This is a genomic window from Marinobacterium sp. MBR-111 (assembly GCF_040547585.1).
Lineage (GTDB): Bacteria > Pseudomonadota > Gammaproteobacteria > Pseudomonadales > Balneatricaceae > Marinobacterium > Marinobacterium iners.
The window spans coordinates 1-94,827 of sequence record NZ_JBEPQA010000014.1; the positions used below are offsets into that span (position 1 = coordinate 1).

Genomic DNA, 94,827 nt, shown 5'->3' on the forward strand with positions numbered 1-94,827 from the left:
CACTTAATACCAAAAACCCCGGTCTCGTTGAGGCCGGGGTTTTTGCATTGGGGCGAAGCACAGGCAGACGGCAGGCAAAAGAAAGGGCCCGGCGCATTCCCTGCGGCGGGCTCTGTCACTGACTTCCCTGTCACTGAGCTTGCGAGAGCTCAGTTGTACTCAGTCTTTGATACCATATTCGGCACGATAGGCTTCAATAGCCGACAACTCCTGTTGCATGTTGCCTTGTTCATGCAGGTACTGCACCAGATCATCAAGACTGATGATACTGATGACCGGCACGGCATAGTCACGTTCCACTTCCTGAATGGCAGATAAATCGCCTGTACCTCGCTCCTGTCGGTCCAGAGCAATCAGTGTTGCGGCAGGTGCTGCACCGGCCTGTTCAATGATTGCCATTACCTCGCGAATGGCTGTGCCAGCCGTTATTACATCGTCGATGATTAAAACACGGCCTGTAAGCGGCGCACCTACCAGGTTACCACCTTCACCATGATCCTTGGCCTCCTTGCGGTTGAATACGTAAGGGATATCGAGATCATATTCATTGGCCAGGGCCACGCAAGTGGCGGCTGCCAGAGGAATACCTTTGTAGGCAGGGCCAAGCATCACGTCGTATTCAATGCCGGCATTCTGCAGTGCTGCAGCATAGAAGCGGCCAAGCTGAGCCAAGGCAGATCCTGTATTGAACAAGCCTGCATTGAAGAAATAGGGGCTCTTACGACCTGACTTCAAGGTAAACTCGCCAAAGCGAAGAACCTCTTTTTTCAAGGCAAAGTCGATAAAATCACGTTTGTAGTCGAGCATCTTTTTCTCCGCATGCAGGTGAGTGTGGCGCTAATAATACCTGCTGGGGCTGTTCCCATCCACGAGAAGGCCTGTAGAAAAATTTCAATTTCCGGTGCGCAGCCGGTACAATTCCGCTTTGACCTTCCATCCCAGATTCGTTCGAATACGCTCACGGGGCAAAGACAGTATGCGTGTTATTACCTTCAATACTCAGGGTATTGAACAGGCAGCAGATAATGGCTTTTTTGACTGGATGGCCCAGCAGGATGCTGATGTGGTGTGTCTGCAGAATCTCAAGGCAAAAGAGTACCAGCTTGATGGTGATCGCTACCATCCGGATGGATATCATGCGTATTTTTTTGACGCTTTCGAAGATGGCTTCAGTGGTGTAGCCATCTATACACGGCATCTGCCGAAGGCGATCATGACTGGTCTTGGCTTTGAGCAGTGCGATTTCAACGGTCGCTTTATTCAGGCAGACTTTGATAAGGTCAGCGTCAGCTCGATGACCATCCCTTCCGGTCTGCGCAGTGAAGAAGCTCAGGCAGGAAAAATGGAGTATTTGGAGCTGCTCATGGGGCACCTGAAGAAAACGCTGCGAAAACGCAGAGAGTTTATCTTCGCTGGAACCTTCAATATTGCCCACAGACCAGTCGACCTGAGCAATTGGTATGTTAATCAGCGAGTATCGGGCTTTCTCGCAGAAGAGCGGACCTGGATTGAAGAGGTCCTGGATGAGATGGGCTATGTCGATGCTTTCAGGGAGGTTAATAAAGCTGAGCGACAGTTTACATGGTGGCCCGACTATAACCGTGCCTGGTCGCTGAACGAAGGTGCGCGTTTGGATTATCAGATTACAACGGCAAACCTGCGCAAGGTTGTAAAAAATGCGCGGATTTACCGTGACCAACGGTTCTCGGAGCACGCGCCCCTGACAATCGATTACGACATCGATATCTGACAGCAAGCCGCCGGCAGTAAAACCGGCGGCTTGCTGTTCAGCCTGCCAGTGCCTGCTTTTGCAGTTCAACCAGCTCGGAAATGCCCTTGCGAGCCAGATCCAGCATTGCGTTCAGCTCCTCCTGAGAGTAGGGGGCACCCTCTGCAGTTCCCTGCACTTCAATGAAACCGCCCGCTTCAGTCATGATGACGTTCATGTCCGTTTCCGCTGCTGAGTCTTCGGCATAGTCCAGATCCAGCACTGCTTCACCTCTGTAAATACCCACGGATACGGCAGCGATCATCTGCTTGACGGGGTTACCCTTCATGGCGCCGTTTTTGTCCTTCTTCAGTACGTTAATGGCATCCATCAGGGCCACGCAGGCTCCGGTAATTGAAGCCGTGCGCGTGCCGCCATCCGCCTGAATGACATCACAGTCTATAGTGATAGTGTTCTCGCCTAGCTTTTTAAGATCAAGCGCTGCCCTGAGGGAACGACCGATTAGGCGCTGAATTTCAATGGTACGACCTGTCTGCTTGCCGCGGGCGGCTTCGCGGTCGGAGCGAGTGTTGGTTGAGCGGGGTAGCATGCCATATTCGGCGGTAACCCAACCTGAACCACTGCCGCGAAGGAAACGTGGAACACCGCGGTCCACAGTAGCGGTACAGATCACCTTGGTATCACCAAACTCCACCAGAACAGAACCTTCTGCGTGGCGAGTGAAATTGCGGGTGATGCGTATATCACGCATCTGGTCCGCTTGTCGGCCGCTTGGACGCATTTTGTTCAGCCCGAGGTTCTGTATCTGTTCGGAGAAGCTGGAACTCATGTTACCTACCCTTGGTCGCTGTCATGGCCCGCGCAGGACTGGCCGATGACTGTTAAAATGGATCAGGTAGCAATTCTAATAGAGATCGCCTGATTATGACACGAAGCATGACCGCCTTTACCCGCCAAGAGCAGCAACAATCTTGGGGGACCCTCATTTGGGAACTGCGATCGGTGAATCATCGCTATCTGGAGCCGCATTTCCGTTTACCGGAATCCTTGCGCGATATTGAGGGCAAACTTCGTGAACAGCTGCGTCAGCTGTTGAGTAGAGGCAAGGTAGAGTGCACGTTGCGCTTTATTCCGGAGCGTAGTACTGAGTCGATGCACATTGATCAGGTGCGTGCTCAAGAGGTCATATCAGCGTTAACCCAAGTCAGCGAATTGATCCCAGAGTCGCAGCCGATCAACCCCATGGAGGTAATGGCTTGGCCTGGTGTGCTGCAGGAATCAACGATCGATATGTCAGAGGTCAGGGCCCAGGCAGTGCTCTTGTTTTCACAGGCGTTGAAGGATCTGGTTGCCGGACGTGAGCGTGAAGGCACTGAACTGGCCGAGCTGATTCAGCAGCGGCTTACTGCCATTGAGCAGATTACGTCGGACGTACGTACCCTGATGCCGAAGATCCTGCAGGGACAGCGTGACAATTTGCGTTCCCGGCTAACGGAGCTTAGTGCAGAGTTGGATGCCGCGCGCCTTGAGCAAGAAATTGTATTAATTGCGCAGAAGGCGGATGTGGATGAAGAGACTGACCGCTTGCAGACACATGTGCAGGAGGTCCGCCGTGTGCTAAAACAAAAAGGTCCAGTTGGACGGCGGCTGGATTTCCTGATGCAGGAGCTGAATCGGGAGGCAAATACACTGTCTTCCAAGTCGATAGTCGCGGCCACTACGCGCAGTGCGGTAGAGCTGAAGGTTATGATCGAGCAGATGCGAGAACAGATCCAGAATATCGAATAAGCCTCAGCTGCTTTTGTCGACAGGGTGTTTGCGGTTGCGTCTGCAGCGTTCGGAGCAGTAGACCACTTCATCCCAGCAGCGCGCCCACTTGCGTCTCCAACTGAACGGGCGGTTGCAGCCACGGCAGATTTTCTCAGGCAGATGCCTTTTGTGCATGTTTGCGTCCTGTCGGTTTGCCGGGGTTGCGAACATGCCGACGCAGCAGGCGGCGGGCTTCGGTCTGTACTTCGGGCCGGTTACGCCACTGCCACAAGCGCTCACGGGCAGCGGCTGCCGTGGTCTTCAGTTCAACCAGCGGGGCAGGATAATCAGTACCGATGTGTAACTGAAACATCTGCTCCTCCATCGGTGTCATTTCCCAGGGAGTGTGCAGTAGATCGTCAGGTAGTCCATTCAGTTCGGGAACCCATTGACGGATGAACACGCCGTTCGGGTCTTGCTCTTGCGACTGCAGAACCGGGTTATAGATGCGAATGGTATTGATCCCGGTAACGCCCGCCTGCATCTGGAACTGGGGGTAATGAATGCCGGGTTCGTAATCGAGAAACAGTCTGGCCAGTGGCTTCACGCCCCGTTTCCAGTCAATGTTGAGCTGGTGGCAGAGAAAGCTCACCAGCATGGCACGCATGCGGAAGTTGATGTAACCGGTTGCATGCAGACAACGCATGCACGCATCAACCAGGGGGTAGCCAGTCTGCCCATTGAACCAGGCGTTGAAATCAGCCTCGACCTGCTCATCATGTCGATAGGGAAAATCCAGATAGGCCTTGTTGACCGGACGAAACTCCATGGCGCATTCGGTTTCGAATTTCTGAATGAAATGGCAATGCCAGTGCAGACGGGAAGCCAGTGCACTCAGGCTGCGACGCCACCCGGGCGTGTGCCAGTGTGCCAGCAGCCTCTGATAGACCTGACGCAGACTCAGGTTACCGAAGGCAAGATAGGGTGAAAGGCGGGAGCACCCTGTGCGGCTGAGTGAAGGGCTTGAAATGGCTGCGACATACTCCTTGCCACGAAACTCGAAGAACTCGTTCAACCAAGCCTGTGCTGCGGACTCTCCACCGCATTGAAAAGCGGGGTCAGCCAGTAACCAGCTGTCGGGTGGCTGCCAGTGCCAGGAGGGCGGTAAAGACACTGTCTGCAGCCGAGCCAGGGTCGGATCAAGCACGGGGGCACGCATCACAGCTTTCCAGTGTGTGTCCCAGTTGCCGCGATTGAAACAGCCGCGCATGACTGCGTTGCTGGGAAACTCCCGCCAGTGAATGCCCTGCTCAGTGCACCAGTGCTTAAGGGTTCTGTCGCGGGAAAAGGTACTGGCATCCCCGCTTTCCTCGTGACTGAACACGTTTTGGATAGCATACCGTTGCTGCAGGCGCGCCATCACCTCGATGCACTCCCCATGCATCAGCGTGACTTCGGCCTTGCTGCAGGCGGCTGCCAGCTGTCGATTCATGTCCCGGATTGATTCGTGCATGAAGCGCCAGTGACGCAGGCTCAGATGAGGGTTCTGCAGTTGAGATGGCTCAACCATAAACATCAGCAGGGTTGGCAGACCGGTCTCAATGGCACTGAGCAGCGGAGCGTGGTCCTGCAGGCGCAGATCGCGCTTGAACCATACTACATTGATGGCCCTGCGCTCAGTCATGACGAACCCAAACAGGCCAGTCGGCGGCGTCGCGGCTGTCGAGAGCACTGCTGGCGGTTTCCGGCGCCCAGCGGCTGACATACTCCCCATCGGGGTCGAACTGTTCAGCCTGACGCGCAAGGTTGAAGTGGCGTCCGCCGCGGGGATCGGCGCCAACACCGGCAATATACTGCCAGTTGCCCCAGTTGCTGGCTACATCGTGGTCAATCAGTTGCTGCTGGAACCAGGCCGCACCGTAGCGCCAGTCGATGTTGAGCTCGTTTACCAGACAACTGGCGGCAATCTGACGCCCACGGTTGGAGATAAAGCCGGTGACGTTGAGCTCACGCATACAGGCATTGACCAGTGGCCAGGGGGTCGTGCCCTGGCACCACCGCCTGAAACGTTCGGGATAAAAGCTGGTCAGGGGTGTCCGTGTGGCTATGCCACTGCGTGCGAACAGGCGCGCCCGGTGCTTGAGTGCATACCACTGGAAATACTCGCGCCAAAGCAGTTCAAAGCCGATCCAGTAGGTTGACTCGTTGCTGCCTTGTGCCTGCTCGTAGGCTTTCAGTCGACTCAGAATGCGACGTGGCGACAGGCAGCCATTGGCTAGCCAGGGACTGAAACGGGTGCTGTTGCTCCAGCCCTGAAGCGCATTACGGGTCTGTTTGTAAATCGAGGCATGAGACTGGCTGAAATAGTGCTCCAAGTGTGCCATGGCCTCGGTACATCCGCCACGAAAGGCAGTGTCCCGCAGCTCCATAGATGGCATCAGAAGCATACCCCCGGGCAATCCATGCGGAGGGGGTGGCAATGCTGCAGGGGCGGAAACCGCGCTGGTGGGATCGGGTCCGGCTTCAAGTTGATGGCGAAAGGGTGTGAACTGGTCTGGCAGCTGTGTCAGTGTAAAGGGCAGCTGCTCCGGGCTGAACAGGGTATGACAGCAAACTAACAGAATCTCAATCTCGGTCAGGGCGGCCCGGACGCGGTTGATCTGTCGCTGTTCGTACAGGCCAACCTGTTCGCTCACCACCAGTCGTTCGGGCTTCAGTTCGCGCACCAGCCAAAGCAGTTTTTCAACCGGGTCACCCTCCAACAACAGCAGTCGCTGACCCTTGAGTGCCAATGCATGATCCAGCTGCAGCAGGCTTTGCTGGAGAAACGCTCTGCGATGCCTGCCCATGGGCAGGCTCTGATAGCGATCAGGTTGCCGCCATTGGTTGTCCAGACAATAAACACATACAAGCTCCGTACTGTCCTCAACGGCCTTGAGCAATGCCGGGTTGTCGTCCAGTCGCAGATCCTGGGTTATCCAGTAAAGTGTAAGGCTCACTGTATGTTCTCCATCCAAAGCCTTGTTCTGTACGAAATGGCACCCAAGTCAGATCCGATACAATGAGGAACGAAACGAAAATTGTGAAAATTACGCCATTGTTCGATGGAATTTCATTTCTTTAAAAAGAACGCAATTAGGTTTTTTGTTGTTTTTTAGTTAAGTTTTTGCCGATTTTTCGCGGTTTTTTGGGTGGGGGTATGGGCCTCTCAACAGAGGGGGCCTGTTTTTGCGTTAAGATGCTTAGATGTGCTAAGTATTTAAAAAGGAACTATTCTGTAACGGGAGCGGCGGTGCCTCGGACCCATAATCTGGCCGAGCACTCGTTTTGCGAACCCTGGATTGGAGACCAAAATCATGCACAAGCTCAAGACACTGGTAGGCGCCTGTACGGTGGCTCTGGCAACACTCGGAACGGCCGCTACAGCTCAGGCGGCAACTTGGCGATACGCTTTCGAGGAGGCCATTACCGATGTACAGGGTGTCTATGCCACCAAGTTCAAGGAGCATATCGAAGCCAACTCCGACCACAATATCCAGCTGTTTCCCTACGGTACGTTGGGGGAGTCTGCCGATACCATGGAACAGGCCCAGGCAGGACTGCTGCAGTTTGTTGATCAGTCTCCGGGTTTTACCGGCTCTCTGATTCCCGAAGCTCAAGTGTTCTTCATTCCCTATCTGTTGCCGGAAACTCATGAAGCACTGGACAGTTTTTTCCGCAACAGCAAGGCGATCAATGAAGACTTCAAGGAAATCTATGCACAGCATGGCCTTGAATTGCTGAAAATGTTTCCCGAAGGTGAAGTGGTCATTACCACTCAGGAACCGTTTGAAAAGCCAGCTGACCTTAACGGCGTCAAAATCCGTGTCATGACCAACCCGCTGTTGGTGGAGTCCTACAAGGCATTCGGTGCAACGCCCACTCCACTGGCCTGGGGTGAGGTGTATGGCGGATTGCAGACCAACATCATCCAGGGACAGGAAAACCCCTTGTTCTGGGTTGAGTCAGCCAAGATGTATGAAGTCAGTGACGTGATTACCTTTACAGGCCATAACAACTTCACCACTGCCGTGATGGCCAACAAGCGCTTCTTTGATGGACTGCCAGAGGCTGATCAAGCCCTGATACATGAAGCGATGGACGTGGCGTTCGACCATATCATGGAGTACCAGAAGGGGCTCAGTGAGCGGTCACTGGAGAAAATTCTTGAGCAGAAGCCCGAGATTGAGGTCGTGCGCCTGACAGAGGAGCAGCGCGCGCCTTTCCGTGCCGCAGCCAAAGAGGTTGAAGCCAAATACATCGAAATGACAGGCGACAGCGGCAAGGCCTTGCTGGAGCAGTTCAAGCAGGATCTGGAAGCGGCAACCGCTGAATAACCGTGATGAACAAGGGAGGGCTTTGGCTCTCCCTTGGCTGATCGCTGAGTGGAGGGCTGGATGTCCGCTGACACTGATATATCGAGTAAGCCTGTTTCAGCTCTGCCCGGACCTCTCGGGTATCTGGATCGCTGGCTTGGGCGTGCCGAGGCATTCATTCTGGGTGCCGGAGTGTTGCTGATGGCACTGAATACCGTCGCGAATGTGGTTGGACGGTTTGTATTTCAGCACAGCTTCTTCTTTACCGAAGAAGTGAACCGCATTCTGATCGTCATGATCACCTTTGCGGGGATTGGCTATGCCGCACGCCATGGGCGTCACATTCGCATGTCGGCCCTGTTTGATGTGCTGCCGGCGGGCGGCAGACGTTGGCTGATGATGCTGATTGCGCTGGTGACGTCGCTGGTGATGTTTGCACTGGCTTTCTTTTCCATTCGTTACATCGGTTCGGTAGCCAGTTCCGGACGGGTACTTTCATCTTTGCAGGTACCGGTATGGTGGATTTTTCTGTGGGTGCCAGTCGGACTGAGCGTGACTGGGGTTCAGTATCTGCTGACGGCACTTAAAAATTTGGTTTCCTCTGATGCGGTGTATCTATCGACAGAAGTGAGAGATGGGTATGACCGCAACTGATGCTGTATATGGTTCCACTACGGAAGGGAGTCGATAGATGACCGCCATTATGGTCAGTACCATGATCGTGCTGTTGCTGCTTGGATTTCCGATGATGATTCCGCTGATAGTTGCGGCTTTCATCGGTTTTTACAGCATGTTTGGCGGCTTTGATCAGATGGATTTCATGATCCAGCAGTTTATGGCCGGCATTCGTCCTACCTCCCTGATCGCAGTTCCCATGTTTATTCTGGCTGCGGACATCATGACCCGAGGGCACTCGGCTGATCGTTTGATCGATATGGTGATGAAGTTCATTGGCCACGTACGGGGCGGGCTGGCGATCAGCACAGCGACCGCCTGCACCCTGTTCGGAGCTGTTTCCGGCTCAACACAGGCAACCGTAGTCGCCGTCGGCTCCCCTCTGCGCCCTAAAATGCTCAAGGCAGGCTACAAAGACAGCTTCGTGCTGGCGCTGATCATCAACGCCAGCGATATCGCTTTCCTTATCCCCCCCAGCATCGGCATGATCATCTATGGTGTGGTATCCAACACCTCAATTTCTGAACTGTTTATCGCAGGTGTCGGGCCGGGTTTGCTGATTCTTGGCATGTTTGCACTTTACAGTTATATCTATGCCTGCATTAACCGAGTGCCCACAGAGGAAAAGGCCAGCTGGCCCGAGCGCTGGCAGGCCGTGCGCAAAGCGATTTGGCCCTTGGGCTTTCCGGTCATCATTGTGGGCGGTATCTATGGCGGTATATTCAGCCCGACCGAAGCGGCAGCTGTGTGTGTCCTCTATGCCGTACTCCTCGAATTCATCGTGTTCAGGGCTCTCAAACCCGCTGAGCTGTACAAGATTGCCAAGTCGACCGGTCTTATCACGGCGGTTGTGTTCATTCTGGTGGCGGCCGGAGCGGCCTTTTCCTGGATCATCTCCTTCGCGCAGATACCCCAAACCATTATCGCCTCACTGGGGCTGGCCGATGCCAGCCCTTCAGGGGTGCTGATCGCGATCTGTATAGCGTTTTTTATCGGCTGCATGTTTGTCGATCCGATCGTGGTGATTCTGGTACTGGTGCCGATCTTTGCCCCGCTGGTCGCTTCGGCAGGGCTTGATCCTGTGCTGGTTGGGGTGTTGATTACGCTGCAGGTGGCCATTGGTTCCGCTACCCCGCCGTTTGGCTGCGATATATTCACCGCGATCGCCATATTCCGGCGTCCCTATATTGAAGTGATCAAAGGCACTCCTCCTTTTGTCTTCATGCTGATACTGGCTGCGGCCTTGCTGATCATCTTCCCGCAGATCTCTCTGTTCCTGCGTGACCTGGCGTTTGGCTGAGGGTATTGGAAGCAGGGTGCTGGGTCAGTCTGGAGCTGCGTGCTATAGTTTCGGTTCGCAATCAGGATGACATCGGGACAACAGGCAATGACTCAGCTCGCAGGCACACTGTACATTCTTTCGGCTCCCTCTGGCGCTGGCAAGACCAGCCTGGTCAAGGCTCTGCTGGAGCAGGACCCCCAACTGGTGGTATCGGTATCCCATACCACCCGGGCAAGGCGTCCTGGTGAAGTGGGTGGCCAGGATTACAATTTTGTCAGCATGGATGCATTCAACGAGCTGATCGAGCAGGGCCAGTTTCTTGAGTATGCCGAAGTGTTCGGCAACAAATACGGCACCTCCCAGCAGTGGGTGCGTGAGCAGCTGGCTGCAGGGCAGGATGTAATCCTTGAAATTGACTGGCAGGGTGCCGAGCAGGTCAGACGTTTGATGCCCGAAGCGGTAACGGTTTTCATTCTGCCTCCCAGCCGAGCCGCTCTGCGTGAGCGACTGACCAACCGGGGTCAGGACAGTGATGCCATCATCGCCGGACGGATGTCTGCTGCAGTAAGCGAAATGAGCCACTACCCGGAGTATGACTATCTGGTGATTAACGACCGGTTCGAAGTTGCACTCGATCAGCTTGCCAGTCTTTTCAAGGCACGGCGGTTGCGGCAGGAGGTGCAGCAGCAGTTGCAGGCTGAACTGCTGAGTGAGCTCTTGTCTGAACGCTGAAACCCCCGTAGACTTATCGGTCTTTTCTCTGGCTCCAACCCTGTCTGAGGTCCGCAATGGCACGAGTAACCGTTGAAGATTGTCTGGAAAATGTCGAAAACCGTTTTGAATTGGTGATGATCGCATCTAAGCGTGCACGCCAGATCGCAGTTGGCGGCAAGGACCCCAAGGTCGATTGGGAAAACGACAAGCCCACCGTTGTTGCCCTGCGTGAAATCGCTGAAAAACTGGTCGATCGCAGCGTGCTGGATGAGCAGGTACAGCGCTGATCTTTCCCCCGCACGCGTAATACGGCATCATCAGGGTATATGGCTGGCCCAAGTGCCAGCCTTGGCCTGACGGAGTGATAGATGCCGACCATTGATGCCCTTTCACATCGCCTCGAAGAGTATCTGACACAGGAACAGATTGCTCGGGTGCGTCGCGCCTATTTCTATGCCGAGCAGGCCCACGATGGTCAGCGCCGTAAAAGCGGCGAACCCTATGTGACTCATCCACTGGCCGTAGCCAATGTACTGGCCGGGATGCACATGGACCATCAAAGCTTGATGGCGGCTATGTTGCACGATGTAATCGAAGACACCGAGATCGAATATGCGGGCATTGAGGGGCAGTTCGGCTCCTCTGTAGCGGATATTGTCGATGGCGTCTCCAAGCTGACCCATCTGGAGTTCGAGACCAAGGCGGAAGCCCAGGCCGAGAATTTCCAGAAAATGGTGTTGGCGATGGCGGAAGATATCCGCGTCATTCTGGTCAAGTTGGCAGATCGGCTGCACAACATGCGTACCCTCGGTGCCATGCGGCCTGACAAACAGCGTCGTATTGCCCGCGAAACCCTCGATATTTATGCACCCATTGCCGCGCGTCTGGGTATGCGAGACCTGCAGGTTGAACTGGAGGATCTGGCATTCCAGTCCTATTACCCGATGCGAGCCAAGCGCATTCGGCGCGCAGTTGTTCATGCGCGCGGACAGCGCAAGGATATCATTGAACAGGTGCGAGAATCGATCCAGGCCCGGCTGGATCAGGAAGGGCTCAGCGGAAGTGTATCCGGTCGCGAGAAACACCTCTACAGCATCTATCGCAAAATGAAGGTACAGCGTAAGGCGTTCGCCGACATTATGGATGTGTTTGCCTTTCGGATTGTGACCGGCAGCGTTGATGACTGTTACCGTATTCTGGGGGCCGTGCACAACCTGTACAAGCCGGTACCTGGTTGCTTCAAGGATTATATTGCCATTCCCAAGGCCAATGGTTACCAGTCGTTGCACACGGTGCTGTTTGGCGCCCGGGGCATGACCATCGAGGTACAGATCCGTACCCGTGACATGGATGCGGTCGCCAGCCAGGGGATTGCCGAACACAGTCATTACAAGGTCAAGGGTAGTACTGAAAGCGCACTGGGTTCTTACAACCGTGCTCGTAAATGGGTACAGGGGCTGCTGGAGATGCAGCAAAGTGCCGGTGACTCGATGGAATTTATCGAGAGCGTGAAAAAAGACCTGTTCCCGGACGAGGTCTACATCTTCACCCCCAAAGGGCGGATTTTGGAGTTGCCGCGTGGCGCAACACCGGTCGACTTTGCCTACGCCGTGCATACGGACGTGGGTAACTCCTGTGTTTCCTGCCGTATCAACCGTCGCCTGGCGCCACTGTCGGAACCTCTGGAAAGCGGTCAAACGGTCGAAATCATCACTACGCCGCGGGCCCAACCGAACATGGCATGGCTCAATTTTGTGGTGACCGGCAAGGCACGCACCAGCATCCGACACTTTCTGAAGAATCAACAACGCAATGAATCGATCGAATTGGGGCGTCGATTGTTGAGCCAGTTTTTGGGCAACTACGGTGCAAGCCTTGATGACATTGACCCTGATCAGTTGGCGCAGCTGCTGGACGAGGCTGAGTTCAAGCAGCTGGATGACCTGCTGGAAGATATCGGCATGGGCAACCGCATGGCGTATGTGGTAGCGCGCCGTCTGCGCCCTGCCGAGCATGTTGAGCAGGACCCTGGGTTGACTGAACAGGGCCGGCCTCTGGCTATTCGGGGTGCTGAGGGGATGGTCATGCAGTATGCCCGCTGCTGCCACCCCATTCCCGGAGACAGCATCATCGGGCATATCAGCAGTGGTCGTGGGCTTGTGGTACATCGTACCGACTGTCGCAACATAGGTTACCTGCGTGATAACCCCGAAAAAACCATCTATCTGGAGTGGTCAGCACCACAAAGCAACGAAGAAGAATTTGTGGTCGGGCTTTTCCTTGAGGTTGAATCCCAGCGCGGCATCATTGCCAACCTGGCGACGGCCGCTGCCAGTATGGGTGCCAACCTGCTTAAAATCGACAGTGGCGAGCGTGATGGTCAGCTGTTCAGCGTGAACATGGAGCTGACGGTTTACAACCGTGTGCATCTGGCACGGGTGATTCGCAAGCTGCGCAGCCTGCGTTCAGTCAATCACATTAACCGCCAGTAACATATGGCTGGCTGATAGTTCAGCGTCCCAGTGCCTTTCCCTCGCGGCGCGGATCGACCCCCGACTCCCAGCGACCATCGGACCGTTGACGAATGGCGTGTACTCCGCTGTTGAGTTCCCGAATGCTTACGCGATGCCCCATATCCCTGAGCTCGAACAGCAGTTGCTCGGCGGAGGTGGCTTCCTCCAGTTCGGTATCGCCGTTACGGTTACTTATATTGGGCTGGTAGAGGATATCCTGCAGTGACATATTGGTATGCAGCATCAGCAGGAGAGTTTGTGCCACATAGTTGATGATACGACTGCCACCAGGAGAGCCGAGCGCAGCGATCGGGCGATTATCGGCGTTGAATACCATCACCGGTGCCATTGAGCTGCGTGGGCGCTTGCCTGGTTCAACCCGGTTAGCCACTGGCACGCCGTTGATCTCGGGGATAAAGGAAAAGTCAGTGAGCTGATTGTTGAGCAGAAAGCCCCCTGCCATCAGGGTCGAGCCGAATGCCATCTCAATACTGCTGGTCATCGACAGCAGGTTGCCATATCTGTCTCGAATGACGAAGTGGCTGGTTGACGGCAACTCGGGCGAGCGGTCATCGGCACGGGTCAGTTCCACTGGCTGGCCTGGCTGGGCCTGCCCCATGTCGTGCTCAGAGCTGATCAGGCTGGCGCGCTGGCGCAAGTATGTGGAATCGAGGAGCGCCGCTGTTGGGACCTCCACAAAGTCCGGGTCAGCCAGGTAGCGACCCCGGTCGGCATAGGCCAGGCGGCTGGCCTGGGTAAACAGATGAGCAAAGCCACTACTGTCGTGAGGCAGTGCAGCCAACGGAGTGTGCTGCAGCAGGCCCAGTATTTGCAGCAGCGTCACACCACCCGAAGTCGGTGGTGGAAAGCCACAGACACGGTATTCGCGATAGGGCAAACATATCGGCTTGCGTTCCCGTGCAACATAGCTCGCCAGATCCGTTCGGCTGATCATGCCCGGGTTGTCTTTAGCCTCGGATATGCTGGTTAGAATCTGGTCTGCAATCGGACCGTGATACAGGGCGTCCGCCCCTTGGGCGGCGATCAGTCGCAACGATTCGGCCAGTTCAGGGTTACGCAGCAGAGCTCCGGCAGGCAGCGGCGCACCGGAGTGGTCAAAAAAGTACTGGCGACTGGCCGCATAGCGATCCAGCCCGGGATTGACTCTGTCTGAGATCAGTTTGTGTAACCGGTTACCGATATGGAACCCCTGCTCGGCACGGGCAATGCTGGCGTCAAACAGCATCGACCAGTCCAGTCTGCCATGGCGCTGATGGGCCAGTTCAAGCATCCGCAATACTCCCGGAACCCCAACTGAGCGCCCGCCAACAAGCGCTTCATGCCATGGCATAGTGCTACCGTCAGATTGCAGGAAGAGATTTTCAGTGACGTCAGCCGGGGCGGTTTCACGGCCATCATAGGCGTGCAGTGTTTGGCTGGACTGGTCCCAGTAGAGCAGAAAGGCACCGCCACCAAGGCCAGAAGACTGGGGCTCGACCAGGGTCAGCATTGCCTGAACAGCGATGGCTGCATCCACAGCGGTGCCGCCCTGGCGGAGCATATCAAAGCCCGCTTCAGTCGCCAGTGGGTGAGCCGTGACCACCAGCGAATCCTCAGCGATGACGCGCTGGGGGTGTTGCCAGCCGGTAGCGCTTTCCGGTGCGATTGACTCATCAGCAGCCCAGAGGAAAGGGATCTGCAAAGCCAGCAGGGCGATAATTGCTTGGCGAAAAATGCTCATGTAGACACCTGAAATTGTCCGGCTGCACGATTCTTGATGGTGTGCTCAGGGTTGAAAACACGTCCGTTCATAAAGATGTAGACCCCCGCAGGCAGCGTCTGGGCCAAGGCCACGGCTCCTCCCAGATTGAAGGCCGCATCACTGTCGCGAAATCGGGCCGGTTGCATGGCGCCGGTGAGGACGATGGTGCGGTCATTCAGCGCCTGCAGGGCACGGGCTGTATCAACCATGGTGTCGGTACCGTGTGTAATGACGATATGTCGGCAGGTATCGGCTTCAATATGGTCACGAATCAGCGCCCGGTCATGTGCATCCATTTCAAGGCTGTCCTTGCGCAGCAGGCTTTCGATGCTGTATTGGCAACTCACACCGGCCTGTGCCAGCAGTTCTGTCGCCGCCGGCTCACCGATACGATAGTCACTCAGTGCATCGTAGTAGACCTTGTCGATTGTGCCCCCGATTGTCAGAATCTTGATCTGCATTGGATGCCTGTAGCCTCTATTTCCGTTATTCTTAATGCAAGCTTAAAGCATCGAATAGTGTCACAAAAGCGCCAACTAATCCGCCAGCGGAGAAAAGTCTTGTCTGTAGATATCGGCACACTCTCAGAGATGAGCACCCCGGCACAGCAGGCTCGGCTGGTGCTGCTGCATGATCGTCAGGGTAAGGTATTGGCGCTGCTGCCTCCGTCACGGATGCTGGACCTGACCTCGGTAGCGAAACTGTATGGGCGCGAGCTTCAGGCTGCACGAGTGGATGATGCGCAACGCTTTTTTACTCAGCCGGGTCTGCAGACAGAGGCCGGTCAGGCAAAGCTGCTGTCGTTGCCGTTGCTGCTCGACAGCAGCCTTGGCGAAATGCCACTGCGTTGCAACGAGCTTCATTCCGGTCTCTGTTTTACGCTCAGCAGCGTGCCCACGCACGACCAGGTCAGTCGCGGTCAGGTCAGTTGTGATCCGGCAACCAGCGGTGTGGGTAGCGCTGGGCTGGATGATGCGACCGTGATCACCCGGGCCGTTGAGCGATTCACCAGTTTGCGGGTTCAGCAACGACTGGAAGATACGCTGGGTCTGCCGGGTCTGTCTCAGACCATGCGCAAGATTGTAATGCTGCGCTCCGACCCGGAAGCCGGCGTGGATGAGCTGGTGCCGGTCGTGAAGCTGGACCCGAGTCTGTCTGCACAGGTGATGGGCTGGGCGTCTTCACCCTATTATGCTGCCCCCGGACGCGTACGCTCAATCGAGGACGCGATCATTCGGGTATTGGGGTTCGACCTGGTAATCAACCTGGCGCTGGGGGTTGCCATGGGGCAGGTACTGCGGCTGCCCGAAGATACTCCACGGGGTACAGTGCCCTACTGGGAGCAGGCTGTTTATACGGCTACGCTGAGCGAAAAGCTGGCGCGATCCATTCCGCTGGAGCGACGGCCCCGTCCAGGGCTGGCCTATCTGGCTGGCTTGTTGCACAACTTTGGTTATCTGGTGTTGGGGCATCTGTTCCCGCCCCACTTTTCGCGCCTGTCACGTCATATCGAGGCCAACCCCCAGCTGGAGCAAAGCCTGATTGAGCAGGAAGTGTTACATGTGACCCGTGAGCAGGTGGGTGGGTGGTTGTTGGAAAGCTGGAAGCTGCCGGCAGAAGTGTCGGTAGCGGTACGCTATCAGCATGAACCCGGCTTTGAAGGTGAACATACGGAGTATGCGCGCCTGCTGTATCTGGCCAGCCGGCTGCTGCGTCAGCATGGCATGAGTGCAGGTCCGGCAGGGCCGCTGCCGGATGAGGTGATGCAAGAGCTGGGCCTGCAGCAGGCGGATCTGGAACAGGCCATGTTGGTGCTGAAAGCCGATGCGGAAGGGCTGTCGCAGCTGTCTGATCTATTCAGCGGTTCAGTGAGCTGATCAATCCTCAAGTGACTGTTCCAGTTGCTCCAGTGCCTCCAGCTGGTCCAGCCAGTCGGTTTCAATCTGTACCTGCCGCTGCTTCAGATCGGCTTGTTGCTGCAGCAGTGTTTTCAGCTCTGTCTTGCGGTTCTCACTGTACAGGTCGGCATCCCCCAGCTGTGTTTCGAGATCGCCGATCTGGGTGGTGACCTGCTCAAGTTGTTGCTCCAGGCGAGCGACCTGCTGTTTCAACGGCCGCAAGCGAGCACGCTGCTCAGCCTGGACTCGCTTGAGTTCCTTGCGCTCGGTGGCACTGAGTGAACGCTCGGCGACACTGTCGTTGGTGGTCTCGGGCTCGCTGCGTTTCTGCTCTTCTCGGCGCTGTTGGGCCAGCCATTGGTGGTAGTCCTCCAAATCACCATCGAACTCGCTGATCTGGCCATCGGCGACCAGCAGGAACTGATCGACTGTGTTGCGCAGCAGATGGCGATCATGTGACACCAGTATCAGCGCACCCTCGAACGCCTGCAGTGCCAGGCTCAGTGCGAGTCGAACCTCCAGATCCAGATGGTTGGTCGGTTCGTCAAGCAACAGCAGGTTGGGTTGCTGCCAGGCGATCAGGGCCAGCGCCACGCGCGCCTTTTCTCCACCGGAAAAGCGACCAACCGGGTCCAGCGCATCGTCACCGAGAAAACCGAAACTGCCGAGGAAATTGCGCAGCTCCTGATCGGTGGCTTCAGGGCTGATCCGCTGCAGATGTAGCAGGGGCGAAGCGTCCATGTCCAGCGCCTCGAGCTGGTGCTGGGCGAAGTAGCCGATGCGCAGGTGTTCACCTTCATGGCGCTCGCCGGTCAGCAACTCCAGATCGCCCACCAGGGTCTTAATCAGGGTGGATTTGCCAGCACCATTGGCACCGAGCAGACCAATGCGGGCTCCGGGGATCAGACTCAGAGACTGACCCTTGAGAATAGTACGATCCGGATAGCCCAGATCTGCTTCCGCCAACGTAAGCAGGGGAGAGGAGATCTTGTCGCTGGTATCGAAGCGGAAGGAAAAAGGAGAGTCTACATGAGCCGGCGCAATCTGCTCCATGCGTTCCAGCTCTTTGAGCCGACTCTGAGCCTGTTTGGCCTTGGTGGCCTTGGCCCGGAAACGGCGTACAAACTGTTCGATCTGTTCGACGCGGGCCTGCTGTTTTTCGAACGCAGCCTGCTGCTGTGACAGTTTTTCGGCACGGAGGCCTTCGAACGCGGTGTAGTTGCCTTTATAGAGTGTCAGGGTCTGCTGGGCCTGATGCACGATATGGCTCACCACGTTGTCGAGGAAGTCTCGGTCATGGGAGATCAGCAGCAGGGTGCCGGGATACTGGCGCAGCCACTGCTCCAGCCAGATGGTGGCATCCAGATCCAGATGGTTGGTGGGTTCGTCCAGTAGCAACAGATCGGACGGGCACATCAGGGCCTGGGCCAGATTCAACCGGATGCGCCAGCCGCCGGAAAAGCTGTTGACCGGCCTTCCTGCGTCATCCGGGGCAAACCCGAGCCCGGCCAATAGCTGATGCGCGCGTGCTTCGGCGCGATAGCCATCCATCGCATCCAGCTCGGCATGCAGCTCGCCGATCCGGTTAGCCTGATGCTCCGCTTCTGCGACTGCCAGTGCGGCCTCAACGGCACGCAGACGGTGGTCTCCATCCACTACATAGTCCAGTGCACTGCGCTCGGACGTATCCACTTCCTGTGCCATATGGGCAATACGAAGCCGTGAGGGCAGTTGCAGCTCACCGCCGTCGGGTTGCAGCTGGCCCAGCAGCAGCTTGAACAGGGATGACTTGCCCACGCCGTTGGCGCCGACAATACCCACCTTCCAGCCGGCATGAAACGTCAGGCTGGTCTGTGCTAGCAACTGTTGGGTACCGCGATGTAAGCTTAGGTTCTGTATCTGAATCATGGCGCGAGATTTTAGCACAGCATGAGTCTGGAAAATCCTCTCTGGCAGTACGCATTGACACTTTATTCTCGGTCGGGGGTTGAACAATGCTGCCTGCAGTTGCAGGATCAGGGAGCCGTAGTCAATCGCCTCCTGTTTGCCTGCTGGCTTGCCAGTCAGGGCATCAAGCTTGATCATGATCGGTTACACCAATCAGGCAACCGTTGGCAGCCTGAGGTTACCCGGCCATTGCGGGCAGTGCGCTTCAGGGTGCGTGAGCAGTTGGCCGCGCTGCCCGAGGCTGAAGCCTGTTATCGAACTTTACGTCAGGCGGAGCTGGCGGCAGAGCAGCTGGAGCTCATGCTGCTGTGGCAAGATGGCCAGAGCTGGTTACCTGACAGTGAGGTGGGCGCGGCGCTGTTCCGGCACAACCTGCAGCAGGCGCTCGGCGAACACTACAACCGGGTCTCTGGTGTGCTTCTGCTGCAACTGCAGTCGGCTGCGATTGCACTGCTTGATGATGACTGAACTTTCCTCCGGGCAAGATGTACTAACAAGAACATGTCCGAACAACACTAAGGATTCACATGATGAAAAAAAGCATGCTGGCACTGGCTCTCAGTGGAGCACTGGCCACAACGGCAACAGTGCAGGCACAGGCACTGGAAACTGAACAGCAGAAACTGAGCTACAGCCTGGGGCTGATTTTGGGCGAGCGTATCCAGGCGGATGTTGAAGAGCTGGATATCACTGCATTCAGCCAGGGTGTCGAAGCTGTGTTTTCCGGCGAGGAGCCGGCACTTGATCAGCAGCAGGTTGCCGAGGTGATGCAGGCGTTCCAGAGTCGCAAGATGGAAGAGCAGCGTCAGGCGATGGCAAAGCTGGCCGATGAAAACAGCGCCAAGGGCGCCGCCTACATGGCTGAAAATGGCGCGAAGGAAGGTGTTAAAACCACTGATTCAGGGCTGCAGTATGAAGTTCTGACAGCTGGCGAGGGCAAGAGCCCCAAAACCACGGATACCGTCAAGGTCCACTACCGTGGCCACCTGATTGATGGTACTGAGTTTGACAGTTCCTACGCCCGCAATGAGCCGGTTTCTTTCCCGCTCGATGGTGTGATTCCGGGCTGGACCGAAGGCTTGCAGCTGATGAAAGAAGGTGGCAAAAGCCGCCTGGTGATTCCGGCAGACCTGGCTTATGGCCCGGGTGGTATGGGTAATGCGATCGGCCCGAACGAGACACTGGTGTTCGAAGTGGAGCTGCTGGAAGTGAATCCTTCAGAGTAAGGCTGTTCCGGTCAGGGTGAGCCCGCTGCCTTCAGACAGAGGCAGCGGGGTCGCCGGCCACTGCTGCTCCTGTCACCAGCTGTACCGTCCTACCTGAGCCAGTTCATGACCCCGTTGGACCCTGCAGCCAGCCAGCTGTTTCCGTCCGCACCAAACGCCAGTGCAATGATACCGGTACTGGTAGGTCCGTAGGCTGCTCGCTTGTGTCCCTTCCAGCGTTTGATCAGCTCGCCCCGGTTTACATCCCAGAGCTCTACCGTACCATCTGCACGTCCGGCCAGAAGGCGATCACTGTTGTCTGAAAAACGGGCGCTGAGATAGCTGAGCTTGCGTGGAAACAGGGTCTCGCCCCCACTGAGGTGAAACAACGTCTCGCCGCTGGATGTATCCCAGACCAGTGCCTGATCCAAACTGCCGGAACTGAACGCAAAGCGGCCATTGGGTGAAAGTGCAACAGTGTCGACCGTATTGCCAAGTTTCACCTGTTGCAGAATCTGGCCGCTGTCGAGATCCCACAGGCGGGCGCTGTAGTCATCAGCCCCGGTCAGGGCCGTGCGCTCGTCGCCACTGAGGGCGACGCTGCGTACCCGCGCCTGGTGGCGGAGGCTGGTGCGGATACCGCCGTTGCGAATATCGAAGTAGACCGCCTCATGGTTGGCCAGCCCAAGCAGTGCATAGGCACCGCCGCTGGAAAGATCGGCCGCCAGAATTTCGCCGGGTGAGCTCCAGAAGCCTTCTGCCATGCCGGTATCGACGCTCCACAGCACAAGATCCTGTGGGTTTGCAGTCAGGGCGTAGCGGCCATCGGGGGAAAAGTCTACCGCCGGTAACACCGAGAATACGCCAGGCTGGTGGTTCCAGTCATACAGGCGCGCTTCATTATTCAGATCCCAGAGACTGCCACCATGGGTCACGGCACCGACCAGTGCATGCCCTCCGTCGGGGGCAATGGCCGTGCTGTAGGCACCGCTTTGCTCGGTTAGCTCAAGCCAGCGGCTTGGCGAGTGAGCGCTGCCGTCACAGCCGGCAAGAGCGAATGCAGACAACAGCAGGCAGACGGATCGTTGCACGGCTACACCATGTCCTTGTGGGCGTTGTGCAGCGTTTCGATGAGTTGATCTTCCAGCTCAAAACGCTCTTCCAGGGCCTCGCCAAGTGCCGACAGATCTTTCGAAAGTTGGCACAATTGACGCAAGGTGGGGCGTTCCAGCTTGCCATAATGATCGTTGAAATCCAGCGATGCATCAGTGGAAGGCTGAATTTTCGGAAAGATTGCCTGAGAGCGCTCGAGACTGCCGTCAGCGAATTCACTGCCTTCTCGCAGCAGCTGCTCGTAGACCTCGAAGTGGCCTGAAGACAGGTAGTCCATCAGCAGTACACAAAACTCTGACAGGGAACTGTTGAGTGGGGCACCGGCCTCCTGACCCTGCAGGGAAACGAACACCGAAATCAGCTGCTGTCGCTCCTCCAGCCAGTGATCAATGATTGTGCTGACACCACCCCAGCGTTCTTTGGCGTCGCGGCATTTTTCCAGCATGTTCGATCCCTCCCGATTGACTGCCTCAATACTACTGCCAGGCAGCCAGCGGGTGCAACAAGCATCCGAAGGCATGGAGATTGCGCACCGTGCAGCGGTATACTGAGTTTTTGCACACACGATGCGGAGAGTTTTGGGATGTGGAAAAGCAAAATGCTGGCATTACTGCTGCTGGCAGCCAGTGTCAGCCTGCCTGCGCAGGCGGAAAAAACAGCTGAAGACTACATCAACTACATTGAGCTCAAGCCTTTTGTGACCAACTACGGTGGCCCGGGACCGGTTCGTTTCCTGAAGGCTGAAGTGACGATCCAGGTGGATGACCCGTCAGCGCATCATGCCGTCAATGCTCACGTTGCGCACATCCGCAATGATTTGGTGTTTCTGTTTTCGGGTGTTACGGAAGAAGATCTAGGCAGCATCGCCGCCCAGCAGGTACTGGCAGAACGGGCCCTGCAGACGGTACAGCAGCTGTTGAAGGAAGAGACCGGCAACACACATGTGGCCGACCTCTTTTTTACCAGCTTTGTAACCCAGTAGTTTTCAGCGTGCCACGTAGTCGGCCAGAAACTGATCAAACGGCGGTTGTTCGGCCTGCTCCAGTTCAGCCTGCTCCGTCAGCGAGCGAGCGGCTTCGTCCAGCAGGGATTGCTTCACGGCGGGGTCGATAAGGGGCTCAATATTGGCTCGATGCTCTGAGCTGATTGCCAGTACCCATTCACTGTAGCCCATGCCGCTTTCACGCAGGGCTTTAAGCACTTGGGCCGATGGCGTCAACGCGGAGTCTTCCAGCTTGGCGCGCTGCAGCGAGACAGATCGACGGTAGTGGTCGGTGCCCTGTGCATCGTCCAGCAGCGCAGCGGTTTTGGCCACTTTTTCCAGCACTTGGTAGCCCAGCGCCTCACGGCTGACTTCACCGGCGGGCGTCAGCAGCTTGAGACCCGGCTCGCGACCGCGGTTGACGACACGGCTGTGGTTTTCAGCCACCATCCGGCACTCGGCTTCGTCCAGGTCATCGGCCTGTCCCAGCAAACAGCTGATCAGGAAGACATTGAGGAAGCGGGCCTGATCCAGATCCATGCCCAGGGGCAGCAGTGGGTTGATATCGGTGTTACGTACCTCGATATACTCAACCCCGCGCTTGATCAGGGCGTGCACGGGCTTTTCCCCGGACTGTGTCACCCGTTTTGGACGGATGTCACTGTAGTATTCGTTTTCGATCTGCAGCACGTTGGTGTTCAGCTGACGGTATTCGCCATCGACTTTGACACCAATGTCTTCATAGGCCGCGTGCGAAGTGTGAATCGCCTGCTGCAGCGAGTCGGCGTAACTGTCCAGATGGTTGAAACAGATCTGCAGTGATGCCTGAGCCTTGTTTGAATAGCCCAGATCGCTCATACGCAGGGAGGTGGCCCATGGCAGATAGAGCGTGTTCGCATTCAGTGTTTCCAGCTGGTGAGACCGTCCAGCCATGAAAGAGGCGGACAGTGCCGGAGAGGCTCCGAACAGATACAGCAGCAGCCAGCCGTAGCGACGGAAATTGCGGATCAAACGGAAGTAGCTGGCAGAGCGAAACTCCTGCAGGCTGTCACTGTTTTCACATATCGCCTGCCACTGTGGCCAGAAGGCTTCCGGCAGGGAAAAGTTGTAGTGGATGCCTGCAATGGTCTGCATCATCTTGCCGTAACGGTATTTCAGCCCCTGACGGTACACGTGCTTGAGCCTGCCCACGTTTGAGCTGCCATAGTCGGCGATGGGGATCGCATCCTCTCCAGCAATTTCACACGGCATGCTGGCACACCATAGCTGCTCATCACCGAGCTGCTGCCAGCTGAAGGCGTGCAGATCGGAAAGAAACGCCAGTGCAGACTCCGGGCTTTCGTGTACCGGGGTGATGAACTCCAGCAGCGCTTCAGAGTAGTCGGTCGTGATGTACTTGTGAGTCAGTGCCGACCCCAATCCTTGAGGGTGGGGTGTCTGTGCGATCTGCCCGTCAGGACGCACTCTCAGGCCCTCCTTCTCGATGCCCTGCAGGGTCCGGGTAAGGAGGTTGGCACAGCCCTGGCGGGCCAGAAGTTCAAGTTGGTGTTCCAGAGTTGCCAGCACCGTCATCATTCCTGTCACTTGCGTTGAAGGGGCGCATTATACGCCCTGCCCCGGTTTAAATGCATCCGCTTGCTGTCAACGGCCTTGTTTGAGGCCGGCCGCGCGCAGTTTGTCCGCCAGAGTTCCACCTGCAGCAGCTGGTGCCGGACGAGGCGGCGGGGCGGCGGACTGTCCCGTCGCGCCGGTTGGCTGCTTGCTGGAGCCTGACTTCATGCTCAACGCAATCCGCTTGCGTTTTTCGTCTACCTCCAGCACTCGGACCTGTACGATCTGGCCGCTGCTGACCACTGTATGTGGATCGCTGATGAAGCGGTCGGACAGCTGAGATATGTGCACCAGCCCGTCCTGATGCACTCCGATATCGACGAAGGCGCCGAAGTGGGTCACGTTGGTAACGACACCTTCCAGCTCCATGTCAGGCTGTAGGTCCTTCAGGGTTTCGACGCCGGCGGCATACTGTACCGATCGAAACTCCGGACGTGGGTCACGGCCGGGCTTTTCCAGCTCGGCGATCACATCACGAAGGGTATAGGTGCCATAACCCTGTGCTTCCAGCCGGGCTCTGTCGACCTGCTGCAGTTTCTCCGGCTGTTGCAGCAGGGCTTTGAGTGACAGCTTGCAGCTGTCGGCAATCGCTTCGGCAAGAGGATAGCTCTCCGGGTGTACCGCCGAGTTATCCAGTGGCTCTTCACCTTCACGAATGCGTAGGAAGCCGGCGCACTGCTCAAACGCTTTTGGTCCAAGACGCGGAATCTTCAGCAGCTGGCGTCGGTTGCGTAGAGCGCCATTGGCATCGCGCCAGGCGACAATGTTCTCGGCCGTGGTGCGGTTAAGGCCTGCCACGTGGCTTAACAGGGCTGCCGAGGCGGTATTCACGTCCACACCGACATGGTTGACGCAATGTTCAATCACGCCGGTTAACGCATCACCTAGGCGGCTCTGATCGACATCGTGCTGATACTGGCCGACGCCGATCGACTTGGGATCGATCTTGACCAGCTCTGCCAGAGGGTCCTGCAGCCGGCGCGCGATGGATACAGCACCACGGATGGTGACATCCAGATCGGGGAATTCAGCCGCCCCCTGTTCGGATGCCGAGTAGATGGAGGCTCCCGCCTCGTTGACCAGTACGGCCTGAATGTTCTGCTGTGGCAATGCCTTGCACACTGCCTGTGCCAGCTGCTCGGTCTCGCGCGAGGCGGTGCCGTTACCCACAGCGATCAGCTCGATCTGGTGCCTTTTTGCCAGTGTGGTCAGTGTGTGGAGGGACTTGTCCCATTGCTGTTGTGGTACATGTGGATAGATGGTTGTGTAGTCGACCAGCTTGCCGGTAGCGTCGATAACCGCCACCTTGACACCGGTACGCAGGCCCGGGTCCAGCCCAAGGGTGGCGCGGGCCCCGGCCGGAGCAGCCAGCAACAGATCCTGCAGGTTGCGGGCAAAGACCTCAATGGCGGCCAGGTCAGCCTGTTCACGCAGACGTTTGATCAGCTCGGTCTCCAGCGAGGGGCGCATTTTTTTCTGCCATGTCTGCTGCAGTGTTTGCAGCATCCAGCTGTCGAGCTGGGCCGGACGTAGATGGTGGCGTTTGGCCATCTGCTCTTCCGGCCAGCCGGCAAGATTTTCCGGCAGCTGCAGGCTGGCCTTAAGTACGCCTTCGGCTACCCCGCGCAACGCAGCCAGTGCCCTGTGCGAAGGTACGCGCGCGATCGGCTCGGCGTAGTCGAAGTAGTCACGGAATTTGCTGTCCGGATCCGCCTTGCCACGGGCTGCACGAACCTGCAACTCGCCCTGCTGCCACAGTCGTTGGCGCAGGACGCCGATCAGCTCGGCATCCTCGCTCAGGGTCTCCAGCAAGATCTGGCGCACGCCCTCGGCCACTGTGTCAGCATCAATAAAACCGGCTTCAGAGTTGAGAAACTGCTCCAGCTTGCCTACGGGCAATTGCCCTTGCTGCAGGGCTTCCAGCGCCAGCGGCTCCAGTCCTGCCTCACGTGCTTCCTGTGCCTTGTTGCGCCGTTTGGGGCGGTAGGGCAAGTAGAGATCTTCAAGGCGGGCGCGACTGTCGGCCGTCAGCAGGGCCTGCTCCAGTTCCGGTGTCAGCTGCTGCTGTTCACGCAGACGACCAAGAATCGCTTCGCGCCGGCTTTCCAGCTCTCGCAGCTGCCCCAGCCGCTCATGCAGTTGGCGCAGCTGGGTATCATCCAGGGCGCCGGTCTGCTCCTTTCGGTAACGGGCGATGAAGGGAATAGTGGCGCCTTCGTTCAGCAGGGCCAGCGTAGCTGCTACCTGAGCCGGGCGGATGCTCAGCTCGGTAGCCAGTTGTTGTTCGATTGTCATGGGCGCTCGTGTTCAGACTCAGGGGAGCTGCAGAATCTGCAGCGAGTTGGTGCCGCCATGCTCGCCGAGACGGGCGCCGCGGGTCAAGATGATGCGGTCGCCGCTGCCGAGCAGTTCTCGAGCCTGAAGGCCGGCCAGAATTTCGTCATTCAGGCGCTCTTCACTGACGGCGGTGGCATCGAAAAACATCGGCATTACGCCACGGTAAAGTGCCATGCGACGCAGGGTACGGTCATTGCGGGTGAGGGCAAAAATTGGGATGCCGGAGCGAATGCGCGACATCCACAATGGGGTCGAACCGGATTCGGTCAGACAGATGATTGCCTTGATGTTCTCCACGCCGTTGGCGGTGTACATGGCAGCACGGGCAATCGCCTCGTCGGTGCGGGTACACAGGTGATCAGGTGCTACAGGGGCCGGGCGCGACAGCTGATGCTTTTCGGCACCCTGGCAGATACGGGTCATCGCCTGCACCACTTCTACCGGGTAGTTGCCGGCGGCGGTTTCCGCCGAGAGCATCACCGCATCGGTACCGTCGAGAATGGCGTTGGCCACATCGAACACCTCGGCACGGGTCGGCATCGGGTTGAGAATCATGGTCTCCATCATCTGGGTGGCGGTGATCACCACGCGGTTGAGCTGGCGTGCACGCTTGATGATATGTTTCTGCACACCGATCAGTTCTGCATCACCGATCTCTACACCCAGATCGCCCCGCGCCACCATGACACCGTCGCAGGCGTTGATGATCTCATCCAGCGCTTCGGGTGTGGCTACGGTTTCGGCGCGCTCCACCTTGGCGATAATTTCGGCGCGGCTGCCGGCGGCTTCCAGCAGTTCACGCGCGACGTTAAGATCCTCGGCGGTACGCGGGAAGGAAACGGCGACATAATCCATTTCCAGCTCGGCGGCCACCTTGATGTCGTGCCGGTCCTTGTCGGTCAGTGCAGCGGCACTCAGGCCGCCGCCCTGACGGTTGATCCCCTTGTTGTTGGACAGAGGGCCGCCGACCGTTACTTCGGTTTCAATGCGACTGCCATTGATCTCCAATACCTTTAACTGTACGCGACCATCGTCCAGCAACAGAATGTCACCTGCGCTGCAATCCTGCGGCAGTGCCTTGTAGTCCACGCTGACAGCGTTTTGGTCGCCAGCGGTTCCATCCATGGCGGCATCCAGTGTAAAGCGATCACCGATCGCCAGCTGGATAGGCCCTTCCTTGAAGCGGGAAATGCGAATCTTTGGGCCCTGCAGGTCACCCAGCAGGGCCACGGACTCACCGGTGCGGCGGCTGGCCGCACGCACGGCATCCACCCGGCGGCGGTGATCGGCTGCGCTGCCGTGTGAGAAGTTAAGACGTACCGTGTTTACGCCGGCACGGATCAAGTCATCAATTACGCCGGCTTTGTCAGTAGCAGGGCCCAGAGTGGCAACAATTTTGGTACGCTTAAGCATCTGTTTGGGTCTCATGGTCGAGGATGGGACGGGAGCTGCGACTAAAGTATGATTCTGCATCTGTTTTTTCAAGCACTGCCGGGTAATCAACCGGTGGCTGACTGCCCTTATGGGGGCGGCAGGTGAATTCCGCCGTGCGCAGCAGCCACCGGCCCCTGTCGTTGTTGCTGGGGTTATTGGTGCTGGTACTGGTGTTGCTGCAAACGGCCCAGCTGAGTCAGCGACAAGCACTGGAAGCACTGCAAAGTCGGGCCGAATCGGATCTGAACCGCTATGCCCTGAGTGTGCAGCAGAAGCTGGATCGGTACAAGGATCTGCCACGGCTGCTGGCAACCCACTCCAATTTCATGGAAGCACTAGCCCAACCGGAAAATCCCGATGTTATTCAGCATACGAACCTCTATCTGGAACAGGTAACGCGTATCCTGGGTGCATCAGACAGCTACCTGATGGATGCGCAGGGCGTCACCCAGGCCGCGAGCAACTGGAACCGGGAGAACAGCTTTGTCGGGCTGAATTTCGGCTTCCGGCCCTATTTTCGTGATGCCATGGCAGGCAAGGCCGGACACTATTTCGCGCTGGGAACGACCTCTCGCCAGCGTGGCTATTATTTTTCCTGGCCGGTCAGGATCGGTGAGCGGATTGCGGGTGCGATCGTGGTCAAGATCGACCTGAATGAGGTGGAACAGGACTGGAGCGATCCGATCATCGATATTGCCGTGACCGATGAAGATGGCGTTATTGTCATCACGACTCGGCCGGAGTGGAAGTTCCATGCACTGGGCGGTTTGTCTTCACAGGATCTGCAGCGCATTCAACAGAGCCAGCGCTATCTGGGACAGCCACTGGAGCCGCTGGAGCTGGTTCGCCACCAGACGCTGGAGGGAGGGCGGGCTGAGCGGGTGACCCTGCGAAGGACAGGTGATCAGGCATCCCATCCGGTTGCCCAGCGCAGTGAGGATTTCCTGCTGCTGACCAAGCCGGTGCCTGATACTGGCCTGAACGTGGCGGTCTTTGCGCGCACCACTCCCGTGGATCGGGCCGTGCTGCAGGCCGTTGTGTTGGCGGGTTTTGTCTGTATAGCGTTGTTATTGCTGGTGCTGTTTATTCAGGCTCGCTGGCGTATTGTGCGGCAGCGACGTGAATTTGAAGTTCGTGAACTGCAGGCCCTGCAGGCGGCACGGGATGTACTGGAAACTCGTGTTGAAGAGCGAACGGCCGATTTGACACGGACCAACGCCCGCTTGCTGGAAGAGATGGAACAGCACCAGAGTACCCAGAACGAACTGGTACAGACCGCCAAGCTGGCAGTGTTGGGCCAACTGGCGGCCGGGATTAATCATGAGCTGAACCAGCCACTGACGGCGATCCGCAATTATGCCGATAATGCTCAGGCCTTCCTGCGCCTGGAACGGTTTGATCGGGTTGGGGATAACCTGAAAGAGATAGCCGGGCTGACCGACCGAATGGCGAGGATCATCCACCCGTTGAAAGAGTTCGCTCGCAAAAGCAGTGGCCGTCCGATGCCGGTGTCATTGCAGGCCGTTAAGGATGGAGCCATGTCGATCATGTATGGGCGCCTGGGCCAGCAGGGTGTTGAAATCGTTTGGCCGGCAGGGCTGTCTCGGATCCATGTGCTGGGCGATACGCTCAGACTGGAGCAGGTGCTGGTTAACCTGTTGGCCAACGCCATGCAGGCAATGGAGTCGTGTGTGCACAAACGAATCGAGGTTGGTCTGGAACAGCAGAGTGAGCGGATAAGGCTTTCGCTGCACGATACCGGTCCTGGCATTGAGGCGGAAGATCCACAGCAGGTATTTGAGCCTTTCTACACCACCAAACAAAGTGGTCAGGGCCTGGGTCTGGGGCTATCGATCTCCCACAGGATTATTGAAAACCTGGGTGGGCACCTGACTGCGGCCAATCATCCCGAAGGTGGTGCCGTGTTCACCCTTGAACTGCTGCTGGCCCAGCCCGCCGAGGCTGGCATAGATGGAGATTCACAATGAACAAGCCTGATCTTCTGCCGGTTATTTTGATCGATGATGAACACCATATCCGTGTGGCGGCTGGACAGACGCTGGAGCTGGCCGGATATGAAGTGACGACGCTGGAACGCGCTGAGCCAGCACTCGAGCGCGTCAGCGAGGACTGGCCAGGGGTGGTTATCACGGATATCAACCTGCCGGGAATCGATGGACTGGAGCTGATGCGCCGCATCCATCAGGTTGACGCAGACCTGCCGGTCATTTTGATTACAGGGCATGGTGATATCTCCATGGCCGTCAGCGCGATTCGCGAAGGGGCCTACGATTTTATTGAAAAACCCTTTGCAGCTGAGCTATTGCTGGATGTTGTGCGCCGTGCACTGGACAAGCGCAATCTGACACTGGAGATCCGCCAGTTGCGGGATGAACTTGAAGCGCAGAACGTGCCGGGCCCGCGTATCATTGGCAATACCCCCATCCTGCGCGCCTTGCGTCGTACCAGCCGCTCTGTTGCCGGGATGCCGGCAGACATCCTTATTCATGCCGAAACCGGCTGTGGCAAGGATCTGCTGGCGCGCTATCTGCATGAACACGGACCGCGGCGTGAACACAACTTCGTTGCCATCAACTGTGGTGCCGTGCCGGAAAACCTGATTGAAAGTGAGTTGTTCGGCCACGAGGCCGGGGCGTTTACCGATGCCAAAACGCGTCGCATCGGCAAGTTTGAGCACGCCAGCGGCGGCACGCTGTTTCTGGATGAGATTGAAAGCATGCCGATGGCGCTGCAGATCAAGCTGCTGCGTGTGCTGGAAGAGCGTGCCATCGAGCGACTGGGTTCGAATACGCTGATTCCGCTGGACTTGCGTGTCATCGCTGCCACCAAGGTGGACCTCAGGCAGGAGGTGGCGGCAGGCCGCTTCCGTGAGGATCTGTACTACCGTCTTAACGTGGTCAAACTGGATATTCCGCCCTTGCGGGAGCGGCGAGAGGATATTCCGCTGCTGTTCCAGCACTTCGCTCTGGTGGCATCTTCCCAGTACGGGCGTGAAATGCCATCGTTGTCAGCCGAGCGCATGCATAGCCTGATGCTGCATGACTGGCCCGGTAACGTCAGGGAGCTGCGTAATCTGGCCGAACGCTATGTTCTGCTGGGGGAGGGCTGTACTTTCGATTTCGATAATCGTCCGATCAGCGACCCTGACTCGGTCGGGGAGATGAGCCTGCCGCAGCAGGTGGAGCGGTTTGAGAAAATGTTGATCCATACCGAACTTGGGCGACACGGAGGATCGATCAAGGACACCCAGGAAAGCCTGGGGCTGCCACGCAAGACACTGTACGACAAGATGAAAAAGTACGGCCTCGACAAGCGTGATTACAAGCAGTAATCGATCGACATCAGAGTCGGTTGCCAGCCAAACCTGATGGATTTGGCTGGCAACCAGCGGGGTTTAGAGCTTGAAGCGGCTGAGCATTTGCTCCAGCTCTTTTGACAGCTGTTCCAGCTCATCTGAAACACGGTTCAGATGCTCGGAACGCTCGGCGGTGTCTTCTGCACTGTTGCTGATCTCGCTGATGCTGCGTTCCACACTGCTGGCCATTTCACTCTGCTCGCGGACGGCACTGGCGACCTGATGGTTAAGGTCGTTGATCACGCGGACTTCTTCCGTGATGTTGGTCAGCGCTGAGTTGGTCTTCTGTACCTGCTCGACTCCGTCGCCTGCCGCTGCCAGTGCCTGTTGCATCACGGTTACGGCCTCTTGGGCATCATTTTGCAGTTCGGCAATGATGTGATTGATCTCTTCGGTAGAGTTATGAGTCCGGCTGGCCAGTGTCCGTACCTCGTCCGCGACCACGGCAAAGCCACGACCCTGCTCACCGGCTCGAGCCGCTTCGATCGCCGCATTCAGAGCCAGCAGGTTGGTTTGCTCGGCAATTTTCTGAATTACCTCCAACACCGTCCCCACATTCTGACTTTGACTGTCCAATTTCTGGATCACTTGGGTGGCGCGGTCTATATCCTGCTGCAAACGAGTAATGGCGGTAATGGCCTGCTGAGTAACGCGCGCGCCGTTACTGCTTTCCTGCAGCGCCATATTGGATGCGGACACCGTGTTTTCAGCACTGGCCGCAACACTGCGTGTGGCGGCTTCCATCTGCTCCATGGCCGAAGCGACGGAGCTGGTTTGCATTTGCTGATGATGTACAGCCGACGCCGATGCGGTAGCGACTTTGCTGATACGGCTGCCTGAGTCGGCCAGTTGTGCCACGGTTTGACGAACATGCTGCATGCTGTCGTGGATGTTTTCCAGCATCGAGTTGAAAGCAGCCGACATCTCGCCAATTTCGTCGCTGGAGCTGACCGGAGTGCGCTGGTTCAGGTCGTTGTCGCGCTCAATAGCATGAATAGTCTCGGCCAGGCGGTTCACTGGCGTGACCACGATACGACGCAGCAGCAGGCTGATCAGGATGATGCCGGCAACGAACAGTGCCAGCTCGATCAGGGCAACACTGATCAGATTGCTGTTGATCTGCTTGTCCAGCGCTTCATAGGAGTAGGTCACACGAACGGCTCCGACCACTTCACCTTCTTCCACCTGATGGCACAGCAGGCAGTTGGTGCCCTTGTAATCAGACAGGGCGCGCATTGGCGTGACGACGGTAAGGCGGTGCCCCTGCTCATCGTTCAGTTCTTCAATCACCTGCTCGCCGAGCATGGCTCGTTGATCATATTCATCAACCGGCATCGAATCTGGAGTACCGGGGCCGTACACGTCTGTGATCTGCTGACCACGAATAATGCGGGCTTCAGTGATGGCTGGGTTGGACAGAATTTTTTGCTGTAGCGTGCCACGGTTGGCCATGGCGCCACTGAGCATCAGCATGTTGATGCTGTCGAAGTAGGAATCAGCCGAGTCAAGAGTCGAACGGGTAACAACGTTGTCAACCAGTGAGGTTTCGCTGCGATATATGGTGGTCAGAGAGCTGATGAGAATAATCAGAAATACAGCAATCAGCGAGAGGTTAACCTTGTTTTGTATCGACAGACCTTTTTTCACTGTATCCCGTTCCGATCTTAGGTTGGAGGTTGTTATGTGACAGGGGGCAGACACTAATTGTGTATTCACATTACCAGATCCTAAGCGAAAAAACGCTGAACCGCTACAGACCCGGATCAACTTCAGGCCCGTTAACACAGCTACTTGTGAGCCCTGTGCCCTGAAATGAAAAAGGGCGCCCCGGCAGGGGGCGCCCTTGACTATTACCACGGATCCAGGGGCTAGCTGGCCAGAGCAGTGCGACGTGTTGCCAGCTGCCAGAACAGTACCAGTGCACTCAGGCCGATACCGATAGCATCGGTGAGCAGGCCACCGGCAATCATCGCCAGAGCGGCCACCAGCAGCATGCATCGCTGGACACGGTTGACACTGCCGTTCAGGAACCAACCCTGAATCGAGGCGGCCAGCAGATAGATGCCGGCCGAAGCGGTAATGAACACGCGCAGGACCTCACCCCAGCCGCCCTGCATCAGCAATGCGGGGCTGTAGAAGAACATGAATGGCACGATAAACGCAGCCAGACCGAACTTGAACGAGGTCACGGCGGTCTTCAGCGGGTCTGTTCCGGAAATCGCGGCAGCCGCGTATCCGGCCAGTGCAACAGGCGGTGTGATGGCTGACAGTACCGCGTAGTAGAACACGAAGAAGTGTGCAACCAGCGGCGGAATGCCGATCTGCTGCAGACCCGGAGCCACCACGGATGCCGCGACGGCGTAGGCGGCCGTGGTTGGCATGCCCATGCCCAGCAGGATGCTGATGCACATGGCGAAGAACAGTGCCAGCATATGGCTTGCATCTGCAATCCCCAAAAGCATGGAGGCGAAGCGAGCGCCCACTCCGGTCAGGCTGATGACCCCGACAATGATACCGGCACAGGCACAAACAGCGATCAGCGGAATCGCCATGCGCGCACCCAGCGACAGGGCTTCAAGCAGCGCGCGGATGCCCATGCGGTAGGGGGTCAGCCAGGAGACAACGGCGGCACTCACCATAGCCAGTGTACCGGCCCGAATAACCGAGTAGCCCATGAACAGCGTGGAGACCAGAATGATGATCGGCAGGAACAGGTAGACCTGCTTGATCATCTGGCTGAACACTGGCAGCTGGTCTTTCGACAGGCCTGACATCCCTTCGCGACGTGCTTCCAGGTCAACCATGAAATAGATCGACAGGAAATACAGTGCAGCCGGGATCAAAGCGGCAATGGCGATATCGGTGTAGGGAATGCCGGTCACTTCCGCCATGATAAAGGCGCCTGCTCCCATGATGGGGGGGACGATCTGGCCACCGGTGGAGGCGGCGGCTTCGATACCACCGGCACTGCGTGGGTGGTAACCGACCTTTTTCATCAGCGGGATGGTAAGACTGCCGGTGGCCACCACGTTGCCTGCCGAGGTACCGTTAATCATGCCCATCAAGCCGGATGCGAATACTGCCACCTTGGCCGGGCCGCCACGGGCGCGACCGGCCGCGGCAAAGGCAAAGTTGACGAAGTAATCACCTACACGCGATGCCTGCAAAAAGGCGGCGAAGGTGATGAACAGAATGATGTAGGTGGATGATACCGCGGTGGTTGGGCCGAGAATGCCGTTATCGGTGTAGATGTAGGTGAAGAAACGCTGCATGGAGTAGCCACGGTGCTCCAGAATACCCGGCAGCCAGGGGCCGGCAAAGGCGTACGCCAGAAATACCGCCGTGATGATAATCAGGGCCAGACCGGCGACACGTCGTGTCAGTTCCATGATCAGAACGACACCGGCCAGTGCTACCAGAAACTCGGTTTGGCCCGCCATCGGTGTGCCTGCAGCCATGCGCCAGCGACCCAGAACAAACAACAGGTAGGCTGCAACAACAATGGCCGACAGCATCAAAACCCGGTCAGCCCAGAAAATATGCCGGTTATGGCCGGTACGCCAGATCCAGCTGCTGATGACAGCGGCCCCGGTTCCGAGTGCCAGTGCCCAGGCAACCTGAGGCAACAGCCAGTTGGGCGGCAGTTCACCCAGCACCATACGACTGAACCACGCATAGGCGATGCCTGCGGCGGCCAAAACGATAGCCAGACTGGTTGGCACGCGGGCGGCCCACTGCAGTGGCGACAGCGGCGCTGGTTGTGTCTGTCGGTCGAGGGTAAAAGCTGCGATCAGTGCAAACCCCACCACCAGGCCGCCTGCGACATGGATGATGCGGAATGCCCAGGTTTCGATGGGGGATACGTTCAATGCGTAGAGGTGCAGCAGTGTGTAGCACACACAGGTGAAGAAAATGATCTTGCCAACTGCGCCACTCAGATCCCGCTCGTTATGACCAAGCGGAACATCGGCTACGCCTTCTGCGCCGATTTTGTCTGCTGCGGCATCGGCGGATGCCGGAGTTTTGTCTGTCATGTTATATGGACCTGCATTAAGCCATGTTGAGCGCTGCCGGTCAGTGGTCCGGCAGCGCGGGCAAACGTCCCTATTGAGCGAATCAATCCTTCATGTTTGCCGGGATTTCATAGCCGTTCTCTTCGAACCAGCGGACTGCACCGGCGTGCCAGGGCACGATGGTGTTGTACTTGTAGTTCTCCGGCAGGGTTTCCTTGGCCGCACCATGGATCTGCAGCATGCGGTCGTTGTTTTCCATCACGGTCTTGGTTACGCCGTATACCAGCGATTCCGGCATGTCCTTATGGGTGATGGCAAAGTTCCACAGTGACAGCGCAGATACATCTTCATCCAGTGAAGAGTAAACAGAAGCAGGGATGGTACCGGCACTCAGCTCAGGGTAATCAGCTGCGATCTTTTCAATGTTCTTCGGCGAGTAAGAGAAGATGTTCACATCAGCTTGGGCTTCCAGCTGGTTGAAGGCTGAGATCGGCACGCCGGCTGCAAAGGCAAAGGCGTCAATCAGGCCATCCTGCAGCTGACCGGCCTGATCGGCCGCACCACCATTACGGGTGCTGACGTTCAGCCCCAGTTTCTTGAACAGCTGCGGATGGTACATGTCAGCGGTACCGCCGGCAGGGCCAACACCCACGGTCTTGCCATCCAGGTCATCCACGAAGTCGATGCCTGAGCTCTTGAGGGCAATGATCTGCAGAGTGGTCTGATACATCGGGAATACAGCGCGGACATCTTCATGGGACATGCCCGGTGCCAGAGCGCTCTTGCCCTGCAGTGCTGCTACCAGCGGCCCGGTGGTGACCATGCCAAAGGCATGCTCGCCCATCTGTACCAGAGTGGCGTTCTGAACCGGACCACCGGTCACTTCTGCACCGGCCGAGATACCCAGGGCTTCACCGACCATATTGGCCCAGCCGGCGCCATAGATGTAGTAAGTGCCACCCTGGCTTGCGGTACCCACCGTAATGCTGCTGGGCCAATCGCTGCGATCTTCGGCGAATGCTGCGGTGGTCGCCATGACAGCGCCGATACAGCCGGCAACCAGTGATTTCTTGGACAGAATATTCATTATTGTATTTCTCCTGTTGTGTTGCTTGTTGTCTTGCGGTTGTGCTCCAGTGACCTGATAAGGCTCAGGACCTGACGGTCAAAACGGGAATGGGGGAGTGGCGTACCACACGCTCGGCTGTAGAGCCGACCAGTATTTTTTCGATACCGGTCTTGCCGTGGGTACCCAGAATGATCATGTCGGCACCCAGCTGTTTGGAGGCCTCGATGATGTCGGTGTAGCCACTGCCGAACATCACCTCATGGGTCAGCTGAATGCCCTGAGATTCGGCATCGGCAAAATGCCGCTGGCAGAAGGCTTCCATATCCGTGTTGGCCACCTCTGTGACCTCATGAATAAACGTATCGATCACGTCAGCGGGAATGCGCTTGCGGCGCTGGTCGGACAGCTCCGTGATCACATGCAGCAGATGGAGTCGTGCACCGGTCAGTGTGGCGAGGGTGCGGGCATGTTCTACGGCCTTTTCTGCGCCTTCCGAAAAGTCGGTCGCGAACAGCAATGTGTTGTAGGTCGCCATGGATGTACCTTTACTTGTTGTTGTATCCGGCAGTGGCTGATGCAAGCCCGGGCGCCGTGTAACAGCTGTAAAGCAGGCTCCGTGCCAATCTGTGGCAAACAGCCTTTTTCGGGGGGTGGGATATGAGCAGGCGATCCGGTAAACCGCAAGATGGGCGGAGAATCACCCGTAGTCATGGATGAAATGGGTGGAAAGCCGCCCGTTTGTTGCTGTTTTCTGCCACCGGGTGGTTCAGGCTATAATGCCCCTCCTTTTGAATCCGACAGAGAGACAAGATGCTCGGAGTAATCGCAGCATTCTGGGGCTTTACCGGTATCTGCCTGCTGCTGGGCAGTGCCGTCTGGCGCCTTGGCAGCATGGCGCTGGATATGCCGCTGGACAGTTTTGACTGGTATCACTGGGTGGCGCTGGTACTGTGCTTGGGCTTCATGGGATTTGCAGAGGGCTACCGTGGCTTTCAGCAGAACTTTTCACCCCGCACGGCCGCGCGAATCCGCTACCTGAAAGGTCATGTCACGCCGCTGCGACTGCTGTTGGCACCTTTGTTCTGCATGGGATTCTTTCATGCCCAGCGGCGTCGGCAGATCATCACCATCTGTCTCAGCAGCGGCATTGTGTTGTTGATACTGCTGGTGCGACTGCTGGAGCAGCCCTGGCGCGGAATTGTGGATGCGGGTGTGGTGCTGGGTCTGAGCTGGGGGCTGGCGTCGCTGGCGCTGTTCACCCTGCAGGCGCTGACACGTGATGTCTATGATGTCTCGCCGGAGACACCGGATCGGCCGGTGGGGCCGAGTCCGGTGGTGCGAGCGGGCTCAGCCCAGAAATAGCTGATAGGCAGGGTTGTCGGTCTCGTCGTACCAGGTGTAGCCGATCTCTTCGAGGAAACGGGTCACTTGGCTGCGCTCGGTCTGCGGGACCTGCATGCCAACCAGTACGCGTCCATAGGCGGCACCGTGGTTGCGATAATGGAACATGGATATGTTCCAGCGTCCGCCCAGCTTGCTTAGGAATTTCATCAAGGCGCCGGGGCGTTCCGGGAATTCGAAGCGGAACACCGCTTCATTGTCCACGCTTTGCGGGGCGTGACCGCCGACCATGTAACGTACATGCAGCTTGGCGGTCTCGTCGTCGGTGAGATCGACCACCTCATCCAGATGTTCGCGCAGTTCTGTCAGCAGCTCTTCACGCCCGTCATTGTTCGGCCGTACCTGAACACCGGCAAAGACGATCGCCTGATCATCATCGCTGTAGCGGTAGTTGAATTCAGTGATGTTACGCTTGCCCAGTACGGTGCAGAACTTCTTGAAGCTGCCGGGGCGTTCCGGGATTTTGGCGGCGATGATCACCTCACGCTTTTCGCCCAGCTCCGAGCGTTCGGCGATATGCCGCAGCCGGTCAAAGTTAACATTGGCACCTGAGTCGATGGCGATAAGTGTCTGGCCGCTGATGCCTTCACGGGCAACGTACTTCTTCAACCCGGCCACGCCCAGAGCCCCGGCCGGCTCGCACACCGAACGGGTGTCATCGAAAATATCCTTGATGGCGGCACAGATCTCATCGATCGAGACGGTGATCACTTCGTCCACGTGGTCCTTACAGATCTCCCAGGTGTGCTCGCCTATCTGGGCAACGGCCACGCCATCGGCAAAAATGCCAACCTGGTCCAGAATTGCACGTTCGCCCTTCTCCTTCGCCAGTGCAAGGCAGGCGGATTCGACCGACTCAACGCCGATGACCCGAGTTTCCGGACGCAGATACTTGACGTAGGCGGCAACGCCGGCGATCAATCCACCACCACCTACCGGTACGAAGATCGCATCAATATGACCACTTTCCTGACGCAGGATTTCCATGGCAATGGTGCCCTGGCCCGCAATCACCTCAGGATCGTCATAGGGGTGGACATACACCAGCCCCTTTTCAGCCATCAGCTTTTCCGAGTGGCGGCGAGCATCGTCAAAGGCGTCCCCGATCAGTACCGCTTTGCCACCAAGGCGGCGCACGTTGTTCACCTTTACATCCGGTGTGGTGCGCGGCATCACGATGGTGGCCTTAACACCGAGCAGTCGGGCTGCCATGGCAACGCCTTGTGCATGGTTGCCGGCAGATGCGGTAATCACGCCGCGCGCCTTCTCATCGTCGGTGAGCTGCACCATCTTGTTATAGGCGCCGCGCAGTTTGAAGGAGTAGACTGGCTGTTCGTCTTCACGCTTGAGCAGCACTCGGTTGCCAAGGCGTTCAGACAGGCCGCGCGCTTCGTCCAGCGGTGTTTCGATGGCGGCATCATAGACACGCGCTTCGAGAATTTTCTTGATATATCGGTGTGGCATAGGGACAGGTATCAGCATCGGTTCAGGTGGCCCGAAAGGGCACAGGATCAGAGAATGGTATCGGCTTGACTGCCCAGCGTCTACAAGGGCAACCCAGGGTTGCTATAATCCGAACTCAGTTTGAATCAGCGACGGGCACAAAGATGACACAGGAAAAGATGAAACTGGCGGTAGCGCAGGCAGCCGTTGACTACATTAAACCCCGACTACGTGATGACAGCATAGTTGGAGTCGGTACTGGTTCTACAGCCAACTGTTTCATCGACGCACTGGCGCAGGTGAAAGACCGCTTTGCGGCGGCTGTTGCCAGTTCTGAAGCTACAGCAGAGCGCCTACGCGGGCACGGTATTGACGTGCTGGATCTTAATTCAGTCAGCCAGATGGAGTTCTACATTGATGGGGCTGATGAGTTTGACCCCTACATGAACTTGATCAAGGGCGGTGGCGGTGCGCTGACGCGAGAAAAGATAGTTGCAGCCGTGGCAAAGGAGTTTGTTTGTATAGTGGACCAGTCCAAGCAGGTGGACTTGCTCGGAGCATTCCCGCTGCCGGTGGAAGTGATCCCCATGGCGCGCTCGTATGTGGGCCGTCAGTTGGCGGCGCTGGGTGGACAGCCCGTGTACCGCGAAGGCTGTGTGACTGACAACGGAAATGTGATTCTGGATCTGCACGATCTGGAAATTCTGGATCCAAAAGCGCTGGAGGTGCAGCTGAATAATATTGTTGGCGTGGTGACCAACGGTCTGTTTGCGCAACGTGGAGCGGATCTGATTCTGATGGGGACGCCCGAAGGGGTCCAAACCCTCAAGCGCTGATATCAGCGTCTGGTCTTGTCTGCATCATGCGGGCAAGGCCGGGGCGGGTCACTATCCTGCTCCAGAAAGGCCAGTATCGGGCAGTCTGCCGCTGAGCCTTCACCGTCACACAGGGCGGACAGTCCTTCCAGCGCTGCCAGTATCTGCTGCAAGTCACGTACCTTGCTGCGAATATCAACAATGCGTTGTTCGACCCGCTGTTTGACGGCAGCCGATTCCAGTTCGGGGTGCTGTTGCAGTTGCAACAGGTCCAGCGTTTCTTCGAGTGTAAAGCCCAGCCCCTTGCAGCGGCGGATAAAGGCCAGCCGTTGCAGGATTGCAGGCGGGTAAACGCGATAGCCCGAAGGCAGGCGTTCAGGGGGCGGGATCAGGCCTCGGCGCTCGTAATACCTGAGGGTTTCGACGCTGAGGCCTGAACGGCGCGCCAGCTCACCAATCTTGAGTGAGCTCATGCGGCCAGTCCGGTGTTTACCACTGAACCACCTTGGTCAACACGATGCTCACCGGCATGGTTACCCAGGCCAGTGCGACCAGGTTGATCAGAATCCAGCCGTAGCCGGAGCTGTCACGAAAGTTTTCATCATGATGAGCCATGTTTCACCCTTATCCAATAGAACTGTTTAATTAATGATCAGCATAGGGCCGCCGATTATAGCTCAAGGGTTAGGGTTTTTATAGCCAAAGGTAATAAGCGCTCTTTTTGTAAGGTTATTGCTGCACCCGGCTAACCTGAGCGCAGCAATCGGTAGCATTGGTCCAGCCGCAGTGGTCGTCGAATCAACAGTCCAATCAGCACGAATAACAGGGCAGCGAATGGTGGCAAACTGAGCCAGAGCAGGGGGTGCAGGCGCGGGTCGATCTGCAGAAGATACAGGTGCAGGCTGGCCAGCACGGCTTCGGCACTGATACTGGCCAATACGCCACACACCAGTCCAATCAACAGAAACTCCAGCAGATCAAGGCGGCGTGCCTGCTCTGCGGTCACTCCCAGTGTCTGTAACAGGGCTGACTCAAACCGGCGTTGCTCCAGTGCTTGCAGCAGGGTAACGCCGAGCAGCATCAGGCCGCAGCCGAGGCTCAACGACAGTATGAGAGCCGAGCTGTCGGCCAGCCGCTTCAACCATTGCGATAGTTGAGACAGCAGCTGATCAATGTCGATCAGTGTCAGCGAGGGGAACTGCTGCAGCAACTGCCGCGACACCTGTTGTCGCTCTGGCGGCAGGTGGAAGCTGGTGATCCAGGTTGAGGGCGCTCCCTCAAGCGCACCCGGACTGAAAATGATGTAGAAGTTGGGGCGGAAGGAGGTCCAGACTACCTCGCGAATATTACTGATGCGCCCCTCAATCTGCACTCCGCCAACGTCGAAGCCGAGTCGGTCACCGATCTTGAGTCCCAGCTCCTGTGCCATCTCCCCTTCGATGGAGATCAACGGCTCGGTGCTGTCAGCCGACCACCACTCACCCGCTTGCAGCGGATTGTGTTCAGGGCGTTCAGTGCTCCAGCTCAGATTCAGCTCGCGACGCAGGGTGTTGTGTGATTGTTGCTTCTCGTTGAGCTGGGGTTGAACAGGTGCGCCGTTCAACTCAGTGAAGCGGCCGCGAATCATCGGGTAAAGCTCGGTTTCAAGCGACTGCTCATCCAGAAATTGGTCCAGCGCTTCCTTTTCCCAGGGCTGAATGTTGATCACAAAATAGTTGGGCGTGTCGCTGGGGAACTGCGCCTGCCACTGCTGCAGCAGGTCGGAGCGGCTGATCCAGATGACGCTGAGCAGAGTGAGCAACATAACGACCACGGCGGCCTGCAGCCGGTGCCACTGACGCTGCTGGCGCAGACGCATCAACAACAGACGTCCCAACAGCAGGCGTCGAGCGAGCGGTTTGGCGCTGGCGATCAGCGCCCATTGAGCCAGCCAGCCGAACAGTACACCGCCAATCATCAGAAACAGCAGCAGGCTGATGGCCGCTGCCGGTGCCTGCAGGAATGCCAGCAGGGTGATGATCAGCAACAGGGCAGAACTCCCCTGCAGCAGCATGGCGATGCGATCCCGTGGAGGCGGATCGCCGCGCAAGAGGTGGGCGACCGGAATGCGAGCCAGTTGCAGAATGGGAGGCAGGCCGAGCAGTACCAGCAGTGCCAACCCCAACGCCGGGCCAGTCAGCCAGCGCAGCCAGCCGGCAGCGGGCAGCGATTGTGGCAGAAGGTCGGCCAGCCACTGATAGACAGCGGCCTGTAACAGGTAGCCGGTAATAAAGCCGAGAATGGAGGTTATGGCCCAGGCCATTAGCAGCTGGTAGAGGTAGAGTTGAACCAGCTGGCCCGGCTTGAGGCCCAAGTTCAGCAGCAGGGCGCTGCGGGTGTGCTGGCCGAGTGCGAACCGGCGCAGGGCCAGCACAATGGTCATGGCAGAGAGCAGCAGAGCGATCAGTGCCGTGAGCTTGAGGTAACGCAGTGCATTGCCCAGCGCGTTGCCGGTCATGGGCTGGTCAGCCTGCAGTGCATGCAGGCGTTCATGGTCGGCGAGGGTGGGCCGCAGCTTTTGATCAAGCTGACGTATCCGCTCGCTGCTGCCGGCGATCAGCAGGCGATAGTCGGCACGGCTGCCCTCGGCCAGTACGCCGCTGGCTTCAAGGTCGGCGTGATTGACCAGGATATGTGGACTGAAGCTGCGAAAGCCCGAGCCCCGATCCGGTGAGGCCAACAACCGGTGTGTGAGCGTCAGTTTTGCGTAGCCAAACTCTAGCTGGTCGCCCAGTTCAAGCCCCAGCTGAGTCATCACGCGGGGTTCGGCCCAGACCTCGCCGGGGCCCGGAATCTCGCCCTGTTGCACAGGTTCAGTGACCAGCTCACCCCGCAGGGGATAGGGTGACTTCAGTACACGTACTGAAACCAGCATCAGCTCGTCACCCTGTCCCACCATGCTGGGAAACTGGATAACCTGAGTGTGGTGTGTATCAGACAAGTCTATCTGATCCAGCCGCTTGGACGTAATCGGACGGCTGCTGCTCAGCACCAGATCAGCTCCCAGCAGGCTGGCACTCTCACGCAGCAGGCCTCGCTCCAGTCGGTCGCCGAGGACCGCCAGCAGAGTCGTCAGGGCGATGGCAACCCAGGTTGCCAGCAACAAAGCACGCCATTCAGTGGTGCGCAGCTGGGTATGCAGCTGACGCCGGGCCAGTCGGGGCAACAGGCTCATTCTACCACCTCTTCCAGACGGCCGGCATGAAGGTGCAGGCGTCGACGGCAGCGCCGCGCCAGCTCCAGATCATGCGTGATCAGGATCAGAGTTGTACCCTGGCTGGCATTTAGACTGAACAGCTGTTCAATAATCTGGTGTCCGGTCTCGTCATCCAGGTTACCGGTTGGCTCATCCGCAAACAGTACACTGGGGCGGGTCGCAAATGCGCGAGCGATCGCCACGCGCTGTTGTTCGCCACCTGACAGTTGCGAGGGGTAATGATCCATGCGGGCGCCCAGTCCAACCTCCTGAAGCCAGTGGCGAGCCTGTAGTTCAGCATCTGCAGCACCCTGAATCTCCAACGGCAAGCGAACATTGTCGAGAGCGTCCAGCTCCGGCAGCAGATGAAAGGACTGAAAAATGAAACTCAAATGGCGCAGCCTGATATCGGCACGAGCCGGGTCGTCCAACTCGTCAAGCGGTTGACCGGCAAACATGACATGGCCTGAAGTCGGGGTATCGAGACCGGCCAACAGGCTGAGCAAAGTGGACTTGCCTGCTCCGGAACGGCCGATAATGGCCAGACTTTCACCGGGTGCAACACTCAGACTGAGTCCGGTGAAAAGCTCTACCTTTCCCGCTTGTGTATTGAAACTTTTTGCGACATCGTGAGCCTCAATAATCGGTTTACCACTGTCGAGGTGCTGCATGCGTTATCTGGTCTCTTGTCTGCTGTTGCTGTTTGTTTGCGTCACTCCACTGCAGGCGAAAACCCTGCTGGTGGTCGGGGATAGCCTGTCGGCCGCCTATGGCATGCCTCAAAGCGATGGCTGGGTCAGCCTGCTGGAGCAGGAGCTGAAACAGCGTGATAGCCACCGGCGGGTGATCAATGCCAGTATAAGTGGAGAAACCAGCAGCGGCGGGCTGAGTCGACTGCCTCGGCTGCTGCAGGACTATCGCCCGGATCTGGTACTGCTGGAATTGGGCGCCAATGACGGCCTTCGCGGTACCCCCCTGAACATACTGGAACAGAATCTGCGCCAGATGATCGAGCTAAGCCAAGCGGCGGATGCGCGGGTGCTGCTCATCGGCATACGCCTGCCCCCTAACTATGGACCTCAATATACAGAAAGGTTCTATCAAATCTATCCACAGCTGGCTGAAGAGTTTGGGCTGCCACTGGTACCCTTCCTGCTTGAAAGCGTGGCAACTGACCTGCGACTTATGCAGCGTGATGGCTTGCATCCCAATCGTGATGCTCAGCCTATCCTGCTGCAGACGGTGTGGAAGCAGCTCGGACCTCTGCTTGAGAAAGAGGGATTCTAAGTCGCAGCAGGGTGCCGTCACCCGGTTGACTGTTGATGGTCAGATCTCCTCCCAGAGCCTTGGCCCGAGCCTGCATGCCGAGCATACCGAAACGCCCCTTGCGGCTAATGATGGATGGGTCAAATCCGCAGCCGTTGTCACGGACTTCCAGCTCCAGTCGGTCGGACGGTTCGTCGGCATCAGAGCGTTGTAGCCGGATTTGGACTTCGGTACAGCTGGCATGCCGCTGGATGTTGGTCAGCGCCTCCTGAATCATGCGGTAGAGATTGATATTGAGCCGTTCCTCCATATCGTTCAGGGCGCCCTTGAGGGTCAACTCCAGCTGAACCCCCTGTCGTTCAAGGTGCTGGCTGCGAATTAACTCGCGTACTGCGTCCACCAGTCCCAGGTCATCCAGCAGGGTTGGGCGGAGTGCGCGCATCAGATCATAGGTGACATCGTAAATATGTCGTGCGATAGCATCGATGCTTTCGGCATGATGGTTAACGCTGTCACTGCTGTCAGGATGATCCTGCAGCAGCATGCGTGCATCGGTACGTATTGCAGTGAGGCATTGGCCCAGCTCATCGTGCAGCTCTTGGGCAAGGTGGCGCCGTTCCCTTTCCTGAATATCCAGAATGCGATGGGTGAGCTGTTGGTTTTCTTGCAATTGCTGCTGCAGTTCTTCCGAATGGGCCTGAAGGTGTTGCTTGAGACGCTGGATCTCAAGTGTTTCAAGGTAACTGATGGTGGCAGCCTGCCGTTGACGCAACCAGGCGTAAAACAGCAGGCTGCCGCTGGTATTGAGGACGAGCGTGATCAGTACCAGCCCCCAGCTGAAGTCGGCCAGTCGTACCGGGTATTCCAGTAGCAGGCTTAGCTGCAGGTGTTTATTGCCTACAGTCTGCTGGCGCGGCAGATAAAACAGCACCGCTTCAGGCGTGGTACTTTGCCACAAAGTCTGGGGGCCGTTCTGTGGCAAGGTCAGGCTGACACGACTGCCCGGTGGCAGCATTTCTGTGTCGAGCAGGTCACGGCCGCGCAGGGCGACTGACAGCAGCAGGGTTGGATCCTGTGGTACAGCCAGAAAGGCAGCGATCAGTGGCTCTCCTCGCGCCTGGTTGAATACATCCGAATAGGCTATCAGTGACTGATTGCGAGCGGTGGCGATGGCGGTCTTGAGGGCGGGAATCAGGCTCAGGTCGGTGCCCAGCGGTGGCAGGTCGCTCTGCCCGGCCGGCAACGCAAGGATAACAGGCTGATAGATGACCGCTCCTGATGTTTCAGTGTTGGCGGGTGTAATGGCGCTGAGACCGTGCAGAAGAAAGTCGGGGTACTTCAGTCGCATTTGCCGCTCGAATGCGTAAATCTCGTCTTCCGTGACCAGCTGCTGCAGGTGGAGGCGGTGGATGACGGGTGAGAGCGGCAGAAGCTCTTCCAGCGTCTGCGACAGACCGCTCAGGTCGTGACTGCTGCGAGCGGTCAGGATAGCCATGTAGTGCAACAGCTGCTCGGTTTTGTTCAGTCGCTGATTCAATCGCTGCTCAAGGTTGACAAGCAGTGCACTCTGGTGACGGCTCAGGCCGCTCAGATCCAGCTGAACCAGCAAGCCGAGCAACATCACTGTCAGCAGTATCCAGAGCAGCAGGGCCGTGAGCTTGTGAGATCCGAGCATCAGTCAGGTGTCCTTTCCCGAGCGAGAAACGCAGACAGTATAAACAGAAAAGGCGCCCGCAGGCGCCTTTTCAAAACGACGAGGATGATCAGCCGTTGTAGTTTTCGTTAACGAAGTCCCAGTTAACCAGTGCCCAGAAGTTCTTGAGGTATTCAGGGCGCAGGTTGCGGTAATCGATGTAGTAGGCGTGCTCCCACAGGTCAACCGTTAGCAGAGCGGTCTGTCCATCGGTCATCGGTGTACCGGCGTTGCTGGTGTTAACGATATCCAGAGTGCCGTCTGCGTTCTTCACCAGCCAGGTCCAGCTGGAACCGAAGTTGTTCACGGCCTTGTCGTTGAACGCTTCCTGGAACTTCTCGAAAGTGCCCCATTTTACGGCGATGGCATCGGCGATATCACCGGTCGGTGCGCCGCCACCATTCGGAGACAGGCAGTGCCAGTAGAAGGTGTGGTTCCACACCTGAGCCGCGTTGTTGAAGATGCCGCCAGCCGGAGCAGTCTTGATGATCTCTTCCAGAGACTTGCCTTCAAACTCGGTTCCCGGTACCAGACCGTTCAGCTTCACAACGTAGGTGTTGTGGTGCTTGCCGTGGTGGTATTCCAGAGTCTCGGCAGAGATGTGCGGTTCCAGTGCATCTTTCGCATACGGCAGTGCAGGCAGTTCGAAGCTCATAGTAATCACCTTGTTTATTGAGACAGGTTCAGCATAAAACCGATTGTTGTTGGTGAGGTTGGACCAGACAGGGGCCAAACCTCTTGGGTGCCCTGATGATAGCACCGAAAAGGCGTCTTATCATGGCACAGTTTGTAGCAGTATTATGAAGTGCAGACGGGCTGTACCAATTGCACCTCAATGGGTATGTTGAGGCGCAAGGGAAAAAAACAAGGCCTATCCCGCGCGAGACAGGCGCTGCTGTACCAGGCAGAGGGCGGCGATCGCACGGCCTTCGGAAAACTCTGCCTGGTCGAACAGCTCCGGCAGCTGTGACATGGGCCAGGGCACCAGTTCCAGTGGCTCGGGCTCATCACCTTCCAGTTTGTTGGAGTACAGATCGCGTGCCAGAATCACCTCAAGCCGGTGCCCCATATAGTTGGGTGCCGCCGTGAGCTGGCGTATATGGCTCAGCTCGCGTGCGCCGAAGCCGGCTTCTTCCTGCAGCTCACGATTGGCGGCTGTCAGTGCATCCTCACCGGGGTCGATCAATCCCTTGGGTAGTGTCAGGACATACTCCTCCAACCCTGCGGCATATTCACGAATCAGCAGCACCTCGTCGCGCTCGTTGATGGCGACGATCATCACCGCCCCGTGACCACCGGTTCTGAGCCGCTCATAGTGCCTCTCAACACCGTTGCTGAAACGAAGCTGCATGCTTTCAATATGAAACAGCCGGCTGCTGGCCACTTTGGTTAACTTCAAAATCTCGGGCTTGGCGGTCATACTGATATCCGAAAACTGTTATTACCTGTCAGAGTGTTCCCTGATTATGCTTGATTGGCAAGCCATAGATACTGTGCTGTTGGATATGGACGGCACCCTGCTCGACCTGCACTTCGATTCCCACTTCTGGCTTGATCTGGTGCCTCAACGCTATGCGCAAAAGCGAGGACTGGAGCTTGAGAATGCCCGCCAGTGGCTGCACGAGCGGATTCGGCAGGAGCAGGGCTCACTCAGCTGGTACTGCCTGGACTACTGGACCGAGCAGCTTGATCTGCCGATTGCCCAGCTGAAACGGGAGATCATGGATCGAATCGGCTTCCGCCCCGGCGCCGAAGCCTTTCTGCAGGCGCTGCGCCGCAGTGGACGGCGTACCGTGATCGCTACCAATGCCCACCGGGACAGTCTGGCCCTCAAGATCGAAGTGACCGGTATCGATCAGCAGGTGGACCTGGTGATCTGCTCGCACGATTTCGGCTATCCCAAGGAAGAGCAGGCGTTCTGGCAGACACTGCAGGAGGTGGAGCCTTTCAACCCGGCGCGCACACTATTGGTCGATGACAGTCTGGCGGTGCTGGCATCCGCACGGAGGTACGGTATCGCTCACCTGCTGTCGATCACCCAACCGGACATGCAGCAGCCGGCGCGGCAGGTGACTGAATTCGATGCAACCAATGATTTCAGCGAGGCGATAGCAGCCCTATGAGTCATCACTATAAGGAAGAACTGGAGCGCGAAAAGTCTCAACAGGCGCACCAGGGCGTGCGGCTGGACAAGTGGCTTTGGGCCGCCCGCTTTTACAAGACTCGGGCCCTGGCCAAGGAAATGATCGAGGGTGGCAAAGTGCATTACGATGGCCAGCGCAGCAAGTGCAGTAAACATGTGGAAATCGGTGCGCTGATCCGCCTGCGGCAGGGGAATGACGAAAAAACAGTCGAAGTGCTGGCGCTGTCGGATCAGCGTCGCGGTGCTTCGGAAGCACAAAAGCTGTATCGAGAAACCGAAGACAGCATCCGTGCCCGCGAACAACGGGCACTGGAACGCAAGACCCAGGGCAGCGCGCCGGAGCAGCGGCCGAACAAGAAAAGTCGGCGTGAGCTGCTGCGGATCAAGGGCAGTTGGGACTGATCAGCGGCCCGGGTTGAAAAACGGCAGCCTTCCCAGCAGCGGAATGCGGCCGGCCAGTCGATACAAGGGCGTCAGCCCCATTAGCAGCCATCGGTTGAGCCAGCCGGCAACCGGTGTGGCCCAGGCCCATGCCAGTGTGGTGAGCGCCAGACACATGCCACCAACGGCAGCATCGGTGAACCAGTGGGCGCCGCCAAACAGGCGTGGCAACATCAGAAAAATACCTAGCCCCGCCGCGCAGAAAGTTGCCGGGCTCCGCCGAATGAACAGCAAAAAACCGACCCAGACCAGTAGCACACTGGCATGGTCACCGGGAAAACTGGTAGACGCACTGTCCTTGGCCGGGATCTCTGGCAGATGTTCACCGAACAGATAGGCTGGCTGTAACTGCAGGGACGGGCTTGGACCACTGAGGCCGGCGCTGTGTGCGTACTCAGACAATAACTCCCGCATCGGCAACATCAACAGCATCAACAGTAGAAAACCGGTAAATGCGGCCTGAAGCTGATGACGTCTGAGCCCCCCCAGTCCGGGGAAGATCAAAAACAGCAGCATCACAACCGCTGAAAGGGCGTCAACCTCGCGGGTGTTCATCCATGCCCAGAAGTGAGCCCAAGGCTCGTTGTGGAACAGTGAGCCGTTGAGTGTGAAAAATACCGATCGGTCGATGCTGCGCCATATTTCACGACCAGCATCGCTGGCAAAGCTGAGCAGCAGCAGAGCCGCCACCAGCTGAGTCGAAATGAATGCCAGCGGTCGCCAACGAGTGGAAAAGACAGGTTCCGGGGTGATCATCAGCGGTCCATTCAGCTAGAATTACGAAACCACTATTCTAGCAACACCGCTCGGCCGACTCACGCGGTACGAGCAGAAATCTCCGGGAATCCTGCATGAGCAACCCAGATCAGATCCAGCGCATTCTGTTCGAACAGATTGATGTCCGCGGCGTGGTCGTCGGACTTGAAACCAGTTACCAGGAAGTGCTGGCGCGGCACGACTATCCGCCGGTACTGCAGCGGGTACTGGGAGAAATGCTGGCGGCCGTCGGCATGCTCAGCGCGACACTGAAGTTTGAAGGCCGCCTGCTGTTGCAGGCTGAAGGGGAAGGGCAGGTTAAGATGCTGATGGCTGAGTGCAACCGGCATCAGGATCTGCGCGCCATCGCCCGCTATGATGGAGAACTGGGCGAGGATCTGAGTTTTGATCAACTGCTGCAGAACGGTCGTATAGCCTTAACTATCGAACCGGAAAAGGGTCAGCGCTATCAAGGGGTTGTCCCGCTTGAAAACGAGACGTTGGCGCAGTGCCTGCAGGCATATTTCGAACAATCTGAGCAGCTGGGTACCTCAATTCAGTTGGCCGCTGATGGGCAGCGAGCCGCCGGCCTGATGTTGCAGGTTATGCCGGCCGAGGGGCGGGGAGATGAGGACTGGAATCGGGTCAGCATGTTGGCCTCTACGCTCAAGGATGAAGAACTGCTTCAGCTGGACAACGAAGCGCTGCTGTTCCGTCTGTTCCACGAAGAGGTGTGTCGGCTGTATGAGCCTCAGCCGCTTCGATTCCGCTGTGACTGCTCACGCGAGCGTAGCGCCGAGGCACTGAAATTTATGACCGAAGAGGAATTGCTGGAGATTCTCAAGGAGCAGAACGGCATCATTGATGTGGGCTGTCAGTTCTGCAATCAGACCTATAATTTCGATGAAACCGACATCCGTGCATTGTTCAGCGAACCGGGCTATCTCGACGAAGATGGTAGAATGCACTGAATAATCAGTGAGTTGGAAAGGTGGCCGTAGGATCAGGGAAGATTTTAAATGAGAATGATTCCGGCAGTCCCATCCCGGCGGATTTTGTGCAATAATACGGCCCCAAAAATAACAACCCGAGCTGCGTTAACCGGAACGCAGTGGCCCTTTTTTGCTTTCAGGTAATTGTTTGGCGAACAGCCAAGGGAATCCAGTAATGACCAAAGAAACCGTCACTAGCGTACACGTGAATCTGACCCCGGCTGAGCTGGTCGAGCGTGCGATTCAGCGTAACGAAGGCGTCCTCGCGGACACCGGCGCACTGGTTGTCACCACCGGTCAGCGTACAGGTCGCTCACCGATGGATCGCTTCATCGTCGAAGAGCCGAGCACGTCTGACGTGATCGAGTGGGGCAATATCAACCGTCCTTTCAACGCCGACAAGTTCGACGCACTCTGGACCCGGGTTGAAGAATATCTGACTGACAAGGAACACTTTGTCTCTCATGTGCACGTAGGGGCTGATCACAGTCATTACCTGCCGGTCAAAATGACCACTGAAACCGCGTGGCAGAATCTTTTTGGTCTCAACCTGTTCATCCGTCCGCACGAATACAATCCGAAGAGCAAAGAAGAGTGGCAGATCCTGAACGTGGCTGGCTTCCAGTGTGAGCCTGAACGTGATGGTACCAACTCCGATGGCTGCGTCATCCTGAACTTCGCCAAGCGCAAGGTGCTGATTGCGGGCATGCGATACGCCGGTGAAATGAAGAAAGCGATGTTCTCGGTGCAGAACTTCCTGCTGCCGGAAAAAGACGTACTGCCGATGCACTGCTCTGCCAACATTGGCGAAGATGGTTCCACTACCCTTTTCTTTGGCCTGTCCGGCACCGGCAAGACCACTCTGTCTGCTGACCCCGAACGCTACCTGATCGGTGATGACGAGCACGGCTGGGGCAAGGGCGTTGTCTTCAATCTGGAAGGTGGCTGCTATGCCAAGACCATCAACCTGAGCAAAAAGAACGAGCCGATCATCTGGGATGCCATTCGCTTCGGTGCCATCGTTGAAAACGTGGTACTGGATGGCAGTCGCAAGGCGGACTACAACGATGTCTCCCTGACCGAAAACGGTCGCTGTGCCTACCCGCTCGATCACGTTGACAAACGTTCTGCCACCAATATGGGTGACGAACCTGACTCAATCGTGTTCCTGACCTGTGACCTGACCGGTGTACTGCCGCCGGTATCTGTATTGAGCAAGGAAGCGGCCGCATACCACTTCCTGTCCGGTTACACCGCATTGGTCGGCTCTACCGAAATGGGGTCAGGTGGTGGTATCAAGTCCACCTTTTCCACCTGCTTCGGCGCGCCGTTCTTCCCGCGTGCTGCGCATGTGTACGCCGAACTGCTGATGAAACGTATTGAAGAGTACGGCTCACGTGTTTACCTCGTGAACACTGGCTGGACCGGTGGCTCCTTCGGTACCGGTGAGCGCTTCAGCATTCCGACTACGCGGGCCATCATCAGTGCCATCCAGAGCGGTTCATTGAAGGATTGCGAAACCGTGCAGTTGGACGGCATCAACCTGGCGGTACCGACAGCGGTGCCGGGCGTTGACACCAAGTTGCTTAACCCGCGTGATACCTGGGCTGATCCGGCCGCCTATGACGCAGCGGCAGCCGATCTGGCCAAGCAGTTCGTCAACAACTTCACCAAGTTTGATGGTGTATCCGCCGAGATTCTGGCGGCAGGTCCCAAAGCCTGAAACTGGACTTGATCCAAACGCAACGCCCCGCATGTCGGGGCGTTCTTGTATCCGGGACTAGCGTTCAGTGGTCGGCACGACAGACCGTACCAACAGTTTCTGCCAATACGGGTGTTTCAGGGTGCGGCTCAGCAGAGCTATGACCAGCAGGGCGAATCCCAGCCGTGCCCAGAAAATACCGGACAGATCTGCCCCGATCAGCATGACCAGCAGGGTGTCTTCGATCAGGCTGTGACACAGGCCGAGCAGGCTGATGGCGGCAAAGATATCAGCCGGTGCGATGTCGCCTCGCTCGGCTTCACGAATCAGCAGTCCTCCGCCGTAGGCCAGACCCAGAGTCATGCCAATCAGAGTGATTGACAGAGCGCCGGGCGCGATGCCGATCAGTTTGAGTAACGGCCGCAGCAACCATTCCAGCAGACGCTCGATGCCGAGCAGACGCAACAGGCGCAGTGCGGTCAGCAGCAGAACGATTACTCCCGCAGTCCATGCCAGTGTTTTCAACTGGCCTAGTGTCCACCCGAGCAGGCTTGGGTCTTCCGGTTGAGGTACCCAAGGGACGCGATTGACGGCCTGCAGGGTTTCACTGTGCTGATAGAACTGGTGCAGCAGCACAGACAGAACAATGCCGCCACCGATACGCAGCAGCAGTTGTGGAATGACACGACAGCCCGCTTTCTGTGCCACGCGAATCTCAACCGGAAGGTTGTGAGCGCTGAGCAGCAGGGTACCAAGAATGGTGGCCTGGGCGATGCTCCAGTGCTCAGTGCCGGTGGTGGAAAAGAAGATGATAATGCCGGTGTAGATATTGGTCAGCATGGCACTGGCCCAGATCAACCCCGCCTCGGGCGGCAGCCCCATCCAGCCCATCAAGGGCGCAAACAGATGACCCAGCAGTTCAGCAGCTCCCAGTTCAGTCAGCAGCTTGACGATGAGAATGGCCGGAACCATCACTTTGAACAGGGTCAGAATCACCCTGTAACTGTCAGTCAGAATCTCTCTGATCGAATGCAGCAGGGCTCGATACATCAGCTGATCTTGAGCTTGAAATCAATATTGCGCAGGTAGCCGGCTTCCTGCTCCAGGTCAGCCCGGGTCAAGGGATGTTGATCCAACCAGCCCGGAGGGAGTGCCAGCTCGATTCGATGTCCGTCCACATTAAGCCTGAAAGCAGGCAGGCGTGCCTTGCTGCGGCTGCGGTGCAGCAATACCGCCAGCCGTAACAGCAGACAGAGGTAGCGGCAGGATGCTTTCAGAGCAGGCGGCAGGTTGCGAAACTCATCCTTGGGAAACTTGCGTCGGTGGCCCCGCACCAGAAATGCCAGCTGCTGCTGTTCGGGGCGGGTGAAGCCGGGCAAGTCTGAGTGCTGCAGCAGGTAGGCACTGTGTTTGTGAAACTGGCTGTGGGCTACAGCGAGTCCGATCTCGTGGGTCCTGGCCGCCCAACTCAGCAATTCTTGGTACTCGATATCCTGCAGCTTCCAGGCCTCTGCTGTCTGTTCCAGAGCGGCCAGTGCTGTCGCCTCTACCCGAGCGGCCTGACGCCTATCCACGTGGTAACGCCGGGCCAGTGCGGTGATGGTGCGCTCGCGTACATCCTCATGGCGCAGTCTGCCCGCCATGTCATATAACAGGCCTTCACGCAGGGCACCCTCTGAAAAACTCATGCTTTCGACGCCCAGAGATTCGAAAATGGCGCCGAGAATGGCGATGCCGGCGGGCAGTACGGCACAGCGCTCAGGCTTGATGCCATCAATCTGAATGCGATCAATATGCCCCACACTGACCAGATACTCGCTGAGCTGTTTCAGCCCACTGGCACTGATCTGGTCATTGCTCAGGCCGAGAGAGATACAGGCCTGACGGGCAGCCTTGATGGTGCCTGATGCTCCTACACTGCTGCTCCAGCCGAGGCGGCGATAGTCACGCCGGATTGACAGCAGCTCCTGCAGGGCTGCTGTGCGTGCCTCTCGCATGGCGGCAGCCGAGATTTCGCCGCCGGAAAAGAACAGGTCGGTATAGCTCACACATCCCATCTGCAGACTTTCACACAGGCGTGGTTCAAACCGGGAGCCGATAATGAACTCAGTGCTGCCACCGCCAATATCCACCACCAGGCGTCGACCGGTATCATCGGCCAGAGTATGCGAGACACCAAGATAGATCAGGCGGGCCTCCTCTCGACCGGCGATGACTTCAACCGGTGTGCCCAGCAGGGCCTCGGCCCGGGCAATGAAGTCATCACTGTTGCGAGCTTCGCGCAATGCGTTGGTGCCGACTACCCGAATCGATTGGCGGGGAAGGTCCGCAACCCGCTGGGCGAAGCGGCCCAGACACTCAAGCCCACGTGCCATTGCGTTTTCTGTCAGGCAGCCTTCGGCGTCGAGCCCGGCAGCCAGTTGTACTTTCTCTGACAGTACGTCCAGTGTGCTCAGTTCGCCGGCAAAAACGCGGGCAACGATGATGTGAAAACTGTTGGAGCCGAGATCGATGGCAGCCAGCAGAGAGGTGTCGGCGGTCGTCACGGCAGCCGTGTCCTGTGCGTACATCAGCGATTTTCCCCAATTTACAGCGGTCAAGAATGCAAAAATACCGGTTAACGGGGGCCGGATGCTACCCTTTTATGATGACAGTCGTACTGCAGAGTACGACGGACAGGATGTGGCAGGCGTGGGTAGCAGGTGTTATCATCCTGCCAATGTCTTAAACGCACCTCGTGCACTGGAGAATCGATCCATGAGTGAAAATATCGTCAATGTGACTGACGCCTCCTTCGAAGAAGATGTTCTCAAGGCTGAGGGCGCTGTGCTGGTAGATTACTGGGCCGAGTGGTGTGGACCCTGCAAGATGATCGCCCCGGTGCTGGAAGAGATCGCCAAGGAATATGCGGGCAAACTGAAGGTTTGCAAATTGAACATCGACGAAAACAATGAAACGCCGCCCAAGTTTGGCATTCGTGGCATCCCGACTCTGATGCTGTTCAAGGGCGGTAATGTGGAAGCGACAAAGGTAGGCGCGCTGTCCAAGTCTCAGCTGGCGGCTTTCATCGACGCCAATCTGTGAGCCTGGCCAGGTGGAAACACGCAGGCTGCGCAACGGTCGCGTTTTTCCACCAGCTTCTGCTGGACAGGTCCCGTTTTACCTTTTATAGTGGTCCCACATACCGGCCCGGCGATCCATTGTCTGGGTGTCACAAGTAAGACCTTAACCTTATTTCTTCCGACTAACCATCCGGTTTCCATCCGTAACCAGCCGACTCTGGGCTGCTTCTCTGAATACTATGAATCTTACCGAACTCAAACTAAAAAGCGTTCCGGAACTTCTGGATATCGCCATCGAAATGGGCCTCGACAACATGGCCCGCTCCCGCAAACAGGACGTGATCTTCGCTATTCTGAAGAAACATGCCAAAAGCGGAGAGGACATCTACGGTGACGGTGTGCTGGAGATCCTGCAGGACGGCTTCGGCTTCCTGCGCTCAGCCGATTCTTCCTACCTCGCTGGCCCTGACGATATCTATGTATCTCCCAGTCAGATCCGTCGTTTCAATCTGCGCACCGGTGACACCATCTCGGGCAAGATTCGCCCGCCGAAAGATGGGGAGCGCTACTTCGCGCTGCTGAAGGTCAACGAGATCAACTATGATCGCCCGGAAAACGCGAAAAACAAGATCCTGTTCGAAAACCTGACGCCTCTGTTTGCACAACAGCGCATGCGGATGGAAATCGGCAATGGCAGTACCGAGGATCTGACGGCGCGTGTCATCGATCTGGTGTGCCCCATGGGCAAGGGCCAGCGCGCCCTGATCGTATCACCGCCCAAGGCCGGTAAGACGCTGATGCTGCAGAACATTGCCAACAGCATCACCCGTAACAATCCTGAATGCTACATGATCGTGTTGCTGATCGACGAGCGCCCCGAGGAAGTGACCGACATGCAGCGCACCGTTCGTGGTGAAGTAGTTGCATCCACCTTCGACGAACCGCCGTCACGTCACGTACAGGTTGCTGAAATGGTGCTGGAAAAGGCCAAACGCCTGACCGAGCACAAGAAAGATGTGGTGATCCTGCTCGACTCCATCACACGTCTGGCGCGTGCCTACAACACCGTTATCCCATCTTCGGGCAAGGTACTGACCGGTGGTGTTGATGCACACGCACTGGAGCGCCCCAAGCGCTTCTTTGGTGCAGCCCGTAATATCGAAGAAGGCGGCAGTCTGACGATCATCGCCACCGCACTGGTTGATACCGGCTCGAAAATGGACGAGGTTATCTTCGAGGAGTTCAAGGGTACCGGTAACTCCGAAGTCCACCTGGACCGCAAGATTGCTGAAAAGCGTGTATTCCCGGCGATCAATATCCGCCGTTCAGGTACCCGCCGTGAAGATCTGCTGACCAGCGAAGAAGAGCTGCAGCGGATGTGGATTCTGCGCAAGCTGCTGGATCCGATGGACGACTCCGCAGCTACCGAGTTTGTGATCGACAAACTGAAGGACTTCAAGACCAATGATGAGTTCTTCCTGTCGATGAAGCGCAAGTAAGCCGAATTCACCTGCTGTAGTGAACCAAGGCGACGAAAGCGGGGTAAGCTAATCACTTACCCCTTTTTTATGTACAGGATGTACCCAGTCGTATTCTTTGGACAGGCGATCCCATGTCGACACCCAAATACAAGGACCTGCGCGACTTCATCAAGATGCTGGAAGCGCGTGGCGAACTCAAGCGTATCCGGATGCCGGTTGACCCGGTACTGGAAATGACCGAAATCTGCGACCGTACCCTCAAGGCCGGTGGCCCCGCGCTGCTGTTCGAGAACCCCAAGGGCTATGACATGCCGGTGCTGGGCAACCTGTTCGGTACTCCTGAACGTGTGGCGCTGGGCATGGGTGAGACGTCGGTAGCGGCCCTGCGAGAGGTCGGCAAGACGCTGGCCCAGCTTAAGGAGCCTGAACCGCCCCGCGGCATGAAGGATGCCTGGGACAAGCTGCCGTTGTATCGTCAGGTGCTGCACATGGGGCCGAAACAGGTGCGTAAGGCGCCCTGTCAGGAGATGGTCATCGAGGGCGATGATGTCGACCTTTACCGTATTCCGATCCAGACCTGCTGGCCCGGTGATGCCGGTCCGCTGGTGACCTGGCCACTGGTGATCACCCGCGGACCGGACAAGCCGCGACAAAACCTGGGCATCTACCGTCAGCAGTTGATCGGTCGCAACAAACTGATCATGCGTTGGCTGGCCCACCGTGGCGGCGCCCTGGATTTCCGTGAATGGAAGCTGGCTCATCCCGGTGAGCGCTTTCCGGTTGCAGTGGCGCTGGGCGCCGATCCGGCGACCATTCTGGGTGCTGTGACGCCGGTGCCGGATACCCTGTCCGAGTATGCCTTTGCTGGCCTGTTGCGCGGTGGCAAAACCGAAGTGGTTAAGTGCATCGGCAGTGATCTACAGGTGCCGGCCAGCGCGGAAATTATTCTTGAGGGGTACATTGATCCCGAGGAGATGGCGGACGAAGGTCCGTTCGGCGATCATACCGGCTACTACAACGAGGTGGATCGTTTCCCGGTGTTTACCGTAGAGCGGATCTCACGGCGCAAGGATGCCATCTATCACAGCACCTACACCGGACGGCCACCAGATGAGCCGGCTATTCTTGGCGTCGCGCTGAATGAAGTATTTGTGCCGATCCTGCAGAAACAGTTTCCCGAAATTGTGGACTTCTATCTGCCGCCGGAAGGCTGCTCCTATCGCATGGCGGTGGTCACGATCAAGAAGCAGTATCCGGGGCATGCCAAGCGGATCATGTTGGGTGTCTGGTCGTTTTTGCGTCAGTTCATGTACACCAAATTTGTCATCGTCTGCGATGACGACGTCAATGCTCGCGACTGGAATGACGTGATCTGGGCGATCACCACTCGTATGGACCCGCAGCGGGATACGGTGATGATCGACAATACGCCGATCGACTATCTCGATTTTGCCTCACCGGTCTCGGGTCTGGGTTCGAAAATGGGGCTGGATGCCACCAACAAGTGGGAAGGCGAAACCACTCGCGAGTGGGGTGAACCGATCAAGATGGACCCAGCCGTGAAGCAACGGGTGGACGAGATCTGGGATCAGCTGGGTATTCTAGACAACTGATACCGGCAGGCGGCTACGGTTGCCTGCAGCAAGGAGTGATGTTTTGGAAACAAGAGTATGTGATGTGACAGGGTTCGAAGCCCTGAATCAGGATGTGTTTCGGGTTCGGCTGCGTCTGACAGCGGTGGACCCGGAGTCGATGCATTATCGAGCCGGCCAGTATTTGGATATTCTGTTGCCGGAGGGGAAAAAGGCATCCTTTTCCATTGCGTCGGCACCGGATCAAGGACGAGACCTGGAACTGCATATACGCCAGGTACCGGGCAGTGAGTTCAATGCCATGATCCTCAGTTATCTGCAAACCAGTCCATCCGTCCAGATCGAGCTGCCCAAGGGTGCTGTAAGCCTGACTATGGCTGACGTAACGCCTGAAACCCGATTTGTATTTGCGGCTGCCAGCACTGGCTTTGCTCAGATCAAGAGCATGGTCGAACACCTGCTGGCCAATCAGGCCCGCAACCGGATTGATATTTACTGGGGCGCGCGCATGGAGGCAGACCTTTATCTGGAGAAGCTTCCACAGCAATGGGCGCATGAACATGCCAATGTGCATTTTGTGCCGGTGGTGAGCGAACCCGAAACCAGTCCGGGCTGGACCGGGCGTACCGGGCTTATGCCGGATGCCATTGCCGAAGACCTGGACAGTATCGAGGATCTGGCGGTATATGCCTGTGGCTCACCTGGGATGGTGTATGCCTTGCTGGATCGACTGATGGAAAAAGGGGTGGCAGAGAATCAGGTTCATTCTGACGTGTTTGCCTGGGCGCCGCGACCGGCCTAGTTCATTTTGCTGCCAGTGATATGAAAACGCCCGGCTTTGCCGGGCGTTTTCGTTTGGGGCAGGCTCAATGGCTCTCGCTGTTCGGTGCAGGCAGAGGCAGCGCCGGCAGTGAGTTGTCGAGCTGTTGCAACTCGCGTGTCATCATATCGAGCGCACGCTTGTCTTCGCCCAAGTGATGCAACAGGCGGTACAACTCCTTGAAGGTCTCTGCGTCGGGCTGCAGCTCAAGGCTGCGCTCAAAGTGATTGATCGCCTTGCCCCAGTGTGCGTTACGCATACTCAGGCGCCCCAGTGTCAGCTCCAGACCAGGGCTGTCGGCGTGCTGCTTGAGCCAGCCGCGGGCTATATTCAGTTGCTTCTCGGCATTTTCACCCTGAATGCGGCCATACAACCTGACCAAGTGCTCGTCCCACTGGCGTTTGATCAGGTCACGCAGCATTTTCTCGACTTCCACTTCGGCGCCGATCTCGATCATCAGATCAGTATAGCGGCTGACCAGTACCGGGTTGCGCAGCAGTGGCTGTGGAATGGACTGCCAGCTGCGGCTGAGGCTGCGCAGGCGTTCCTGTGCATCGGCTCCGTCCGGCAGGCTGGAGATGCTGTATTCGAGTTGATGCAGGTGACATTGCAGCTCAAGTTGTTCCAGCTCGTCATCTTTCATCGCCTGCAGTCGCTTTAGCTCCGGTAGAAGCTCGGTAAGGCCTTTCCAGTCCTCCAGCTTCAGATAGGCTTCCTTGAGCAGGCGGATGACATGGGTATGTTTGGGTGCCTGGCGTCGCAGATGGAGCAGTGTGGCCAGGCAGGGTTCCAGTTGACCACGCTCCAGCTGCATTTCTGCCTGAGTGATGCCGATCGCGACCTCGGCCTCGGGGGTTGACTGGCGGGCGCGATTGAGCAGGTCATCGGATGATTTGCTGTCGCCCTGCTCGTGGGCTGCACGGGCCGCCGCAAGATAATTGATGACCGGCAGGTCGGAGCGCTGTGCCGCCTGTGTCAGGTAGCGCTGTGCCTTCCACCAGCTGCCCTCGGACAGCGCCACAAGCCCTTTCAGGGTTTTGCTGCGCGCCAGGCGGTGGTTGCGGTCACTGCGCCAGCTGCGCAGACGATCACCCGGCAAACGGATGTTATGGACCAGGTTGAACAGCCAGTGCAACAGTGCAAAACCGAGTACCAGGATCAGCAACAGCACCCAGAGGCTGGTTTCAACCGAGGTCTGCTGGTATGACAGCAGTACATAGCCTGGATCCTGCACCATCAGCTGGCCAACCCAGGCGCCGGCTACCAGCAGTATTAAAAGGATGATAAACAGTTTTTTCATCTGTTCTGCCCTCCCTCACGCAACTGCTGCATGCGACCGAGATAATCCTTGAGGCTGCTCAGGGAGCCGGAAATGTCCGGCAGCTCTGGCGCCACGTTTACCTCGGAGAGTTCAGCCAGTCCTGTGAGCAGGGCAATAGTGGTGGCATCTTTTGGGTCGAAGTGGGTGGCAATCCACTCCTGCGCCTTGCTCAGGCTGCTATCGAAAGCCTGTTGCTTGCGCTGCAGTAAGGCCATCTGAGCCTGTTCCAGCATCAGATGCAGGTTTTGCTGCAGGAAGAAGGTTTGCTCAGGTGACATCAGCGGCTTGATGGGCTCGTCATGGTGTTGAATCACGATCAGCTGCTCAAACTTGTTTACTGCCTTGTTCCAGCTGGTCTTGAAACCGTCGCCCCAGGACTGCTTGACACTTTCGGGTGTGATCTCTTCCAGCATCTGCGGCAGCTCACGTCGTTCGCTGACGGGTACCACACGCAGGTTGTCCACCTGACGGTTGAGCGCACCCAGTCGCAGGAATACCCCCTCGCTATCCAGTCTGGGCACTGCTTCCAGCGCTGCGATGTCAGCGGCCAACGCCTTGCGTACATCGTAGATGGTAACGTCATCAGTTTCACTGAGAATGGTGTCGGCCGATTTCAGGAGAGTCAGTGCGCCATTCGGAGTCTGTTCCATTAATACGCGCTGATTGGCCAGTCGCAACAGATATTCCACCTCGGCCAGCAACCAGTCTTTGCGGCTGAGCTCACGGCTCGCTGTGACCTGCTGGATACTCCGGGTCAGTCGATCCTGCAGCTCGGCGATATTCTGCGCTTCGGCTTCCGAGCGGGCCTGCAGCTGTCCCAGTTGCTGGTTTACACTGCTGACTGTCTGGGCCACTTCGGCTCGACCATTGGCCAGGGCGGTTTCGACCTGTTGGCTGAGGCGTTCCTGCATCTGGCTGTTCTGTTGTTTCAGTTGCCAGCCTTCCCAGGCCAGATAGCCTCCGCCGCCAAGGGTTATAAGCGACAGAACCAGTGCCAGCTTGCCGGGCCAGGTTGCGCCACAGCGTTTTTCACTTTCAGCCTTCGGCTTGCGGTGGGGCTGTTTGGCAGGTTTGTCGGCAGCTGCGCTGGAGGCCGCATTAGCGTCCTGGTTTACTTCCGGTTTTTCTTTGGTGGTTTCAGCGGCTGATTTGCTGGTATCCGTAGCAGGGGAGTCCTTTGTCTTGCTGCTGGACTCATCGTGTGCGTCAGCGGGCTTATTGGTTGGTTCAGATGAATTGTCGCGGGTTTCTTTCATGCCGGTGGTTCCGATTGTCAGGCGGGTAGCAGTGCTTCGACCATACTGCGGTCGTCCGGTCCCTGTGCTACCCGGATTCGGGTGAATCCCAGCGAACGGGCCAGCTCGGCAAGGCGGGCACTGGGAACGATGATCCGGATTTCAGCCAGGCCTGCATCGGTGCTTCCGCTCAGCGTGAGCAGGTTCTGCAAGGCTTGACCACTGGTAATGAGGATAGCCGATAACGGCTGTGCATAAATAGTACTTTGGATAATGTCGGTCGAATGGGCTGGACAGACGCGCCGATAGATATGGGCATAGTCGACTCGAGCGCCCCGCTGGCTCAGCGTATCGGCCAGCATGTCTCGTCCTCCATCGGCGCGCACAATCAGGAAGCGTTGCGTGGCCACGGACTGCATGGACGGGTCCGCCAGCAGTGTCTCGGAGTCGAAGCCACCCTCGGCATGCCAGGCATGGATGCCGAACTGTTCCAGGGCGTCACAGGTTTGCTGGCCTATACCGATCCAGCGCACGCCAACCGGCAACTGCGGCCAATACTGATCGATCCAGTCGGCCCCGATGCGTGCTGCATTGGGGCTGACAAAAATGACGCCGTCATAGAGATCCAAGTCCAGCATACAGCGTTTGCATTGCTGGTAGTCGGCACCGTCTTCTTCTCCGGTGGGCATGATCTCCAGCAGGGGCAGGCAGACGGGCTCAGCCCCCAGTCCGCGCAAATACGCCACCTGGCCTTCGGCCTGATGTGCAGGGCGGGTCACCAGTATCCGCTGTCCGCACAGGGGTTGTATCGGTTCAGCCACGTTCCTTGTACACCTCGGCCAAAATCTTGTCAGCACCGGCGGCCAGCAAACGATCGGCCAGAGTAATACCCATTGCCTCGGCCTGTTCGCGAGGGCCGCGGATTTCATCGCGCAGTACCTTGCTGCCATCCGGGCGACCCACCAGTCCGCGCAGGAATATCTCATCCCCGTCTTCACTCAGGGTGGCGTAGCAGCCGATCGGCACCTGGCAGCCACCTTCGAGCCGGCGGTTCATGGCACGTTCGGCCAGTACGCGATCAGCGGTGTCGGTGTGATGCAGCGGTTGCAGCAGTTTGATCAGTTCGGCGTCATCGTTGCGGCATTCGATACCCACGGCACCCTGGCCACCAGCAGGCAGGCTCTCTTCTGGTGACATTTCATGGCGGATGCGATCCTGTAACTTGAGTCGCAACAGGCCTGCGGTGGCGAGAATAATGGCGTCGTACTCGCCTGCGTCCAGCTTGGCCAGTCGGGTCTGGACGTTGCCGCGCAGAAAACGCACTTCCAGGTCCGGGCGGCGCTCACGTATCTGTACTTCGCGGCGCAGGGAAGAGGTACCGACGATGGCGCCTTCCGGCAAAGCATCCAGGTTATCGTACTGGTTGCTGACAAAGGCATCGGTAGGCTGTTCACGTACACAGATGACCGGTAGCCCCAGTCCCGGCGGGAACTCCATCGGCACGTCCTTCATGGAGTGTACGGCGATGTCGGCGCGGCCTTCCAGCAAGGCGTTTTCCAGCTCCTTGACGAACAGACCCTTGCCGCCGATCTTGGCCAGAGGCGTATCAAGAATCTTGTCACCGCGGGATTCGATTTTCAGCAACTCGATATGAATACCGGGGTGGTGGAGCCCCAGTTCTGCCTTGACGTATTCGGCCTGCCAGAGTGCCAACAGGCTGCGGCGGGTGGCGATGCGAATGGTTCTGCTCATGATTGAATCCTTGTCAGCAGGCGGAGCCGAGCCGGAGCGGGCTCCACCGGATCGAGTTGAATGATCGGCAGTGTAACAGAAAGTGGCACAGCGGTTGACTGATGCCTCAGCTCTGCTCTGGTACGCTGATTACCTGCTCTAGTTCATGTGCTGCCTGACGCAGCAGCGGCTCGAATTGCAGCAGGTCATCGAGTGAGCTGCGAATCACGGGGGCGTGGGTGAACAGGCAGGCAACCAGGCGACCTTGTGTATCCTTGACTGGAACGGCCACCGCTACCATGCCGTCGATGAACTCTTCATTGTCGACGGCCAATTGCTGTTCGGCGACATGCTTCAGTTCGTCGAGCAGTTCTGCGGGATCGGTCAGGGTGTTGCGCGCAAACTGTTGCATGGGCAGCTTTTCAAGCATCAACTTGCGTTGATTGGCAGGCAGGTTGGATAGGTAAAGCTTGCCACTGGCCGTGCACCAAGTAGGCGTGTGGCTGCCCACCGGCAGATTGATCTGCAGGGGCCAGTTGGTCTGCACGCGGTCAAAATAGAGCATCTCCGTGCCATCGGGAATCGCCAAGCCGATGGTTTCTCGAATCTGGCCGGAGAGCCCTTCCAGAATGGCGCGGCGCTGGGCCTTGTGGCGGCTGGCGTAGATGATACCAAGCGCAACCTGGTGCAAACGTGCGCCGGGGACGACGAAACCGCGCATGTTGGTCTGCAGAAAACCTTCTTTTTCCAGCGTTTGAATCAGACGATGGCCGGTGGCTTTGGGAATATCCAGTTGTTTCGACAGTTCTGCGGCGGTCATCGGATGGCCGGAGCTGGCTACTGTTTCGATGATTTCCAGAACCCGGAGAATCGAGGAGCCTTTTTCCCTGCGTGTGGTGCTCATAGTGTTAGTCAGGTCCAAGGTTGCAATAGGCATTCAGTATATCGTGTTAACGGGTGGGCATAAAAAAAGCCGCCTCATGGGCGGCAAGAGCAGTACCTTGTTGGGACAGGGCAATCCACTTTATGTGTCGTCATGGCAGGCATATCAGGTTGCATGCCTCTGCGGCGACCAGCCAGCCACAGTCTCCCGTCAGAGGCGGTGTGGCTGGCTGCAAACGGTTACTTCATTGTCGGCATTGAGAACTCGGCGCCGGCGCGAATGCCGGTAGGCCAGCGGCGGGTCACGGTCTTCATGCGGGTGAAGAAACGTACACCGTCGGAGCCGTGCATGTTCAGCGGGCCGAATACGGAGCGCTTCCAGCCGCCGAAACAATGGAACGCCATCGGCACCGGAATCGGCACATTGATGCCGACCATGCCGACCTTGACGTTCTCCTCGAACTGGCGGGCGGTGTCGCCGTCGCGGGTAAACAGGGCCGTACCGTTGCCGTATTCGTGATCGTTGATCAGCTGCAGGGCTTCATCGAAACTGTTGACGCGCACGACCACCAGCACCGGGCCGAAGATCTCTTCCTGGTAAATGCGCATCTCGGTGGTGACGTTGTCGAACAGGGTTGGGCCGACAAAGAAGCCGTTCTCGTGGCCGTTTACTGTGAAGTTGCGACCGTCGGCAACCAGGGTGGCGCCTTCCTCTACGCCGCTATCGATGTAGGCCAGGATTTTCTGCTGATGTTCGCGGCTGACCACCGGGCCCATGTGCGGCTCCTGCTCCTGACCCAGTCCGGGACCGACACGCATCTGGCCAATCTCGGTTTTCATCATCTCGACCAGGTTATCGGCTACTTCGTTACCGACACAGACCGCTACCGAGATCGCCATGCAGCGTTCACCGGCGGAGCCGTAGGCGGCACCCATCAGTGAGTTGACCACCTGTTCGGGATCGGCGTCCGGCATGACTACCATGTGGTTCTTGGCGCCGCCCAGTGCCTGACAGCGCTTGCCGTGGGCCGATGCGGTGGCATATATGTATTCGGCGATGGGAGTGGAGCCGACGAAGCTGACTGCCTGCACGCGCTCATCGGTGAGTAGCACGTCGACTGCTTCCTTGTCGCCGTTGACCAGGTTGAATACGCCCGCCGGCAGGCCGGCTTCGGCCAGCAGTTCGGCGATGAACAGGGTGGCGCTCGGGTCTTTCTCGGACGGCTTCATAACGAAAGTGTTACCGCAGGCGATTGCCACTGGGAACATCCACATGGGCACCATGGCCGGGAAGTTGAACGGTGATATGCCGGCGCAGACGCCCAGTGGCTGCATCAGCGAGTCGGAGTCGATGTCACGCCCTACGTTGAGCGAGTGTTCACCCTTCTGCAGGTGGGGAATGCCACAGGCGAATTCGACCACTTCCATGCCGCGGGTGATTTCGCCCTGGGCGTCTGAGAACACCTTGCCGTGTTCCAGGGTGATCAGCTCGGCCAGCCTGTCCCGGTTTTCGTCCAGCAGCTGCTTGAACTTGAACATGACGCGGGCACGGACCACGGATGGGGTCTTGGACCACGCGGGAAACGCTGCCTCGGCGGCAGCAATGGCGCTGCGCGTCTCGTCGGCGGTGGAAAGGGTAACAGTACCGCTCTGTTCGCCAGTGGCCGGGTTGAAGACAGGGGCGGTGCGGCTGGACTCGCTCGGAGTGCGGGTGTTGTTGATAAAGTTGGTCACGTTGGTCATCTGAGTATATTCCTGAGTCTTGTTATAAAAATTATTGTTACTGCTGATTCCAGACAGCGGCATAGAGGTCGATCAATTCATCCACGCTGGGCACGCGGGGATTGTTGCCGGGAGAACCGGACGCCAGTGCCTGCTCGGCCATGGTGGCGCGCAGTTCAAAGTAGCGCGTTTCATCGATGCCATAGGCGGCGGGGCTTGGCACTTCAAGCTCCTCGTTGAGGGCGCGCAGTTCGGCGATCAGTTTGGCGTTGGCGGTGTCGGTATCGTCACTCTGAAGGGCGGCACCGATGGCGCGGGCACAGTCGGCGTAGCGTTCCGGCGCGCTGTCCAGCGAGAAAGCAGTGACGGTTGGCAGCAGCATGGCGTTGGACAGGCCGTGAGGCACATGGAAGAAGGCGCCTATAGGTCGGCTCATGCCGTGTACCAGCGCCACTGAAGCGGCCGAGAAGGCAATGCCGGCCAGGGTTGAACCGAGCATCATCGCCTCGCGTGCTTCCCGGTTATCCGGTTGGTGATAGGCAGTACGCAGGTTCGGGCCGAGCAGCTTCATCGCCGCCAGTGCCTGGCTGTCGCTGTACGGGTTGGCCTTGGCGCTGACATAGGCTTCGATGGCGTGGGTCAGGGCATCGATGCCGGTGTCAGCGGTGACGCGAGCCGGTACCGACAGGGTCAGTTCATAGTCGATCAGCGCGGCAGCCGGCATGAAGCCGAGACCAACGCAGAGCATCTTCTCGTCCTTGTCGGCATCGGTAATGATGGTGAAACGGGTCGCTTCGGAACCGGTGCCGGCGGTGGTCGGGATGGCGATGATCGGCAGGCCCTGCTCGCTGACATCGCGCGGGAACTTGTAGTCGCGCATCTGGCCGCCGAACTTGCCCAGGATCGAGATCGCCTTGGCCGAATCGATCGGGCTGCCGCCACCGAGGGCGATGATCGCGTCGTAATTGCCCGCTTTGACTTTATCCACACCAGCCAGAATCGAGGCTTCAGTGGGTTCGGGCAGGGTGTCGGCAAAAAGGTCGCTGGCAACGCCGGCTTCGCTCAATGCTGCCTGCAGGTTATCCACATAACCCAGCTTGACCATCATCGGATCGGAAATGATCAGTGGGTTGCTGCAGCCCAAGGCCGCCAGTACTTCAGGAGCCTTGCGACTGGCGCCGGCACCTACTTCCATCAGGCGGGGCAGAATGATTCGGTTGCTCATTGTTATTCTCCGAAAGGGTCAGTTTGAATAGGCCATGGAAGGCAGCCAGGTCACGATCTGCTGCCAGTAGAAAACGATCGACAGTCCTACCAATTGCAGTGCGATAAAGGGTAGTACGCCACGGTAGATGGTGCCGACGGTGATTCCCTCGGGGGCCACGCCTTTCATGTAAAACAGGGCGAAACCCACTGGCGGGGTCAGGAACGACGTCTGCAGGCAGACAGCGAACAGGATGGTGAACCAGACCAGATCGAAACCGAGGCCGGACACCACCGGGGCCACCAGCGGCAGGATGATCAGGGTCAGCTCGATCCAGTCGAGGAAGAAGCCGAGTACGAAGGTCACCAGCAGAATGCAGATCACGATGCCGGTGGGGCTGAACGGCAGACCGGTCAGCGCCGATTCGATCAGTTCGTCACCACCCAGGCCGCGAAGTACCAGCGAGAATGCCGTCGCACCGAGCAATAGAGCGAAGATGAACGCTGTGGTCTTGGTGGTCTCGCGGCAGACTTCATAGAGCACCTGCAGGTTGACGCGCTTCTTGATTACTGCCAGCAGGGTTGCACCGGCGGCACCGACGCCGGACGCCTCGGTGGGGGTGGCGATACCGGCGAAGATGGAACCCAGCACCGCCAGGATCAGGCCGGCAGCAGGCAATACGGTGACAAACACCTTTGCAACCAGCAGCGGCGTCACCGGTTCGGCGTCGTCCGGGGCTGGCGCGGCCTGGGGACGCAGCAGTCCCACGGCAAAGATGTAACCGATATAGAGCGCGGCCAGCAGCAGACCCGGAAAGAGTGCGCCGAGGAAAAGGTCGCCCACCGGCACGCCCAGCCGGTCGCCCATCATCACCAGCATGATACTGGGCGGAATCAGGATGCCCAGGGTACCGGTGGAGCAGACAGTGCCGCAGGCCAGTTCGTGGCTGTAGCCCTGACGCATCATCATCGGGATGCCGAGCAGCGCCAGCAACACCACGGACGCACCGATAATGCCGGTAGAGGCCGCCAATAACAGCCCGACGAAGGTGACAGTGATCGCCAGCCCGCCGCGGACGCGACCGAACAGGCGCACCAGATTGGTCATCAGGTCCTCGGCGATACCGGAGCGGTCCAGCATCAGGCCCATGAAGACAAACATCGGCAGGGCGACCAGCACCCAGTTGGTCATTACGTTCCAGATGCGGGGTACGGTGATTGAAACGTATTCCCAGTCGATGCCGATCCAAGCGTCCCACATCTGGTCGGCCATCATGGAGATAGCGGCAAAGATCAGTGCCACGCCGCCCAGTACCCAGGCAACCGGAAAACCGGTGAACAGCAGCACAATAAAGCTGGCGAACATGGTGATGGCGAGAATTTCATTAATTTCCACGGGCTTTCTCCTCGCTGATTCGCATTGTCCGGGGGAAACCGAACAGCAGCGCGCAGACACGGCTCAGGCGTGACAGCATGGCAAGCAGCAGCAGCGCAAAGCCGAGAACCAGTACCGCCTTGATCGCCCAGCGGTAGGGCAGTCCGCCCGGTGCCATGGAAATTTCGCTCATCGCGAAGGAGTACTGCACAAAGGGGATGGCGTACCAGAGTACGACCAGGGCAAAGGGCAGCAACAGGAACAGGATGCCGAGCAGCTCTATAACGGCCTGGGTCTTCAGACCAAGGCGTTCATGCAACAGGTCCACCCTGACGTGGTCATCGAGCACATAGCAGAAGGAGAGGCCGACCAGCCAGCCGATGGAGTAAAGGTGCCACTGCAGTTCCTCCAGCTCAATGTGGCCCTCGCCAAAGGCATAGCGCAGCACCACGTTGACCAGAATGACCAGCATCAGGACCAGCCAGCTCCAGTGAGCAATGGCCGCGACGGCATTGATCACTCTGTCGAAGCTGCGCGAAAGGCGTGTATGGGGCAGCTCGGTGTGATGGACCAGCTGTTCCAGATCGAAACGGCCGGGGGACTGCACGTCGGCAGTCAGGGCCGGTGCGGGTGTTGTCAGTTGATTCATATTCGGACTCCGGGGGTACCTGAACGCAAGGAAGGGGTTGGACGTATCCCGCCCCTTCGCCGGAAAGTCAGGAGCGCCTTACAGCGATCCCAGCTCTTTCCACTGGTCATATCCCTGACGGAAATTCTGAATTGAGGTGAATACCTCCTTGAACATGGGGTCGCTGGCCGAGGTTTCCTGCATCACTTCGGTAGTGGCGTTTTCCAGCGCTTCCATCAAGGCGGGGCTCAGACGGTGTGGTGTCACGCCCTTGGCGTCGAAACCGGCCAGTTTGTCGCCCTGCAAGGATTCACTGTAGGCCAGGCCGCGGAAAGTGGCGGCGGTACAGGCGGTTTCGATCAGGGTTTGCTTCTGCTTGCTCAGGCCGTTCCAGATATCGGTATTGACCACCAGGTGGGAGGCGGTGAAGGGCTGATGCCAACCAGGGAAGTAGTTGTGCTTGGCAACCTTGTCGAAACCGAGCATCTCGTCGATGGCCGGAGTCGCAAATTCGGTGGCATCAATGGCGCCTTTCTCCAGTGCCGGGAAGATCTCCCCGCCGGGGATGATAGTGACCGATGCGCCCAGCTTCTGCAGTACCTTGCCGCCGATACCGGCAAAACGGATTTTCAGGCCCTGGAGGTCTTCGGGGGTGTTGATCTCCTTGCGGAACCAGCCGGCGGTTTCGGCACCGGTGATGGAGCAGAGGATCGGATGGATGTTATGGGGTGCATAGAGTTTTTCGGCCAGCTGATGGCCGCCACCTTCATACCACCAGGCGCTGTAGCCCAGGGGGTCCATGCCGAAGGGAATCGCGGCAAACAGGGCCGCGGCAGGCATCTTGCCCTGATCATAGGCCAGCCAGGCATAACCGGCAGGAATCTGCTTGTTCTTCACCGCTTCGGTGATTTGAAAGGACGGCACGATTTTGCCCGGCTCGTATACCTTGATCTGGGCTTCTCCGCCACTGGCTTCCTTCAGGGACTCCTCGACCAAGCGAATGGGGTTGCCTAAACCCGGCCAGTTGGTATTGAACACCGCCTGAACTTTCCAGCGCACCTGATCGTCGGTGGCTTGAGTGGCGGTACTGAAACTGGACGCCAGCACGGCGCCGGTCAGCAGGGTGAGTGAGTGTTTGGTCAGGGAGCGTGTGAACGGTTTCATATCAGTTCCTTTTTGTTATTTTGAGACGATAAGTCTCGTTATTTATGATGCTGCCTTGAGGCTATGTCAATCAAAATGAGATTTAAAGTCTCAAAATAATACTAAAGTATTGTGGTTGGGTGGTTTTGGCTGGCCAGCAACCGGAATCGGTATTGACCATGCTGTTGGTCGGAAAGGGCTGTATAATCAACTCATCGACATTCACCGGTCCGCTTGTTTGGGCCGATTCAGAGTCAGCGAGGTAGAGGTGTATGAGCAAAGAGACCAATCAGCAGTGGGGCGGCCGCTTCAGTGAGCCAACCGATGCATTCGTCGCCCGTTTCACCGCTTCGGTTGATTTCGACAAGCGTCTTTATCGGCACGATATCCAGGGCTCAGTGGCGCACGCACGTATGCTGGCGAAGGTGGGGGTGCTGACCGAGGAAGAGCGTGACGCAATCATCCGTGGCCTGGGCGAGATCCGGGTCGAGATTGAGCGTGGCGAGTTCGAGTGGTCGGTGGAGCTGGAAGATGTTCACATGAACATCGAGGCTGCACTGACGAAGAAGATCGGCATCACCGGCAAGAAACTGCATACCGGTCGTTCGCGCAATGACCAGGTCGCCACTGACATCCGTCTCTACATGCGCGACGAGATCGACCTGATTCTGGCCGAGGTCAGCCGCCTGCAGCAAGGACTGCTGGATCTGGCCGAGCAGGAAGCCGATACCATCATGCCCGGCTTCACGCACCTTCAAACCGCCCAGCCTGTCACCTTCGGCCATCATCTGCTGGCCTGGTTCGAGATGCTGAGCCGTGACTATGAGCGCTTTGCCGACTGCCGCAAGCGCGTCAACATCATGCCGCTGGGGGCCGCGGCTCTGGCTGGTACAACTTATCCGATTGACCGACACTACACCGCCGAACTGCTGCAGTTTGATGCCCCGGCGGGCAACTCCCTGGATGCAGTGTCCGATCGTGATTTCGGCATCGAGTTTTGCGCTGCTGCCAGCCTGTTGCTGATGCACATGACCCGGATGTCGGAGGAGTTGGTACTCTGGACATCGGCCCAGTTCAACTTTATCAACCTGCCTGACCGTTTCTGCACCGGCTCTTCCATCATGCCGCAGAAAAAGAATCCGGACGTGCCTGAGCTGGTACGTGGCAAGAGCGGCCGTGTTTACGGTCACCTGATCTCACTGCTGACGCTGATGAAGTCCCAGCCGCTGGCGTACAACAAGGACAATCAGGAAGACAAGGAGCCGCTGTTTGACGCTGTGGACACGGTGAAGGGCTGCCTGCGTGCCTTTGGTGACATGGTGCCGGCTATCGAGTCGCGCAAGGATCAGATGCGTGAAGCGGCGCGCCGTGGTTTCTCCACCGCTACCGATCTGGCCGACTATCTGGTTCGCAAGGGCGTGGCCTTCCGTGATGCCCACGAAATTGTCGGGCTGTCCGTCGCCTACGGCATCAAGACCGGCAAGGACCTGTCCGACATGACACTGGAAGAACTACAGCAGTTCTCCGATGTGATCGCCGATGATGTGTTTGCAGTGCTGACGCTGGAAGGATCGGTGGCGGCGCGTAACCACATTGGTGGCACGGCACCGGATCAGGTGCGGGCAGCGGTGATTCGCGGTCGTGACCTGTTGGCGGCGCGTGCCGACTGAAAATGACGCGGTGGTCGAAGAGCCGCCAGTTTGGTGGCTCCAGTCTTGGTTTTGCTGTCAGCGCAGGGTGATGTCCACCATCAGATCACCGGCGATCGCTTCCAGTGCCTGCTGCAGATCATCCGGATCCAGGTCTGCCGGGGCCAACAGTTCTGCCTCGGCCTTGAACAGCTCTTCCGCCGACATTGAGCCAGAGGTCAGCTCGGTGCTCAATCGTTCTACATTGATGTGTCGTGCGGCCAGTGCCTGTGAAATCTCGCGCACAATACCCGGTTTGTCATGCCCCACCAGCTCCAGTGTCATCGGCTGCATCTCGGCTACGGGTGGGGCGTCTTCGCTGCGCTCCGCCGTGACTCTGAGTCCCTGTGTTTGCAGCGCTTCCAGTGCGCTGATCAGTGCCTCGGCCTGTTCGTTGGGCACTTGAGTGATCAGAATGCCGGCGAACTTGCCACCCAGGCGTGACATGCCCGACTCCAGCCAGTTACCCTGATGCTCGGCAATGGTGCGGGACAGCAGTCCGACCAGCCCCGGCTTATCCGGTCCGATGACCGTAAGAACCAATGATGTCAGCATTATATGCAGCCTTTGTTGGTAATGGTTGAGCAACCTGTGTTGCCGTCTCTTGTAGGGGAATGTATATCAGATGCAGCCGATAATCATCGCCCTCTGGCCTGTTTTTGCGCTCCTGCTGCTCGGCTTTCTGGCTCGTCGCAGTGGATTTCCAGGTGAAGGTTTCTGGCAGCCGGCAGAAAAGGCGACCTATTATGTGCTGTTTCCGGCTTTGCTGGTGGAGCGTCTGGCCAATGCCCAGCTGGCAGGTGACGATTCTATTCGGCTGGCGGCACTGGTTGTGGTTGTGTTGGTTATGGCCGCTCTGTTCTGTTGTGCCTGCAAACCGCTGTTGCGTCTGACGGTACCTGCCTTCACCTCTTTTTTTCAGGGCAGTGTACGCTTCAATACCTATGTTGCGCTTGCTGTCACTGCGGCGCTGCACGGGTCAGAGGGCATCGTGCTGGCGGCGGTGATAACGGCCGTGATGATTCCGCTGCTGAACCTGTTCAGCGTCCTGGCTTTTGCACTGACTTCCGAGCAGGCGTTTTCGCCGCGTCAACTGCTGATGACACTGGCTCGAAATCCGTTGATTCTGGCTTGTCTGCTGGGTATTGCGTTGAGCCTTTCGGGCGCTGCTTTGCCTTTGGGTGTAACTTCGGTGCTGGAGCTGTTGGGGCGTATGGCGTTGCCAATGGGGCTGCTGGCGGTGGGAGCCGGATTGGACTTGCGGGCCTTGCGTGGCGGCGGCAGGGCACTGGTCGCGGCCAGTCTGATCAAGCTTCTGTTTTTGCCGCTGCTGGCGTTTGCGCTGGCCGGGTTGTGGCAGCTGGACCTGCTGACAACCAGTGTAGTAGTGATATTTGCGGCCGTACCGACGGCCACTTCGGCCTATATTCTGGCCCGGCAGATGGGCGGTGATGCCGAGTTGATGGCGGGCATCATTACGGCACAGACGATGATTTCAATGCTGACGCTGCCCGTAGTTTTGATTCTTCTTTAAAAGTGTCGCCAAAAACATACCTTATTTCATACATTTTTCGGCACGTTTGGCGACATATCCCTGAAGATATAAAAAATAGAGGTTAAAATCCGGAAAAGTGCCGCCAAAGGGGTTGAAAAAAAAGCTGCGTGTGAAAGACTAGCGTTTGTCACATGATTATGCTGACACTTAAAGCATAACTTTAACTGCAACCATCGGATAACTGCTGACGATCATGAATAAAAGCCCGGATCTGGTATTGGTACTCGTGATTGTGTTCATAGTAGGTGCTGTAATGACTGGCATCTCACAGAGCGATCTCCAACTGGCCACCATGGTGCAGCAGGTTTTCAACAGTTGATGGCGTAAACCCGCGAATCTGTTGCGATCGCGTCCAACGGAACATCCCACCTTTCTATCGGTAGCTGATTCACTCGCTGCAACTCGTGTGCAAGTCCCACCAATTTTGGTCCGCGCATGCCATTGCCCTTCAGGCGGAAGGCAAACGTCCGGTCATAATAGCCTCCTCCCATGCCCATACGGCCACCATCGGCTGAAAACGCCACTAGCGGCAGCAGTACCAGATCCAGTGCCACAGCAGGGCGAACAGGCTTGCCCTGAAGTACGGGCTCCAGTATACGGTAGCGATTGAGCTGCATCCGGGTCGTTTTGGCGTAGGGGGTAAACCAGAGTCGGTTGTGCCGGATCGGGTGCAGTACCGGCAGATAGAGCGTTTTTCCAAGCGTGCGGCAAAGGGTTATCAGTGGTCGGGTATCGATTTCGCCATCGTTGGGCAGATAAATTGCCACATGGCGAGCCTTGGCGAACCAGAGTTGTCGGGCGAGGTTTCGAGCAAGGCAGCGACCGGCTGTGCGCTGTTGCTGGGGGGTAAGTGCCCGTCTTCGGGCCCGCATTTCGCGGCGGAGTGTTTTGCGATCCTGCATGATGTAAAAGGCTTCCCGGAGTGCCGGTGTCGGTCGTGGCCCTGAACCCTAAGGTTCAGAGTGGAAGCGCTTACTGATATATCAGGCTTTCCGTCAAGCGGACATGCTCACAATACCAGTTGAGCGCTGCCGGGGTATTGCTTATCGGCTCGAGGGACTTGACCGACTGTCGAACACTCCAGGAACCTGATTTCATTATACGCGTGCTTGTCTGAATGTCAGCTCTTGTAATTCTTTCTGCTTCTGCTAAGGATGCTTAAAATTATGAAAATAAAATGTTTTCAGGATGATGAAGAGTTTTCATTCGCTTTGGAGGTGTTGTTGCGTGCCAGGCTCTGGTCAATTTTCTGCCCCAATCGGCGCAGGTTGACCTCTACTGCCTGACGCTGTTCCTCTCGGCTTTTGATCAGCTCGTGCGACATATTCAATGCGGCCATAACAGCGATCCGCTCAAGGCCGATGATCTTGCCTGAGTGACGTATATCGAGCATTTTCTGGTTCAGGTAGTCGGCAGAGGCCAGTAACTCCGCTTCGGCTCCGTCCGGGCAGCTGATGGTATATTCCTTGTCGAGCAACTTGACGGTGACAGTGCGTGCGTCTGCGCTCATGAGTTCTGCTCCAGTGCCTTGAGTCGCTGTATCATGCCTTCAACCTTGCTGCGGGTCTGGTCATTCAGCTGGATCAATTGAGCACGTTCTTCGCGCAGACGGGTGTCCTGTTCGCGCAGCGTGCTGTTTTCAAGCTCAAGCTGTTCTACCCGCGCAAGAAGCAGGTCAATCTTGTGTTCCAGTGCGTTGAAATAATGTTCGGTCATGCCAGGCCCCATGCAGTATGCGCTGACTATAAACAGCCGTTGCGACAGGGTCAATCTGACACGCATGGCCCTGTATAGGGCTAAATGCTAGCATAGAGATCAATGCAGTGCCGGCCCTCTCCGGATACCCTCTGTAAAAACATGACCCGAACCGGATAGATCAATATGACAGATGAACAGGCCCCCGTAATCGAGCTGCCGGATTTTGACACTTTGGCTGACCTGCTGGTGGAAGAGGGATTGCTGACCCTTTCCCCCGCTGAGCTGCACGGACTGCTGTGCGGCCAGGTAGCGGCCGGTGCCCGGTTTGATCCGGTCACCCTGTTTGCCCGTATCGGCGAGCTGCTGGATCTGGAGCCGTTCAGCCGAGAGCTGACGCGTACTGGCATCATGCAGCTGTATCTGGCCACGCTGCAGCAGCTGCAGGCCCCGGACTTCAGCTTTGAACTGGTCCTGCCGGATGATGACCAGCCACTGGCGGGGCGTGCAGATGCGTTGGGTTTGTGGTGCAGCGGTTTTCTCAGCGGTTTCGGCCTGCAGGAACGCAAGGGTAGCCAGGGGTTGTCGATCGAAGGCCAGGAAACCCTGCGAGACCTGGCTCAGATCGTTCAGATCACAACGGCTGCCGATGCCGAAGCGGAAGAAGACGAAAATGACCTGATGGAAGTGCAGGAATACGTACGCATGGCGGCATTGCTGGTGTTCAGTGAATGCAATGAGCCGGATGGGCAGCCGAGTGATGCTGCAGCCGAAACAGCGCCTGTTCTGCACTGACCGGAGGAAAGTCAGCATGAAAATTGCTCAATCTGAATTTGCCCGTCGCCGCCAAAGGTTGCTGGAAAAGTTGCCAGCCGGCAGTGTGGCGCTGGTCTGTGCAGCCCATCTGAAAACGCGCAACCGCGATGCCGAGTATAGTTTTCGCCAGGACAGCGATTTTTATTACCTGACCGGTTTTAATGAGCCGGACGCCTTGTTGCTCCTGATTCCCGGTCGAGTCGAGGGTGAGTTTGTGCTTTTCTGTCCGCCGCGCGACCCGCAGATGGAGATCTGGACCGGCTACCGCGCCGGCCCCGAGGGCTGTGTACGTGATTTTGGCGCGGACCAGGCGTTCTCGCTGACAGAGCTTGAGCAGACAGTGCCGAGCCTGTTGGATGGTGCCAGCCGGCTCTACTATGCACTGGGCAGCGATGAAGCCCTGGATGGTCGGGTACGCGGCTGGCTCAACGAGATTCGCGGCCGAGCCCGTCAGGGTGCGCAGGCGCCGGAAGAGCTGGTGCTGTTGGATAATTTGCTGCATGAGCTGCGCCTGTTCAAGTCTGAAGCCGAGCAGGAGGTGATGCGTCGTGCCGCCGAAATCTCGGCTGAAGCGCATTGCCGCGCCATGCGCGCAGCAAACCCCGGGATGCATGAGTACCAGCTGGAGGCCGAGATTACCGGCTACTGCATGCAGCAGGGCGCCCGCTTTCAAGCCTACTCACCGATTGTGGGCGCCGGCGCCAACGCCTGCATTCTGCACTACATCGAAAACAGCGCTCCGATGCAGGATGGTGATCTGGTGCTGATCGATGCCGGTTGTGAGCTGGACAACTATGCCAGCGATATTACCCGTACCTTTCCGGTCAATGGCCGCTTCAGTGACGAACAAAAGGCGCTGTATCAGCTGGTACTGGATACCCAGGAAGCCTGCATCGCGGCGATGAAGCCTGGTGTCCCCTGGAACAAGATTCACGATCTGTCGGTTGAGTGTCTGACCGATGGGCTGATTAAGCTGGGTCTGCTTGTGGGCGAGCGTGATGCGTTGATTGAGGAAGGTGCCTATCGTCGTTTCTATATGCATCGCATCGGTCACTGGCTGGGAATGGATGTGCATGATGTGGGCCAGTACAAACTGAAGGGCGAGTGGCGACCGCTTGAGCCGGGTATGGTGATGACCGTGGAGCCGGGGCTGTATATCGCACCGGATGATGACAGTGTTGAGCCTCGCTGGCGCGGCATCGGTATCCGTATAGAAGATGATGTGCTGGTCACGCCTGCGGGCTGCGAGGTGCTCACTTCGGCCGTACCCAAAACCGTTGCCGCCATCGAAGAGCTGATGGCTCGCCGCTGACTCAGTGAGGAACGCGCATGCAGCAGTATGATCTGGTCATAATTGGTGGCGGCATGGTCGGGGCGAGTCTGGCCTGCGCCCTGCTGCCAACGGCAAAAGCGCTCAATTTGCGGATGGCACTGGTCGAAGCCCAGCCTTTGCCGGGTGCGGATGAGCCGATTTTCACCCCCAGTTACGACAATCGCTCAACGGCGCTGGCTCAGGGTGTGCGTACCCTGTATGAGCGTATGGGGCTTTGGCAGGCGCTGCAGGCTCATCTGACGCCGATCAATACCATACACGTGTCCGAGCGCGGGCGTTTCGGCACCACCCGGCTACAGGCTGAGGATGAGGCCGTCCCGGCGCTGGGCTATGTGGTGGAAAACCATTGGCTGGGCCAGGTGTTGAATAGCCAGCTACAGCGCAATGTCGGTCCGTGGCTGACTCTGATGGCGCCGGTCGAGGTGACTGCGCTGGAGCAGCGTGCCGGCGGCAACAGGCTGCAGCTGCAGGTCAACGGCGAGCAGCAGAGACTGCAGGCTGACCTGATGGTCATGGCTGACGGTGGTCGCTCGTCCCTGCGCGAACAGCTGGGAATCGGCTACAGCGTACAGTCCTATGATCAGCATGCACTGGTTGCCAATGTGTCACTGGATCGGCCGCACCGCAACATAGCCTATGAGCGCTTCACTCAGGATGGCCCGCTGGCGCTGCTGCCCGGCGAATCGATCAACGGCCACAACCGTTGCGGTCTGGTCTGGACTCTGGGTGATGACGAGCTGGACGGGGTTCTGGCGCTGGATGATGCGGCGTTTCTGGCGCGCCTGCAGGAGCGCTTCGGTTACCGTGCCGGCCGTTTTACCGCGGTGGGTGAGCGCTATCACTACCCGCTGAAGCTGTCGCTGGCAGAAGAGCAGGTGCGTGCCGGGTTGGTGGTGCTGGGTAACGCCGCGCACGCTCTGCATCCGATCGCCGGACAGGGCTACAATCTTGCCCTGCGCGGCGCCGTTGCGCTGGCAGACTTGATCATCGCGCGCAAGCGTGCCGACCTTGCGCTGGGTGACCTGACTGCGCTGCAGAAGTTTGTTGAGCAGCGGCGGCAGGATCAGTTTCGTACCATTCAGTTCAGTGATCGAACCATGAAACTGTTTACCAGCCACAATCCACTGCTGCGGGCTCTGCGTGGCAGCGGGCTGCAGCTGCTTGAAAGTTGTCCTCCTGCCAAAACCCTGTTTGCCCGTGCCGCCATGGGGCTTGACCAGCCCTCCGCACGGCTACGCTGACCCCCCTTTCCTGTCGGAGCTGAACATGACCTCATCCTCTATGACCGATATTGTGATCAGTGGCGCCGGCATGGTGGGCGCCGCACTGGCCTGTGCGCTGGCACCTTCAGGTGTCAGGATCCAGCTGCTTGAGCAGCGTCCCGGATCGTTGCAACAGTGGTTGGCAGAAGCCGACGCAGCCATGACTCCGGGCAGGCATGACGCCCGCGTCAGTGCTCTCAATCTGGCATCTGTTCAACTGCTGACCTCTTTGTCCGCCTGGAGCGGTGTGCAGGCAAGGCGTGCCGCAGCCTATACCGATATGGAGGTTTGGGATGGAGAGGGCAGTGGCCGTATCCATTTCAGTGCCGATGCCCTGCATGAAAACTGCCTGGGCTATATTGTTGAGAACAGTGTGATATTGGCGGCGCTGCATGAGCAGCTCAATCGGTTTGATAATGTGGAATTGATCAGCGATGTCTCCCTGAGGCAGTTGTCGGCTCCTGATACCGATGGTCACCGCGAGCTGGTGTTGAGTAATGGTCGTCGCATTGAGACTCGGTTGCTGGTAGGGGCTGATGGAGCGGAATCCCTGACGCGACAGTTGTCAGGCATTGGTGCCACTGAGTGGGACTATGGTCATCACGCCATTGTCACCACTATTCACACCGAACAGTCACACGCGGATACCTGCTGGCAGCGCTTTACCGAAGATGGCCCACTGGCACTGTTGCCGCTGGCGGCAGAGAATGATCGTACCCTGTCAATTGTCTGGTCGACTTCACCCGAGCATGCTGCCAGCTTGATGGCGTTGGATGAAGCTGACTTCTGCACCGCCCTTGGGCGCGCTTTTGGGCACCGTCTGGGGCGCATCGAGGGCTGTGACGAACGCCGCTCGATTGTGCTGCGCCAGCGCCACGCACACCGCTATGCCGAGACGGGACTTGCACTGGTGGGTGATGCCGCCCATACCATCCACCCCTTGGCCGGGCAGGGCGTAAATCTCGGTTTTATGGATGCCGCCGCGTTGGCTGAAGTGCTGCTGGCAGCCAAGACGCGAGGTGAGCGCTGGACCGATGAAGCGGTGTTGCGCCGCTTCCAGCGTCAGCGTCGTAGCGCCAATCTGACCATGGCTGCTGCCATGGAAGGGTTTCGTCGCCTGTTTGCACCCCGGCCGCCGGTTGTGCGTCTGTTACGCAGCTGTGGCATGAATCTGACCGACCGGCTGGAGCCGCTTAAACAACACCTGGTGCTGCAGGCGATGGGGCTTTCGGGTGAGCGACCGGCGCTGACGCGGCGTCCGACTATTTGACGGGCGGTTAAAGATTGAACTGCGGCGTAAATGCCGATACATTGTCTTCCCTTTTTTTGTGTTAACCGGTTGCGACGTGGCTGTTGAAGCTGCAAATTCCGAACACTGCTGCAGATGAGTTTGCCGATGGGACATAAGACCGCACTCTACGAACAACATCATGCGCTGGGCGCCAAGCTGGTTGATTTCAGTGGTTGGGACATGCCACTGCATTACGGATCCCAGGTTGAAGAACATCATAAGGTACGTCAGAGCGCAGGCATGTTCGATGTGTCCCACATGACAGTGGTGGATGTGTCCGGAGCTCAGGCACGCAGTTACCTGCGCCACCTGCTGGCGAACGATGTGGCACTGTTGCGGCAGAAGGGCAAAGCGCTTTACAGCGGCATGTTGAACGAAAAGGGCGGCGTGATCGATGATCTGATCGTCTATTTGATGACCGAACCGGATTCATCCGGTGAATGGTATCGGGTAGTGGTCAACTGTGGTACCCGTGACAAGGATCTGCTCTGGATGGCTGATCAGGCCGTGCGCTTTGACGTTACGCTGACCGAGCAGCCCGACTTGGCCATGATTGCTGTACAGGGCCCGAAAGCGCGTCAGCGTGTGGAGCAGGTGGTAAGCGAGTCTCGTGCCCGCCTGATTTCCGAGCTGAAGCCCTTTGTGGGCCAGGAATCGGAAGGCTGGTTTATTGCGCGTACCGGCTATACTGGTGAGGACGGCCTGGAAATCATGCTGCCCGAAGAAGAGGCGGCGGACTTCTGGCAGCACCTGCTGGACGCGGGTGTCGCTCCCTGTGGTCTGGGGGCTCGTGATACCCTGCGTCTGGAAGCCGGCATGAACCTGTACGGCTCCGATATGGATGAAAGTGTATCACCACTGGCGGCCGGCATGGGCTGGACCATCGCCTGGGAACCGGCAGAGCGCGACTTTGTCGGTCGAGCAGCGCTGGAAGCACAGAAGGCTGCTGGGGTTGCCGAACGCCAGGTAGGCTTGGTCCTGACTGAACGTGGGGTGCTGCGCTCCCACCAGAAAGTGGTGGTCGATGGGCTGGGTGAAGGTGAAATTACCAGCGGCAGCTTCTCACCGACCCTGGGACACTCCATTGCGCTGGCGCGGGTGCCGGCAGGTATCGGCAGTGACGCCGAAGTCGAAGTGCGTGGCAAGCGCGTGCGCGTGCAGGTGGTGAAACCGCCGTTCGTACGCCATGGTGAAAAAGTTTTTTCCTGAATCCTGAACAAGACCGATAGGAAGCCCAGATGAGCAACATCCCCAATGAACTGAAATATGTCGCCAGCCACGAGTGGATCCGCGAAGAGGGTGAAGGTGTCGTGACCATCGGTATTACCGAGCACGCTCAGGACCTGCTGGGTGATGTGGTGTTTGTCGAATTGCCGGATGTGGGTGATGAAGTTTCAGCCGGGGATGATGCCGGTGTGGTGGAATCCGTCAAGGCCGCTTCCGATGTCTATGCTCCTCTCAGTGGTGAGGTCGTGGAAATCAATGAAGCACTTGAAGATTCTCCAGAACTGGTCAACTCTGATCCCTATGGTGATGGCTGGTTCTTCAAACTCAAGCTGACGGACCCGGCAGAGCTCGATGATCTGCTGGATGCCGACGGATACGCAGCGCACTGCGAGTCCGAAAGCTGAACCCGGCCGTTGGGCCTGCATAATTCCACTGTCCCGGCTCAGGCCGGGACAGTCATTTCAGAGCATGTGAATACGATGAATCTCAGACCCCTCCAGCTTCAGAACAATGCAGACCGCCGCCTTAGGGCTGGCCACCTCTGGATCTACAGCAACGAAGTGGACAACCAGGCCACACCGCTGAAGGCTTTCGAGCCCGGTGAGCAGGTGGTGGTACAGGATGCCCGTGGCAAAGCGCTGGGTATTGCCTCGGTAAACCCCAATACACTGATCTGTGGCCGAATGCTGAGCCGGGATCTGCGTTATCCGCTGGATCGCTCGCTGCTGGTACATCGCTTCAAGGTGGCCCAGTCACTGCGTGAAATGTGCTTTGATCAGCCCTGCTACCGGTTGATCTTTGGCGATGCCGATCTTTTGCCCGGGCTGGTGGTGGACCGTTTCTACGACATCTTTGTGGTACAGATTTCCAGTGCCGGCATGGAACAGCTGCAGCAGGAGATCGTGGATGCGCTTAACAAAGTGTTCCAGCCGCAGGCGATTGTGTTCCGCAATGACGGCAAGATGCGTGCAACCGAAGGCTTGGAGACCTATGTCGAAGTGGTGCAGGGCGAAGTGCCGGAGCTGGCCCCGCTGATGGAAAACGGGGTGAACCTGCTGGCGCCGATTCTGACTGGACAGAAGACTGGTTGGTTTTATGACCACCGTGAGAACCGGGCGCGCATGCAGACGCTGGTCAAGGGCAAGCGGGTGCTGGATCTGTTCAGTTACGTTGGCGGCTGGGGGGCGCAGGCACTGGCCGCCGGCTCCTCCGAAGTGGTGTGTGTGGATGCTTCGGTGACGGCGCTGGAAGTAGCAGCCGAAAATGCGCGCATCAATGAGGGTGAAACCCGCTTTCGGGGCCTGCAGGGCGATGCCTTTGACCTGTGCAAGGCACTGGTCGCCGACAAGGAGCGCTTTGATGTAGTGATTGTGGACCCGCCGGCCTTTATCGCCCGGCGCAAGGATATCCGCAACGGCGAGCGTGCCTATGCCCGTATCAATAATCTGGCCATGCGGCTGCTGGAAAAGGACGGCACACTGATATCCGCGTCCTGTTCCATGCATCTGGAAAAGAGCCGCCTGGTGGATATTCTGCGCGCGAACAGCCGCGAGCTGGATCGTAACGGCCAGATCTTCGCGCAGGGCAGCCAGGGCTCGGATCACCCGATCCATCCGGCCATTCCCGAAACCGAATACCTGAAAGCCTACTTTATGCGCGTGCTGCCTGCAGGTTAAACAGGTCGAGAGTCAGAGGAGAACGCAATGCAGTATCAAATGCTGGGACAGTCCGAGCTGAATGTCAGCCGTATCGCACTGGGGACCATGACCTTCGGGCGTCAGAACAGTGAGGCAGAAGCGTTCGAACAGCTCGATTATGCCTTGGCTCAGGGCGTGAACCTGATCGATGCCGCCGAGATGTATCCGGTGCCCACCGCTGCAGAGTTTCAGGGGCGTACGGAGCAGTATATCGGCAATTGGATGCGACAACGCGGTTGTCGGGATCAGGTCGTACTGGCCACCAAGGCAGCCGGTCCTGGCGAGATGGTCAGCTATTTGCGTCCTGATCTCCATCATGACGAGGCCAACCTGCGTGCGGCAATCGAAGGCAGCCTGACCCGTCTGCAAACGGATTATATCGACCTGTATCAGCTGCACTGGCCCGATCGCAAGACCAACTTCTTTGGCCAGCTGGGCTATCAGCACGACCCTTCAGCCGATGGCACGCCATTGGCTGAAACATTGCGTGTACTGGGGGACCTGGTAAGCGAGGGCAAGATCCGCTACATCGGTCTGTCCAACGAAACCCCCTGGGGTACCATGAAGTGCCTTCAGCTGGCCGAGCAGCTGGGTCTGCCTCGGATCATCTCGGTACAGAATCCCTACAGTCTGCTCAACCGCACGACCGAGGTAGGGCTTGCCGAGGTGCTGCTGCGTGAAAAGGTGGGTCTGTTGGCCTACTCACCGCTGGGATTTGGCGTGCTCAGCGGCAAATACGCAGGAGGGGCTCGCCCTGAGGGATCGCGTCTGGCGCTGTTTCCCGAGTACAAGCGCTATATTACCGAGCAGGGACTTGCGGCCACCGATGCTTATTTGGCGCTGGCGGCCGAGCAGGGCATGGACCCGGCACAAATGGCGCTGGCCTATGTGAACAGCAGGCCTTTCCTGGGCAGTAATATCATTGGCGCGACTCGCATGACCCAGCTGCGCAGTAACCTCGCGTCCCTGCAGCTGACCCTGACTTCCGATCTGTTGGCAGAGATTGAAGCGATCCATCAACGCTACCCCAACCCCTGTCCCTGACTATAATCAAGACAGAAGCAGGCAACGATCTGAGATAATAGCTGCAAAAGACGACCGGTGACCCAAGGAGAGTCAATATGATTCATCAGCAACGCGTAGAGGATTTGATGCAGCCTGTACCCTATCCGCTGCACGTGGAGATGACGCTGGCCGAGGCGGTGGATCTGATACTGCAGTCTGGCCAGAGCGGTTTGCCCGTGGTTGATGATGAGCATCGGGTGTGTGGCTTTGTGTCCGAGCATGATTGTGTCGGTTATCTAATCAGTGGCAGTTACCACTGTGATAGCCGGATTCAGGTGCGCGATATCATGTTCAGCGAGCCGCTGTGTGCCAGCCCCGGAGAGAACATTATTGATCAGGTGCAGAAAATGGGCGGTGATAAACCCAAAACCTGGCCGGTCGTGGGCAAGGACGGTCGGCTGGCGGGGGTGATTAGCCGTCGTTCCATCATGCGTGCGCTTAATGCCAGCATGAAAGCCTGCCGCACGCGCCTCTGATGGGGAATGGCCGCGCCGAAACAGAGTCACCCCGGCGCAGCCATCGATATCACTCCATCAACTGCAGGATCGGCCAGCCACGTGCCTCTGCCGTTGTCCGCAGGCGTTCATCCGGGTTGGTAGCTACCGGGTTGTCCACTACTTCCAGCAGTGGCAGGTCGTTATTGGAGTCGCTGTAGAACCAGCTGTCTTTCAGGCTGTGGCCGGTCTGTTTCAGCCACTGCTGGAGGCGTGTCACCTTGCCACCCTGGAAGCACGGCGTACCGGCGACCTTACCGGTGAAACGGCCGTTGATCATCTCTGGATCGGTGGCCAGCAGATCATCGACACCCAGCCGTTGGGCAATGGGTGCCGTTACGAAGCGGTTGGTTGCAGTGATGATCAGCAGAAAGTCGCCCTGTTCTCGGTGCTGTTGCAGCAATGCTTCCGCTTTGGGCAGGATGATCGGCTCGATGCACTCATGCATGAATTCTGCGTGCCATCTGTCCAGTTGTTCCGGTGAGTGCTGAGCCAGTGGATTCAGCGCAAAATTCAGAAACTGGTGGATATCCATCTCGCCGCGCAGGTACTCTTCATAGAAGCGGTCATTGGCAGCGCGGTATTCCGTTTCGTCTACCACGCCCTTGCGGCACAAAAATTCGCCCCAGGCATGGTCGCTGTCGCCGCCGATCAGGGTATGGTCCAGATCAAAAATCGCCAGGCTCACGGCTAACTCCCTCAGTGTCGGTTGCCGGCGGAGCCGGCTGAAAATAAAGCGCAAGCATAGACGGGCCTGGAGGTACGTGCAATTGCCGAGAAGCGGTGGCTATTTGCCAAATCACGGATCTGTGGAACAATAAAACTAAAACGTATATTGATCGGGATCAGAATTGTGATTGATACAGATGGATTCAGGCCCAATGTCGGAATCATTCTGGTTAATTCGCAGGGTCAGGTTCTTTGGGCAAGACGCATCGGGCAGAACGCCTGGCAGTTCCCGCAGGGGGGCATACAGTCGAACGAAACGCCGGAGCAGGCAATGTATCGTGAGCTGAGCGAAGAGATCGGTTTGTCGCCCTATGATGTTGAAATCATGGCGGTGACGAGAGGCTGGCTGCGCTACCGTTTGCCCAAACGCATGATCAGGCGCCACTCACACCCTGTGTGTGTAGGCCAGAAGCAGAAATGGTTCCTGTTGCGGATGCTCAGTGAAGACAGTGCCGTGCGGATCGACCATACCGACTCTCCCGAGTTTGATGGCTGGGAGTGGGTCAGTTATTGGTACCCTCTGGGGCAGGTGGTGTCCTTCAAGCGCGAGGTGTATCGGAAAGCGATGAAGGAGTTGTCACCGCGGTTGGCACGTTTATAGGCCGTGGTCTGATGCAGAGATAGGAGCGCTCCATGAGCATGTTGAGTGTACTGCGCAAAATCGTACAGGAAGTCAGTACTGCCCCGGACCTGGAGTCTGTGCTGGACCTGATTGTGCGCCGTATTCAGCGTGCCATGCGGACGGAGGTGTGCTCTATTTTTTTGCTGGACTCAGTGCAGCAGCGCTATGTACTGCGAGCAACCCAGGGGCTGAATCAGGAAGCGGTCGGCAAGGTCAGTCTGTCCATGACAGAGGGTATCGTGGGGCTTGTGGGACAGCGAGCCGAGCCAATCAACCTGGAAGATGCCTTCAGTCACCCGGCGTTTCACTACCTCCAGTCAACCGGAGAAGAGCGCTTTCATGCCTTCCTGGGGGTGCCGATCATCCATCACCGAAGTGTGCTGGGGGTATTGGTCGTACAGCAGCATGATCTGCGCCGCTTTGATGAAAGTGAAGAGGCTTTTCTGGTAACGGTGTCGGCCCAGTTGGCAGGGGTTATCGCCCATGCAGAGGCGACCGGTTCAATCAACTCGGAGCAGCACCCCCAGGCCGAGGCGAAGGCGGTGCATGATCGTCGCTTCGATGGTGTGGCTGCCGCGTCGGGAGTGGCGATTGGAACTGTGGTCGTGGCAACCATCGACGCCGAGCTGGAAACCGTTCCAGACAAGACTCCACACGATGTCGAGCAGGAGCTGCATAGTCTGGAGATGGCGATGGAAGCGGTACGGGATGATATCCGCACCGCGGGACGCAGTCTGGCACAGCGGCTGAAGTCCGAAGAACAGGCGCTGTTTGACGTTTACCTGCGGATGCTGGATGACCCGGCGCTCAAGACTGAAATTGAGGCGCACATTCGTGCCGGCAACTGGGTTCAGGGCGCGCTGCGCGAAGTTATCCTTGGCCATGTGAAGCAGTTCAACGCCATGGAAGACGCCTACCTGCGTGAGCGGGCTACCGATGTGCGCGACCTTGGCCGGCGCATTCTCAGCTATCTGCAGGAAAGTGCAGGCCCGATGGAGGTGGATTATCCCGATGACAGTATCCTGATCGCAGATGAACTGTCGCCGGCGATGCTGGGCATGGTGCCGGAGAACAAGCTGGTCGGACTGGTATCGGTGACCGGCTCGGGCAATTCCCATGCAGCGATCATGGCACGCTCAATCGGCATACCCACCGTGATGGGGGTGGTCGACCTGCCCTTTACCCGCCTTGAGGGGCGCAAGGTGATAGTGGACGGTTACTCCGGTCGCATCTATGTGAACCCTTCGGAACAGTTGCTGGAAGCCTTCCGTGAAGTGATGCGTGAAGAGCGGTTGGTGGCAGCCGGGCTGGAAGGGCTCCGGGACCTGCCGGCTGAAACAACGGACGGTTATCGCATGCCGCTGTGGGTCAATACCGGGCTGGTGGCGGATGTGACCCGCTCACTGGAGCGTGGTGCCGAAGGGATCGGTCTGTATCGTACTGAAATTCCCTTCATGATCCGTGATTTCTTCCCCAGCGAACAGGAGCAGCTGCAGAGTTATCGCAGTCAGATGGAAGCATTTGCACCGCGGCCCGTGACCATGCGAACACTGGATATCGGCGGCGACAAGGCGCTGCCCTACTTCCCGATCGAGGAAGACAATCCCTTCCTGGGCTGGCGCGGCATCCGAGTAACCCTGGACCACCCCGAAATATTTCTGGTACAGGTGCGGGCCATGTTGCGCGCTTCCGAGGGGCTCAACAATCTGCGCATCATGCTGCCGATGGTGACCAGTGTGCACGAAGTCGAAGAGGCGATGCGCCAGATCGACCGTGCGTTGGCCGAGCTGCAGGATGAAGGTTACGCGGTTGAGCGTCCCATGGTCGGCGTGATGGTAGAGGTTCCGGCCGCGGTGTACCAGGTGCGCCGCTTTGCACGCATAGTCGATTTTATCTCAGTGGGGTCCAATGATTTGACCCAATACCTGCTGGCGGTGGACCGCAACAACCCGCGCGTGGCCGGCTTGTATGCACCCTATCATCCCGCTGTATTGCGCGCGCTGCAGTACATTGCCCGTGAAACCCGCAAGGAGGGCAAGCCAGTGTCCATCTGTGGCGAGATGGCAGCCGACCCTGGCGGGGCACTGTTGTTGATGGCGATGGGGTATGAAGTGCTGTCAATGAACTCCAACAACCTTCCACGGGTCAAGTCCGCCATTCGTGGTGTAAGCCTGGCCAGAGCGCAGTCACTGCTCAGTCAGGTGCTGCGCATGGATGATGCCGAAGAGATCCACCGGTATTTGCGTCGTACTCTCAAGCATCTGGGCCTGGGGCAGCTGACCCGGCCACGCCTTCCCAATCAACAGGAACCAGCAGAGGACGATCCAGACTGTAGCGGCGCAGACTGAGCGCGCGGCCATCCCGGTCGTATCCCTCCTCCAAAAACAGTATGCGGCCGCTGCGGTGCTGCAACAAAAGAGTGCTGGCGCGAGTGCCATAATCCGGCGAACGGATGAAGCAGGATGACAGCAGCCGTTCCCGTTCCAGCCGGATACCGGTATCCGGCAGTGCCTCATCACTGGGGCGATGCTCATCGTGCAGCAATCGCAGTAGCTGGGTTTCGCTCAGCTCACGGTTATCCATGGCGCGTGCCAGGGTTGCCCTGGCACGCAGTGCCTTTGGCCAGGGTGTATCCAACAGCGCGTTGCTTAATGCATGGATGCCGGGCATGACCGGCTGACACAGACCGTTGACGTTGCTGTAATGCCAAAGTCCCTTGCCATCGGCCAGCAGCAGGTTGAAGCCGGCACGTGCGGCTGTAAGGCTTTGGCAGAAATCCTGTGCCGATTGCTGAGAGAGAATGAACTCCGTAACCAGCGTCCCGCGGCTGGGGGCTTCCTCGGGTGGCTGGCGCCGTGCATCGCGGTGATTGGTAACCAGTGCAAAGCGATTGTTGTTCCCCAGTGCCATCCAGCTACCGCCTGCCTGCAGATCCCGACCGCCCAAAATGGGCAGGTCTGGCCAGGGGGCGACGGGTGCGGTGGGGCGCGCATGAAATTCATCACGGTTGGCAACCAGCAGCAGCGGCCATTCCGGATCGGCATTAACGGCAATAGTGAGCAGACACACATCCCCTCCGGTTTCATCTGTGGGCAACAGTCACTAATATAATCGACTTTTTCGTACCAGGATTGAAACCATGTTAACAACTTTGGCGCTGTATCTGTTGCTGGGTGCGCTGGCTGGTGTCGTTGCCGGCCTGTTTGGAATCGGTGGCGGTCTGCTGATCGTGCCGGTGCTGATCGTTACCTTTGAGCTGCAGGGAATATCCGCTGCTGTACTGACCCATATGGCGGTGGCAACCTCGCTGGCAACCATCGTAGTCACGTCGATCAGCTCTGTTCGGGCGCATCACGGGCGTCGGGCGGTGCGCTGGGAACTGTTCCGGCCGCTGGGGGCGGGTATTCTGTTTGGCGCTCTGCTCGGCGTGAATACGGCAGTACAACTGCCCGGCCCGGTATTGCAGCTGACCATCGGCATTTTTGTGCTGTTGGTAGCCATCCAGATGGCCCTGAATCTCAAGCCTTCTACAGGTGATGCGCAGCCATCAAGACCTGAGCTTGGGGTAGCAGGAGCCGGGATCGGCTGGGCGTCTGCGATTTTCGGTATCGGTGGCGGTACCCTGACGGTGCCCTATCTGAACTGGCGTCGGATCGATATGCAGCAGGCAGTTGCGACTTCAGCGGCCTGTGGTCTTCCAATCGCACTGATGGGGGCCGGCACCAATATCTGGCTCGGCTGGGGTGAACAGCAGCTGCCAGCGTGGAGTCTGGGGTATGTTTACCTGCCGGCTTTTGCCGGTATTGTCGTGGCCAGCTATCTGACGGCGCCGATCGGTGCGCGGCTGGCACACAGTCTGCCGCAGGCGAAGCTGAAAAAGGTTTTTGCCCTGTTTTTGCTCGCGGTATCGCTGCGTTTTATTCTCGGTAATCTCTGGTGAGGCTTTATGTGGATTCATAATATCAACCCGCTGGCGCTGGAGCTGGGCCCGCTGCAAATTCACTGGTATGGACTGATGTATCTGATCGGTTTTGGCGGTGCCTGGTGGCTGGGCAATAGGCGCGCCCGTCAACCAGGTTCAGGCTGGACCGAGCAGCAGGTGTCGGATCTGGTATTCTGGGGCGCGGTCGGCGTGATCGTCGGTGGGCGTGCAGGCTACGTCCTGTTCTACAATTTTGACTATTTTCTGCAGGACCCGCTCTGGCTGTTCGCCGTGTGGGAGGGGGGCATGTCTTTCCACGGGGGCTTGCTGGGCGTGCTCGCGGTGGCATGGCTGTTTGCCAGGCGACAAGGGAAAACCTTCTTCGAAATCGGGGATTTCATTGCGCCACTGGTGCCGATCGGGCTCGGTGCCGGCCGGTTGGGCAACTTTATCGGCGGGGAGGTCTGGGGACGGCCAACGGATCAGTCTTGGGGCGTCATCTTCCCCCGTGCCGGTGACATGCTGGCACGACACCCGTCACAGCTGTATCAGATGCTGTTGGAGGGTGTTGTCCTGTTTGTATTGCTGTGGTGGTTTTCATCCCGTCCTCGCCCACGCATGGCAGTGTCGGGCCTGTTTTTGATGGCGTATGGCAGTTTCCGCTTTCTGGTTGAATTTGTGCGTGAGCCGGACGGGCATCTCGGCTTTATCGCGTTTGACTGGCTGACCATGGGGCAGTTGTTGTCGCTGCCAATGCTGCTGCTGGGAGGGTTGCTGATGCTGCTGGCTTACCGCCGCAAAACATAGATCGATCTGGTCTACACAACCCAAACGCCCTAGAATGAAGTCCATTTGTTTTTGGAGCGGGGCGCATATGCAGCAGTATCTGGATCTGATGCGTGATATCAAGGAGCAGGGCACTGACAAGGGTGATCGCACCGGTACAGGTACACGTTCCCTGTTCGGGCGCCAGATGCGGTTTGATCTGAGTGAAGGTTTTCCACTGTTGACCACTAAAAAGGTGCACCTGAAGTCGGTGATCTACGAGTTGCTCTGGTTCCTCTCAGGCAGCACCGACAACACCTGGCTGCAGCAGCGCGGGGTTAGTATCTGGAATGAATGGGCGCTGGAAAACGGTGAGCTGGGGCCGGTCTACGGCAAGCAGTGGCGTTCATGGGCCTGTCCGGATGGGTCCAGTATCGACCAGATCGCCACTGTTGTTGAACAGATCAAGCGCACCCCCAACTCACGCCGCCTGATCGTCAGTGGCTGGAACCCGGCGGATCTGCCGGATGAGTCGCTCAGCCCGCAAGAGAATGCCCGGCACGGCAAGGCAGCTCTCCCTCCCTGCCATACTCTGTTCCAGTTTTATGTGGCAAACGGTCGGCTGAGTTGCCAGCTGTATCAGCGCAGTGCCGATTTCTTTCTGGGGGTGCCATTCAATATAGCCTCCTATGCGCTACTGACCCACATGATCGCACAGCAATGTGATCTTGAGGTGGGGGAGTTTGTGCATACCTTTGGCGATCTGCACCTGTATGCAAATCATCTGAGTGATCCGGCCATTGTGGACGAACAGTTGTCGCGTACGCCCAAGCGCTTGCCTCAGCTGCAGATAAAGCGCCGACCGGCGGATATCTTCAGCTATGAATACGATGATTTCGAGGTGATCGGCTATGCGCCTGATCCTGCCATTCGAGCCCCTATCGCTGTCTGAATCCGAGGAGATCTCATGCGTTTGGCGATGATTGCTGCCCAGTCTCAAAACCGAGTAATTGGTAATAACAACAAGCTGCCCTGGTATCTGCCGGAGGATCTGAAGTACTTCAAGCGGGTGACTTTGGGTAAGCCGATCATCATGGGGCGCAAAACCTTCGAGTCGATTGGTCGACCGCTGCCGGGACGCACCAACATCGTCATCACGCGCAATCCGGACTGGACTCATGATGGTGCAGGGGTCCGGGTTGTCCACAGTCTGCAACAGGCGATTGAGCTGGCGGAGAGCCTGGCACTCGTCAATGGCTTTGAGGAGTCGCTGGTCATTGGTGGTGCCGAGATATATGCACTTGCCCTGCCGCAGGCTGATCGCCTTTATTTGACTCAGGTTCATGCCGAGGTGCAGGGTGATGCGCATTTTCCGCCGCTCGACCCCACGCAGTGGCAAGAGATGGCTCGGGAAGACTTCAGTGCCATTGAGCCCAATCCTTATGATTACAGTTTTATCGTGCTGGATCGTGCTGGAGGCAAGACTGCATGATGCTGGATAACCTGTTGCGGGTTCTGGCTGATGGTGCATTCCATTCCGGCAGTGAACTTGGTCGAACCCTGGGCATCAGTCGCAGTGCTGTCTGGAAGCACATGCAGCGGCTGCAGGAGCTGGGTGTTGAGGTGTATAGCGTGAAGGGGCGGGGATATCGCATTCCCGGAGGCCTGGATCTGCTGGATGAAGCTGACCTGCAGCAGCTGCTGCCGCAACCTGTGCGAGACCGGCTTGGGCAATTGGTGCTGACGGTGGAAACGGATTCAACCAATACGCGTGCACTGGATGCCATGCAGGCGGGGCTCACGACTGGGCTGTTCGCTTCCGAGTATCAGCACTCGGGACGGGGGCGGCGTGGGCGGCAATGGGTCAGCCCGCTGGGCTCAAGTCTTTGTTTCTCTCTGGCCTGGCGCTTTAACAGTGGTGCTGCCGCCCTTGAGGGGCTCAGTCTTGCTGTCGGGCTGGCATTGCAGCAAGCGTTGGCACAGGAGGGGCTAGTGAATATCGGGCTTAAGTGGCCCAATGACCTGCTGGTGAATGATGCCAAGTTGGGTGGAATTCTGATTGAGCTCAGTGGCGATGCGGCGGGTGAATGTCAGGTGGCTATTGGTATAGGTCTCAATGTTCAATTGCCTGAAGCAATGGCTGAGCAGCTGGATCAGCCCTGTGTGGATCTGACTCAGCTGGGATATTCCGGTTCAAGAACACAGCTGCTTGCGACTGTGGTGAGTGAGCTGATCCACATGCTGGAGCGCTTTGAAACCAGTGGCTTTGCGCCACTGCGTTCCGCCTGGGAGGAGGCCAACGCCTTTCGTGGGCGTGAGGTGGCACTGACCTCAGGGCCACGCCGGTATGAAGGGGTCTGTTTGGGGGTGACTGATCAAGGTGGGTTGCGACTGCAAACGAGTGCCGGACAGGAAGTGTTCCACGGTGGCGAGATGAGCGTGCGACTGCAATGATACTTGAGGTCGATGCGGGTAATACGTTTATCAAATGGCGCTACAGACAGGGGAGTGGCGCTGCAGCGGCAAGCGGGCGCTGGCTGACGCGCGAGTTTAGTGTTGCGAGCCTGGCTGACTGCCCTGAAGAGCCGCAACAGGTGCTGGCAGGCTCGGTTGCAGGTGTCGCTTTTGAACAGGCGCTGTCTGAATCGGTTGCAGCGGTTTGGGGCGTGCCGGTGCGATTTGCGCGAACGGCTGCAGCGGCTGCCGGTGTGCGTAACAGTTATGCTGATCCGGCCAGAATGGGGGTTGATCGCTGGTTGGTGATGCTGGCAGCCTGGCAGCGTTGCGGGCAGGCCTGCTGCATCATTGATTGTGGCAGTGCAATTACAATCGATCTGCTTGGTGCCGAAGGTGAACATCTCGGCGGCTATATACTACCGGGCCTGCGCTTGATGCGTCAGGTGTTGACCGGCTCCACGGCCGGCATACTGGTCGATCGTGATATTGAGGTGTTCAGTCTTGAGCCGGGTTGTGACACCAGCAGCGCTGTGGCTCATGGAACAAATCTGATGTTCAGCTCGCTGGCACAAATGCTGCCGCGTTGGCTGGAACAGCAGCAGGCAGGTGCGCCCTTGCTGGTGACCGGGGGTGATGGTGCTCTGTTTTGCGAACTTATGGGTATGGGAGAGCTTGTGCCTGATCTGGTCCTTGATGGACTGCGTTGGGCGCTGGAGTAAGGCATGCTGCGTTGGTTGTTGCTGATTCTGCTGTTATGCAATGCGCTGCTTTTTTTGTGGTACGCGCAACGTGAGCAGACGGCAACTGCCAACAGTGCCTTCAGTCAGGATCAGGTAACCAGGTTGCGGCTGTTGCATGAGTTGTCCGGAGGGGAGGTTGTACGCCCGCTTCAGCTTGAGTGTTATCAGGTGGGCGTTTTTGCAACGGAGAAAGAAGCTGGGCAGGCCGCCCAACTGCTGGCGCCGATCGCAATGGCCGTTGCACAGTTCCCCGCTCCGGAAGAGGTGGTGGGTTATCAGCTGGCGGTTGAGATTCCATCACAGGCTCAGGCGCAACGTGAGTTGCTTGACCGGCTGGCGATTGCGGGGTGGGTACCGCAAACCCGTCAGGGGCGCTTCCTGCTGGGGCCGTTCACCGGTGATCGTGCCCGTGCAGAAGCAGCGGTTGAGCAGCGTGCGCTGAAGGAAGGCTTGGGACTTAACAGTGAATTGCAGCCGGTCATGCAGCCAGGTACGGGTGTTCTGCTTGAAGTTGAGGTGTCAGCGGGAACGGAAATTGGCCTTGCCCCCAGGCAGCTGTTACTGCGAGGATGGCCGGGTATAAAAATTGAAAAAAAATTATGTTCTGGGCTTGCACAGTCCCAGTCGGATCAGTAAGATACGCACCACTTCGAGAGACAAGGCCGGTATAGCTCAGTTGGTAGAGCAACTGACTTGTAATCAGTAGGTCCGGGGTTCGACTCCTCGTGCCGGCACCATCTCGACGAAGTGTTTGAAAGGCTGGTGGGGTTCCCGAGTGGCCAAAGGGATCAGACTGTAAATCTGACGCGCGAGCTTCGGTGGTTCGAATCCACCTCCCACCACCATCTCCGTTCAAGCGGGTATGGTATAGTGGCTATTACCTCAGCCTTCCAAGCTGAAGAGGCGGGTTCGATTCCCGCTACCCGCTCCAACGAAGATATACCGAATATGCTCATGTAGCTCAGGGGTAGAGCACACCCTTGGTAAGGGTGAGGTCGGCGGTTCAAATCCGCCCATGAGCTCCAGTTTTGTCGCAAAGGGTAGATATAGAGATATGTCTACCCTTTGTTGTATTTGCGTCCTTGAAACGACTTGATCAGGTTGACTCGCGATGGCTAAGCAATCATTTGAACGTAACAAGCCGCACGTTAACGTAGGTACTATCGGCCACGTTGACCACGGCAAAACGACACTGACCGCTGCACTGACTCGTGTCTGTGCAGAAGTATGGGGCGGCGCAGCCGTTGCCTTCGACGGTATTGACAATGCACCGGAAGAGCGTGAGCGTGGTATCACCATCTCTACTTCACACGTAGAGTACGAATCACCGACTCGCCACTACGCGCACGTAGACTGCCCGGGACACGCTGACTACGTTAAGAACATGATCACCGGTGCTGCCCAGATGGACGGCGCGATCCTGGTATGTTCTGCTGCTGACGGCCCCATGCCGCAGACCCGTGAGCACATCCTGCTGTCACGTCAGGTAGGTGTACCTTACATCGTCGTGTTCCTGAACAAGGCTGACATGGTAGACGATGAAGAGCTGCTGGAACTGGTGGAGATGGAAGTTCGCGAACTTCTGGATCAGTACGACTTCCCGGGCGACGACACTCCGATCGT

90 protein-coding genes, 4 tRNA genes and 1 other RNA gene are annotated in these 94,827 nt (G+C 57.7%); 50 read left to right on the plus strand and 45 right to left on the minus strand.

Annotated features, from left to right (window positions below; translation table 11 throughout):
* Positions 1 to 159: 159 nt before the first annotated feature.
* Positions 160 to 807: an orotate phosphoribosyltransferase gene (gene pyrE, locus ABIE61_RS10995; protein WP_354409425.1), complete on the minus strand. Its 648-nt coding sequence runs from the start codon at positions 805 to 807 to the stop codon at positions 160 to 162.
* A 169-nt stretch (positions 808 to 976) separates the two neighbouring features.
* Here pyrE and ABIE61_RS11000 point away from each other — a divergent pair, with 169 nt between their 5' ends.
* Positions 977 to 1,750: an exodeoxyribonuclease III gene (locus tag ABIE61_RS11000; RefSeq protein ID WP_091826237.1), complete on the plus strand. Its 774-nt coding sequence runs from the start codon at positions 977 to 979 to the stop codon at positions 1,748 to 1,750.
* A gap of 37 nt (positions 1,751 to 1,787) precedes the next feature.
* Here the strand turns inward: ABIE61_RS11000 and rph are convergent, their stop codons facing one another.
* A complete protein-coding gene (gene rph / locus ABIE61_RS11005) occupies positions 1,788 to 2,558 on the minus strand; it encodes a ribonuclease PH (protein WP_277987736.1) in 771 nt (256 codons plus the stop codon).
* A 95-nt stretch (positions 2,559 to 2,653) separates the two neighbouring features.
* On the opposite strand from rph, the gene ABIE61_RS11010 reads away from it, so the two are divergent.
* Entirely contained in the window at positions 2,654 to 3,517 is an 864-nt protein-coding gene (locus ABIE61_RS11010) for a YicC/YloC family endoribonuclease (protein ID WP_354409428.1), read from the plus strand.
* Between the two features lie 3 nt (positions 3,518 to 3,520).
* On the opposite strand, the gene ABIE61_RS11015 is transcribed toward ABIE61_RS11010, so the two are convergent.
* Genes ABIE61_RS11015 through ABIE61_RS11025 form a run of 3 tightly spaced genes read right to left on the minus strand, consistent with a single transcriptional unit; the run spans position 3,521 to position 6,477 of the window.
* Positions 3,521 to 3,709 carry a DUF2256 domain-containing protein gene (locus ABIE61_RS11015; RefSeq protein ID WP_354409431.1) on the minus strand — a complete coding sequence of 63 codons (189 nt, stop codon included), beginning with the start codon at positions 3,707 to 3,709 and terminating at the stop codon, positions 3,521 to 3,523.
* A complete protein-coding gene (locus ABIE61_RS11020) occupies positions 3,651 to 5,162 on the minus strand; it encodes a cryptochrome/deoxyribodipyrimidine photo-lyase family protein (RefSeq protein WP_354409434.1) in 1,512 nt (503 codons plus the stop codon). Before ABIE61_RS11020 ends, ABIE61_RS11015 begins: the two co-directional genes overlap by 59 nt.
* Positions 5,155 to 6,477 carry a DASH family cryptochrome gene (locus ABIE61_RS11025; RefSeq protein ID WP_354409437.1) on the minus strand — a complete coding sequence of 441 codons (1,323 nt, stop codon included), beginning with the start codon at positions 6,475 to 6,477 and terminating at the stop codon, positions 5,155 to 5,157. The genes ABIE61_RS11020 and ABIE61_RS11025 overlap by 8 nt, the downstream gene beginning before the upstream one ends.
* A 357-nt stretch (positions 6,478 to 6,834) precedes the next feature.
* Between ABIE61_RS11025 and ABIE61_RS11030 the strand changes: the two genes are divergently transcribed.
* The 6 genes from ABIE61_RS11030 to spoT all read left to right on the plus strand — a co-directional run bounded on the left by ABIE61_RS11030 (position 6,835) and on the right by spoT (position 12,996).
* Entirely contained in the window at positions 6,835 to 7,854 is a 1,020-nt protein-coding gene (locus ABIE61_RS11030; protein ID WP_354409440.1) for a TRAP transporter substrate-binding protein, read from the plus strand.
* 60 nt (positions 7,855 to 7,914) lie between these two features.
* Positions 7,915 to 8,487, plus strand: a complete 573-nt coding sequence (locus tag ABIE61_RS11035) for a TRAP transporter small permease (RefSeq protein WP_091826246.1) — start codon at positions 7,915 to 7,917, stop codon at positions 8,485 to 8,487.
* A gap of 37 nt (positions 8,488 to 8,524) precedes the next feature.
* Positions 8,525 to 9,808 carry a TRAP transporter large permease gene (locus tag ABIE61_RS11040; RefSeq protein ID WP_354409443.1) on the plus strand — a complete coding sequence of 428 codons (1,284 nt, stop codon included), beginning with the start codon at positions 8,525 to 8,527 and terminating at the stop codon, positions 9,806 to 9,808.
* Positions 9,809 to 9,895: 87 nt separating this feature from the next.
* Positions 9,896 to 10,522 (plus strand): guanylate kinase, encoded by a 627-nt coding sequence (gmk, locus tag ABIE61_RS11045; protein WP_091826250.1) that lies wholly within the window; start codon positions 9,896 to 9,898, stop codon positions 10,520 to 10,522.
* A gap of 56 nt (positions 10,523 to 10,578) precedes the next feature.
* The gene (rpoZ, locus tag ABIE61_RS11050) at positions 10,579 to 10,791 is read left to right on the plus strand and encodes a DNA-directed RNA polymerase subunit omega (RefSeq protein WP_091826252.1); all 213 of its coding nucleotides are present in this window, start codon (positions 10,579 to 10,581) and stop codon (positions 10,789 to 10,791) included.
* Between the two features lie 81 nt (positions 10,792 to 10,872).
* Positions 10,873 to 12,996, plus strand: a complete 2,124-nt coding sequence (gene spoT / locus ABIE61_RS11055; protein ID WP_354409446.1) for a bifunctional GTP diphosphokinase/guanosine-3',5'-bis pyrophosphate 3'-pyrophosphohydrolase — start codon at positions 10,873 to 10,875, stop codon at positions 12,994 to 12,996.
* 19 nt (positions 12,997 to 13,015) lie between these two features.
* On the opposite strand, the gene ggt is transcribed toward spoT, so the two are convergent.
* Together ggt and ABIE61_RS11065 are read right to left on the minus strand one after the other, a co-directional pair.
* Entirely contained in the window at positions 13,016 to 14,758 is a 1,743-nt protein-coding gene (gene ggt, locus ABIE61_RS11060; protein WP_354409449.1) for a gamma-glutamyltransferase, read from the minus strand.
* Positions 14,755 to 15,240: an asparaginase domain-containing protein gene (locus ABIE61_RS11065; RefSeq protein WP_354409452.1), complete on the minus strand. Its 486-nt coding sequence runs from the start codon at positions 15,238 to 15,240 to the stop codon at positions 14,755 to 14,757. The genes ggt and ABIE61_RS11065 overlap by 4 nt, the downstream gene beginning before the upstream one ends.
* A gap of 99 nt (positions 15,241 to 15,339) precedes the next feature.
* Between ABIE61_RS11065 and ABIE61_RS11070 the strand changes: the two genes are divergently transcribed.
* Positions 15,340 to 16,656 carry an HDOD domain-containing protein gene (locus ABIE61_RS11070; RefSeq protein ID WP_354409454.1) on the plus strand — a complete coding sequence of 439 codons (1,317 nt, stop codon included), beginning with the start codon at positions 15,340 to 15,342 and terminating at the stop codon, positions 16,654 to 16,656.
* On the opposite strand, the gene ABIE61_RS11075 is transcribed toward ABIE61_RS11070, so the two are convergent.
* Positions 16,657 to 18,585, minus strand: coding sequence for an ATP-binding cassette domain-containing protein (locus ABIE61_RS11075; protein WP_354409575.1), 1,929 nt, complete (start codon positions 18,583 to 18,585; stop codon positions 16,657 to 16,659). It abuts the gene before it with no gap.
* A gap of 21 nt (positions 18,586 to 18,606) precedes the next feature.
* Here ABIE61_RS11075 and ABIE61_RS11080 point away from each other — a divergent pair, with 21 nt between their 5' ends.
* Together ABIE61_RS11080 and bamJ are read left to right on the plus strand one after the other, a co-directional pair.
* A complete protein-coding gene (locus tag ABIE61_RS11080; protein WP_354409457.1) occupies positions 18,607 to 19,092 on the plus strand; it encodes a TIGR02444 family protein in 486 nt (161 codons plus the stop codon).
* A gap of 62 nt (positions 19,093 to 19,154) precedes the next feature.
* Complete coding sequence (bamJ, locus tag ABIE61_RS11085) at positions 19,155 to 19,850, plus strand: BamJ family beta-barrel-assembly machinery protein (RefSeq protein WP_206841808.1); 696 nt, start codon at positions 19,155 to 19,157, stop codon at positions 19,848 to 19,850.
* A gap of 89 nt (positions 19,851 to 19,939) precedes the next feature.
* Here bamJ and ABIE61_RS11090 read toward each other — a convergent pair whose 3' ends face one another.
* Complete coding sequence (locus ABIE61_RS11090; RefSeq protein ID WP_091826264.1) at positions 19,940 to 20,920, minus strand: WD40 repeat domain-containing protein; 981 nt, start codon at positions 20,918 to 20,920, stop codon at positions 19,940 to 19,942.
* Positions 20,921 to 20,922: 2 nt separating this feature from the next.
* On the minus strand, positions 20,923 to 21,387 hold the full coding sequence (gene rsd / locus ABIE61_RS11095) for a sigma D regulator (protein WP_091826265.1): 465 nt from the start codon (positions 21,385 to 21,387) through the stop codon (positions 20,923 to 20,925).
* Between the two features lie 138 nt (positions 21,388 to 21,525).
* Here rsd and ABIE61_RS11100 point away from each other — a divergent pair, with 138 nt between their 5' ends.
* On the plus strand, positions 21,526 to 21,924 hold the full coding sequence (locus ABIE61_RS11100; protein WP_091826267.1) for a flagellar basal body-associated FliL family protein: 399 nt from the start codon (positions 21,526 to 21,528) through the stop codon (positions 21,922 to 21,924).
* Between the two features lie 3 nt (positions 21,925 to 21,927).
* Here the strand turns inward: ABIE61_RS11100 and gshA are convergent, their stop codons facing one another.
* From gshA to pyk, 3 genes are all read right to left on the minus strand, one after another.
* On the minus strand, positions 21,928 to 23,499 hold the full coding sequence (gene gshA, locus ABIE61_RS11105; RefSeq protein ID WP_354409461.1) for a glutamate--cysteine ligase: 1,572 nt from the start codon (positions 23,497 to 23,499) through the stop codon (positions 21,928 to 21,930).
* Between the two features lie 66 nt (positions 23,500 to 23,565).
* On the minus strand, positions 23,566 to 25,830 hold the full coding sequence (locus tag ABIE61_RS11110) for a Tex family protein (protein ID WP_354409464.1): 2,265 nt from the start codon (positions 25,828 to 25,830) through the stop codon (positions 23,566 to 23,568).
* 18 nt (positions 25,831 to 25,848) lie between these two features.
* On the minus strand, positions 25,849 to 27,285 hold the full coding sequence (gene pyk, locus ABIE61_RS11115; RefSeq protein ID WP_354409466.1) for a pyruvate kinase: 1,437 nt from the start codon (positions 27,283 to 27,285) through the stop codon (positions 25,849 to 25,851).
* A gap of 134 nt (positions 27,286 to 27,419) precedes the next feature.
* Here pyk and ABIE61_RS11120 point away from each other — a divergent pair, with 134 nt between their 5' ends.
* Both ABIE61_RS11120 and ABIE61_RS11125 read left to right on the plus strand, forming a co-directional pair.
* The gene (locus ABIE61_RS11120) at positions 27,420 to 29,294 is read left to right on the plus strand and encodes a sensor histidine kinase (protein ID WP_354409469.1); all 1,875 of its coding nucleotides are present in this window, start codon (positions 27,420 to 27,422) and stop codon (positions 29,292 to 29,294) included.
* The gene (locus ABIE61_RS11125) at positions 29,291 to 30,658 is read left to right on the plus strand and encodes a sigma-54-dependent transcriptional regulator (protein ID WP_091826274.1); all 1,368 of its coding nucleotides are present in this window, start codon (positions 29,291 to 29,293) and stop codon (positions 30,656 to 30,658) included. The genes ABIE61_RS11120 and ABIE61_RS11125 overlap by 4 nt, the downstream gene beginning before the upstream one ends.
* Before the next feature lie 63 nt (positions 30,659 to 30,721).
* Here ABIE61_RS11125 and ABIE61_RS11130 read toward each other — a convergent pair whose 3' ends face one another.
* The 4 genes from ABIE61_RS11130 to ABIE61_RS11145 all read right to left on the minus strand — a co-directional run bounded on the left by ABIE61_RS11130 (position 30,722) and on the right by ABIE61_RS11145 (position 36,299).
* Complete coding sequence (locus ABIE61_RS11130; RefSeq protein WP_354409472.1) at positions 30,722 to 32,329, minus strand: methyl-accepting chemotaxis protein; 1,608 nt, start codon at positions 32,327 to 32,329, stop codon at positions 30,722 to 30,724.
* Between the two features lie 221 nt (positions 32,330 to 32,550).
* A complete protein-coding gene (locus ABIE61_RS11135) occupies positions 32,551 to 34,716 on the minus strand; it encodes a TRAP transporter fused permease subunit (RefSeq protein ID WP_091826277.1) in 2,166 nt (721 codons plus the stop codon).
* 82 nt (positions 34,717 to 34,798) lie between these two features.
* Positions 34,799 to 35,782 (minus strand): TAXI family TRAP transporter solute-binding subunit, encoded by a 984-nt coding sequence (locus tag ABIE61_RS11140; RefSeq protein ID WP_354409475.1) that lies wholly within the window; start codon positions 35,780 to 35,782, stop codon positions 34,799 to 34,801.
* A gap of 64 nt (positions 35,783 to 35,846) precedes the next feature.
* On the minus strand, positions 35,847 to 36,299 hold the full coding sequence (locus ABIE61_RS11145) for a universal stress protein (protein WP_091826281.1): 453 nt from the start codon (positions 36,297 to 36,299) through the stop codon (positions 35,847 to 35,849).
* A gap of 275 nt (positions 36,300 to 36,574) precedes the next feature.
* Between ABIE61_RS11145 and ABIE61_RS11150 the strand changes: the two genes are divergently transcribed.
* Entirely contained in the window at positions 36,575 to 37,126 is a 552-nt protein-coding gene (locus ABIE61_RS11150) for a hypothetical protein (RefSeq protein ID WP_091826282.1), read from the plus strand.
* Here ABIE61_RS11150 and ilvA read toward each other — a convergent pair.
* Entirely contained in the window at positions 37,112 to 38,629 is a 1,518-nt protein-coding gene (gene ilvA / locus ABIE61_RS11155) for a threonine ammonia-lyase, biosynthetic (RefSeq protein WP_354409480.1), read from the minus strand. The genes ABIE61_RS11150 and ilvA overlap by 15 nt on opposite strands.
* 143 nt (positions 38,630 to 38,772) lie before the next feature.
* Here ilvA and rpiA point away from each other — a divergent pair, with 143 nt between their 5' ends.
* Positions 38,773 to 39,444 carry a ribose-5-phosphate isomerase RpiA gene (gene rpiA, locus ABIE61_RS11160; protein WP_091826512.1) on the plus strand — a complete coding sequence of 224 codons (672 nt, stop codon included), beginning with the start codon at positions 38,773 to 38,775 and terminating at the stop codon, positions 39,442 to 39,444.
* A 2-nt stretch (positions 39,445 to 39,446) separates the two neighbouring features.
* Here the strand turns inward: rpiA and ABIE61_RS11165 are convergent, their stop codons facing one another.
* The 4 genes from ABIE61_RS11165 to ABIE61_RS11180 all read right to left on the minus strand — a co-directional run bounded on the left by ABIE61_RS11165 (position 39,447) and on the right by ABIE61_RS11180 (position 43,329).
* Positions 39,447 to 39,896, minus strand: coding sequence for a heavy metal-responsive transcriptional regulator (locus ABIE61_RS11165; RefSeq protein WP_091826286.1), 450 nt, complete (start codon positions 39,894 to 39,896; stop codon positions 39,447 to 39,449).
* Positions 39,897 to 39,912: 16 nt separating this feature from the next.
* Positions 39,913 to 40,038, minus strand: a complete 126-nt coding sequence (locus tag ABIE61_RS11170) for a hypothetical protein (RefSeq protein WP_277987737.1) — start codon at positions 40,036 to 40,038, stop codon at positions 39,913 to 39,915.
* Between the two features lie 130 nt (positions 40,039 to 40,168).
* Positions 40,169 to 42,637 (minus strand): ABC transporter permease, encoded by a 2,469-nt coding sequence (locus tag ABIE61_RS11175; RefSeq protein ID WP_354409485.1) that lies wholly within the window; start codon positions 42,635 to 42,637, stop codon positions 40,169 to 40,171.
* Positions 42,634 to 43,329 carry an ABC transporter ATP-binding protein gene (locus tag ABIE61_RS11180; RefSeq protein ID WP_354409488.1) on the minus strand — a complete coding sequence of 232 codons (696 nt, stop codon included), beginning with the start codon at positions 43,327 to 43,329 and terminating at the stop codon, positions 42,634 to 42,636. The genes ABIE61_RS11175 and ABIE61_RS11180 overlap by 4 nt, the downstream gene beginning before the upstream one ends.
* On the opposite strand from ABIE61_RS11180, the gene ABIE61_RS11185 reads away from it, so the two are divergent.
* Positions 43,328 to 43,945 carry an arylesterase gene (locus ABIE61_RS11185; RefSeq protein WP_354409491.1) on the plus strand — a complete coding sequence of 206 codons (618 nt, stop codon included), beginning with the start codon at positions 43,328 to 43,330 and terminating at the stop codon, positions 43,943 to 43,945. The two genes, ABIE61_RS11180 and ABIE61_RS11185, sit on opposite strands and share 2 nt — an antisense overlap.
* Here ABIE61_RS11185 and ABIE61_RS11190 read toward each other — a convergent pair.
* From ABIE61_RS11190 to nudE, 3 genes are all read right to left on the minus strand, one after another.
* Entirely contained in the window at positions 43,884 to 45,599 is a 1,716-nt protein-coding gene (locus ABIE61_RS11190; RefSeq protein ID WP_354409494.1) for a sensor histidine kinase, read from the minus strand. The genes ABIE61_RS11185 and ABIE61_RS11190 overlap by 62 nt on opposite strands.
* A gap of 88 nt (positions 45,600 to 45,687) precedes the next feature.
* Positions 45,688 to 46,272 carry a Fe-Mn family superoxide dismutase gene (locus ABIE61_RS11195; protein WP_091826295.1) on the minus strand — a complete coding sequence of 195 codons (585 nt, stop codon included), beginning with the start codon at positions 46,270 to 46,272 and terminating at the stop codon, positions 45,688 to 45,690.
* Positions 46,273 to 46,488: 216 nt separating this feature from the next.
* The gene (gene nudE, locus ABIE61_RS11200; RefSeq protein WP_091826297.1) at positions 46,489 to 47,037 is read right to left on the minus strand and encodes an ADP compounds hydrolase NudE; all 549 of its coding nucleotides are present in this window, start codon (positions 47,035 to 47,037) and stop codon (positions 46,489 to 46,491) included.
* 46 nt (positions 47,038 to 47,083) lie between these two features.
* Here nudE and yrfG point away from each other — a divergent pair, with 46 nt between their 5' ends.
* Together yrfG and hslR are read left to right on the plus strand one after the other, a co-directional pair.
* Positions 47,084 to 47,740 carry a GMP/IMP nucleotidase gene (gene yrfG / locus ABIE61_RS11205; RefSeq protein ID WP_354409497.1) on the plus strand — a complete coding sequence of 219 codons (657 nt, stop codon included), beginning with the start codon at positions 47,084 to 47,086 and terminating at the stop codon, positions 47,738 to 47,740.
* On the plus strand, positions 47,737 to 48,162 hold the full coding sequence (gene hslR, locus ABIE61_RS11210) for a ribosome-associated heat shock protein Hsp15 (RefSeq protein ID WP_354409500.1): 426 nt from the start codon (positions 47,737 to 47,739) through the stop codon (positions 48,160 to 48,162). Before yrfG ends, hslR begins: the two co-directional genes overlap by 4 nt.
* Here the strand turns inward: hslR and ABIE61_RS11215 are convergent, their stop codons facing one another.
* Positions 48,163 to 48,957, minus strand: a complete 795-nt coding sequence (locus tag ABIE61_RS11215; protein ID WP_091826300.1) for a phosphatase PAP2 family protein — start codon at positions 48,955 to 48,957, stop codon at positions 48,163 to 48,165.
* A 95-nt stretch (positions 48,958 to 49,052) separates the two neighbouring features.
* Between ABIE61_RS11215 and hslO the strand changes: the two genes are divergently transcribed.
* Together hslO and ABIE61_RS11225 are read left to right on the plus strand one after the other, a co-directional pair.
* Entirely contained in the window at positions 49,053 to 49,928 is an 876-nt protein-coding gene (gene hslO / locus ABIE61_RS11220) for an Hsp33 family molecular chaperone HslO (protein WP_354409503.1), read from the plus strand.
* Positions 49,929 to 50,124: 196 nt separating this feature from the next.
* Complete coding sequence (locus ABIE61_RS11225) at positions 50,125 to 51,672, plus strand: phosphoenolpyruvate carboxykinase (RefSeq protein ID WP_091826304.1); 1,548 nt, start codon at positions 50,125 to 50,127, stop codon at positions 51,670 to 51,672.
* A 57-nt stretch (positions 51,673 to 51,729) separates the two neighbouring features.
* On the opposite strand, the gene ABIE61_RS11230 is transcribed toward ABIE61_RS11225, so the two are convergent.
* Entirely contained in the window at positions 51,730 to 52,701 is a 972-nt protein-coding gene (locus ABIE61_RS11230; protein WP_354409506.1) for a hypothetical protein, read from the minus strand.
* Positions 52,701 to 54,221: an exopolyphosphatase gene (gene ppx / locus ABIE61_RS11235; protein ID WP_354409509.1), complete on the minus strand. Its 1,521-nt coding sequence runs from the start codon at positions 54,219 to 54,221 to the stop codon at positions 52,701 to 52,703. The genes ABIE61_RS11230 and ppx overlap by 1 nt, the downstream gene beginning before the upstream one ends.
* A gap of 187 nt (positions 54,222 to 54,408) precedes the next feature.
* On the opposite strand from ppx, the gene trxA reads away from it, so the two are divergent.
* From trxA to ABIE61_RS11255, 4 genes are all read left to right on the plus strand, one after another.
* Positions 54,409 to 54,735 carry a thioredoxin TrxA gene (trxA, locus tag ABIE61_RS11240; protein WP_091826310.1) on the plus strand — a complete coding sequence of 109 codons (327 nt, stop codon included), beginning with the start codon at positions 54,409 to 54,411 and terminating at the stop codon, positions 54,733 to 54,735.
* A 217-nt stretch (positions 54,736 to 54,952) separates the two neighbouring features.
* Positions 54,953 to 56,212, plus strand: coding sequence for a transcription termination factor Rho (gene rho, locus ABIE61_RS11245; protein ID WP_091826312.1), 1,260 nt, complete (start codon positions 54,953 to 54,955; stop codon positions 56,210 to 56,212).
* Positions 56,213 to 56,325: 113 nt separating this feature from the next.
* Entirely contained in the window at positions 56,326 to 57,807 is a 1,482-nt protein-coding gene (gene ubiD, locus ABIE61_RS11250; protein ID WP_354409512.1) for a 4-hydroxy-3-polyprenylbenzoate decarboxylase, read from the plus strand.
* 43 nt (positions 57,808 to 57,850) lie between these two features.
* A complete protein-coding gene (locus tag ABIE61_RS11255; RefSeq protein ID WP_354409515.1) occupies positions 57,851 to 58,588 on the plus strand; it encodes an NAD(P)H-flavin reductase in 738 nt (245 codons plus the stop codon).
* Positions 58,589 to 58,652: 64 nt separating this feature from the next.
* Here ABIE61_RS11255 and ABIE61_RS11260 read toward each other — a convergent pair whose 3' ends face one another.
* From ABIE61_RS11260 to ABIE61_RS11305, 10 genes are all read right to left on the minus strand, one after another.
* Positions 58,653 to 59,906, minus strand: a complete 1,254-nt coding sequence (locus ABIE61_RS11260; RefSeq protein WP_354409518.1) for a heme biosynthesis HemY N-terminal domain-containing protein — start codon at positions 59,904 to 59,906, stop codon at positions 58,653 to 58,655.
* Positions 59,903 to 61,183 (minus strand): uroporphyrinogen-III C-methyltransferase, encoded by a 1,281-nt coding sequence (locus tag ABIE61_RS11265; protein ID WP_354409521.1) that lies wholly within the window; start codon positions 61,181 to 61,183, stop codon positions 59,903 to 59,905. Before ABIE61_RS11265 ends, ABIE61_RS11260 begins: the two co-directional genes overlap by 4 nt.
* Positions 61,184 to 61,200: 17 nt before the next feature.
* Positions 61,201 to 61,983: a uroporphyrinogen-III synthase gene (locus ABIE61_RS11270; protein WP_354409524.1), complete on the minus strand. Its 783-nt coding sequence runs from the start codon at positions 61,981 to 61,983 to the stop codon at positions 61,201 to 61,203.
* Positions 61,976 to 62,914: a hydroxymethylbilane synthase gene (hemC, locus tag ABIE61_RS11275; RefSeq protein WP_354409526.1), complete on the minus strand. Its 939-nt coding sequence runs from the start codon at positions 62,912 to 62,914 to the stop codon at positions 61,976 to 61,978. The genes ABIE61_RS11270 and hemC overlap by 8 nt, the downstream gene beginning before the upstream one ends.
* A gap of 106 nt (positions 62,915 to 63,020) precedes the next feature.
* Positions 63,021 to 63,830 carry an IclR family transcriptional regulator gene (locus ABIE61_RS11280; protein WP_354409528.1) on the minus strand — a complete coding sequence of 270 codons (810 nt, stop codon included), beginning with the start codon at positions 63,828 to 63,830 and terminating at the stop codon, positions 63,021 to 63,023.
* Positions 63,831 to 64,015: 185 nt separating this feature from the next.
* A complete protein-coding gene (locus tag ABIE61_RS11285) occupies positions 64,016 to 65,518 on the minus strand; it encodes a CoA-acylating methylmalonate-semialdehyde dehydrogenase (protein ID WP_354409529.1) in 1,503 nt (500 codons plus the stop codon).
* Between the two features lie 37 nt (positions 65,519 to 65,555).
* Entirely contained in the window at positions 65,556 to 66,722 is a 1,167-nt protein-coding gene (locus tag ABIE61_RS11290) for an iron-containing alcohol dehydrogenase (RefSeq protein WP_354409531.1), read from the minus strand.
* Between the two features lie 18 nt (positions 66,723 to 66,740).
* Positions 66,741 to 68,096 (minus strand): TRAP transporter large permease, encoded by a 1,356-nt coding sequence (locus ABIE61_RS11295; RefSeq protein ID WP_354409533.1) that lies wholly within the window; start codon positions 68,094 to 68,096, stop codon positions 66,741 to 66,743.
* Positions 68,086 to 68,724: a TRAP transporter small permease subunit gene (locus ABIE61_RS11300; RefSeq protein ID WP_354409536.1), complete on the minus strand. Its 639-nt coding sequence runs from the start codon at positions 68,722 to 68,724 to the stop codon at positions 68,086 to 68,088. The genes ABIE61_RS11295 and ABIE61_RS11300 overlap by 11 nt, the downstream gene beginning before the upstream one ends.
* 78 nt (positions 68,725 to 68,802) lie before the next feature.
* Positions 68,803 to 69,867 (minus strand): TRAP transporter substrate-binding protein, encoded by a 1,065-nt coding sequence (locus tag ABIE61_RS11305; protein WP_354409538.1) that lies wholly within the window; start codon positions 69,865 to 69,867, stop codon positions 68,803 to 68,805.
* Between the two features lie 251 nt (positions 69,868 to 70,118).
* Here ABIE61_RS11305 and argH point away from each other — a divergent pair, with 251 nt between their 5' ends.
* On the plus strand, positions 70,119 to 71,516 hold the full coding sequence (argH, locus tag ABIE61_RS11310; protein ID WP_354409540.1) for an argininosuccinate lyase: 1,398 nt from the start codon (positions 70,119 to 70,121) through the stop codon (positions 71,514 to 71,516).
* A gap of 57 nt (positions 71,517 to 71,573) precedes the next feature.
* Here the strand turns inward: argH and ABIE61_RS11315 are convergent, their stop codons facing one another.
* Complete coding sequence (locus ABIE61_RS11315) at positions 71,574 to 72,089, minus strand: glycine cleavage system transcriptional repressor (protein ID WP_091826331.1); 516 nt, start codon at positions 72,087 to 72,089, stop codon at positions 71,574 to 71,576.
* Positions 72,090 to 72,159: 70 nt separating this feature from the next.
* On the opposite strand from ABIE61_RS11315, the gene ABIE61_RS11320 reads away from it, so the two are divergent.
* Positions 72,160 to 73,068, plus strand: a complete 909-nt coding sequence (locus ABIE61_RS11320; protein WP_091826333.1) for an AEC family transporter — start codon at positions 72,160 to 72,162, stop codon at positions 73,066 to 73,068.
* 329 nt (positions 73,069 to 73,397) lie between these two features.
* Here the strand turns inward: ABIE61_RS11320 and ABIE61_RS11325 are convergent, their stop codons facing one another.
* From ABIE61_RS11325 to ABIE61_RS11340, 4 genes are all read right to left on the minus strand, one after another.
* Complete coding sequence (locus ABIE61_RS11325; RefSeq protein ID WP_354409542.1) at positions 73,398 to 73,991, minus strand: 5-formyltetrahydrofolate cyclo-ligase; 594 nt, start codon at positions 73,989 to 73,991, stop codon at positions 73,398 to 73,400.
* A gap of 8 nt (positions 73,992 to 73,999) precedes the next feature.
* Positions 74,000 to 74,179: non-coding RNA, 6S RNA (gene ssrS / locus ABIE61_RS11330), on the minus strand.
* 93 nt (positions 74,180 to 74,272) lie between these two features.
* Entirely contained in the window at positions 74,273 to 74,599 is a 327-nt protein-coding gene (locus ABIE61_RS11335; protein WP_091826337.1) for a cell division protein ZapA, read from the minus strand.
* On the minus strand, positions 74,596 to 74,805 hold the full coding sequence (locus tag ABIE61_RS11340; protein WP_091826339.1) for a TIGR02449 family protein: 210 nt from the start codon (positions 74,803 to 74,805) through the stop codon (positions 74,596 to 74,598). Before ABIE61_RS11340 ends, ABIE61_RS11335 begins: the two co-directional genes overlap by 4 nt.
* Before the next feature lie 165 nt (positions 74,806 to 74,970).
* Between ABIE61_RS11340 and ABIE61_RS11345 the strand changes: the two genes are divergently transcribed.
* The 9 genes from ABIE61_RS11345 to ABIE61_RS11385 all read left to right on the plus strand — a co-directional run bounded on the left by ABIE61_RS11345 (position 74,971) and on the right by ABIE61_RS11385 (position 83,951).
* Positions 74,971 to 75,579: a UPF0149 family protein gene (locus ABIE61_RS11345; RefSeq protein WP_091826341.1), complete on the plus strand. Its 609-nt coding sequence runs from the start codon at positions 74,971 to 74,973 to the stop codon at positions 75,577 to 75,579.
* Positions 75,580 to 75,595: 16 nt separating this feature from the next.
* Positions 75,596 to 76,912, plus strand: coding sequence for a Xaa-Pro aminopeptidase (gene pepP, locus ABIE61_RS11350; protein WP_354409545.1), 1,317 nt, complete (start codon positions 75,596 to 75,598; stop codon positions 76,910 to 76,912).
* A 17-nt stretch (positions 76,913 to 76,929) separates the two neighbouring features.
* Entirely contained in the window at positions 76,930 to 78,174 is a 1,245-nt protein-coding gene (gene ubiH, locus ABIE61_RS11355) for a 2-octaprenyl-6-methoxyphenyl hydroxylase (protein WP_206838173.1), read from the plus strand.
* A 25-nt stretch (positions 78,175 to 78,199) separates the two neighbouring features.
* Positions 78,200 to 79,465, plus strand: coding sequence for a UbiH/UbiF/VisC/COQ6 family ubiquinone biosynthesis hydroxylase (locus ABIE61_RS11360; protein ID WP_354409547.1), 1,266 nt, complete (start codon positions 78,200 to 78,202; stop codon positions 79,463 to 79,465).
* Between the two features lie 126 nt (positions 79,466 to 79,591).
* Positions 79,592 to 80,695 (plus strand): glycine cleavage system aminomethyltransferase GcvT, encoded by a 1,104-nt coding sequence (gene gcvT / locus ABIE61_RS11365; protein ID WP_354409550.1) that lies wholly within the window; start codon positions 79,592 to 79,594, stop codon positions 80,693 to 80,695.
* Positions 80,696 to 80,724: 29 nt separating this feature from the next.
* On the plus strand, positions 80,725 to 81,117 hold the full coding sequence (gene gcvH / locus ABIE61_RS11370) for a glycine cleavage system protein GcvH (RefSeq protein ID WP_091826348.1): 393 nt from the start codon (positions 80,725 to 80,727) through the stop codon (positions 81,115 to 81,117).
* Positions 81,118 to 81,192: 75 nt separating this feature from the next.
* A complete protein-coding gene (locus ABIE61_RS11375; RefSeq protein ID WP_206838196.1) occupies positions 81,193 to 82,389 on the plus strand; it encodes a class I SAM-dependent rRNA methyltransferase in 1,197 nt (398 codons plus the stop codon).
* A 27-nt stretch (positions 82,390 to 82,416) separates the two neighbouring features.
* Complete coding sequence (locus tag ABIE61_RS11380) at positions 82,417 to 83,454, plus strand: NADP(H)-dependent aldo-keto reductase (protein WP_354409553.1); 1,038 nt, start codon at positions 82,417 to 82,419, stop codon at positions 83,452 to 83,454.
* Between the two features lie 77 nt (positions 83,455 to 83,531).
* Positions 83,532 to 83,951, plus strand: coding sequence for a CBS domain-containing protein (locus tag ABIE61_RS11385; RefSeq protein WP_354409556.1), 420 nt, complete (start codon positions 83,532 to 83,534; stop codon positions 83,949 to 83,951).
* Between the two features lie 49 nt (positions 83,952 to 84,000).
* Here the strand turns inward: ABIE61_RS11385 and ABIE61_RS11390 are convergent, their stop codons facing one another.
* On the minus strand, positions 84,001 to 84,657 hold the full coding sequence (locus ABIE61_RS11390; RefSeq protein WP_206838211.1) for a histidinol-phosphatase: 657 nt from the start codon (positions 84,655 to 84,657) through the stop codon (positions 84,001 to 84,003).
* Between the two features lie 165 nt (positions 84,658 to 84,822).
* Between ABIE61_RS11390 and ABIE61_RS11395 the strand changes: the two genes are divergently transcribed.
* Together ABIE61_RS11395 and ptsP are read left to right on the plus strand one after the other, a co-directional pair.
* A complete protein-coding gene (locus ABIE61_RS11395) occupies positions 84,823 to 85,299 on the plus strand; it encodes an RNA pyrophosphohydrolase (RefSeq protein WP_354409558.1) in 477 nt (158 codons plus the stop codon).
* Positions 85,300 to 85,337: 38 nt separating this feature from the next.
* Positions 85,338 to 87,668, plus strand: coding sequence for a phosphoenolpyruvate--protein phosphotransferase (ptsP, locus tag ABIE61_RS11400; RefSeq protein WP_206841819.1), 2,331 nt, complete (start codon positions 85,338 to 85,340; stop codon positions 87,666 to 87,668).
* Here the strand turns inward: ptsP and ABIE61_RS11405 are convergent.
* Complete coding sequence (locus ABIE61_RS11405) at positions 87,574 to 88,389, minus strand: NRDE family protein (RefSeq protein WP_354409560.1); 816 nt, start codon at positions 88,387 to 88,389, stop codon at positions 87,574 to 87,576. The genes ptsP and ABIE61_RS11405 overlap by 95 nt on opposite strands.
* A 70-nt stretch (positions 88,390 to 88,459) precedes the next feature.
* Between ABIE61_RS11405 and ABIE61_RS11410 the strand changes: the two genes are divergently transcribed.
* The 12 genes from ABIE61_RS11410 to ABIE61_RS11465 form a co-directional block, all read left to right on the plus strand.
* On the plus strand, positions 88,460 to 89,260 hold the full coding sequence (locus tag ABIE61_RS11410; protein ID WP_354409562.1) for a sulfite exporter TauE/SafE family protein: 801 nt from the start codon (positions 88,460 to 88,462) through the stop codon (positions 89,258 to 89,260).
* A 6-nt stretch (positions 89,261 to 89,266) separates the two neighbouring features.
* On the plus strand, positions 89,267 to 90,049 hold the full coding sequence (gene lgt / locus ABIE61_RS11415) for a prolipoprotein diacylglyceryl transferase (protein WP_206838216.1): 783 nt from the start codon (positions 89,267 to 89,269) through the stop codon (positions 90,047 to 90,049).
* Positions 90,050 to 90,116: 67 nt separating this feature from the next.
* Positions 90,117 to 90,959 carry a thymidylate synthase gene (locus ABIE61_RS11420; protein ID WP_354409564.1) on the plus strand — a complete coding sequence of 281 codons (843 nt, stop codon included), beginning with the start codon at positions 90,117 to 90,119 and terminating at the stop codon, positions 90,957 to 90,959.
* Positions 90,960 to 90,974: 15 nt separating this feature from the next.
* The gene (locus ABIE61_RS11425) at positions 90,975 to 91,499 is read left to right on the plus strand and encodes a dihydrofolate reductase (protein WP_091826362.1); all 525 of its coding nucleotides are present in this window, start codon (positions 90,975 to 90,977) and stop codon (positions 91,497 to 91,499) included.
* A complete protein-coding gene (birA, locus tag ABIE61_RS11430; RefSeq protein ID WP_354409566.1) occupies positions 91,496 to 92,461 on the plus strand; it encodes a bifunctional biotin--[acetyl-CoA-carboxylase] ligase/biotin operon repressor BirA in 966 nt (321 codons plus the stop codon). Before ABIE61_RS11425 ends, birA begins: the two co-directional genes overlap by 4 nt.
* Positions 92,458 to 93,183, plus strand: coding sequence for a type III pantothenate kinase (locus ABIE61_RS11435; RefSeq protein ID WP_354409568.1), 726 nt, complete (start codon positions 92,458 to 92,460; stop codon positions 93,181 to 93,183). The genes birA and ABIE61_RS11435 overlap by 4 nt, the downstream gene beginning before the upstream one ends.
* 3 nt (positions 93,184 to 93,186) lie before the next feature.
* Entirely contained in the window at positions 93,187 to 93,840 is a 654-nt protein-coding gene (locus ABIE61_RS11440; RefSeq protein WP_354409570.1) for a hypothetical protein, read from the plus strand.
* A 25-nt stretch (positions 93,841 to 93,865) separates the two neighbouring features.
* Positions 93,866 to 93,941: transfer RNA gene (locus ABIE61_RS11445), tRNA-Thr, on the plus strand.
* Positions 93,942 to 93,965: 24 nt separating this feature from the next.
* Positions 93,966 to 94,049: transfer RNA gene (locus ABIE61_RS11450), tRNA-Tyr, on the plus strand.
* Between the two features lie 11 nt (positions 94,050 to 94,060).
* Positions 94,061 to 94,135: transfer RNA gene (locus ABIE61_RS11455), tRNA-Gly, on the plus strand.
* A gap of 19 nt (positions 94,136 to 94,154) precedes the next feature.
* A tRNA-Thr gene (locus tag ABIE61_RS11460) sits at positions 94,155 to 94,229 on the plus strand.
* A gap of 86 nt (positions 94,230 to 94,315) precedes the next feature.
* A partial coding sequence (locus ABIE61_RS11465) for a GTP-binding protein (protein WP_354409573.1) occupies positions 94,316 to 94,827 on the plus strand: 512 nt, incomplete at its 3' end.

Bases quoted from the DNA above. Each gene is read 5' to 3' on its own strand.
- pyrE (WP_354409425.1), bottom strand. From the start codon at position 807: ATGCTCGACTACAAACGTGATTTTATCGACTTTGCCTTGAAAAAAGAG.
- ABIE61_RS11000 (WP_091826237.1), top strand. From the start codon at position 977: ATGCGTGTTATTACCTTCAATACTCAGGGTATTGAACAGGCAGCAGAT.
- rph (WP_277987736.1), bottom strand. From the start codon at position 2,558: ATGAGTTCCAGCTTCTCCGAACAGATACAGAACCTCGGGCTGAACAAA.
- ABIE61_RS11010 (WP_354409428.1), top strand. From the start codon at position 2,654: ATGACACGAAGCATGACCGCCTTTACCCGCCAAGAGCAGCAACAATCT.
- ABIE61_RS11015 (WP_354409431.1), bottom strand. From the start codon at position 3,709: ATGTTCGCAACCCCGGCAAACCGACAGGACGCAAACATGCACAAAAGG.
- ABIE61_RS11020 (WP_354409434.1), bottom strand. From the start codon at position 5,162: ATGACTGAGCGCAGGGCCATCAATGTAGTATGGTTCAAGCGCGATCTG.
- ABIE61_RS11030 (WP_354409440.1), top strand. From the start codon at position 6,835: ATGCACAAGCTCAAGACACTGGTAGGCGCCTGTACGGTGGCTCTGGCA.
- ABIE61_RS11035 (WP_091826246.1), top strand. From the start codon at position 7,915: ATGTCCGCTGACACTGATATATCGAGTAAGCCTGTTTCAGCTCTGCCC.
- ABIE61_RS11040 (WP_354409443.1), top strand. From the start codon at position 8,525: ATGACCGCCATTATGGTCAGTACCATGATCGTGCTGTTGCTGCTTGGA.
- gmk (WP_091826250.1), top strand. From the start codon at position 9,896: ATGACTCAGCTCGCAGGCACACTGTACATTCTTTCGGCTCCCTCTGGC.
- rpoZ (WP_091826252.1), top strand. From the start codon at position 10,579: ATGGCACGAGTAACCGTTGAAGATTGTCTGGAAAATGTCGAAAACCGT.
- spoT (WP_354409446.1), top strand. From the start codon at position 10,873: ATGCCGACCATTGATGCCCTTTCACATCGCCTCGAAGAGTATCTGACA.
- ggt (WP_354409449.1), bottom strand. From the start codon at position 14,758: ATGAGCATTTTTCGCCAAGCAATTATCGCCCTGCTGGCTTTGCAGATC.
- ABIE61_RS11065 (WP_354409452.1), bottom strand. From the start codon at position 15,240: ATGCAGATCAAGATTCTGACAATCGGGGGCACAATCGACAAGGTCTAC.
- ABIE61_RS11075 (WP_354409575.1), bottom strand. From the start codon at position 18,585: ATGATTCAGATACAGAACCTAAGCTTACATCGCGGTACCCAACAGTTG.
- ABIE61_RS11080 (WP_354409457.1), top strand. From the start codon at position 18,607: ATGAGTCTGGAAAATCCTCTCTGGCAGTACGCATTGACACTTTATTCT.
- bamJ (WP_206841808.1), top strand. From the start codon at position 19,155: ATGAAAAAAAGCATGCTGGCACTGGCTCTCAGTGGAGCACTGGCCACA.
- rsd (WP_091826265.1), bottom strand. From the start codon at position 21,387: ATGCTGGAAAAATGCCGCGACGCCAAAGAACGCTGGGGTGGTGTCAGC.
- ABIE61_RS11100 (WP_091826267.1), top strand. From the start codon at position 21,526: ATGTGGAAAAGCAAAATGCTGGCATTACTGCTGCTGGCAGCCAGTGTC.
- gshA (WP_354409461.1), bottom strand. From the start codon at position 23,499: ATGATGACGGTGCTGGCAACTCTGGAACACCAACTTGAACTTCTGGCC.
- ABIE61_RS11110 (WP_354409464.1), bottom strand. From the start codon at position 25,830: ATGACAATCGAACAACAACTGGCTACCGAGCTGAGCATCCGCCCGGCT.
- pyk (WP_354409466.1), bottom strand. From the start codon at position 27,285: ATGCTTAAGCGTACCAAAATTGTTGCCACTCTGGGCCCTGCTACTGAC.
- ABIE61_RS11125 (WP_091826274.1), top strand. From the start codon at position 29,291: ATGAACAAGCCTGATCTTCTGCCGGTTATTTTGATCGATGATGAACAC.
- ABIE61_RS11135 (WP_091826277.1), bottom strand. From the start codon at position 34,716: ATGACAGACAAAACTCCGGCATCCGCCGATGCCGCAGCAGACAAAATC.
- ABIE61_RS11140 (WP_354409475.1), bottom strand. From the start codon at position 35,782: ATGAATATTCTGTCCAAGAAATCACTGGTTGCCGGCTGTATCGGCGCT.
- ABIE61_RS11145 (WP_091826281.1), bottom strand. From the start codon at position 36,299: ATGGCGACCTACAACACATTGCTGTTCGCGACCGACTTTTCGGAAGGC.
- ABIE61_RS11150 (WP_091826282.1), top strand. From the start codon at position 36,575: ATGCTCGGAGTAATCGCAGCATTCTGGGGCTTTACCGGTATCTGCCTG.
- ilvA (WP_354409480.1), bottom strand. From the start codon at position 38,629: ATGCCACACCGATATATCAAGAAAATTCTCGAAGCGCGTGTCTATGAT.
- rpiA (WP_091826512.1), top strand. From the start codon at position 38,773: ATGACACAGGAAAAGATGAAACTGGCGGTAGCGCAGGCAGCCGTTGAC.
- ABIE61_RS11165 (WP_091826286.1), bottom strand. From the start codon at position 39,896: ATGAGCTCACTCAAGATTGGTGAGCTGGCGCGCCGTTCAGGCCTCAGC.
- ABIE61_RS11170 (WP_277987737.1), bottom strand. From the start codon at position 40,038: ATGGCTCATCATGATGAAAACTTTCGTGACAGCTCCGGCTACGGCTGG.
- ABIE61_RS11175 (WP_354409485.1), bottom strand. From the start codon at position 42,637: ATGAGCCTGTTGCCCCGACTGGCCCGGCGTCAGCTGCATACCCAGCTG.
- ABIE61_RS11185 (WP_354409491.1), top strand. From the start codon at position 43,328: ATGCGTTATCTGGTCTCTTGTCTGCTGTTGCTGTTTGTTTGCGTCACT.
- ABIE61_RS11180 (WP_354409488.1), bottom strand. From the start codon at position 43,329: ATGCAGCACCTCGACAGTGGTAAACCGATTATTGAGGCTCACGATGTC.
- ABIE61_RS11190 (WP_354409494.1), bottom strand. From the start codon at position 45,599: ATGCTCGGATCTCACAAGCTCACGGCCCTGCTGCTCTGGATACTGCTG.
- ABIE61_RS11195 (WP_091826295.1), bottom strand. From the start codon at position 46,272: ATGAGCTTCGAACTGCCTGCACTGCCGTATGCGAAAGATGCACTGGAA.
- nudE (WP_091826297.1), bottom strand. From the start codon at position 47,037: ATGACCGCCAAGCCCGAGATTTTGAAGTTAACCAAAGTGGCCAGCAGC.
- yrfG (WP_354409497.1), top strand. From the start codon at position 47,084: ATGCTTGATTGGCAAGCCATAGATACTGTGCTGTTGGATATGGACGGC.
- hslR (WP_354409500.1), top strand. From the start codon at position 47,737: ATGAGTCATCACTATAAGGAAGAACTGGAGCGCGAAAAGTCTCAACAG.
- ABIE61_RS11215 (WP_091826300.1), bottom strand. From the start codon at position 48,957: ATGATCACCCCGGAACCTGTCTTTTCCACTCGTTGGCGACCGCTGGCA.
- hslO (WP_354409503.1), top strand. From the start codon at position 49,053: ATGAGCAACCCAGATCAGATCCAGCGCATTCTGTTCGAACAGATTGAT.
- ABIE61_RS11225 (WP_091826304.1), top strand. From the start codon at position 50,125: ATGACCAAAGAAACCGTCACTAGCGTACACGTGAATCTGACCCCGGCT.
- ABIE61_RS11230 (WP_354409506.1), bottom strand. From the start codon at position 52,701: ATGTATCGAGCCCTGCTGCATTCGATCAGAGAGATTCTGACTGACAGT.
- ppx (WP_354409509.1), bottom strand. From the start codon at position 54,221: ATGTACGCACAGGACACGGCTGCCGTGACGACCGCCGACACCTCTCTG.
- trxA (WP_091826310.1), top strand. From the start codon at position 54,409: ATGAGTGAAAATATCGTCAATGTGACTGACGCCTCCTTCGAAGAAGAT.
- rho (WP_091826312.1), top strand. From the start codon at position 54,953: ATGAATCTTACCGAACTCAAACTAAAAAGCGTTCCGGAACTTCTGGAT.
- ubiD (WP_354409512.1), top strand. From the start codon at position 56,326: ATGTCGACACCCAAATACAAGGACCTGCGCGACTTCATCAAGATGCTG.
- ABIE61_RS11260 (WP_354409518.1), bottom strand. From the start codon at position 59,906: ATGAAAAAACTGTTTATCATCCTTTTAATACTGCTGGTAGCCGGCGCC.
- ABIE61_RS11265 (WP_354409521.1), bottom strand. From the start codon at position 61,183: ATGAAAGAAACCCGCGACAATTCATCTGAACCAACCAATAAGCCCGCT.
- hemC (WP_354409526.1), bottom strand. From the start codon at position 62,914: ATGAGCAGAACCATTCGCATCGCCACCCGCCGCAGCCTGTTGGCACTC.
- ABIE61_RS11280 (WP_354409528.1), bottom strand. From the start codon at position 63,830: ATGCCTATTGCAACCTTGGACCTGACTAACACTATGAGCACCACACGC.
- ABIE61_RS11285 (WP_354409529.1), bottom strand. From the start codon at position 65,518: ATGACCAACGTGACCAACTTTATCAACAACACCCGCACTCCGAGCGAG.
- ABIE61_RS11290 (WP_354409531.1), bottom strand. From the start codon at position 66,722: ATGAGCAACCGAATCATTCTGCCCCGCCTGATGGAAGTAGGTGCCGGC.
- ABIE61_RS11300 (WP_354409536.1), bottom strand. From the start codon at position 68,724: ATGAATCAACTGACAACACCCGCACCGGCCCTGACTGCCGACGTGCAG.
- ABIE61_RS11305 (WP_354409538.1), bottom strand. From the start codon at position 69,867: ATGAAACCGTTCACACGCTCCCTGACCAAACACTCACTCACCCTGCTG.
- argH (WP_354409540.1), top strand. From the start codon at position 70,119: ATGAGCAAAGAGACCAATCAGCAGTGGGGCGGCCGCTTCAGTGAGCCA.
- ABIE61_RS11315 (WP_091826331.1), bottom strand. From the start codon at position 72,089: ATGCTGACATCATTGGTTCTTACGGTCATCGGACCGGATAAGCCGGGG.
- ABIE61_RS11320 (WP_091826333.1), top strand. From the start codon at position 72,160: ATGCAGCCGATAATCATCGCCCTCTGGCCTGTTTTTGCGCTCCTGCTG.
- ABIE61_RS11325 (WP_354409542.1), bottom strand. From the start codon at position 73,991: ATGCAGGATCGCAAAACACTCCGCCGCGAAATGCGGGCCCGAAGACGG.
- ABIE61_RS11335 (WP_091826337.1), bottom strand. From the start codon at position 74,599: ATGAGCGCAGACGCACGCACTGTCACCGTCAAGTTGCTCGACAAGGAA.
- ABIE61_RS11340 (WP_091826339.1), bottom strand. From the start codon at position 74,805: ATGACCGAACATTATTTCAACGCACTGGAACACAAGATTGACCTGCTT.
- ABIE61_RS11345 (WP_091826341.1), top strand. From the start codon at position 74,971: ATGACAGATGAACAGGCCCCCGTAATCGAGCTGCCGGATTTTGACACT.
- pepP (WP_354409545.1), top strand. From the start codon at position 75,596: ATGAAAATTGCTCAATCTGAATTTGCCCGTCGCCGCCAAAGGTTGCTG.
- ubiH (WP_206838173.1), top strand. From the start codon at position 76,930: ATGCAGCAGTATGATCTGGTCATAATTGGTGGCGGCATGGTCGGGGCG.
- ABIE61_RS11360 (WP_354409547.1), top strand. From the start codon at position 78,200: ATGACCTCATCCTCTATGACCGATATTGTGATCAGTGGCGCCGGCATG.
- gcvT (WP_354409550.1), top strand. From the start codon at position 79,592: ATGGGACATAAGACCGCACTCTACGAACAACATCATGCGCTGGGCGCC.
- gcvH (WP_091826348.1), top strand. From the start codon at position 80,725: ATGAGCAACATCCCCAATGAACTGAAATATGTCGCCAGCCACGAGTGG.
- ABIE61_RS11375 (WP_206838196.1), top strand. From the start codon at position 81,193: ATGAATCTCAGACCCCTCCAGCTTCAGAACAATGCAGACCGCCGCCTT.
- ABIE61_RS11380 (WP_354409553.1), top strand. From the start codon at position 82,417: ATGCAGTATCAAATGCTGGGACAGTCCGAGCTGAATGTCAGCCGTATC.
- ABIE61_RS11385 (WP_354409556.1), top strand. From the start codon at position 83,532: ATGATTCATCAGCAACGCGTAGAGGATTTGATGCAGCCTGTACCCTAT.
- ptsP (WP_206841819.1), top strand. From the start codon at position 85,338: ATGTTGAGTGTACTGCGCAAAATCGTACAGGAAGTCAGTACTGCCCCG.
- ABIE61_RS11410 (WP_354409562.1), top strand. From the start codon at position 88,460: ATGTTAACAACTTTGGCGCTGTATCTGTTGCTGGGTGCGCTGGCTGGT.
- lgt (WP_206838216.1), top strand. From the start codon at position 89,267: ATGTGGATTCATAATATCAACCCGCTGGCGCTGGAGCTGGGCCCGCTG.
- ABIE61_RS11420 (WP_354409564.1), top strand. From the start codon at position 90,117: ATGCAGCAGTATCTGGATCTGATGCGTGATATCAAGGAGCAGGGCACT.
- ABIE61_RS11425 (WP_091826362.1), top strand. From the start codon at position 90,975: ATGCGTTTGGCGATGATTGCTGCCCAGTCTCAAAACCGAGTAATTGGT.
- birA (WP_354409566.1), top strand. From the start codon at position 91,496: ATGATGCTGGATAACCTGTTGCGGGTTCTGGCTGATGGTGCATTCCAT.
- ABIE61_RS11435 (WP_354409568.1), top strand. From the start codon at position 92,458: ATGATACTTGAGGTCGATGCGGGTAATACGTTTATCAAATGGCGCTAC.
- ABIE61_RS11440 (WP_354409570.1), top strand. From the start codon at position 93,187: ATGCTGCGTTGGTTGTTGCTGATTCTGCTGTTATGCAATGCGCTGCTT.